This window comes from Umezawaea sp. (assembly GCF_057122925.1).
Genome location: NZ_DBNGPQ010000142.1, coordinates 1 through 103060, shown reverse-complemented (window position 1 = coordinate 103060; position 103060 = coordinate 1). Strand labels below are relative to the sequence as shown.

General features: G+C 72.5%; 83 protein-coding genes and 1 pseudogene. 32 read left to right on the top strand and 52 right to left on the bottom strand.

Annotated features, from left to right (window positions below; all coding sequences use genetic code 11):
- From AC156L_RS32705 to AC156L_RS32690, 4 genes and pseudogenes are all read right to left on the bottom strand, one after another.
- Positions 1 to 1001 (bottom strand): annotated as a pseudogene (locus AC156L_RS32705) (IS3 family transposase); the annotation flags it as partial.
- Between the two features lie 38 nt (positions 1002 to 1039).
- Positions 1040 to 1528 carry an NB-ARC domain-containing protein gene (locus AC156L_RS32700; RefSeq protein WP_330881978.1) on the bottom strand — a complete coding sequence of 163 codons (489 nt, stop codon included), beginning with the start codon at positions 1526 to 1528 and terminating at the stop codon, positions 1040 to 1042.
- 1178 nt (positions 1529 to 2706) lie between these two features.
- Positions 2707 to 4233, bottom strand: a complete 1527-nt coding sequence (locus tag AC156L_RS32695) for a flavin-containing monooxygenase (RefSeq protein ID WP_330881979.1) — start codon at positions 4231 to 4233, stop codon at positions 2707 to 2709.
- A 75-nt stretch (positions 4234 to 4308) separates the two neighbouring features.
- The gene (locus AC156L_RS32690; RefSeq protein WP_330881981.1) at positions 4309 to 5226 is read right to left on the bottom strand and encodes a Rossmann-fold NAD(P)-binding domain-containing protein; all 918 of its coding nucleotides are present in this window, start codon (positions 5224 to 5226) and stop codon (positions 4309 to 4311) included.
- A gap of 89 nt (positions 5227 to 5315) precedes the next feature.
- On the opposite strand from AC156L_RS32690, the gene AC156L_RS32685 reads away from it, so the two are divergent.
- A complete protein-coding gene (locus tag AC156L_RS32685) occupies positions 5316 to 6005 on the top strand; it encodes a TetR/AcrR family transcriptional regulator (RefSeq protein ID WP_330881983.1) in 690 nt (229 codons plus the stop codon).
- Between the two features lie 426 nt (positions 6006 to 6431).
- On the opposite strand, the gene AC156L_RS32680 is transcribed toward AC156L_RS32685, so the two are convergent.
- Positions 6432 to 6971 carry a pyridoxamine 5'-phosphate oxidase family protein gene (locus AC156L_RS32680; RefSeq protein ID WP_330881985.1) on the bottom strand — a complete coding sequence of 180 codons (540 nt, stop codon included), beginning with the start codon at positions 6969 to 6971 and terminating at the stop codon, positions 6432 to 6434.
- Between the two features lie 270 nt (positions 6972 to 7241).
- Between AC156L_RS32680 and AC156L_RS32675 the strand changes: the two genes are divergently transcribed.
- A complete protein-coding gene (locus AC156L_RS32675) occupies positions 7242 to 8483 on the top strand; it encodes an APC family permease (protein ID WP_330881987.1) in 1242 nt (413 codons plus the stop codon).
- 115 nt (positions 8484 to 8598) lie between these two features.
- Here the strand turns inward: AC156L_RS32675 and AC156L_RS32670 are convergent, their stop codons facing one another.
- Positions 8599 to 9558, bottom strand: a complete 960-nt coding sequence (locus tag AC156L_RS32670; protein WP_330881989.1) for a helix-turn-helix transcriptional regulator — start codon at positions 9556 to 9558, stop codon at positions 8599 to 8601.
- 62 nt (positions 9559 to 9620) lie between these two features.
- Here AC156L_RS32670 and AC156L_RS32665 point away from each other — a divergent pair, with 62 nt between their 5' ends.
- Positions 9621 to 10763, top strand: a complete 1143-nt coding sequence (locus tag AC156L_RS32665) for an epoxide hydrolase family protein (RefSeq protein ID WP_330881991.1) — start codon at positions 9621 to 9623, stop codon at positions 10761 to 10763.
- 39 nt (positions 10764 to 10802) lie between these two features.
- On the opposite strand, the gene AC156L_RS32660 is transcribed toward AC156L_RS32665, so the two are convergent.
- The 4 genes from AC156L_RS32660 to AC156L_RS32645 form a co-directional block, all read right to left on the bottom strand.
- Positions 10803 to 11702, bottom strand: coding sequence for a pyridoxamine 5'-phosphate oxidase family protein (locus tag AC156L_RS32660; RefSeq protein WP_330881993.1), 900 nt, complete (start codon positions 11700 to 11702; stop codon positions 10803 to 10805).
- 4 nt (positions 11703 to 11706) lie between these two features.
- A complete protein-coding gene (locus tag AC156L_RS32655) occupies positions 11707 to 12087 on the bottom strand; it encodes a hypothetical protein (RefSeq protein ID WP_330881995.1) in 381 nt (126 codons plus the stop codon).
- A 147-nt stretch (positions 12088 to 12234) separates the two neighbouring features.
- Complete coding sequence (locus tag AC156L_RS32650; RefSeq protein WP_330881997.1) at positions 12235 to 12807, bottom strand: TetR/AcrR family transcriptional regulator; 573 nt, start codon at positions 12805 to 12807, stop codon at positions 12235 to 12237.
- 230 nt (positions 12808 to 13037) lie between these two features.
- Positions 13038 to 13184 (bottom strand): hypothetical protein, encoded by a 147-nt coding sequence (locus tag AC156L_RS32645; RefSeq protein WP_330881999.1) that lies wholly within the window; start codon positions 13182 to 13184, stop codon positions 13038 to 13040.
- 340 nt (positions 13185 to 13524) lie between these two features.
- On the opposite strand from AC156L_RS32645, the gene AC156L_RS32640 reads away from it, so the two are divergent.
- The 5 genes from AC156L_RS32640 to AC156L_RS32620 are packed head-to-tail and all read left to right on the top strand — an operon-like array spanning position 13525 to position 16423.
- Positions 13525 to 14187, top strand: coding sequence for a TasA family protein (locus tag AC156L_RS32640; RefSeq protein ID WP_330882001.1), 663 nt, complete (start codon positions 13525 to 13527; stop codon positions 14185 to 14187).
- A 25-nt stretch (positions 14188 to 14212) separates the two neighbouring features.
- Positions 14213 to 14761: a hypothetical protein gene (locus AC156L_RS32635; RefSeq protein WP_330882003.1), complete on the top strand. Its 549-nt coding sequence runs from the start codon at positions 14213 to 14215 to the stop codon at positions 14759 to 14761.
- 8 nt (positions 14762 to 14769) lie between these two features.
- Positions 14770 to 15309, top strand: coding sequence for a signal peptidase I (locus AC156L_RS32630; protein WP_330882005.1), 540 nt, complete (start codon positions 14770 to 14772; stop codon positions 15307 to 15309).
- A gap of 50 nt (positions 15310 to 15359) precedes the next feature.
- Positions 15360 to 16058 (top strand): response regulator transcription factor, encoded by a 699-nt coding sequence (locus AC156L_RS32625; RefSeq protein WP_330882007.1) that lies wholly within the window; start codon positions 15360 to 15362, stop codon positions 16056 to 16058.
- A complete protein-coding gene (locus tag AC156L_RS32620) occupies positions 16055 to 16423 on the top strand; it encodes a response regulator (protein WP_330882009.1) in 369 nt (122 codons plus the stop codon). Before AC156L_RS32625 ends, AC156L_RS32620 begins: the two co-directional genes overlap by 4 nt.
- A gap of 3 nt (positions 16424 to 16426) precedes the next feature.
- On the opposite strand, the gene AC156L_RS32615 is transcribed toward AC156L_RS32620, so the two are convergent.
- Positions 16427 to 17629 (bottom strand): GAF domain-containing sensor histidine kinase, encoded by a 1203-nt coding sequence (locus tag AC156L_RS32615; protein ID WP_330882011.1) that lies wholly within the window; start codon positions 17627 to 17629, stop codon positions 16427 to 16429.
- Positions 17630 to 18093: 464 nt separating this feature from the next.
- Here AC156L_RS32615 and AC156L_RS32610 point away from each other — a divergent pair, with 464 nt between their 5' ends.
- The 3 genes from AC156L_RS32610 to AC156L_RS32600 all read left to right on the top strand — a co-directional run bounded on the left by AC156L_RS32610 (position 18094) and on the right by AC156L_RS32600 (position 21598).
- Positions 18094 to 18834, top strand: a complete 741-nt coding sequence (locus AC156L_RS32610) for an HAD hydrolase-like protein (RefSeq protein WP_330882013.1) — start codon at positions 18094 to 18096, stop codon at positions 18832 to 18834.
- Between the two features lie 231 nt (positions 18835 to 19065).
- The gene (locus tag AC156L_RS32605; protein WP_330882015.1) at positions 19066 to 20499 is read left to right on the top strand and encodes a NucA/NucB deoxyribonuclease domain-containing protein; all 1434 of its coding nucleotides are present in this window, start codon (positions 19066 to 19068) and stop codon (positions 20497 to 20499) included.
- A gap of 61 nt (positions 20500 to 20560) precedes the next feature.
- Positions 20561 to 21598, top strand: a complete 1038-nt coding sequence (locus AC156L_RS32600) for a DUF6461 domain-containing protein (protein WP_330882017.1) — start codon at positions 20561 to 20563, stop codon at positions 21596 to 21598.
- A 9-nt stretch (positions 21599 to 21607) separates the two neighbouring features.
- On the opposite strand, the gene AC156L_RS32595 is transcribed toward AC156L_RS32600, so the two are convergent.
- The 4 genes from AC156L_RS32595 to AC156L_RS32580 all read right to left on the bottom strand — a co-directional run bounded on the left by AC156L_RS32595 (position 21608) and on the right by AC156L_RS32580 (position 25468).
- Positions 21608 to 22231 (bottom strand): hypothetical protein, encoded by a 624-nt coding sequence (locus AC156L_RS32595; protein WP_330882019.1) that lies wholly within the window; start codon positions 22229 to 22231, stop codon positions 21608 to 21610.
- A 55-nt stretch (positions 22232 to 22286) separates the two neighbouring features.
- Positions 22287 to 22961 (bottom strand): response regulator transcription factor, encoded by a 675-nt coding sequence (locus tag AC156L_RS32590; RefSeq protein WP_330882021.1) that lies wholly within the window; start codon positions 22959 to 22961, stop codon positions 22287 to 22289.
- 54 nt (positions 22962 to 23015) lie between these two features.
- Positions 23016 to 24923, bottom strand: a complete 1908-nt coding sequence (locus tag AC156L_RS32585) for a sensor histidine kinase (RefSeq protein ID WP_330882023.1) — start codon at positions 24921 to 24923, stop codon at positions 23016 to 23018.
- Between the two features lie 89 nt (positions 24924 to 25012).
- Entirely contained in the window at positions 25013 to 25468 is a 456-nt protein-coding gene (locus AC156L_RS32580) for a hypothetical protein (protein ID WP_330882025.1), read from the bottom strand.
- A 265-nt stretch (positions 25469 to 25733) separates the two neighbouring features.
- Here AC156L_RS32580 and AC156L_RS32575 point away from each other — a divergent pair, with 265 nt between their 5' ends.
- On the top strand, positions 25734 to 26147 hold the full coding sequence (locus tag AC156L_RS32575; protein WP_330882027.1) for a cupin domain-containing protein: 414 nt from the start codon (positions 25734 to 25736) through the stop codon (positions 26145 to 26147).
- Positions 26148 to 26193: 46 nt separating this feature from the next.
- On the opposite strand, the gene AC156L_RS32570 is transcribed toward AC156L_RS32575, so the two are convergent.
- Positions 26194 to 26583 (bottom strand): hypothetical protein, encoded by a 390-nt coding sequence (locus tag AC156L_RS32570; RefSeq protein WP_330882029.1) that lies wholly within the window; start codon positions 26581 to 26583, stop codon positions 26194 to 26196.
- Positions 26584 to 26759: 176 nt separating this feature from the next.
- On the opposite strand from AC156L_RS32570, the gene AC156L_RS32565 reads away from it, so the two are divergent.
- The gene (locus tag AC156L_RS32565) at positions 26760 to 27557 is read left to right on the top strand and encodes an ion transporter (RefSeq protein ID WP_330882031.1); all 798 of its coding nucleotides are present in this window, start codon (positions 26760 to 26762) and stop codon (positions 27555 to 27557) included.
- A 629-nt stretch (positions 27558 to 28186) separates the two neighbouring features.
- Here AC156L_RS32565 and AC156L_RS32560 read toward each other — a convergent pair.
- A complete protein-coding gene (locus AC156L_RS32560; RefSeq protein WP_330882035.1) occupies positions 28187 to 28918 on the bottom strand; it encodes an ANTAR domain-containing response regulator in 732 nt (243 codons plus the stop codon).
- 58 nt (positions 28919 to 28976) lie between these two features.
- Here AC156L_RS32560 and AC156L_RS32555 point away from each other — a divergent pair, with 58 nt between their 5' ends.
- Genes AC156L_RS32555 through AC156L_RS32545 form a run of 3 tightly spaced genes read left to right on the top strand, consistent with a single transcriptional unit; the run spans position 28977 to position 31865 of the window.
- On the top strand, positions 28977 to 29642 hold the full coding sequence (locus AC156L_RS32555; RefSeq protein ID WP_330882037.1) for a response regulator transcription factor: 666 nt from the start codon (positions 28977 to 28979) through the stop codon (positions 29640 to 29642).
- Complete coding sequence (locus tag AC156L_RS32550) at positions 29635 to 30987, top strand: sensor histidine kinase (RefSeq protein WP_330882039.1); 1353 nt, start codon at positions 29635 to 29637, stop codon at positions 30985 to 30987. Before AC156L_RS32555 ends, AC156L_RS32550 begins: the two co-directional genes overlap by 8 nt.
- Positions 30984 to 31865: a TAXI family TRAP transporter solute-binding subunit gene (locus AC156L_RS32545; RefSeq protein WP_330882041.1), complete on the top strand. Its 882-nt coding sequence runs from the start codon at positions 30984 to 30986 to the stop codon at positions 31863 to 31865. The genes AC156L_RS32550 and AC156L_RS32545 overlap by 4 nt, the downstream gene beginning before the upstream one ends.
- Positions 31866 to 32006: 141 nt before the next feature.
- Here AC156L_RS32545 and AC156L_RS32540 read toward each other — a convergent pair whose 3' ends face one another.
- The 6 genes from AC156L_RS32540 to AC156L_RS32515 all read right to left on the bottom strand — a co-directional run bounded on the left by AC156L_RS32540 (position 32007) and on the right by AC156L_RS32515 (position 37406).
- A complete protein-coding gene (locus AC156L_RS32540; RefSeq protein ID WP_330882043.1) occupies positions 32007 to 32609 on the bottom strand; it encodes a proteophosphoglycan 5 in 603 nt (200 codons plus the stop codon).
- A gap of 70 nt (positions 32610 to 32679) precedes the next feature.
- Positions 32680 to 33654: a VWA domain-containing protein gene (locus AC156L_RS32535; RefSeq protein WP_330882045.1), complete on the bottom strand. Its 975-nt coding sequence runs from the start codon at positions 33652 to 33654 to the stop codon at positions 32680 to 32682.
- Positions 33654 to 34550: a DUF58 domain-containing protein gene (locus AC156L_RS32530; protein ID WP_330882065.1), complete on the bottom strand. Its 897-nt coding sequence runs from the start codon at positions 34548 to 34550 to the stop codon at positions 33654 to 33656. Before AC156L_RS32530 ends, AC156L_RS32535 begins: the two co-directional genes overlap by 1 nt.
- 44 nt (positions 34551 to 34594) lie before the next feature.
- On the bottom strand, positions 34595 to 35674 hold the full coding sequence (locus AC156L_RS32525; protein WP_330882047.1) for an AAA family ATPase: 1080 nt from the start codon (positions 35672 to 35674) through the stop codon (positions 34595 to 34597).
- A 45-nt stretch (positions 35675 to 35719) separates the two neighbouring features.
- Positions 35720 to 36289 (bottom strand): molybdenum cofactor guanylyltransferase, encoded by a 570-nt coding sequence (gene mobA / locus AC156L_RS32520; protein WP_330882048.1) that lies wholly within the window; start codon positions 36287 to 36289, stop codon positions 35720 to 35722.
- 10 nt (positions 36290 to 36299) lie between these two features.
- The gene (locus AC156L_RS32515; protein WP_330882050.1) at positions 36300 to 37406 is read right to left on the bottom strand and encodes an ROK family transcriptional regulator; all 1107 of its coding nucleotides are present in this window, start codon (positions 37404 to 37406) and stop codon (positions 36300 to 36302) included.
- Between the two features lie 81 nt (positions 37407 to 37487).
- Here AC156L_RS32515 and AC156L_RS32510 point away from each other — a divergent pair, with 81 nt between their 5' ends.
- Entirely contained in the window at positions 37488 to 38786 is a 1299-nt protein-coding gene (locus AC156L_RS32510) for a DUF1479 domain-containing protein (RefSeq protein ID WP_330882052.1), read from the top strand.
- 26 nt (positions 38787 to 38812) lie between these two features.
- Here AC156L_RS32510 and AC156L_RS32505 read toward each other — a convergent pair whose 3' ends face one another.
- The 9 genes from AC156L_RS32505 to AC156L_RS32465 form a co-directional block, all read right to left on the bottom strand.
- A complete protein-coding gene (locus AC156L_RS32505) occupies positions 38813 to 40591 on the bottom strand; it encodes an HEXXH motif domain-containing protein (protein ID WP_330882054.1) in 1779 nt (592 codons plus the stop codon).
- A 20-nt stretch (positions 40592 to 40611) separates the two neighbouring features.
- On the bottom strand, positions 40612 to 40794 hold the full coding sequence (locus AC156L_RS32500) for a hypothetical protein (RefSeq protein WP_330882055.1): 183 nt from the start codon (positions 40792 to 40794) through the stop codon (positions 40612 to 40614).
- Positions 40795 to 41001: 207 nt separating this feature from the next.
- The gene (gene fxsT, locus AC156L_RS32495; RefSeq protein ID WP_330882058.1) at positions 41002 to 45309 is read right to left on the bottom strand and encodes an FxSxx-COOH system tetratricopeptide repeat protein; all 4308 of its coding nucleotides are present in this window, start codon (positions 45307 to 45309) and stop codon (positions 41002 to 41004) included.
- A complete protein-coding gene (locus AC156L_RS32490; protein ID WP_330882059.1) occupies positions 45306 to 46349 on the bottom strand; it encodes an AAA family ATPase in 1044 nt (347 codons plus the stop codon). Before AC156L_RS32490 ends, fxsT begins: the two co-directional genes overlap by 4 nt.
- Positions 46346 to 47827, bottom strand: a complete 1482-nt coding sequence (locus AC156L_RS32485) for a VMAP-C domain-containing protein (protein WP_330882060.1) — start codon at positions 47825 to 47827, stop codon at positions 46346 to 46348. Before AC156L_RS32485 ends, AC156L_RS32490 begins: the two co-directional genes overlap by 4 nt.
- A gap of 53 nt (positions 47828 to 47880) precedes the next feature.
- Positions 47881 to 48774 (bottom strand): effector-associated domain 2-containing protein, encoded by an 894-nt coding sequence (locus AC156L_RS32480; protein WP_330882062.1) that lies wholly within the window; start codon positions 48772 to 48774, stop codon positions 47881 to 47883.
- A gap of 268 nt (positions 48775 to 49042) precedes the next feature.
- Positions 49043 to 50365, bottom strand: a complete 1323-nt coding sequence (locus tag AC156L_RS32475) for an NlpC/P60 family protein (protein ID WP_414720107.1) — start codon at positions 50363 to 50365, stop codon at positions 49043 to 49045.
- 176 nt (positions 50366 to 50541) lie between these two features.
- Complete coding sequence (locus AC156L_RS32470; RefSeq protein WP_484407572.1) at positions 50542 to 52077, bottom strand: AMP-binding protein; 1536 nt, start codon at positions 52075 to 52077, stop codon at positions 50542 to 50544.
- Positions 52078 to 52115: 38 nt separating this feature from the next.
- A complete protein-coding gene (locus tag AC156L_RS32465) occupies positions 52116 to 52925 on the bottom strand; it encodes an SIR2 family NAD-dependent protein deacylase (RefSeq protein WP_330882392.1) in 810 nt (269 codons plus the stop codon).
- A gap of 74 nt (positions 52926 to 52999) precedes the next feature.
- On the opposite strand from AC156L_RS32465, the gene AC156L_RS32460 reads away from it, so the two are divergent.
- A complete protein-coding gene (locus AC156L_RS32460) occupies positions 53000 to 53455 on the top strand; it encodes a hypothetical protein (protein WP_330882390.1) in 456 nt (151 codons plus the stop codon).
- Positions 53452 to 55026, top strand: coding sequence for a proline-rich domain-containing protein (locus AC156L_RS32455; RefSeq protein ID WP_330882388.1), 1575 nt, complete (start codon positions 53452 to 53454; stop codon positions 55024 to 55026). The genes AC156L_RS32460 and AC156L_RS32455 overlap by 4 nt, the downstream gene beginning before the upstream one ends.
- Positions 55027 to 55273: 247 nt before the next feature.
- Here AC156L_RS32455 and AC156L_RS32450 read toward each other — a convergent pair whose 3' ends face one another.
- Positions 55274 to 55915: a hypothetical protein gene (locus AC156L_RS32450; protein ID WP_330882385.1), complete on the bottom strand. Its 642-nt coding sequence runs from the start codon at positions 55913 to 55915 to the stop codon at positions 55274 to 55276.
- A 203-nt stretch (positions 55916 to 56118) separates the two neighbouring features.
- On the opposite strand from AC156L_RS32450, the gene AC156L_RS32445 reads away from it, so the two are divergent.
- Positions 56119 to 56889, top strand: coding sequence for an alpha/beta fold hydrolase (locus tag AC156L_RS32445; RefSeq protein WP_330882383.1), 771 nt, complete (start codon positions 56119 to 56121; stop codon positions 56887 to 56889).
- Here AC156L_RS32445 and AC156L_RS32440 read toward each other — a convergent pair whose 3' ends face one another.
- Both AC156L_RS32440 and AC156L_RS32435 read right to left on the bottom strand, forming a co-directional pair.
- Positions 56890 to 58200 carry a hypothetical protein gene (locus AC156L_RS32440; RefSeq protein ID WP_330882380.1) on the bottom strand — a complete coding sequence of 437 codons (1311 nt, stop codon included), beginning with the start codon at positions 58198 to 58200 and terminating at the stop codon, positions 56890 to 56892.
- A 348-nt stretch (positions 58201 to 58548) separates the two neighbouring features.
- Positions 58549 to 59337, bottom strand: coding sequence for an ABC transporter ATP-binding protein (locus AC156L_RS32435; protein WP_330882379.1), 789 nt, complete (start codon positions 59335 to 59337; stop codon positions 58549 to 58551).
- Between the two features lie 156 nt (positions 59338 to 59493).
- Here AC156L_RS32435 and AC156L_RS32430 point away from each other — a divergent pair, with 156 nt between their 5' ends.
- A complete protein-coding gene (locus tag AC156L_RS32430; protein ID WP_330882377.1) occupies positions 59494 to 62307 on the top strand; it encodes an aconitate hydratase in 2814 nt (937 codons plus the stop codon).
- 70 nt (positions 62308 to 62377) lie between these two features.
- On the opposite strand, the gene AC156L_RS32425 is transcribed toward AC156L_RS32430, so the two are convergent.
- The 3 genes from AC156L_RS32425 to AC156L_RS32415 form a co-directional block, all read right to left on the bottom strand.
- The gene (locus AC156L_RS32425; RefSeq protein ID WP_330882375.1) at positions 62378 to 65098 is read right to left on the bottom strand and encodes a tachylectin-related carbohydrate-binding protein; all 2721 of its coding nucleotides are present in this window, start codon (positions 65096 to 65098) and stop codon (positions 62378 to 62380) included.
- A gap of 126 nt (positions 65099 to 65224) precedes the next feature.
- A complete protein-coding gene (locus AC156L_RS32420) occupies positions 65225 to 65695 on the bottom strand; it encodes a hypothetical protein (protein ID WP_330882373.1) in 471 nt (156 codons plus the stop codon).
- Complete coding sequence (locus AC156L_RS32415) at positions 65695 to 75339, bottom strand: polymorphic toxin-type HINT domain-containing protein (RefSeq protein WP_330882370.1); 9645 nt, start codon at positions 75337 to 75339, stop codon at positions 65695 to 65697. Before AC156L_RS32415 ends, AC156L_RS32420 begins: the two co-directional genes overlap by 1 nt.
- Before the next feature lie 268 nt (positions 75340 to 75607).
- Between AC156L_RS32415 and AC156L_RS32410 the strand changes: the two genes are divergently transcribed.
- Together AC156L_RS32410 and AC156L_RS32405 are read left to right on the top strand one after the other, a co-directional pair.
- Complete coding sequence (locus AC156L_RS32410) at positions 75608 to 76438, top strand: phosphotransferase family protein (RefSeq protein ID WP_330882367.1); 831 nt, start codon at positions 75608 to 75610, stop codon at positions 76436 to 76438.
- Between the two features lie 11 nt (positions 76439 to 76449).
- Positions 76450 to 77166, top strand: a complete 717-nt coding sequence (locus AC156L_RS32405) for a sulfite exporter TauE/SafE family protein (protein ID WP_330882365.1) — start codon at positions 76450 to 76452, stop codon at positions 77164 to 77166.
- A 261-nt stretch (positions 77167 to 77427) separates the two neighbouring features.
- On the opposite strand, the gene AC156L_RS32400 is transcribed toward AC156L_RS32405, so the two are convergent.
- The gene (locus tag AC156L_RS32400) at positions 77428 to 77904 is read right to left on the bottom strand and encodes a hypothetical protein (RefSeq protein WP_330882363.1); all 477 of its coding nucleotides are present in this window, start codon (positions 77902 to 77904) and stop codon (positions 77428 to 77430) included.
- A gap of 213 nt (positions 77905 to 78117) precedes the next feature.
- Here AC156L_RS32400 and AC156L_RS32395 point away from each other — a divergent pair, with 213 nt between their 5' ends.
- Both AC156L_RS32395 and AC156L_RS32390 read left to right on the top strand, forming a co-directional pair.
- Complete coding sequence (locus tag AC156L_RS32395; RefSeq protein ID WP_330882361.1) at positions 78118 to 81237, top strand: CHAT domain-containing protein; 3120 nt, start codon at positions 78118 to 78120, stop codon at positions 81235 to 81237.
- A 13-nt stretch (positions 81238 to 81250) separates the two neighbouring features.
- Positions 81251 to 82414, top strand: a complete 1164-nt coding sequence (locus AC156L_RS32390; protein WP_330882359.1) for a hypothetical protein — start codon at positions 81251 to 81253, stop codon at positions 82412 to 82414.
- A 57-nt stretch (positions 82415 to 82471) separates the two neighbouring features.
- On the opposite strand, the gene AC156L_RS32385 is transcribed toward AC156L_RS32390, so the two are convergent.
- From AC156L_RS32385 to AC156L_RS32355, 7 genes are all read right to left on the bottom strand, one after another.
- Positions 82472 to 82825, bottom strand: coding sequence for a YybH family protein (locus tag AC156L_RS32385; protein ID WP_330882357.1), 354 nt, complete (start codon positions 82823 to 82825; stop codon positions 82472 to 82474).
- 12 nt (positions 82826 to 82837) lie between these two features.
- Positions 82838 to 84040: an MFS transporter gene (locus AC156L_RS32380; protein WP_330882355.1), complete on the bottom strand. Its 1203-nt coding sequence runs from the start codon at positions 84038 to 84040 to the stop codon at positions 82838 to 82840.
- Between the two features lie 192 nt (positions 84041 to 84232).
- Positions 84233 to 85834, bottom strand: a complete 1602-nt coding sequence (locus AC156L_RS32375) for an alpha/beta hydrolase (protein ID WP_330882353.1) — start codon at positions 85832 to 85834, stop codon at positions 84233 to 84235.
- A 159-nt stretch (positions 85835 to 85993) separates the two neighbouring features.
- Complete coding sequence (egtD, locus tag AC156L_RS32370) at positions 85994 to 86968, bottom strand: L-histidine N(alpha)-methyltransferase (RefSeq protein WP_330882351.1); 975 nt, start codon at positions 86966 to 86968, stop codon at positions 85994 to 85996.
- Positions 86965 to 87738: an ergothioneine biosynthesis protein EgtC gene (gene egtC / locus AC156L_RS32365; protein ID WP_330882348.1), complete on the bottom strand. Its 774-nt coding sequence runs from the start codon at positions 87736 to 87738 to the stop codon at positions 86965 to 86967. The genes egtD and egtC overlap by 4 nt, the downstream gene beginning before the upstream one ends.
- A gap of 1 nt (position 87739) precedes the next feature.
- The gene (egtB, locus tag AC156L_RS32360; protein WP_330882346.1) at positions 87740 to 89068 is read right to left on the bottom strand and encodes an ergothioneine biosynthesis protein EgtB; all 1329 of its coding nucleotides are present in this window, start codon (positions 89066 to 89068) and stop codon (positions 87740 to 87742) included.
- Positions 89065 to 90306 carry a glutamate-cysteine ligase family protein gene (locus tag AC156L_RS32355; protein ID WP_330882344.1) on the bottom strand — a complete coding sequence of 414 codons (1242 nt, stop codon included), beginning with the start codon at positions 90304 to 90306 and terminating at the stop codon, positions 89065 to 89067. The genes egtB and AC156L_RS32355 overlap by 4 nt, the downstream gene beginning before the upstream one ends.
- Before the next feature lie 164 nt (positions 90307 to 90470).
- Here AC156L_RS32355 and AC156L_RS32350 point away from each other — a divergent pair, with 164 nt between their 5' ends.
- Entirely contained in the window at positions 90471 to 90812 is a 342-nt protein-coding gene (locus tag AC156L_RS32350; RefSeq protein WP_330882342.1) for an ArsR/SmtB family transcription factor, read from the top strand.
- Positions 90809 to 91303, top strand: coding sequence for an SRPBCC family protein (locus AC156L_RS32345; protein ID WP_330882340.1), 495 nt, complete (start codon positions 90809 to 90811; stop codon positions 91301 to 91303). The genes AC156L_RS32350 and AC156L_RS32345 overlap by 4 nt, the downstream gene beginning before the upstream one ends.
- 115 nt (positions 91304 to 91418) lie before the next feature.
- On the opposite strand, the gene AC156L_RS32340 is transcribed toward AC156L_RS32345, so the two are convergent.
- The 3 genes from AC156L_RS32340 to AC156L_RS32330 all read right to left on the bottom strand — a co-directional run bounded on the left by AC156L_RS32340 (position 91419) and on the right by AC156L_RS32330 (position 95724).
- Positions 91419 to 93854 (bottom strand): PQQ-dependent sugar dehydrogenase, encoded by a 2436-nt coding sequence (locus AC156L_RS32340; protein WP_330882338.1) that lies wholly within the window; start codon positions 93852 to 93854, stop codon positions 91419 to 91421.
- A 194-nt stretch (positions 93855 to 94048) separates the two neighbouring features.
- The gene (locus tag AC156L_RS32335; RefSeq protein WP_330882336.1) at positions 94049 to 94822 is read right to left on the bottom strand and encodes a nucleotidyltransferase domain-containing protein; all 774 of its coding nucleotides are present in this window, start codon (positions 94820 to 94822) and stop codon (positions 94049 to 94051) included.
- 62 nt (positions 94823 to 94884) lie between these two features.
- A complete protein-coding gene (locus AC156L_RS32330; protein ID WP_330882334.1) occupies positions 94885 to 95724 on the bottom strand; it encodes a DUF5753 domain-containing protein in 840 nt (279 codons plus the stop codon).
- Between the two features lie 149 nt (positions 95725 to 95873).
- Between AC156L_RS32330 and AC156L_RS32325 the strand changes: the two genes are divergently transcribed.
- Complete coding sequence (locus tag AC156L_RS32325) at positions 95874 to 96467, top strand: TetR/AcrR family transcriptional regulator (RefSeq protein ID WP_330882332.1); 594 nt, start codon at positions 95874 to 95876, stop codon at positions 96465 to 96467.
- Between the two features lie 5 nt (positions 96468 to 96472).
- Here AC156L_RS32325 and AC156L_RS32320 read toward each other — a convergent pair whose 3' ends face one another.
- Complete coding sequence (locus AC156L_RS32320; protein WP_330882330.1) at positions 96473 to 96862, bottom strand: hypothetical protein; 390 nt, start codon at positions 96860 to 96862, stop codon at positions 96473 to 96475.
- Between the two features lie 111 nt (positions 96863 to 96973).
- Between AC156L_RS32320 and AC156L_RS32315 the strand changes: the two genes are divergently transcribed.
- Positions 96974 to 98143 carry an MFS transporter gene (locus AC156L_RS32315; protein ID WP_330882328.1) on the top strand — a complete coding sequence of 390 codons (1170 nt, stop codon included), beginning with the start codon at positions 96974 to 96976 and terminating at the stop codon, positions 98141 to 98143.
- On the opposite strand, the gene AC156L_RS32310 is transcribed toward AC156L_RS32315, so the two are convergent.
- Entirely contained in the window at positions 98094 to 98624 is a 531-nt protein-coding gene (locus AC156L_RS32310; protein ID WP_330882326.1) for a DUF1707 SHOCT-like domain-containing protein, read from the bottom strand. The genes AC156L_RS32315 and AC156L_RS32310 overlap by 50 nt on opposite strands.
- 147 nt (positions 98625 to 98771) lie before the next feature.
- Between AC156L_RS32310 and AC156L_RS32305 the strand changes: the two genes are divergently transcribed.
- Both AC156L_RS32305 and AC156L_RS32300 read left to right on the top strand, forming a co-directional pair.
- Complete coding sequence (locus AC156L_RS32305; protein ID WP_330882324.1) at positions 98772 to 99218, top strand: acyl-CoA thioesterase; 447 nt, start codon at positions 98772 to 98774, stop codon at positions 99216 to 99218.
- A 31-nt stretch (positions 99219 to 99249) separates the two neighbouring features.
- The gene (locus AC156L_RS32300; protein WP_330882322.1) at positions 99250 to 100545 is read left to right on the top strand and encodes a cytochrome P450; all 1296 of its coding nucleotides are present in this window, start codon (positions 99250 to 99252) and stop codon (positions 100543 to 100545) included.
- Between the two features lie 120 nt (positions 100546 to 100665).
- On the opposite strand, the gene AC156L_RS32295 is transcribed toward AC156L_RS32300, so the two are convergent.
- Positions 100666 to 102144 carry a peptide MFS transporter gene (locus tag AC156L_RS32295; protein WP_330882320.1) on the bottom strand — a complete coding sequence of 493 codons (1479 nt, stop codon included), beginning with the start codon at positions 102142 to 102144 and terminating at the stop codon, positions 100666 to 100668.
- A 151-nt stretch (positions 102145 to 102295) separates the two neighbouring features.
- Here AC156L_RS32295 and AC156L_RS32290 point away from each other — a divergent pair, with 151 nt between their 5' ends.
- On the top strand, positions 102296 to 102859 hold the full coding sequence (locus AC156L_RS32290) for a TIGR03086 family metal-binding protein (RefSeq protein ID WP_330882318.1): 564 nt from the start codon (positions 102296 to 102298) through the stop codon (positions 102857 to 102859).
- Positions 102860 to 103060 lie beyond the last annotated feature (201 nt).

Below are 103060 nucleotides of genomic sequence, written 5' to 3'. Positions count from 1 at the left end.
GTTGTTCTGCAGCAACGCGAAGAAGCTTTCCATAGCTGCGTTGTCGCCTGCGGCGCCGACCCGGCCCATCGAGCCGGTCAAGCCGTGACGAGCGAGCGCGCGGACGAATTTCCTGGAACGAAATTGCGATCCGCGGTCGGTGTGCACCACGCGGCCGGCGACCCCACCACGGCGGGCGAGGGCGTTGGTGAGCGCGGTGACGGCGAGACGGGACTTCATCCGTGAGTCGATTGAGTAGCCCACGATCCGGTTGGAGCAGACGTCCTTGACCGCGCACAGATACAGCTTTCCTTCTGCGGTGCGGTGTTCGGTGATATCGGCCAGCCACAACAGGTTCGGCGCCGCGGAGGTGAAGTCGCGGCGCACCAGGTCGTCGTGGACCGGCGGGCCGGCCTTCTTGCCGTTGCGGCCACGTTTCTTGCCGAACGCGCTCCACCAGCTCATGGCCGAGCAGATCCGCCACGCGGTCCGATCCGCCATCGGCAGGCCGGTGTCGCGGGCCTCGTCGGCCAGGAACCGGTAGCCGAACTCTGGGTCGTCGCGGTGTGCGTCGAACAACGCGTTCGCCCGATATGCCTCCGCGAGTTCCGCCTGGACGACCGGGCGGGCACGCCACCGGTAGTACGGCTGTCGAGCGATGGTCAAGACCCGGCACGTCACCGCGACGGGAATCCCGTTCGCGGCCAGCTCGTTCACGAGCGGGTAGAGCCTTTTCCCGGCAGATTCGCCTGCGACAGATACGCCGTTGCCCGGCGCAGGACCTCGTTTTCCTGCTCCAGCAGCTTGATCCGCTTACGCGCCTCGCGCAGCTCGGCCGAGTCGTTCCTGCTGACGCCTGGTTTGGCGCCTTCGTCGACCTCGGCTTGGCGCAGCCACTTGAACAACGTCATCGGGTGCACCCCGAAATCTTTCGCGATCTGCTCGACCGTCACACCGGGCTCGCGATCACGAGCGACCCGCACGACATCGTCGCGGAACTCCTGGGGGTAGGGCTTGGGCACAACGACATCCTCCCAGGCCAGCCTCACGGCTAGCCACCTCAGATGTCACCTATCGGTGCAGCAGACCCGTTCACCAGATCCGCAGCTTCGTTGGCAGACAGCACGTCCAGCGCCACGGTGGGAACACCGCGCCACCCGCTGGCCTTGCGGCTGGTCACCACTACCGTTCCCGTCCGCACCCGTTCCAACACTCCGACCGCATCCGCCGGAGTGCTCAGGTTGTCCAACACCAACAACCACCCGTCGTGACCAGCCAGCCACCGAACACCCAACTCCACTCGCTGCTCCACCGACAAGGCCGCGGCCTGCGGCGCCATCGCCACGGCCAAGTCCGCCACCCCCGCTTCGACCGCCGCCAGCGAATCCGCCGTCACCCACCACACCGGCGAAAACCGGTCCGCATGTAACTCGGCAAACCGGGCCGCCAATGTCGACTTGCCCATCCCGCCCAGACCATGCACCGCCACCACCACCGCACGACCACCCGAACCCGCGACAGCGGCGTCCAACCGCGCCAACTCGCCCACGCGGCCCACGAACACAACCGAACCCGCTGGCCGACGACCAACACCCGAGACCGAAGGTACCGATTCCATTCGCGGCACGACCGGCGAGGTGTGGAGCGTGAGATCCCGCCCCGCGTGATAGTTCTGCCCTCCATCCGAGGCCGTGCTGTTCTGAGTGACTGGGCCTGGCACACCATTAGCCTCGGAGCCGACCAACCTTCACCTCACAACTCAATGGCCAGCCTGTCTAGCCGATCGTCACGACAATCGACCCCACCGCCCAGCACAACGCACAACTGCGGATATCGCCGGTTCGAGAGCAACCGAACGTCCGCACATGCCACTGACCGTGCTCGTTGACGTCCGCCACGGCCGCATAGCGCATGCCCACTAAGGCTCCGGTCCGAGTCGCCACAGAAGGTAAACGACGAACAGTCCGACCACAGATCCCTTCAGCGGCAAGCAACACACGCGGTTCACGTTGAGGCGGACTTCCGCAACGAAGTCAGCACGGACACGAGATCCAGCCAGACCGCAGGCGATCAAGCATCGAATGCCGCCTTCCGAGTAACTCCCAAGCAGCGGCATCCAGATCTAGGCGCACGGTCATGCGAACTTCTCGGTAAAGGCTCACGCTTCAACGGACCAAGATCAGGCCGTCCACAGGCCGTCGCAGGTCCAAAAACGACCAGTTCCAGCCGGATGCAACCGGATAAAACCAGCAGGTCAGCGACTTGGCGCCACGAGTCGTCGCAGGTCAGAATCGTGCCTGGTCATAACACTCCCTTAGGACGATGGGGCCGGGAGAACCATGATCAAATTCCTTCATCGCAGAACTCACCGCCTCCGCACCCCGGCCGCGGCGCCCGTGGTGATCACCGGTCCGGTGGGCGTCGGCAAGGGCGACTTCGCACCGCACCACGCCCACCGCGTGGCCACTGACGTGGTCGACGGCCAGCTGCACGCCGACCTGCGCCCGTTGACCGGCACCGCCCCGGACGCCGGCTACGTGCTGGACGGCCTCCTGCGCGCGCTGGGCGTTCCCCCGGACCGGATGCCGGGCACGCCCTGCCGACCACCACTCCCTTCCCACGCAGGCGGGGCGTTCCCGACACGGGCGAGCGACGACACCCCCGGTCCGTGGCACCCCCACGGCCCCCTCTCCCTCAGGACGTCCCCGGCCCCGGCGGACGACCGGGTCACCTCTCCCGTGCAGGCGGACGGGGCCGGGCGGCCCGCCCGGCCCCGCTCCCGTTCACCCGCGAGAAGGCCAGGTCCGCGTCCTGGACGGGAGATCGGCGCAGGAGCTTGACGTCGGCGTGGTAGTCCATGGACGTCAGCCAGGGTTTCCGGTCGCCCTGGCTCGGCAGCTGGTCGAGCGCGCGCTGGACGTACCCGGACGCCAGGTCGAGGAACGGTCGTTTCGGCATGGCCGCGTCGGGGACCGCCGGGACGCAGACCTCGTACCCGTGCGCGTCCATGTGCGCCAGCAGCCGGCAGAAGTACTCGCACAGGAGACCGACCTTGAGCGTCCACGACGACGCGGTGTAGCCGACCGCGAAGGCCAGGTTGGGCACGCCGGACAGCATCATCCCCTTGTACGCCACGGTGTCCGCCAACCGGACCGGCACGTCGTCGACGGTGACGGCGATCCCGCCGAACGGTCGCACGGTCAACCCGGTCGCCGTGACGACCACGTCCGCCCCGAGTTCGCGGCCGGATTCCAGCAGCACGCCCGATTCGGTGAACCCGGCGATCCGGTCGGTGACCACCGACGCGTCGCCCTCGCGGATCACCTTGAACAGGTCACCGTCGGGTGCCACGCAGAGGCGTTGGTCCCACGGGCCGTACGGCGGGTTGAAGTGCTCGTCGACCGGGTAGCCCGCGGGCAGCAGCGTGGCGTTGATCCGGCGGATCACCGCGCGGGCCGGACGCGGGAACCTCTGGCACAGCCACCAGATCGCCCGCTGCTGGGCGATGTTCTTGCGCCGGATGACCCGGTACGCGCGTTCCTCGCCGAGCAGGGCGCGCAGCCTGTTGCCGATGGCGTCCTTCGACGGCACGGGGAGGACGTAGCTCGGGGTGCGCTGGAGCATCGTGACGTGAGCCGCGGTGGCGGCGAGGGCCGGAACCACGGTGACGGCGGTGGCACCGCTGCCGATCACGACGACGCGCTTCCCCGCGCAGTCCAGGTCCTCCGGCCAGTGCTGGGGGTGCACCACGGGTCCGGCGAAGTTCTCCCGGCCCGGAAGATCCGGTGAGAAGCCCTTGTCGTAGCGGTAGTAGCCCGTGGCGAAGAACAACCAGGTCGCCGTGAACGCCACCACGTCACCGACGTCGGCGCGCTCGACCTCCACGGTCCACCTCGCGTCGGAGCTGGACCACGTCACGCCGAGCACGTGGTGCCGGAAGCGGACCTTCCGGTCGATGCCGTGCTCCGCGGCGGTCTCGCGCAGGTAGTCGAGGATCTTGTCGGCGCTCGCGATGGCCCGCTCGTCCCGCCACGGCTTGAACTCGTAGCCGAAGGTGTGCAGATCGGAGTCGGAGCGGATTCCGGGGTAGCGGAACAGGTCCCAGGTCCCACCGGTGGCCGCGCGGGCTTCGAGGATCGCGTAGTCGCGGTTCGGGTGGTCGCGCTGGAGGTAGTACGCCGCACCGATACCGGAGATCCCGGCGCCGATGATCAGGACGTCGAGGTGTTCGGTCTCGACGGGAGAAGTGGTCATGTGCGCGACTCCCCGGCCTGGCGGACGAACCCGACGGAACCATCGTGTTCGCCCGCCGTGCCGCGGGGCAAGGGCTCACCCCTCGGAGAGGGAACGGACCGCCTCGCGCAGCGAGTCGTCGATCGGTCGCGGCTTGAGCCCGAACACCTCCGTGGACTCGGAGGAGTCGAGGACGAAGGGCCGGGTGAACTGGTACGCCGTGGTGCGCAACTCCTTCACCATCGGCGAGAACAGGCCGATGGCGCCCAGCACCGGGGCCGGGATCCTGCTGAGCTTCGGTTCGCCGACACCGGCGACGGCGGTGAACCGGGTGGCGAGTTCGCGCACCGTCAGCGGCGGCTCGGTGGGCACGGGCCACGCCCTGCCCCACGCCCGCTCGTCGGTGGCGACGGTGGTCAGCACCGCCGCCACGTCGCTGATCGACGTCCAGCTGTGCGACACGTCCAGCGGCGTGGGCGACCACGCCCGCTTCCCGGCGAGCAGCGGCGCGCCGAGGCCGAAGGAGAAGATCGAGTTGGCCTCGATGTAGTCGCTGCCCCGGACCTCGGTCGCCCGGATCCGGCCCGCCTCGTGGGCGGCGAGCGCGGCGCGCCACATGTCCGCCTTCAGCTTCAGCTTCGGGTGGGTCGCGGCGAGCGGCGTGGACGCGGTCATCGGACCGTCCACCTCGCCGTACCCGTACAGGCTGCCGGTCATCACGTACACCGCACCGGACCGCTCGGCGGCCGTGAGCAGCGCCGACGCGATCGGCGGCCAGTCCGTGAGCCACCGGTGGTACGCCGGGTTGACGCAGTTGTAGAGCGCGACCGCGCCCTCGGCCAGCGCGCTGAGCCGACCGGCGTCCCCGGCGTCGGCGGCGACCCGTTCGACGTTCGGGTGTTCGGGCCCGCCGCCGCTCCGGCTGACCACCCGCACCTGGTCACCACGCGACGCGAGCAGCAGGGCGGTACCGGAGCCGACCGGTCCGGAGCCGACGACCACGTGCAACGACATTGGGATCCTCCTCGGAGAAAGAGCAGTGCTCTCTAAGTAGAGCACACTTTCCGAGAGCAGTGCTCTCTGTCTCGTGCGACAATCTCGTCATGTCAGCAGGCTCCCTCCGCGCCCGTGTCCGGGCCGAAATGACCGAGGAGATCAAGACGACCGCTCGCCGCCACCTGGCGACGGACGGCGCGAACCTCTCCCTCCGCGCCGTGGCCAGGGACATGGGCATGGTGTCCTCCGCCCTGTACCGCTACTTCCCCAGCCGCGACGCCCTGCTGACCGCCCTGATCGTCGACGCGTACAACTCCCTGGGCGCCGCGGCCGAGGCGGGCGACACCTCGGTCGCCGACCGCACGGCCCTGCGCGGGCGCTGGCTGGCGATCTGCCACGCCGTCCGCACCTGGGCCCTGGCGAACCCGTCGGAGTACGCGCTCCTGTTCGGCAGCCCGGTCCCCGAGTACCACGCGCCGGAGGACACGATCGCCGCCGCTTCCAGGACCCCGCTGGCCCTGATCAACGTCCTCAAGGACAGCTACGACGCGGGTTTCTCCACCGCGACCGACCACCTGCCCACGGTCCTGCACGCCGACATGGCCCGCCTGCGCGACCGGACCGTTCCGGGCCTGCCGGAGGAACTCCTGGCCCGCGGCGGCATGGGCTGGATCCAGCTCTTCGGCGCCGTCAGCTTCGAACTCTTCGGCCAGCTCAACAACGTCGTGGAAGCCCGCGAGGCCTACTTCGGGTACCAGATGGGCCGGGTGGCCACGACCATCGGCATCCCCGACTGATCCCGATCGGCGCTCAGGCCGTGCCGCAGGCGCCGGACCCGACGTCCTCGGCCAGCGTCGGCCCGGTCGGCTCCCAGGACAGGCTCTCCCGCGTGAGCGCGCTGGAAGCGGCCATGGACATGGCGGAGAAGTCGCCGACGAACCCGAGGTGCTTCCCCGCGGCGGAGCGAGTCGAGGTCCCCGAGGAGCGCCGTCGCGCCCTTCTTCTCCAACGACAGGGCGGAATCAGCTTGTCGTAGCGAGTGGCCGCCGCCCGGTGGCGCTTGAGCCGGTTCAGGATCGCCTCGTCGGGCACGCCGGGTTCCAGCGCTCGTTCGCGGCTTCCGCTGTTCGCTCGTGGGAGCGACGGTGCGCGCACACCTCGGCTACCGAGGAGAAATCCGGTCCACGGCAAGGCGAGCAGGCGGATGCCGAAGATGGCGGCCGTCAGGCTGACGGGTGCTGGTCGAGCAGCCCGACGGGGTCGGTGCTGTAGGCGACCATCCAGCTGGGGTCGATGCGGTACCAGATGTTCTCGTCCCAGAACGGGTCTTCGCCGTCGCCGTCGTAGTGGGTGACGAGGTAGTCGCGGATCGCCGGCCAGGTCGGGTCGCCGCTCGTCCCCTCGGGGTTCAGCGGAACGGCGTGTCCGTGCGTGAAGATGCCGAGCTGCTCGCCGCGCATGTAGGTCGCGCTGATGCCGGGCCGCGCCGCGAGATGACGGGCTTTGGCGGCCTGGCGGTGGGTGCCGACGATCCAGCGGCCGTGCAGGAGGTGCCCGTCGGCGCCGCTGATGCGTGGCTCACCGCGCCGGGTGACCGTGGCGATCGCCAGGGTGCGCATGCCCTGGCAGACCCGCACGACCTGCTCGGCGTCCAAGGTGCTCTCACCTGGCCGGATGATCGATTTGAGGTGGCTGCTGGAGCCGGCCAAGGACGTGTCGAGCAGGACCTGGAGGCTGCGGAGTTCGTCGGGGGTTTCGAACATTCGGCTAGTCAACCAGCTCCCACCGACAGTGTCGGTACAGCCGAACCCCGTGGAGGTCGATCACGTGCGTGAAGCAGGTGGGTCAGTCGGCGGGACGCTCCCGAGCCCGGTCGCGGTGGGCCTGGACGCACGCTGGTCCGCCCCCGGTCACCGCTACACCCCGGTCACGAACTCGGGATCCGGGACGGTCTCCACCATCGGCGTCCGGACACCGTCCCACCGGACAATGGGAACCTCCGCCACCAGCACGTCCAAGCGAAGGACGCGAACGTGACACCTCCTCGACTGGCTCGTCGACTGGGCACCGGCGACGCGGTGACCATCGGTCTGGGCTCCATGATCGGCGCGGGCGTCTTCGCCGCCCTCGCTCCCGCGGCCCGCGCCGCGGGGGCCGGGTTGCTCGCCGGGCTCGCCATCGCCGCCGTCGTCGCCTACTGCAACGCGACGTCGACGGCACGGCTCGCTGCCCGCTACCCGTCGTCGGGAGGAACGTACGTCTACGGACGCGAACGCCTCGGCCCGTTCTGGGGTCACCTCGCCGGGTGGGGCTTCATCGTCGGCAAGACGGCGTCCTGCGCGGCGATGGCCCTCACCGTCGCCACCTACGCACTGCCCGATGCCGCCAGGCCGGTGCGCGCCGCCGTGGCCGTCCTCGCCGTCCTCGCGCTGACCACCGTCACCTGCTTCGGCGTCCGGAAGTCGATCGCGGCCACCCGCGCGATGGTCGCGGTGGTCCTGGTCGTGCTGGTCCTCGCCGTCACCGCGGCCGCGACTGGCGGCCACACCGCGAACCTGGCGTGGACACCGGGCACGACGAGCACGTTCGGCGTGGTGCAGTCGGCAGGTCTGCTGTTCTTCGCCTTCGCCGGGTACGCCCGCGTCGCGACCTTGGGTGAGGAGGTCCGCGATCCGGCGCGCACCATCCCCCGCGCCGTTCCGCTCGCCCTCGCCATCACGCTCGTCGTCTACACGGCCGTCGCCGTCGCCACGCTCGCCGCGCTCGGACCGGCCGCGCTGGCCGTCACCCCGGACCCGCTCGCCTCCGCGGCAGCGCCGTGGCCGTGGCTGGTGCCCGTGATCCGCGTCGGCGCCGTGGTCGCCGCGCTCGGTTCGCTGCTCGCCCTGATCCTCGGCGTCTCCCGAACCACCCTGGCGATGGCCCGCGACGGCCACCTCCCACGCACCCTCACCGCCGTCCACCCCCGCCACCAGGTGCCCCACCACGCCGAGATCGCCGTCGGTGCCACCGTCGCGGTTCTCGCTGCCGTGGTGGACCTGCGCGGCGCCATCGGGTTCTCCTCCTTCGCGGTGCTGGTCTACTACGCGATCGCCAACGCCTCCGCGTGGACGCTGCGCGCCGACGAGGGTCGCCCGCCACGGGTCGTGCCCGCGACAGGCCTGCTCGGCTGTCTCGTCCTGGCCGCCGCGCTGCCGGTCGACTCGGTCCTCATCGGCGCCGCCGTCCTGGCCGTGGGCGCCCTGCTCCGGCTGGTGCGGCGAGCCCGCGTGTGAGGTCGGGACGCCGGATGCGACCGGACTGGACCAGCGACCCGGTACCGCGAGTCGCCGCAGGACCACGCGTGGTCGTGGCACTCCCCGAGGACGGTGGGCCCGCGAGCGCCGGGATTCACGCGGACGCGCCGCCCGCCGCGCGGCGGAACCTCGTCGCGAGGCGGTCGAACGCCGCCGCCAGCTCGTCCCCGTCGACCACCTCGACGTCGACGTCGAGCTGCGCCATCCACAGCGCGAGGCGGTCCGGGTCGTCGGCGCCCAGTTCGACGCGGCACGTGGACTCGTCGACCGCCTCGACGTCGACCGGGATGTGGATCCTCGCCGCGACCTCCGCGGCGGGAGCGTGCACGAGTACGCGGGCGCGGTACCTCCAGGCTCCCCTGCTGACGCGGCTGACGACGTGCTCGACGGCGCTGTCCCCCGGGATCTGTCGCGGTCGGAACCGCGCCCCCGTCGGTGCGCGCGGAGCCATGCGGTCGACGCGGAAGACCCGCCAGTCGTCACGGTCGAGGTCCCACGCGAGCAGGTACCAGAGCGCTCCCCAGGTCACCAGCCGGTGCGGTTCGGCGTGGCGCGACCCCTCGTCGTCCCCCGGCTTCGTGTAGCCGAACCGGAGCCGTTCGCGGCCGCGGATCGCGGCGGCGACCGCGCCGAGGACGGAGAGGTCGAGCGGCGGTCCGGCCCCCTGGACGACGCTCGTCGCCTCGCGCACCGCCTCCACACGGCGGCGCAGGCGCGAGGGCAGCACCTGCTCCAGCTTCGCGAGCGCGGTGAGGGACGTCTCCTCGACCCCGAGCCCCTGGGTCGCGACCGCGCCCAGTCCGACCGCGACGGCGACGGCCTCGTCGTCATCGAGCAGCAGCGGGGGCATCGCCGTCCCGGCGGCCAGCCGGTACCCGCCCGAGACGCCGGGGCGCGCATCCACGGGGTACCCCAGCGACCGCAGCTTGCCGATGTCGGCGCGCACGGTCCTCGTGCTCACGCCGAGCCTGCCCGCGAGTTCGGAGCTCGTCCAGTCGCGCTTGAGCTGGAGCAGCGACAGCAGTCGGAGCAGCCGGGCCGAGGTCTCCACCATGTCTCGATCATCCCGGGAATCGCGGAAGGGATCCTGCCGCATTGCCTGGGAGCGTCGACGTCATGAACGAGAACACCGCACTCACGCCGTTCCGCGTCGCCGTCCCGCAGGCGGACGTCGACGACCTGCGCGACCGGCTGGCTCGCACGCGCCTGCCGATCCCCGTGCCGGGCCGGGACGACCGCACCGACTTCAGCCGCGGCATCCCGCCGGTGTACCTGGAGGAGCTCGCCGAGTACTGGCGCGACGGGTTCGACTGGCGGGCGCAGGAGGAGAAGCTCAACGAGCACGGGCAGGTCACGACGGTCGTCGACGGCCAGACGTTCCACGTCGTCCACGTCCGGTCCGCGAACCCGGAGGCCACCCCGCTGATCCTGAACCACGGCTGGCCGGGGTCGTTCGTCGACTACCAGCGGCTCATCCCCCTGCTGACCGACGAGTTCCACGTGGTCGTCCCGTCCCTGCCCGGCTTCGGGTTCTCCACCCCGCTGTCGGGGACCGGCTGGGAGCTGGCGCGCACGGCGGACGCCTACGCCGAGATCATGACGCGTCTCGGCTACGAGCGGTTCGCGGCCCACGGCACCGACATCGGCGCGGGCACCACCGGCCGCCTCGCGGCCGTCCACCCGGAGCGCGTCATCGGCACGCACATCGGCAGCGACCCCCGGTTGCTCGGGTTGCTCGGCGTCAAGTTCCCCTACCCCGAAGGCCTGTCCGATGACGAGACCGCCCGGATCGAGGCGGTGCGCGCCGAGGACGCGGCCGACCACGGGTACCTCCGGTTGCAGGACCACCGGCCCGACACGATCGGCGCGGCGCTCACCGACTCGCCGGTCGGCCAGCTCGCGTGGATCGCCGAGAAGTTCAGGACCAGGTCCGGCGGCGGCTACCGGACGCCGGACGAGTCGGTCGACCGCGACCAGCTCCTCACCAACACCAGCCTGTACTGGTTCACCCGCAGCGGCGCGTCGAGCGCGCAGTTCTACTACGAGTCCGAGCACTCCGGACTCGCCCTGGCCATGGCCTCCGACGTGCCGTCCGGGTGGGCCGTGTTCGACACCCACCCGCTCGTGCGCCGCGTGGTGGACCCGTGGAGGGCGGTCGACCACTGGAGCGAGTTCACCGAGGGCGGCCACTTCCCCGCGATGGAGGTGCCGACGCTGCTCGCGAACGACATCCGCGCCTTCTTCCGCGGCAAGTCCTGACGGCGTGCTCATCGCACCGCCCCCTCGGGTCGGGGGCGGTCAGTTGAAGCGCGAGTACGCGGGCGCTGTCCAGGCCGGGGGGAAGGCGTTCTCGGTCCAGACCGCCTCGGTGACGCGGAAGACGGTCTCCAGGCCGTTGGCGGGCCCGCTCCCCCGTTCGACGGCCTCGCGCACCCGCGCCGCGCCCGTCAGCTGGAGGGTCGCCCCGGACTCCCAGTCCGGGAACAGCAGTCCCGCCGACGGGTTCACCCCGAGGTTGCCCGCGGTCATCATCATCGCGTTGCCCGCGTAGTCCGGCCAGGACAGCTCGGTGGGCGAGACGACCTGGACGAAACCGGGGTTGCCGCCGCGGTGCGAGACGTCCGCGCCGACGTCGGCCGCCGTCGCGATGAAGAACGTGTCGGCGGTCGACACGAGGACCGACCGGCTCGTGTCGAGCCGGTCGGCGCGGCGCACGACGGGGTGGGAGGCCGCGGGTTCCCCGGTCATGACGCGGGCCTGGATGTACTTGGGGCAGTTGCCGAACGCCTGGTGCACCTCCACCTCGCCGCCGCGCGGCGTCGGCCGCCACCGCCCGTTGACCCGCAACCGCTTGCGCATCAGCAGGTCGATGGCGAGGGTGCCGACGTCCACCTCGTCCCGCAGGACGTCCGCCAGCGGGTCGGTGGGCACCGGGGTGGCGTCGACCCGCAGCGTGTGCGGGTCGGCCGCCGAGAGGAACCCCTCCGGCCCCACCAGGGCGGTGGCCCAGGGCCGCCCGTCGCGGTCCCGGGCGCCGAGCACCAGCATCCGCCGGCGCACGAGGAAGTCGAACGCCCCGCGGGGGATGGCGTCCGAGATGATGGGCCGGACCCTCTCCGCCATCTCGGAGGTTCCGGCCACCCGTTGCGCTTCGCGCTCGCCGGGGTGGAAGGCGAGCCGGTCGACGAGGTCGGCCACGGCGTCAGAAGGTCAGGACGTGGTAGCCGGACCGCACCAGTTCACCGATGCTCGCGACACCGGCGGTGCCGGGCGCCTGGTTCTGGCTGACCTGCTTGACGTCCTCGGCCTCGACGCCCCCGGTCGCGCCGAAGGCGGTCGCGCAGCCGCCGGACGCCACCGTGGCGACCTGCTGCCTCATCGCGGTGTGCAGCTCGTGCGCCGGGTGGGCCGGGTCCGCCGGCACGGCGGGCCAGCGGGTGCCCGCGCCCTGGAAGAGCACGAGCGCCTCACCGCCCTGCGCGAACTCCCGGGCGGCGGCGAGCGCGTTGACGACGCGGCCCAGGGCCTCGTCGGTGCCGGTGGACGGGTCGGACAGCACCACTACGGCGGTCTTGCTGCTCATGGACGCGCGCTCCTCGCTGTTCGGAAGGCCAACGCCCACCATAATTACCGAACGTACGGTAAACTTCAAGGTGTCCACGGTCACCCGCTTCCCGCACGGCGCGCCTAGGCTGCTGCCGGACCGTCCGACCCCACCAGGGGGCCGGGATCAGCGCTCCGCGGGCCCCGGCGCCAGGATGCTCGGCATCAGCGCCACGCTCTCGACGAAGGCGCTGGTGTCGCCCAGCACCCTGGCCAGCACCAGCGCACCCTCGATGCGGAGGAACGCGTCCCTGGCCGCGCGCACCGCCTCGTCCGGCGCGCGCCCCGCGCGCCGCGACGCGTCGGCCATCACGTCGATCCAGGTCTTCGCGAGCGCCCTCGCCTGGTCGCGGACCTTCTCCGGCGCGCCCGCCAGCGTCATCGTGTCCAGCACGCACGACAGCGCACCGGCGCCGTAGAAGTCACCGAGCCTGCGCGCGGTCTCGTCCATCCCCCGCGCGAGGTCCTCGTCCTCGCCCATCGGTCGCAGGATCCACCGGAACCGCCGCCCGACCTCGGCCAGGACCGCCTCCGCCATGCCCTCCTTGCCGTCGGGGTAGCGGTGGTAGAGGCTCGCCCGCCGCAACCCCGAGGCCGCCGACAGGTCGCCGATCGCGGTGCCGTCGAACCCCTTGTCCCGGAACACCGCGATGAGCGCGTCCAGCAGTTCGGCCTCGTCGATGGAAGGTGGTCGCGCCATCCCCCCACATTACCGAACATTCAGTCAAGAGGGACCACGTGGTCGAGGAGTGCCGCGCGCTCGTCACGGACGTCCCCGCCGTCCGCGGGGTCGTCAGAGGGGTACCCGGCTCGACCGCGCCCACCCGACGTCCACAGGGGACAGGGGACGCCGTGGTCCACAGTGGAGCCGAACGGTCGGCCGCGGTCGGGTCGGTGTCGTCGACGGCGACCCGGCCGCGGCGGTCGGGATCAGCCCCCGATCGAGTACGCGTAGAGGTGCCAGCCGTCCGACTGCGTGTACTGGCACCGGGTGCGCACGTCGCTGCTGGCCCACGCGTCAGCGGCCACGAGGCACTGCGCCTCCGTGGGGTAGCTGCCGATGAAGACCCAGGGCACCGCTGACGCGGTACCCGCGGTGGCGCCGAACACGATGGCCGCGGATGCGGTGAGAATGGCGAGTCGCCCCAATGCCCTGTTCACCCCGGCACCGTCTCATGATCGAGTTCGACGTGTCGGAGCTTCGCCGGGATTCGGCGGCGAGATCACCGGATAGGGGGATCACCCCGTGAGGGAGCGGTACTCGGAGTTGTCCGGCCTCGGTCCACCGTCCACAGGCGACCGCGGCGGCGGGAACTTGACGGGAGCTTGAGGAACGGCGGAGGGAGGCCAGAGGTCCGCCGTCGATCCTCGCTCCACCGCACCGCGACAGGCGGTGCACACCGGACAAGGACGCGCCATGCCGAACCACGCCCTCCCCGTTCCCCACCGCCGCCGCTCCCCCTGGCGGCCGATCGCGCTCGCCGCGATCGCGGTGTCCGCCGTCGTCGCGGTCGGCGGCGGCGTCTGGGCCACCCTGAGCGCGACGACGGCCAACGGGACGCCCGAGCAGGTGACCACCGGCACGCTGAAGCTGGCGATGGCGGCCAACGGCTCCGGGTTCGACCAGGCCATCGCCAACATGGCCCCCGGTGACGTGGTCAACCGGTACGTCGACCTCACCAGCGGCGGCACGCTGGACGCCCAGGCGCTGACGCTCCAGGTGGCGGCGACCGGCTCGGCGGGCCTGGTCACCGACGGCGCCACCACGAGGGCGCTGCGCGTCACCGTGCGGCAGTGCGCGAACGGCACGTGGACCCCCGCGACCGGCCTGTGCGGCGGAAGCGCGACGACGCTGCTGGGCCCGGTCCCGCTGAGCACGCTGGCGAGCGCGCAGTCGCTGATCCCCGGCGTGGTCGCCGCGGGCGCCGTGCAGCGCCTCCAGATCTCGGTGCAGCTGCCCGACCAGACCGAGACCACGGTCAACGGGGTCCTGCCCGCCGCGACGATCCAGGGGCTGACCGCGAACCTGACCTACACCTTCGCCGAGACCCAGCGCACGGCCACCACCACCAACTCCTGATCCACGACTCCCAGGGAGAAGGCCGATGTCGAAGCGGGTCGCGGCGGTGGTCGGGACGGCGGTCGCGCTGGTCGCGGCCGTCCCCGCCACCGCCACCGCGGGGGCGGGCGCCGCGAGCGCCGGTCCCCCCGTCGGCGCCACCAGCCTCTCCTGGTCGGCCGTGCTGGTCGACGGCTCGGGGGTCGCCCAGACCGGCAGGCCCCTCACCGCGGGGTGGGCGGTGATCGGCGACCGCGCACCGCGGTTCGGCAGCGTCCGCAACACCGGCACGGCGGCGCTGACCGGCCAGACCTACACCGCGTCGGTCAACGGCCTGCTGGCGAGCCCGGTGCGGGTGGACGCGTGCGTCGGCGCCGCGTGGAACACCACCGCGAACACCTGCGCCGGGACGGTGACCACCCTGGTCACCTCCGCCGCGGGGACCGGATCGCCCGCCACGGCCCTCGCGGTCGGCGGTCAGCTCGGCATCCGGATCAGCCTCACCGGGGCCCTCAGCGGCACCACCAACGCCACCGTCGGCGTCTCCGTCGCCAACGGCGCGCACGTCCGCGCCGCCACCACCACCAACTCCTAGGGGAACCCATGCCCGCAGCCCACGCCGCGACCCGCTCCACGGCCGCGCGCACGTCGTCGCGGCTCCCCCGACGCCTCCCCGGTGCCGTCCTCGCGGTGCTCGCGCTGGCCGCGGTCGCCTGCGCGGTGCTCGTGGTCGGCTTCCGGGTCGGCTTCGCGCCGGTGCTCTCGCCGAGCATGTCCCCCGCGTTCGACCCCGGAGCCCTGCTCGCCACCCGTCCGATCGACGCTCGATCGGTTGAAGTCGGCGACGTCGTGGTGCTGCCCCGGCCGGACGCCCCCGGTGAGCGGTTCGCGCACCGGGTCGTCGAGGTGGACCTGTCCCGCGGCGAGCCGCTGCTGCGCACCAAGGGCGACAACAACACCGACGTCGACCCCCAGCGGCTGCGCATCACCTCGGCGACCGTGCCCGTCGTGCTCGGCGACGTGCCCTGGATCGGCCGGGTCGCGCTGCTCGGACGGCACGCCCCGGTCGAGGTGGCGCTGATCGCGTTCGCGGGCCTCTGCGTGCTCGTGGCGGCGAAGCGCGCGCTGCGGGACCGGAGGTGACCGGTTCTCCGGCCCTGCCGGGGCCGAGCGGTCTGGGCACAATCCAGCCCATGACGAGGGTACTGGTCGTGGAGGACACCGAGAGCATCCGCGAGATCGTCGAGATGGCGTTGACCGAGGCCTGCTTCGACGTGCGCACCGCGGGCGACGGCCACGGCGCGCTGCTGGAGCTGCGCGCCTGGCGGCCCGACGTGGTGGTGCTGGACCTCAACATCCCCGGCCCGAGCGGGCTGGAGGTGTGCTCGCGGCTGCGCGACTTCTCCCACGCCTACGTGCTGATGCTGACGGCCAGGGCGGACGAGGTCGACAAGCTCGTCGGGCTCTCCGCCGGGGCCGACGACTACCTGACCAAGCCCTTCTCGCCGCGCGAGCTCGTGGCCAGGATCCAGGCCATGCTGCGCAGGCCGAAGGCGCTGGGCGACGCCCCGGCCGCACCGCTCCCGACCGAGCGGGTCGTCGGACCGGTGCGGATCGACGTGGCGGCGCACGAGGTCACCGTGGACGGGGCGCACGTGGCGCTCACCCGGCTGGAGTTCGCGCTGCTGGACCTGCTGACCGAGAACGTGCGCCTGGTGCGCACCCGCGACCAGCTCCGGCAGCGCGCCTGGGGCGAGCCGTGGCTCGCCGACGACCACGCGGTGGACGTGCACCTGTCCAACCTGCGGCGCAAGCTCGCGAGCGCGGGCGCGACCGGGTTCATCGCCACCGTGCGCGGCGTCGGCTACCGGGTGAACCGGGACGCGCGATGAGGACCCTGCTGGTCGTGGACGACGACCCCGACGTGCTGGAGGTGCTCAGCCTGTCGCTGGGCTTCCGGGACGAGTGGCTGGTGGAGACGGCGAGCGGCGGGGAGGAGGCGCTGCGCCGGTGCCTGGCCGGAGGGGTCGACGCGGTGCTGCTGGACGTGGAGATGCCGGGGCTGGACGGTCGCCGCACCCTGCGCGCGCTGCGGGAGGCCGTGCGGTTCGGCTCGCTCCCGGTCGTGTTCATCACCGCCGCCCCGGACCTGGAGGATGAGCTGCGAGGGCTGGGCGCGCTGGCCGTGCTGCGCAAGCCGTTCGACCCGCTGCGGATCGCCGACGACCTGGCCGCCCTGCTGGACTGGGTGGCCTGAGGCCTACCACCAGGGCCGGTCGGTGGCGGGTCCGGCCACCGGCAGCACCACGGTGAACGTGCTGCCCTCCCCCACCGTCGAGCGGACCGCGACGCTGCCGCCGTGGGCCTCGGCGATGCCTCGGGTGATCGACAGCCCGAGCCCGACCCCGCGTGCGCTCGCCCCTTCGAGCTGCACGAACGGATCGAAGATGCGGTCGACGTCGTGCCGCGGCACCCCCGGTCCCCGATCCCGGACCGCCACCTCGACGCGGTCGCCCGCGCGGGCGCAGCTCACCAGGACGGTGCTGCCCGCCGGCGCGAACTCCACCGCGTTGGCCAGCAGGTTCGTGAACACCTGCACCAGCTTGTCGAGGTCGCCCCGCACGGGGCACGCCGCGCAGTCCGCCTCCAGCGACACGCCGGTCCGGTCGGCAACGCCCTCGACGGCGTGCACCGCGTTCTCGACCGCCTCGGCCACGTCCACGTCGGCCAGCGTCAGCCGCAGCCCGCTCTGCAACCGCGTCAGGTCCAGCACGTCGTTGGACAGCCGGATGAGCCGGTCGGTGTTCTTCGCCGCGATCGACACCAGCCGCGCCGCGCGCTGGTCGAGCGTGCCGAACCGGCCCGACCCCACCAGCTCCAGCGACCCGTGGATCGAGGTCAGCGGGGTGCGCAGCTCGTGGCTGATCACCGAGATGAACTCGGCGCGCACGTCCCGCGCCAGCGCGCGGTCCCGCTCGGCCGCCGCCACGGCGTACTCCACCTCGACCCAGCTCCCGAGGTCGCGCAGCCGCTGCCGGTCCTCGACGCCCAGCTCGCGGGGCCGCCGGTCGATCAGGCACAGCGTGCCCACCCGGTGCCCCGACGGGCCCCTGACCGGCTGGCCCGCGTAGAACCGGATGTGCGGCGGGCCCAGCACCACGGGGTTGTCGGCGAAGCGCGCGTCGCACGTGGCGTCCGGGACCTCCATCAGGTCCGCGCTCTCGATCGCCCTGGAGCAGAACGACTCGCTGCGCGGCCCCTCGCGGGTGTCCATGCCCTGGCTCGACTTGAACCACTGCCGGTCGAGGTCCACCAGCGACACCAGCACGATCGGCACGTCGAACACGTGCTGGGCGAACCTGGTGATCCGGTCGAACCGCTCCTCGGCGGGCGTGTCGAGCAGCTTCAGCGACCGCACGGCGGCCAAGCGCTCCAACTCCGCGTCCCACGCCGTTCTGGCCACGCGCACCTCCCGGATCACGTTCGGTCGCGGCCCCGATGCTCGCGGACAGGTCGCGGGCGCGCTCACGCCATCGTGGGGCAGCCGAGGGAGAACGGACCGCAAACCACACGTTCGTATGACATCACGACGTCCATCGAGACCCAGGGTCACCGAGCGGGCCGGGACCGATCAGGCGGGACGCGGTCGAGAACGCGAGGACCGGTCCACTGTGGATCTTCCGCGCGGACCCGCCCGGCAGGGACGTCGCCGCGGTGCGGGCCCGCTCACCACGAGGGCGGTCCGCGGCGGGAAGCGCTGCCGCTGCTCGCGCGAGGTCCTCCCGGTGTTCGTCGTGGTGGGAACGCTGGTGAGCGCGCGGCGCTGGAACGATCCCCCGACCGCCGGACCGGGGCGGAGCGGACTCCACCCCCACGACCGCCCGGTTCACGACATCCTGGTCCTCCGACCGATCGGAGGGGGACGTCGTGGGTGCTGGAGACCTGCTCGTGGAACGCGATCACGTGCTGGTGGCGTTGGACGGTCCGGTGGCCGAGGAGCTGCCGGTGCGGTCGGTGGCCGAACGGCTGCGGGTGCTGCTGGCCGAGGACCGGTTGCCGCGCCGGGTGCTGCGGACCGGGGACCCGTACGCGGTGCTCGCGCACGCGGGGTCGATCGGGCCCGCCACCAGGCGGGCGGTGTACGCGCAGTGGCGGCGGATCGAGCACGGGGCGGTGGCCGCGGCACGGGTCGCGGCCGGGGTGCGCGAGGCCTTCGCCGCGGTGGCCGCGGCCGGGGGTCGGATCACCGTGGTCGGCGCGCTGGACGTCGAGGCGATCCGGGCGTTCCTCGTGCTGCACGGGCTGGACGAGCACGTGCGGCACGTGGTCGGCCGGGTCGAGTCGGACCACGCCGGTCCGCCGCCCGTGTCGGACCTGATCAGCTCGGCGGTGCACAGCGGTGCCGTGCCGAAGGGGTCGTGCGTGTTCGTCGGGAGCACGGGCGCCGACCTCGCCGCCGCGCGCGCGGCGGGCGTCGACTCCCTCCGCCACCACCGCGCCGCCGCCGAGCCCGAACCGGTGGCGCGCCCGAACCCGTGGTTCGCGGCGCTGCGCCCGACGGGCGGGCGACGTCCCGGAGCACCGTCCACAGTGGACGATTTCCTGCCACCGCGCCGTTCCTCGGGTTACCCGACCGGAGTATTGCGACCGGGCGAACGGGATCGATAGGTTTTGAGCGCGTTATCGATGGGGGTGGAACCGGGGGGTTCGGCACCGCGGGGTTGTCCGCACAGGGTGTCCTCTTCTTTCTCGACCACGTGACGGCTGACGTTCGGGCACCTCGTGCCCTCGGCAGGCTCGGGTGGTGGCGCAGCGCGCGTATCGGTCGCCGTCGACCCGTCGGAGCGCCGCCGCGCGCGGGGTGCGCGCGGCGCCGTTGTTCCGCGATGTGGGGGAAACGTGTCGAGAACACTGAGAAGAAGGGCACTGGTCGTTCTCACGGGGGTGGCGCTGCTCTGCGGGGGGCTCGTCGCGCCGGGGGCGTCGGCGGGCGGTCCACTGGTCAGACCGGCGCAGGTCACGTCGTCCGCGGTGCTGGACGAGGCCGAGGGCAGGGCGACGCCGGTGCCGCCGGTGAGGCTGGGTGGCGTCGCGACCCGCTCGGAGGGCTGTTCACCGGCCGCGCTGGCGGCGGCGGCCGAGTCGGCTGAGCCCGTGGGCGCCGAGTACGGCGCGGAGCACGTCGGCGCGAAGGCCGTGTCGTGCGCCGTCGTGACGGAGAGGGGCACGCCCTCGGCGGCGCGGGACGGCGCGCTCGCCTCGGCGCGCGCGGCCGGGCCGACGGCGCGGGACTACCTCGAACCACCGGACTGGTGCTTCGACCACGCCTTCGACGGGTGGTGGGGCACCCGCACGGAGATGTGCAGCATCGCCGACGGGCTGGTCAACCTGTGGCTGTACCAGAACGGCGTGCCGGTGCGGCTGCTCGGGCAGGCGCAGTGGTTGGAGATCAACTTCGCGTACACCAGCGCGGACCTGGACACGTGGGCGCACCAGATCCGCGTGGAGAAGTACTGGGGCACCGCGGCGGGCAACGGCGCGGCGACCGTGTCGGGCTTCTCGACGTGCGGCGGGGAGTGCAAGCAGGACACCGACACCGGCCTGCGTCCCGGCAACTTCGCCACCGACGTCGCCAACGACGGGGAGGCGTACAACACCTCGACGTCCAGCGAGCTGGGCGAGGTCGGGCTCGCCGAGGGGCAGTGGGAGTACTGGCTGACCTACGCCGGGTTCCCGCCGACGAACAGCCTGTACGTCGACCTGCCGACCGTGCGGTGCGACAACGCCATCGGGGACAACGAGAACAACTCCGGCGATCCGGCGTTCGCCGTCGCGGCGGCGGGCGCGGGCTGCGTCTTCCTCGGCATCCTGCCGGTGATGGTCTACTCGAAGACCGGCTTCTACCCGACGCTGGCCACGCACATCGAGGCCGCCCAGCAGAGCGGGCTGCCGGGGGCGTACCCGAACGGCGCCGTGCTCAACCGCATCACGAACGCGACGGACAAGGCGAGCAACGGCCGCACCGCCTGCCCGGCGGGGTGGGCGCGACCGCAGGGCAGGTCGTGCGACGAGTACCCGTTCCGCTCGACGAAGCAGGGGGCGTCGACCCAGACGCCCAAGGGCACCGCGCGCACGTTCGCGCCGCCGAACACCGCCTGGTGCCACATGGACACCGCCTGGGGCGTTCCGACCGGTGTCACCGGTCCCACCGGCTGGTCGTCCTGCATGATCGACGCCACGGACAACCGCAACGGCGGGGCCGCGCTCGGCGCGTTCTACTCGTCCAAGCGCGTGCTGGACGGTGATCCGTACCTGGTGTGGATCCAGCCCTGATCGAGACGGGCCGCCGGGTTCCGCCGGGACCCGGCGGCCCGTTCGTGGAAAGGTCGTCACCATGCCGTCACCGGTCCCCGCGGTCGAGCACTACGCCGAGTTGCTGGCCTCCGGCGCCCTGCCGTCCGACGCGCTGTGCCTCACGGCGGTGCGCGGCCTGTCCACCGCCGAGGCCCTGGCCCGGTTCGACGCGGCCGGGACCACCCGGCCGACGACGCTCGCGGACGCGGGCGCGGCCACCACCAACGCCTTCCCCGACCAGCTGCCGCTCGTGGTGGTGAGCGAGCACGACGGCTGGGTCGTCCTGGTGGAGAACAACGGCTTCCGCGGCGCGGTCCCCCGCACGCTGGCCCGCCTGTCGGAGGGCTCGGTCGCCGCCAGCGCCTACTGGAACGTCGACTTCGACAGCGCGCTCGCCCTGGCGCGGGACGGCGCCGTCGTGGGGTCCTACGAGTTCACCATCGGCGGCGACCCGCCCCCTGGTCCGCTGGCGCCGCTGCTGGACGGTCTCGACTTCGAGGACGCGACCGTCCTGTGCGCGTCCGCGCTGGCGTTCGTCGAACGGGTCTCCGGCGTGCGGCTGGACGCCGACTGGGCCGCGGCGGCGCACCCGACCGCCGTCGTCGACCCCGCCGGACCGGCGGCCCCGGCGGGCTGGCTGGCCGTGAACGCGCCCGAGGTGTCCGCCGCCCTGCCGGGGGCCGACCCGGCCGTGCTGCGCGACCTGGCCTCCGAGGTGGCGGCACGGGCCCGCGCCGCCACCGGCGCCGACCCGGCGTCGGAGCACGAGCGGGCCGACGACCTGGCCGCCCTCTCCCGCGCGGCCTACCACCGGGCCCTGGAGCTGCGCTGGGACCGGTGCACGCCGCCCGACGAGGTGGACCCGATCGCGCGCCTGCGAGCCGAGCAGGTCCGCAGGCGCGCCGACACGACCGAGGAGCACGCCCTGGTGGCCCGCTCCCACGCCTACGCCGCCGCCATGGCCGCCCTCGCGCCGAACCCGGCCGACGCGGTGGCGGAGGCCGTCGTGCACGCCTGCTGGGCCGACCGCCCGAACTGGGACTCCCTGCGCGCGGCGCTGGCCGCCCGCCTCACCTGACCGACCGCGTCAGCTCGGCAGGGGGTGCGGCCAGGCGCGCGGCTCGTCGGGGACGTGCACCCAGCCCTGGCGCGGCACGGACCCGATCCGGACGTTCACCAGCGGCGCGTACGACGGCACCGCGATGCCGTCGTAGCCGTGGTGCACCACCGACCAGTAGAGGTCGTCGGACACCACGAGGACCAGCGGCGCGCTGGTCTCCCGCAGCGCGAGCTTCAGCCGGGGCGCGTCGAGCAGCCTGCACGCGACGTCCAGCAGCTCGCCGAACTGGCCGTGCTCGTCGAAGTGCACCTCGCCCGCGTGCACCACCGCCCGCAGCCGGACGGCCAGGTTCGGGAACTGCTCGTTGTGGCGGCGGAGCGCGCCGCTCAGCTCGGGCACGACCGATTCGAGCAGCAGCGTCTTCGGAACCCGGTCGGACGGTCGGATGAGGACGATCACGCCGTCCCCGAGGTCCACCAACCGGTCGATGTCGTCGCCGTGCACCCCGTGCGCGGCCAGGGATTCCGCGACCGCCTGGTGCACCACCCCGCGCAGCACCGACTTCTCCCGGTTGCTGCGGCTCGTCGAGCCCTCCATGTCGACCCCGATCGCGATGCGGTAGACGGGGTGCCGCGTGTGTGCGTTGACCATGGGGCAACGTTCTCGTTCCCGCCTTCCCAGGAACAAGCGGTGCCTCGTCCCGGATTCACGGGTGCCCGCCGTCGGCCGTGAAGCCGATCTCCCTCGCCTTCTCGACGACCCCGTCGCGGTCGGCGACCTGGAGCTTGTGCTGGACCTCCAGCACCCGGTTGGCCACGGTCTTGGGCGATATCCTCAGTTTCGCGGCGATCTGCGGGTTCGTCAGCCCTCCGACCATCAGCTCCAGCATGCGGCCCTCGGCGCCGGTGAGGCGGAACGGCAGGCGGCCGAGCGGGCGCGGCTGCTGGACGACGAGGGCCCTGCCGACGAGCGGGTCCAGCACCATCTTGCCCTCGGCGACCGTGCGCACCGCCTGCACGATCTCCTTCTCCTCCTTGCGCAGGTAGCCGAGCGCCCCGGCCGCGAGCGCGGCCCGGACGTGCTCCGGCTCCTCGTGCATGGACAGCACGAGGACCCTCGTCTCCGGAACCCGCTCGACGATCCGGCGGATCACGTCCGGCCCGCAGAACTGCGCGGACACGCCCGCGGCGGGCGGGATCCTGAGGTCGACCAGCACCACGTCGGGGCGTTCCCGCTCCGCGAGGGCGACGGCGTCCTCACCGGTCGCGCACTCGCCGACCACGTGGACGTCCCCCGCGTCCTCGAACTCGTCGCGCAGGCCCCTGAGGTAGATCGGGTGATCGTCAACGACCAGGACCCGGTATCCGGTGGTGTGCGTCATGGTGCGCTCCCAGTGCGGTGACACGGCGGCAGGGGTTCCGGCACCACGGGCTGGTCAGGTCCGTCCGAACGGGATGCGCGCCGTGATGCGGGTACCGGGGGACGACGGTTCGACGTGGAACTCCCCGCCGAGATCCTGGCAGCGTTCCTCCATGGATTCCAGTCCCACTCCCGGAACCGGATCGTCCGGCATCCCCCTGCCGTCGTCGGCGACGACCACGTCGAGGCCGCACGCGGTGCCCACCACGTCGACGCGGCAGTTCGAGGCCTCGGCGTGGCGGACGACGTTCGTCAGCGCCTCGCTGATCACGAGGTAGGCGGCCAGTTCCACCTCGGCCGGGACGTCGTCGAACCGGCCGGTGGCGACGACCCGCACGGCCGTCTCGCCGTCGAAGCGCTCGGCCAGGCGGTGCAGGGCGTGCTCCAGCCCCAGCCGCAGGTCGAGGACGTGGGTGGAGCGGACCACCTCCCGCACCGTCCCGGTCAGCGTTTCGAGGTCGGCGGCGGCGTCGCTGAGCCGTCTTCGGGCCTTCCCGTCGTCGTCGCTCATCGCCCTGAGCACGCCCTTCACCTGCTTGTGGATGCCCGCGACGCTGGGACCGATGATGTCGTGCAGGTCGTTGCCGATCCGGTGCAGCTCCTGCCTGCGCCGCTGCTCGAACCGGGCGTCGGCCGCGCGCAGCGCCAGCGCGAGCCGCGCCGCGTGCACGGCGGGGGCGGCCTGGACCGCCATGTGCTCCAGCAGGCGGCGGTCCCGCGGTCCGAGCTTCTCGTCCCCCGCCCGCTCCTCGGCCACGAGCACCCCGACCCGCTGCTCGCCGTGCCACAGGTCCACCTGGAGCCGGTCCCACCCGCACGAGCGCCCGTGGACGCCCGACCGCGCGGAGTCCGCGCTCAGCTGGACCTCGACGTAGGGCAGCCTCAGCGACCGGCCGACCGACGCGGCGAGCGCGGGCAGCAGCTCGTGCGGGCGGCGCGGTTCCGCCAGCGTGCGGCTCAGGGCGACCATCGCGCGGTACGGGTCGGAGCGGTCGCCGTAGAGCCACCGCTCCAGCGCGCGGCGCAGCTTCTGGTGCAGCGGACCGAGAGCGGCCACGACCACGACGGTGGCGATCACGGTCGGGTAGGCGGGCACGCGCGCGGTGGTGACCAGCACGACGGCCGTGTACGCGCAGACGAGCAGCGCCCCGAGCAGCCCGTAGAGCAGCGTGCGGTGGATGACCAGCTCGATGTCGTAGAGGTCGTGGCGGACGATCGCGACCGCCAGCGCCGCAGGGAACGCCGCCGCGGCCGCCAGCCAGGCGCCCCAGGCGGAGCCGAACAGCAGTTCCAGACCCAGCGTCGGGACGAGCACCAGCGTGCCCACCAGCGCCCACCCCACCACGAACCGGTGCGTCCCCCGCGCCCCGCGCCACCGCACGACCAGCGAGGCCACGGCCGCCGCCAGCGCGGCCCCGAACGCGGCGAACCCGGTGATCGCCAGCCCGACCGCGACACCGCGCCGAGCGGTGCCGCTGGAGACCTGCCGCCAGAACGCGGCCGGTTCGGCCCACGAGGCCCACCCGAGCCCGACCAGCGGCAGCACCACTCCGACGCCCGCGACGGCGACGGCCGCCCACCACCAGCGGCCGGGCGGCCGTCCGGTGGGGAACAGCAGCAGCACCACCGGCAGCGCCGCGTACGTGGGCCACCACACCCAGGTGCCGACCCACGCCGCCCACCGCTCGTCCGGCCACGCCCCGGCCCCCGCCGCGACGGCGCCGCACACGCCCGTCACGAGCAGCGTCCAGCCCACGGCGTTGCGCCGCGCGTGGGCCACGATCCGCTCGCCCAGCAGGCAGTACACGACCGCGATGAACCAGTTGTGCGGGTGCTCGGGCGCGGTGGAGGTGATCGCGTGCACCACCACCGCGCCCGCCACGAGCGCGAACGCCCCCGCCGCGAGCAGCCGGGAACCGAGCACGGCCCCGCTGTCCCTCCGAGTTCCCGCCGTCGACCCCGATAACATGCGCCCCCCTCGTGGGAATCCGCGAACACCGCCCCCGCGGTGGTTCAGGACGTGCCGTTGAGCCAGTGCCAGAAGTTGTGGCACGGAGATCCCTCGTCGTTCGTCTCGGCGGTCCCGTAGGCCAGCTCCACCGACCCGGCCAGCCCACCGCCGGTCAGGGTGACGGCCGCGCCCGCCGCCGCGGCCGGGTGCGGGTGCCGGTGCACGCCGTCGGCGGTGCGCCCACCCGCCTGCTTCCAGCGGTCGAGGGCTTGGCGCAGGGTCGCCAGGTCCGGCAGCAGCCCCGGCCCGACCAGTCCCCCGTAGGTCGCCTCGAACCAGCTCAGCCCCGCCCGCACCCGGTCCGCGTCGAACGGCGCGCCGACGACGTGGGAGCTGGGGAAGTGCGGGTTGCCGGTCGGGGCCGCCGCCGCGTAGGCGACGAACGCCTCGTGCCACTGCGCGAGGTCGCCGAGGACGGGGTGCGACAGCTGACCTCGGTCTTCGGTGGGTGCGGACATTCGGTCTTCCTCCGGTCTGCAGGTGTGGTCGTGGTCGAGCCTCCCGATCCCGGTGTCACGGGAACCAGAGGTCGTGTTCCCGAATTTCCGGGTGGGTGCCCGCGCCCCGCCTCCGCGGCGGGACCGATCGCCGTCGTGCCTGTGCAGTCTCTGGAACCACGGGCGTCCGACAAGGTCATATGACTCAGACGGGCGCGCGGCTGTCACAGCCGTGGCCGCTGTCCGGTCTTCCCCGCGAGAGCACCCACCACCGCTGGAGGACCCCGTGACCGACACCGAACCGCGATCGACCGCCTGGCAGACGGCGCTGACCTCGTTGCAGGAGGTGGAGATCCCGTTCATCCCGGACGGTGCCCACGGCATGACGGTGGTGGTCGAGTTCCCGCCGGGCGACCCCGGTTCACCGCCCCACCGGCACTCCGGTCCGGCGTTCGGCTACGTGCTGGAGGGCGAGATGCTCTTCGAGCTGGAGGGCGAGCCCGCGCGGGTGCTGCGCGCCGGGGACGCGTTCTGGGAGCCGGGCGGCGACGTCGTCCACTACCAGGACGGCAACAACCTCGCCGACGCGCCGCTGCGCTTCACCGTGACGATGCTGTGCGCTCCCGGCGAGCCCATGTTCACGCTCGTCGACGACGAGGAACTGGCGCGGCGCGAGCACCTCCGCGCTCGGACCGCGTGATGATCGGCGCGGAGGTCCCCTTCGGACCGGACCTCCGCGCCGGGTGTCACCGCGCGAGCGCGGCCCTCACCTTCGCGACCACCGCGCTCTCCTCGGCGGCGACCTGGCCGTCGGCCTCGGCGACCTCGCGGCAGATGGCCACGACGGCGGCGGGGAACGCCTCGGCCTCGGCGGGCGCCTTGGCCGCGAGGATCTCGACGGACCGCCGCAGCGCGAGGAGCACGCCGTCCTCCACGTCGGCCACCGACCCCACGGGCAGGACGGGCTTCCCGGCCCGCAGCACCTCGCGGAGCGCGGGCGACAGGTGGGCCACCGCCCTGGCGCCCGCGTGGCTCTCCTGGTCGAGCGAACCGGGAGCGGCCGTGGACACCAGGACCATCGCCCCGAACACGGCCGTGCGGAACGTCCGGCCTTCCTCTTCCGTGTACTCAGTCATGCCACCACCCTAGGGACGCCCGACGCCCCGCCGTCCGCCCGCTCCCACCGGGACACACCGCGAAGCCGAGCCGTGCTCGCCTGTTATCGTCCGCAATGGACAAACCCGAGGCGCACAACCCTTGTCACCCAATGGAGTTAGCGCCGAGGCGAGGACGGAACCTGTCAGGAGCTCCCATGTCGGTGCGCGACCGCGTAGGCCACGTCGTGGAAGGCGCGCGGTTCCAGCGGGTGATCATCGCGGTCATCGTCGTGAACGCGGTGACCCTGGGCTGCGAGACCTCCCCGTCGCTGGTGGCCGAGCACGGCGCGTTCCTCACCGCGGTGGACCGCGTCGCCCTCGGCGTCTTCGTGGCCGAGCTGGCGGCCCGCCTCTACGCCCACGGGCCGGGGTTCTTCAGGGACCCGTGGAACTGCTTCGACTTCCTGGTCGTCGGCGTGTCCCTGCTGCCCGCCGCGGGGGCGCTGGCGGTGATCCGCTCGCTCCGCATCCTCCGCGCGCTGCGCCTGGTGTCGATGGTCCCGAGCATGCGCCGCGTCATCTCGGCGCTGGTGAAGTCCGTGCCCGGCCTGGTTTCCCTGTCCGGCCTGCTGGTGCTGCTCCTCTACGTCGGCGGCGTGGTGGCCAGCAACCTGTTCCAGCCCACCGGCGACCCGAGGTTCAGCGACCTGGGCGCGACCGTGCTGACCCTGTTCCAGATCACCACGGGCGACGGCTGGTCGGACATGATGCGGGACCTCATGCCCGCCCAACCCCTCGCCTGGGTCTTCTTCGTCTGCTACCTGCTGGTCGGCACGTTCACGATGCTCAACCTGTTCATCGCGGTGGTGTGCAGCGCGATGGAGTCCGAGATCGGGGCCCAGCCGACCGTGCCCGCGCCGCGCGAGGCCCCGGACGAGGTGCTGGCGGAGATCCGGGCCCTGCGCGAGGAGGTGCGGGCGCTGCGGCTCCAGTCCGTCGGCGACCCCGACTGATCCACCTCCGCCCCCGCCGCGGCAGGAACCGCCGCTCGGCGTCGGCGGTCACCAGCTCCAGCGCCTCCCGGCAGGCGGTCACCGCCTCGGCGTCGGCGGTCACCAGCACCAGCGCCTCCCGGTGGGCGGTCGCCTCCTCGGCCCGCGACCCCAAGCGCCGCACCAGGTCCGCGCGCGTCACCGCCGGCAGGTGGTGGCCCTCCAACCCACCCGACGACTCCACCGCCCGCACGAGCACCAGCCCCGCGGCGGGCCCGTCGGCCATCACCACGGCCCGGTTCAGCTCCACGACGGGTGAGGGCACCAGCCGCGCCGGCCTCCCGCACAGGCGGATCTTCCTCTTGGCGCGCACCAGCCGCTGCGCCATCGTCGCCTCGGGCACCAGGACCGCCCCCGCGATCCCCGCCGCCTCGTCGAGGTCGGCGCCCTCCCTGGCGCAGATCAGCGGCATGTGGCGCGTGGCGCACCTCCGGTGTTCGTCGTGTCGGTGACCCGACGAACGGGAGCACCCGAGATCGACGGCGTGGCACGACGAGTTCTCGACACCACCGGGGAACACCCGCGCCCCGACCTGCCGCGCCGAACCCCGAAACAGGGGTTCGCGCAGCTCAGCGGCCCTGGTCGAGCACCTACCCCGACTTCTCCCGCAGCGACAGCAGGAGTCTTCGCGCCACCTCGACCAGCTTCGTGTTCGTCACCTGCGACTCCTCCACGAGCCGCTGGAACGCCACGTCGGGCTCGATGCCGTGCACGGCCATCAGCGCGCCCTTGGCCTGGTCGATCTCGGCGCGGGAGACGAGCGCCTTGGTCAGGTTCGCGATGATCTGGCGTGAGCGCGCCGAGCGGCGGGCCGCGGTGATGGCGCCGGAGGCCGCGGTGGTGAAGAGGCGGAGCAGGGCCTCGTCGTACGGGTCGAAGGCCTCGTCGGTGTAGCCGTAGACGTTGAGCGAGCCGAGGACGTCGTCGCCGACCGCGAGGGGCGCGGAGAGGTAGGCGCGGACGCCCGCGTCGGTGGCCGCGTCGGCGAACGCGGGCCAGCGTTCGAGGGTCTCGCCGACCACCACGCGCACCGGGGTGAGGGTGCGGGCGGCCTCCAGGCACGGGCCGTTGCCCGAGGCGTACTGCTCGGCGTCGATGCGGATGACGTCGTCGCTGGTGGACGCGACCGTCCTGGCGTCGTCGCCGTCGATGACGGTGATGCTGACCGCTCCCGCGTCGGCGGTGACCCGCACGGCGGCTTCGGCGAGCCCCTTCAGGGCCTCCTCGATGGGCTCTTCCCCGGCCAGCACTCCCTGGAGGTCTTCCAGGGCCGCGCTGGCCTCGTCGAGTCGGGCCGCCGACTCCACTTCGTCGATGCTCACCCCAGCATTGTCCACACCCCGGAAGCGATACTGAACCACCACACGCGGGAGGAGCACTGTGCGGGTACTGCTCGTCGAGGACGACGACGGGGTGGCCGACGCCCTGGTGGAGGCGCTCGGGGCGAACGGCCACGAGCCGAAGCGGGTCGGGCGGGGCGCGGACGCGTTGACGGCGCACCGCGACTTCGACCTGCTGCTGCTCGACCTGGGCCTGCCGGACACCGACGGGCTGGAGGTGCTGCGGAAGGTCCGCCGCGTGGCCGACATCCCGATCGTGGTGCTCACGGCGCGGGGTGACGAGCGGACGATCGTGCGCGGGTTGCGGCTCGGCGCGGACGACTACCTGGTCAAACCGGTCCGGCTGGCGGAGCTGCTGGCGCGGATGGACGCGGTGGCGCGGCGGTCGGCCGCTCGGGCCGCGCCCGGCGGCCGGGTGGTGCGGTGCGGCGACGTGGAGATCGACCTGGACGCGCGGCGCGTGCTCGTGGCGGGCGAGGAGGTCGCGTTGACGACGAAGGAGTTCGAGGTGCTGGCCGTGCTGGCGGGCCGTCCCGGCACGGCGGTCAGCAGGCAGCAGCTCATGGACGAGGTGTGGGGTGACGCGTACCTCGCGGTGTCGCGGACGCTGGACGTGCACCTCACGCAGCTGCGGGCGAAGCTCGACCGGCCCGGTGTGCTGACCACGATCCGCGGGTTCGGCTACCGGTTGAGCGCGGATGCGTAGGCGGCTGCTGGTCGTTCTGCTGCTGTTCTCGGCCACGGCCGTCACGGCGTTCGCGCTGCCGCTGCTGTCGAGCACGGCGGCCGAGCGCACCCAGCGGTTCACGATCAGCCGCACGGCCGACGTGGACCGGTTCGCGGCGCTCGCGACGGGCGACCGGGAGGCGCTGACCGCCGAGATCACCGCCTACACCGCGCTGTACGACGAACCGGTGCTGGTCATCGACGTGCAGCGGCGGGTCGTGGCCCGCTCCGGCGACCTCTCCCCCGACGACCCGGCGCTGGCCGCGGCGGTGGACGCCGCGCTGCGCAACCAGCCCGCCGCGCCGGTCCCGACCGTCCGGCCGTGGTCGGGAGGGCCGGTCGTGTTCGCCCGGCCGGTGGGCACCGGGACGAGCGTCGCCGGTGTCGTCGTGCTGCGCGCGTCGACCGAGCGGGCGGCGGCCGACGTGGCGGTCGGCTGGGCGTGGGTGCTCGCGGGCGCGCTGGCCGCCGCGCTGGGGTGCGTGCTGCTGGCGCTGGTGGTGTCGCGGTGGCTGCTGCGGCCGCTCGCGGAACTGGAGGGCGGTGTGCGGGCGGTGGCGGCCGGGCAGCAGCGGGCGCACGTGCCGGGGAGCAGCGGCCCGAAGGAGCTGCGGGCGCTGTCCGAGTCGTTCAACCGCATGTCCGACGCCGTGAGCGAGGCCGCCGACCAGCAGCGCAGGCTGATCGCCGACACCTCGCACCAGTTGCGCAACCCGCTGGCCGCGCTGCGGCTGCGGATGGACGTCCTGTCCGCTCAGGTCGGCCCGGACGGCACCTACCGCGCGGCCGTGGCCGAGGTCGAGCGGCTGGAGTCCCTGCTGGACGGCCTGCTGGCGCTGGCCACCGCCGAGAGCACCGCGACCGAGGCGGCGGCCGGTGGCCGGGAGCCCGCGCTGGCCGACCTGGGCGCCGTGGTGGCGGACCGCGCGGACTTCTGGTCGGCGGAGGCCGAGGTGCCGACCGGGCTCGCGATCCTGGTCCGCTGGCCGGAGTCCGACGTCGCGCAGGTCCTGGACGTGCTGCTGGACAACGCGACCAAGTACGGCGGTGGCGGCCGGGTGTCGATCGGCGCGGACCGGGCGGGCGGCACGGCCTGGCTGGAGGTGGTCGACCACGGCCCCGGTCTGTCCGCCGAGGACCTCCCGCTCGCCACGACCCGGTTCTGGCGCGGCGACACCGGCGGCGCGAAGCCCCGCGGCACCGGCCTCGGTCTGGCCATCGCGGACCGCGTGGCCACCGCGCGGGGCGGTGCGCTGGTGCTGTCGCCGGTCGACCCGCACGGCCTGCGCGCCCGCCTCACCCTCCCCCTGGAGCCGCCGCTGTGAAGCGCCGGACCTTCCTGCTGGGCGCGCTGGCCGTCACGGCCTGCGGCACCACCGCGCCGACGGCCGACCTGACCCTCGCGGCCGGGGAACAGGGCGGCCTCTACCTCGACTTCGCCACGCTGCTCGCCCGCCAGCTCGGGCCGACCGTGCGCGTCACACCCCGCGTCACGGCGGGCAGCCTGGAGAACCTGTCGCTGCTGCGCGACCGGCGGGCCGACCTCGGGCTCACGCTGGCCGACACCGCCACGGGCACCGACCTGCGCGCGCTCGGCCGCGTCTACGAGAACTACTTCCAGCTCGTCGTCCGCGCCGACGACCCGGCCCGCTCGGCGCGCGACCTGGCGGGCCGACCGCTGTCGCTCGGCGCTCGCGGCTCGGGCGCCAGCGTGTTCGGCGACCGGCTCGTCGCGGAGGCGGAGCTGGGCGAGCGCGTCGACCACCTGCCGCTCGCGGAGGCCGCGCAAGCGTTGGCGGACCGCCGGATCGACGCGTTCCTGTGGTCCGGCGGCGTCCCCACGCCGACGGTGTCCACATTGGACGACCGGATCCCGATCCGCCTGCTCCCGCTCTCCGATCTGCTGCCCTCCCTCCGCGACCGCTACGGCCGCGCCTACGAACCCGTCTCCGTTCCCGCGGGCGTCTACCGCGCCCCCGCCGAGGTCCCCACGGTGGGCGTCGCCAACCTGCTCGTCTGCCGCCCGGACCTGCCGGACGACATCGCGGGAGCCGTGACCCGCGTGCTGGTCGAGCGCGCCGCCGCACTGGTGCCCGAGCAGGCACTGGGCACCCAGTTCCTGGACGCCCGCAGCCTCATCGGCACCACGGACGTCCCGCTGCACCCCGGAGCCGCCGCCGCCTACCGCGACCTGCACGGGTAGACGGGCGGGGACGCCCGGTTCGCGACTCCCGAACCACCCGAGCCCACCCACACCGACGCAGGACCACAGCGATCCACGGCGACGGGCTCGTCGGTGCCCGCCACCGACGAGCACGACGCGGGCGAGCAGCACCGGACGGCCCTAGTCGAGGAACCTCCGTGCGGCCACCACCCCCGCCGCCGCGTCCTTCGAGGGGCCGACGACGCCCGCCACCTGCTCCTCCGTGGCAGCGGCGCCCGCGGCGATCAGGCCGCTGACCGCCGCGTCGTCCTCGGGTCTCCCGGTGAACGCCGCGATCAGGGCGCGGCACCTCTCGTCGGACACCGCGGGCGGCGCGACCGACGTGAAGCCGTCGGCCAGGTCGTAGTCGGCCCGCTGCCACCCGCCGTCCTCGTAGCCGTAGACGAACCCGATCCAGCGCCCCGGCTCCTCCGTCGCCCGCACCGGCTCACCCCACCAGTCGGGCGCGCCGTCGAGCAGGTCGGTCTCGTCCTCGCCGAAGTACTCGGCGGCCTGGCCGTAGTAGGTGTCGGAGTACTCGTGGTCGTGGCCGAGCAGCACCGCCCGGTCTCCGTCGAGCCGGTGCAGCTCCACCCAGTTGCCGCCACCGTCGTCGTAGTACCACCGGCCGCCGTCGGCGTGGGAGCTGTCGCCGTACCCCAGCGCCGCGACGACCGCCGAGTGCGCGGCCCACCTCGCGCGCATGTCCCGCGGGCTGGGCAGGTCGACCGGAACCAGTGCCACGTGCTTCTCCTCGTCGTCGGATCGGGCAACACGGCTCATGCTGCCGAACGGGTCCGACAATTTCCGGGGGCTACGGCAGGCGCTGGCTGAACACGAGGGCTCCCGCCGCCGACAGCATGGCCAGGATCGTGCCCAGCACGAGCCACGGCTTGCTGGCGTCGGCCTGCTTCTTCTCGAAGCCGATCTGCTCGCCGAGCGTGTCGTACACGCGGCGCAGCTCCTCGGCGCTGGCGGCCTTGAAGAACTCACCGCCCGACAGCTTGGCGATCTCCTTCATCGAGTCGTCGTCCACCGGCACGTCCTGGCGGCGGCCCTCGATCTCGACCACGCCCTCCTCGGTGCCGAAGGAGATCGTGGAGATCGGGATGCCCGCGGTCTTGGCGTCCTCGGCCGCGTCGAACGCCTTGCGCGTGCCGACCGTCTCCTTGCCGTCCGTCATCAGCACGATGCGGGCGGGCGGCGGGCCGTCCGCGCCGCCGACGACCTTGCCGAACGAGTCGATGGCGGCCATGGCGGCGACGATCGCGTCACCGGTCGCGGTCGACTGCGCCAGCTTCAGGTCGCCGATGCTCTGGCTGACGGCGTCGCGGTCGGTGGTCGGCGCGACGAGCACGGTGGCCGAGCCCGCGAACGAGATCAGGCCCAGGTTGATGCCGGGGGTGAGGCCCTCGGCGAACGACTTCGCGGCCACCTGGGCGGCCTCCAGGCGGGACGGCTGGATGTCGGTGGCCTTCATCGACAGCGACACGTCGATCACCAGCATGACGGTGGCGCGGTTGCGCGGCACCTTCTGCTCGGCGGTCGGCCCGGCCAGCGCGACCGTCAGCAGCAGGAACGCGACCAGCAGGAACGCGGCGGGGACGTGGCGGTACCAGCCCTCGCGCTTCGGGGCGACCCTCTCCAGCAGTTCCAGGTTGGCGAAGCGCAGCATCCGCCTGCGGCGCACCCGCTGGAGCACGACGTAGACGCCCGCGAGCGCGGCGACCGCGATCGTGAGCAGGAACCACCAGGGAGTCGCGAACCCACCCAAGCTGAGCCCGAACATCAGGCGACTCCTCCAGACCAGCGGCGCTTGCGGGCGACGACGAAGCGGACGACGTCGGCGATCCAGTCCGAGTCGGTGCGCAGCACGAGGTGGCCCGCCCCCGCCTGGCGCAGACCGGAGGCCACGTCGGCGCGGTGCTCCGCGGCGGCGGCGGCGAACTCGCGGCGCAGCAGCGGCGACGCGGTGACCTCGCGCTGCCGTCCCGTCTCCGGGTCGGCGAGCACGACCGTGCCCACCTCGGGCAGGTCGATGTCACGGGGGTCGACGACCTCGATCGCGACCAGGTCGTGCCGGGCGGACAGGGCGCGCAGCGGGCGCTGCCAGCCGGTGTCGCCCAGGAAGTCCGAGACCACCACGACGAGACCGCGGCGGCGCGGCGGGCGGCGAAGCTGCTCGACAACCCCGGCCAGGTCTCCCCTGGTGCCCTCGGGCGCGCGGGGCGTCTCCGCGACGCGGCGGACCAGGCCGCGGGCGTGCGCGAGACCGCCTCGGGCCGGCACGCGCACGAGCGTGTCGCCGGTCGACACGAGCGCGCCGATCCGGTTGCCGCCGCCCCTGGTGAGGTGCGCGACGGCGGCCGTGGCGGCGATGGCCAGGTCGCGCTTCTCGCAGACGGCGGTGCCGAAGTCGAGGCTGGGCGACAGGTCGATCGCCATCCACGTCTCCAGCTCGCGGTCGGCGACCGTCTCGCGGATGTGCGGGACGGTGGTGCGCGCGGTGACGGCCCAGTCCATCCGGCGCACGTCGTCGCCGGGCTGGTAGGTGCGCGCCTCACCCGGTTCGGAGCCGGGGCCGGGCACGAAACCCAGGTGGTTGCCCTGGAGCAACCCGTCGAGCCTGCGGCGCACCTCCAGTTCGAGGGTGCGCAGGGCGGCCTCCATGCGGCCGCCGTGCATCACCGGCGGCGCCCAGGACGGGCGCTCGCCGGCCTTCTCGGCGCTCACGGCCTGCCGGCCATCCCGGCCTGCGCGACCGGCTGGCCGGTGGGCGGCTGCGGCCGGGCGGACACCTGCGGCAGCGGCACGGTCTGGAGGACGCGCGTGATGATGTGGTCGAGCGGCACGCCGTCGGCGAGCGCGTCGTAGGACAGCACGAGGCGGTGGCGCAGCACGTCCGGCACGACGTCGACGACGTCCTGCGGCAGCACGTAGTCGCGACCGCGGACCAGCGCGAGCGCGCGGGCGGCGGCGATGATGCCGAGGCTGGCACGGGGCGAGGCGCCGTAGGCGACCCAGCCCGCGACGTCGTCGAGCTGGTGCTCCTTGGGCGCGCGGGTCGCGATCACGACTCGGACGACGTAGTCGACCAGGGCGTGGTGCACGAACACGCGGGACGCGACGCCCTGGAGGCGCACCAGTTCCTCGGGGCTGAGCACCTGGCTCGGCACGGGCGCCTCGACGCCCATGCGGTAGACGATCTCGCGCTCCTCCTCGGCCGTGGGGTACTCGACCTGGATCTTGAACAGGAACCGGTCGCGCTGCGCTTCCGGGAGGGGGTAGACGCCCTCGTTCTCGATCGGGTTCTGGGTGGCGAGCACGAGGAACGGGTTCGGCATGGGGAACGTCCTGCCGCCGATGGACACGTGCCGCTCCGCCATCACCTCCAGCATCGCCGACTGCACCTTGGCGGGCGCGCGGTTGATCTCGTCCGCGAGGACGAAGTTCGCGACGACCGGGCCGAGCTCGACGTCGAACGTCTCGCTGCTCTGCCGGTAGATGCGCGTGCCGAGGATGTCCGCGGGCACGAGGTCGGGGGTGAACTGGACGCGCGAGAACGAGCCGCCGACGACCCTCGCGAAGGTCTCGACCGCGAGCGTCTTGGCGACACCGGGCACGCCTTCGAGGAGGAGGTGGCCCTTCGCGAGCAGGCCGACGAGCATCCGCTCGACCAGCCGGTCCTGCCCGACGATCACACGCTTGACCTCGAACACGGTCCGTTCGAGCAACTGGGCATCACGCGCGGGGGTGTTGGGCGTCGACTCGCCCACCGCACCCTCGGTACCCGGACCGGACTCGGTCACGTGTCAACCTCCTAGAAAACACACGGCACTGGCGGTTTCGCGAGCCTAGTCAACCCGGTCACCGGTATGGCGCTTGTGAAGGGTGGACAGGTCCTCCGGCGTGTCCACGTCGTCCGCCTCGCCTGCCAGCGCGGGGACCTCGACGGGGGCGAGCGGGCGGAGCACGGACCGGAGCGGCAGCCCCCCGGGTTCCGCGGGCAGCGCCGCGCGGAGGGCGGACGTCCGCCACACCCCGGCGAGCCACTGGAGGTGCCCGTCGTCGACCAGGACCGCGCCGGACGCGTCGCCGACGGCGGCGCGCAGACGGTCCACAGTGGAGGCCGTGACCCCCGGCTGGTCGACCGCGAGGACGGCCACGAGGTCCACATCGGTCACGGCCGCCAACCCGGCGGCCAGTCCCGCCACCGGTCCCCCGCCGGGCGGGTCCTCCCGTGTCCACACGACACCGTCGGCGGCGCGCTCGGGCCCGACCACGACGACGGGCGCCGCGCCCGCGACGGCCGCGAGGGCGCGGTCGAGCAGCGTCGCGCCGCCGAGCACGACCCCGGCCTTGTCGACGCCGCCGAGCCTGCGCCCGGAGCCCCCGGCGAGCACGATCGCGGCCCAGTTCGTCATGCCCCCCACGCTAGGGCAGGGCGGTGACGGCCGTCCGCACGGCGTGGTCGAGCGCCAGGCGGACGGCGCCGTGCAGCGGGGCGAGGACGCCGAGCGTGCCGTGGTCGACCAGGGTGGGGCTGGGCGAGAGGGCGGCCATGGCCTCGCGGACCGGGGCGAGCAGGGTCGGGTGCGTGCCGACCGGGCCGCCGAGGAGGACCACCTCGGGGTCGACGACGGCCGTGACGGACGCGACGACGCGCGTGACGGCGGAGACCAGCACGGCCAGCGCCCTGCGGTCGTGCCCGTCCAGGGCCTCCAGCACCGCCGCGACGTCGTTGGAGGGGGCGTCGGAGCGGCCGAACCCGTCGGCCGCGAGTTCGGCGGCCAGCGTGCGGGGGCCGGAGCCGGGCAGGTAGCCGATCTCCCCCGCCAGGCCGTGCGCGCCGCGCACCAGCCGGTCGCCGAGGTAGAGGCCGAGGCCGAGGCCGGCGCCGACGTAGACGTAGGCGAAGCTCGACGCGCCGACGGAGCCCTGCTCGGCGAGCGCGGCGAGGTTCACGTCGTTGTCGACGAGCACGGGCGCGGTCACCAGGTCCGCGAGGACGGCGGACGGGCTCACCAGGCCCTCCGGGAACGGCGTGCCGGGCAGGGCGATGACCTCGTGCGTGGTCGGGTGGACCGGGTTCGCCAGGGAGACCGCGACGGCGCGCAGCGGGCCCGCCGGGGCCGTGGCGAGCGCCGAGGTGACGACGGCGCGCAGCGCGTCGACCAGCGCGCCGGTGTCGCCCGCGCCGCCGGGCGGCCGCTCGTGCCGGTGCCGCACGCGGCCCGCGAGGTCGGCCGACCACGACTGGACGCCGGACTGGTCGACCTCCACCGCGAGCACCCAGCCCGCCGCGGCGCCGAGTTCGTAGAACGTGCCGACCCGGCCGCGCCTGCCGGTCTCCTGCGGTCCGGTGGCCGCGAGCAGCCCGCCGCCGGTCAGCCGACGCACGGACTCGGAGACGGTGGGCTTGGAGAAGCCGGTCGCGGCGGCGAGTTCGGCCCTCGTCACGCGGTCACGGCCGACGACCTCGTCGAACAGCGCGCGGTCCGTGGCCGCGCGCAGGACCGACTGGGGCAACGCCCGTTCCACCCTTGCGCTCCCTCCGTCGGGGGGCCTACGGTAGGCGAATGTTCTAGTTAGGTCACCTTACCAAATACTCGGAGGTACCCCGTGACCACGGTTCCCTCGGACGTGCCAGCCGCCATCGCCGCGGTGAAGGCCCAGCTCCGCGCCCGGATCGGCGATGTCGAGAAGGCGTTCGCCCGCGCCGAGGAGCTGATGCGCGCGGAGGTCGCCGAGGTCGTGGCCCAGCGCGAGCGCGGCGAGCAGGTCTGGCCGGTGGTCCGCTTCGCCGACGTCGCCGCGGGCACCGTGCCCGCCGACGTCGTGGAGGCCGTCCGGCGGCGCGGGTGCGCCGTGGTGAAGGGCACCTTCCCGCGCGCACGGGCCGAGGCGTGGGACCGCGAACTGGTCGACTACCTCGACCGCAACGAGTTCGAGAAGACCTACGAGTACGTCGACGACGGCGTCTTCGGCGGACTGGCCGCGGGCAAGCCGTCCATCTTCCCGATCTACTGGTCCAAGCCCCAGATGGAGGCCCGCGAGGACGACGGCATGGTCGCCGTGCGCCGCTTCCTCAACGGCTTCTGGAAGCACGAATCGCTGGGCCGCACCTGGTTCGACCCCACCCGCGACACCGCCTACCCCGACCGCGTCCGCCGCCGCGCGCCCGGCGCGACCTCCGGCGGCCTGTCCCCGCACACCGACTCCGGTTCGGTCGAGCGCTGGCTGCTCCCCGCCTACCAGGACGTGTTCCGGCACGTCTTCGACGGCGACGTCGACGCCTACGACCCGTGGGACGGCGCCTACCGCACCGAGGTGCACGAGTTCGAGTCCACCGTGATGTGCTCGGCCTTCCGCACCTTCCAGGGCTGGACGGCGCTGTCGGACATGGAGCCGACGGAGGGCGTCCTGCACGTCGTCCCCATCCCGTCGGCGATGGCCTACCTCCTGCTGCGCGCGCTGCGGGACGACGTGGCCGACGACGACCTGTGCGGCGCGGCCAACGGCCAGGCCCTCCCGGTCGACGAGCGGTGGCACCCGGTCCTGCTGCCCGCCCTCACCCCGATCCCCGCCGTCGAACCCGGCGACACGGTCTGGTGGCACGGTGACGTGATCCACTCGGTCGGCGAGGTCACCGACCAGAAGGGCTGGGGCAACGTCATGTACATCCCGGCCAGCCCGCACTGCGAGAAGAACGCCGCCTACGCCGAGCGGTGCGGCCGGGCGTTCCTGGAGGGCAGGAGCCCCGGCGACTTCGCGGCCGAGGACTACGAGGTCGACTGGACGGGCAGGCCGACGGCCGCCGACCTGACCGAGACCGGCAGGCGCCAACTGGGCCTCGCCCAGTGCGGCGGTGACCGCGATCCCCACCGGGTTTCGCCCGGCTCAGGTGGGCCCTCGTCCTGACCGGCGCGAAACCCGGCGAGGGGTGGCTAGGTGACGCCGATCCAGGCCGCCAGCCGGACGGGGTCGGGCGCGGAGCCGCACCGGAGCTGGACCTCGCGGTGCACCGCCCTGACCAGTTCCGGCCGGTGCAGCAGCGCCGCCCCCGCGGGCTGGGCGTGCAGCGCGTGGCCCAGCCCGGTCCACGCGCACGCGTGGTCGGGCCGGTCGCGCACCAGGTCCAGGTAGCCGTCGGCGGCGGAGCGCGGGTCGCCGGTGACGAGGGCGAGGTCGGCCTCGGTGGTGCCGGGCACGGTCCGGGGGTCGGCGGTCATCGCCGCGAACCGGTCCGGGTCGGCGAGGCTCGCGCGGACCAGGGTCGTGCGCGGCGTGGGGTCGTCCGGGGCCTCGGTGGCCGGGATCATGGTCGGCTGCGGCTCCGGCAGGAGCGGGCGCGCCCGCTCCGCCAGCCACGCGGTCGCGAGCGCCGCCACGTGCTCCCGGTCGGGGCGCAGGTGCCGCAGCCTCCAGGTCGCGTGGTGGTCGGCGGCGGCGAGCCGCGCCGTCGACAGCACGTCGGCGGGCACGGGTTCGGCGCACCACGCCGCGAGCTGCTCCGACATGCCCGCGACGAACCGGCGGCCGAGGCTCGTGAGGGCGGGGGCGTTGCGCAGCGTGCGGGCGGCCCGGCGCGTCTGCTCCCGCCAGTGCGCGAACTCGAAGTGCGCCAGCGGCGTGTCGTCGACCCGCCGCTGCGCGCGCCAGAACCCCGCGACGCCGACGAACGAGTAGGTGCCCTGGAGGAGCCCGCCCAGCGGCCTCGGGTCGTCGCGCCACGGGGCGTAGAACCGGCTGTCGGAGCCGTCGTCGCGGTGCAGCTCGACCAGGTCCAGCAGGGCGCAGAGCTTGCTGTGCTGGAACTCGTGCACGAACGTCGCCGCGAAGTCGACCGCCGTGGGCGGCAGCGACAGCGCCACGCAGCCGAAGGCGTCCTCGGCCGACGCGCTGTAGGGCTGGAACGGCCCCGCCGGGGGCCTGGGGACCAGGACGGTCAGCCCCGTGGCAAGCGCGGCGGCGGTCTCGGCGTGGTGCTCGGTCAGCAGGGTCCACGTCTCGGTCAGGCCGGTCTGCCACCGGGCGAGCTCGTCCTCGCTCAGCCGGGAGGGCGGCAGCCTGCCGGTGAAGCCGCGGAACGGGTCGAGGTCGTCCAGCAGGAGGTCCGCGGCCGGACCGCGGAGCCGGTGCGCGGCCCACCAGCCGTCCGCGTCGGCCGTGAGGTCGCCGTCCACGCGCACCGTGCCCGTGGGGCCGCGGACCCGCAGCCTGCCGGGACCACCGCCCGCGGTCGCGACCGCCCACCGCTCCCGGACGTGCGGGACGCGCGCGAGCCCGACGGTCGGCAGCACCACCGCCCCGTCGGCGACCGGCACGTCCAGGCTGAACCGCAGGCCCGCGAGGACCGCCGCGGCGGCGGCGACGCAGTGCAGGTACCCGAGCGCGACCCACAGCGGGGCGGGGTCGGTGGTGGCGCGGTGCAGCCTGCGCAGCGCGTGCACCGCCCAGACGGCCACGACGGGGTGGCGCAGCAGGCGTTCGACGACCTCGGGCCGGTCGCGCTGAGCCGCGGCCAGGAGGTCCCAGGCCGCGCCGGGGGGCGCCAGGGGCCCGTGCGAGTCGGGCCGCGCCTCGGCCGAGTCCAGCACGGCGCGCAGCAGGGCCAGGTGCTTGCTGCGGTTGGTCGTGACGAGGTGCCTGATCGCGTTCGGACCTCCGCCACCGGTGGCGAGTGAGTCGAAGTCCGCTCTGGCCAACTGGTGGGGACGCGTCACGTGCCCTCAGCCGATCCGCTTCACCTCTTGTCGCGGCATACGCTGTTCTCCAGAACGACGTGAACCGCGCGTTCGGTACGGGCGACCAGCCTGGCGACGGAACCGGTCAACACCGAGCCGTTCGTCGTCCGCACCTGCGCCAAGGACAATTCGGACAGGTCTGCCAGGTCTGTTTCCAGATCAGCCGCAGGGGTCCCCATCATGTCGATCCTCCTCGCAATGGCGACGACACGACTTCATCATGCATGAGATCGAGCGCCGGGGTCAGCGCCACTAGACGTAAAGCACACCGAATGACGAGAACGGACTCACCCCGGCGGCACCGGGCGAGTCCGTTCTCCGCAATTCTCGTACTTCGGCCGCTGCTCCGATTCGGTTGACCGGAAGGCGACCGAATGGAACACGACGGGTTAGATCTGCATAGGATCGATGTCGCAGTCGGCCCGCACGTTGTGCATCGCACCCATCGTCGCCGGGTGGTTCGGACCCAGCACCCGCTGGAAACGGGAGACCGTCTCGGCCTGGATCTCGTCGGCGCGGTCGTCGTCGCCGAGACCGCGCAGGTCCAGCGCGATGTTGGCGTCCAGCGCGAGGGTCGACGGGTGGTCGCGGCCGAGCACCAGCTCCGACCGCTCCCGCGCGGCGACGTCCATGTCGTACGCGGTCCGGTAGTCGCGCAGGGCGTGGTGGTCGCTCGCGAGGTTCGTCGCGCAGACCAGCGTGAAGAAGTGGTTGGGCGTCAGCACGTGCTCGAACCGCGCGAACGCGCGCTCGTTCAGCTCCCTGGCCTTCTCCGGCTCCCCCAGGTTGCGCAGGGTCACCGCGAGGTTCGTCGCGCCCGCCAGGGCGAACGGGTGGTCCTCGCCCATCGCGTCCCGGTACAGGCCCCAGATCTTCTCGCCGAGCTGCCTGGCGCCCTTCAGGTCCTTGGTCTGGCGCAGCGACACGGAGTGGTTCATGCCCGCGGACATCGCGTCGGGGTGCCGGGCGCCGTACCGGTCGAGCAGCCCCCGGTAGGACTCCTCCGACAGCGCGCGGCCACCCTCGTGGTCACCGGCCTTGCGGCTGGCCACGGACAGGTTCTTGATGGCGGACAGCGTCAGGCTGTTGTGGCTGCCGATGATGTCCCGGAACCGGCGGACGGTGTTCTCCTGGAAGCGGCAGGCCCCGTTGTAGTCACCGCACTCGCGCAGGTCGACGGACAGGTTGTCGAGCGTCAGCAGGGTGAACCGGTGGTCCTCCCCGAGCGCGATGGCCCGCTTGCGCCACGTGTCGTCGTCGAGTTCCCTCGCCGCCTGGAGGTCGCCGGTCAGGCGCATGCTCAACGCGTAGTTGTTCGCCGCCCGCAGCGTCTCCGGGTCGTCCTCGCCGAACGCGGCGCGCGCCCGCAGGTAGGTGTCCTCGTTGAGCAGCCGCGCCGTCTGGAACTCGCCGCGCGCCCGCAGGTCGGACGCGACGCCGTGCGCGGTGAGCAGGGTTTCCTCGTGGTCGTCGCCGAGCGTGGCCCGCAGCCGGTCGAGGGTGTTCTCCGCGATGCGGCCGGACTCGGCGTAGCGGCCGACCGCCCGCAGTGCCCGCCCGTGCCACCGGCTCGCGATCAGCGTGTCCAGGTGGTCCGGCGGCAGCTGCACCTTCCACTTCTCGACCATCTCCGACGCCAGCACGCGGGCCCGCTCCGGGTCGCCCCAGGAGAACAGGAAGTTCGCGATGTTGATGGCGAGCTTGCGCCCCCACGGGTCGTCGCACTCGATCAGCCGCGTGGCGCGCACGTGCGGCAGCAGCTCCTGGTAGCGCGGCCAGTGGCTGACGTCCTCCGGTTGGTTCGGGTCGCCGTTGGCCAGCAGCAGGTGCGCGACGTGGCGCATCTGCCGCAGCTCCTCCGGGTTCATCTGGCTGCGCAGCACGGTCTGGACCAGCCGGTGCAGCTGGAGGGTGTCGTTGCGGTGGTCGATCGTGGCGAGGCTGTACCGGTTGATCGCCCGGATCGCCCGCCCCAGCAGCACCGGGTCGCGCAGCGCGTCGGCCAGCTCCTGCGGGAACGGCAGGTTGCGGACGCCCGCGAGGAGCTTGCGCGCGATCGGCTCCGGGGCGAAGAAGGAGCAGACCCGCAGCAGCTGCAACGCGGCGGGGTGCTGCTCGCGCAGGCGGTCGAGCGACACGTCCCACGCCGCGGCCACCGTCAGCGGGTAGTCGGAGGGCTGCGGGTCGAGGCTCAGCAGCTCGGCCCGCTTGTCCTCGAAGAGCTGGACGTACTCGTCCGCGGACATGCCGGTCTCGGCGCTCCACGCGGCGGCCTGGTCGACCGCGAGCGGCAGGTCGCCGAGCACCTCGGCGAGCCGCTCGGCGTCGGCGTCCGGGAGGGCGGGGTTGCGGCGCTGGAGCAGCTTGCGGCTCTCCTCGCGGGTGAACACGTCCACCGACAGCGAGGACGCCACGCTCGCCCAGCTCGCGTTCCGCGAGGTGATCAGGACGTGGCCCGCGCCGTGCGGGAAGTACCTGCGGACCTCCTCCGGCGAGTCGGCGTTGTCGAAGATCAGCAGCCAGCGGCGGTACGGGTCGCCGAGGCGCAGGGCCTCCAGCACCGCGGGCACCGCCGTGTCGGCCGCGGGCTCGGCGCGCAGCTTGAGCTTGGCGCACAGGTTCACGTACGCGGCCTGGATCTGGTCGACGTCCTCGGCGGAGATCCACCAGATCAGGTCGTAGTCGGCCATGTGGCGGTGCACGAACTCGACCGCCACCTGGGACTTGCCGATGCCGCCGAGGCCGTGCAGGGCCTCCGGCAGGACCGCTGTGGTGTCGCCCTGGTTGAGCCGCCGGTGGAGGTCGTCGAGGAGTGCGGCGCGCCCCGTGAAGTTGACGTTGCGCAGCGGCACGCCGCCGAGCACGGCGGGCTGCTGCGCGGGACGTGCGTGCGGCAGCACCGCTGCTTCCCTGTTCGGGCTGAGCGCGGTCACGTCGTCTTCGCGGTGCGCATGAATTCGAGCCACCCCATCAGTTTTTCTCATCGCCTCAGGCGGCCACGCATGCGTGACCGCCGGCCGTCCGGCCGGCGCTGAACCTATCGGCTTTCGTCCATCTGACTCAAGCTCCGGCGCCCCCCAATTCCCCGATGCCCCCCTATTGGGCGATATTATGGCTTCGAGCGCGGTCGCCCGGCGCGCATACGGACCGGAGAGCGCGCGGAGCACCGTGTGCTGGAGTCTCAGAAACGGGAGAGCGGCACCGGAAAGGACCGGTATCGCGGCGGTGTCCGGTGCCCGCAGCACTTCGCGCAGATTGCCCACGGCCTCGACGCGGGGGCCGAGGAAATCCGCTACCAGCCGGAATACCGCCGACGTGTCCGACCGCGCTCCGCCCGCCAATAGCTCCGACCGCACACCGGGGTGGAAATCGTATTCGAGTACGCCCGTACTGATTCCGTTGGCCGAATGCGCGTACGGGCGGAGCAGGCCGCCGAGGAAGACCTCCGCGAGGTGCGCCGCCGTCGACGACGGCAGCAGCGCCTCCTGGACGACCCGCATCATCGGGACGGACAGGGGCGCCGCCGCGAGCAGCACGGCCAGGCGGAACGCGGTCGGGGTGGCGATCCGCCGGAAGCGGAGGATCCGCTCGACCGGGTCGGACGGCACCGCGGGCCCTGGGTCCGCGGGGGCGAGACCCGCGGGTCGGAGGGCGGGCAGCTCCACCTCTCCCGTCCCGCTCGCGGTCACCAGGTCCACCCAGCGGCCGAACCACCGGCCGTCGAGTTCGAGCACGGGCACCGGGATCACGCCCTCGTGGTCGTGGAGCACGGAGGCGTCGGTCGGCACGGCGACCCAGCGCGCGGACGGCAGCAGCGGCGCCGGGCTGCTCCACCTGGCCATGGCGGTGCGGATGACGGACCAGGACGGCCACATGCCCGACGGGAGCACCTGCACCACGGCCACCGGTCCGCTGCGGCCCCAGCCCGCGAGCAGGTCGTGCATCCCCCCGGTGCGCCAGCCCGCGCCGACGCCGTCGGTGAGCACGAGGATGATCCGGCGGCCGGTCGGGTCGGCCACCCTGGCGGGCGCCTGCGGCACCGCACCGGGCGACTGCCCGCGCAGGACGAGGGCGTCGTGCTCGCGGTCGGTGTCGAGGTGCACCACCCGCACGTCCCGGAACGCGCCCTGCCGCCGCAGCAGGTCGCGGAACTCGACCACCCCGCTGCGCCAGATCCGCATCGACGCGCTGTCGTCCACGACCAGGACGACGTCGAAGGGGTGCACCTGCGCGGGCCGCCGGGCGGGCAGCCACAGGCCCTCCTCGGCGGCGCGGACGGCGGTCGCCTCCTCGTCGAGGACCAGGTCCACCCGCGAGGGGACGGTGCGCGTCAGCGGCCGGAGCGCGCGGACCACACCGCGGGCGTCGGGCAGCTGCGACGGCCCCCGCCACCGGGCGGCCACCCGGCGGCTCGCCGACCGGAAGTGCGCGGGCTCGACGACGTCGACCGTCAGCTCACCCCGGCCGGGCACCCGGTCGACGGGTCCGCCGGTGGTCTCCGGGAGGGCCGGGTCCACCGGGTCGAACCCCGGCGGTTCCGGCGGCTCGGCCGGGGGCGCGGGTGGCCGCGCCCCCGGCGGGGGTGTGGGCGGCGCGTCCCTGGCGTTGCGGATCTGGGCGGCGAGCCACAGCGCGTCGGCCAACTCGTCCGGTCTGAGTTGGCCGGTGCCCAGGTGGTCGCGTCGCCCCCCGGTCATTCCACGCCCGCCACGCCCAGTTCGCGCCACAGGGAGTCGCACAGCCGCTGCCAGCTGTCGTCGACGGCGTAGGCGCCCGAGGTCGCCATGTAGATGGAGTTCAGCAGCTGGTCGGCGGCCAGTCCCCCGTCGCGGGCGCTGCGGTCGACGAAGGAGCGGATCAGCTCGGTCGCGTGCGTCAGCTCCACGCCGTGGAAGTGCGCCGCGACGATGTTGGCCAGCTGCTCGACCGTCGGCTCCGGCATCTCCAGGCGCAGGCACCGGCGCAGGAACGCGGGAGGGAACTCCCGCTCGCCGTTGCTGGTGACCACCACGACGGGGAAGGCGTTGCAGCGCACCAGTCCGCGGTGCACCACGGCGGAGCTGTCCTGGTCGGCGGTGAACACCCGGACGTCGGGCTGGCGGCCCGCGATCCGCAGCAGGGGCCGGATCCGGAACTCGCCGTCCTCGAACACGCTCAGCAGGTCGTTCGGCAGGTCGATGTCGGACTTGTCGAGCTCGTCGATCAGCAGCACCCTCGGCGAGGAGTACGGCAGCAGCGCCGTGCCCAGCGGTCCGAGGTGGACGAACTCCCCGATGTCCGGCTCCTGGTCGCGCTGCACCGCGGCGGCCTGCACGCGGCCGATGGCGTCGTACTCCCAGAGCCCGTCCTGGAGCGTGCTGCGGCTGCTGATGGGCCACCGCAGCACCGGACCGAGCTTCAGCTCCCTGGCGATCTTGTAGGCGAGGCTGGACTTCCCGGTGCCGGGCCGACCCGTGACGAGGAGCGGCCGACGCAGGTACAGGGCCGCGTTGACCATGGTGATCTCGTCGGTGGGCATGTCCTGCATCCGCACCACCGACGTGACGCCGAGCCTGCGCTCGTACTCCGTCCGCCCCCCGGTGAGGTCCACCGGTGTGACCGGGCCGCCGTCGAACGTCCGCCACGAGGGCGGTGGCGGCAGGACGGAGGTCGGATCGGCTTCCGCGCGGGGCCGGCCGGTGCCGCGGTAGATCCACCAGCGCGGGTCGCCGTCGCCGACCGGGTCCGTCTGGTTCATGGGGCGGGTACCTCCTTGCACGGCGCGGTGGGCAGCTCCACCGGCTCGACTGGTCGATCGGGGTCGTCCCACAGCAGCGACACGTGGCCGCCGATGCGCCCGGTGGACCGGACCGTGCCCGGCGCCCGCCCGCGCAGCAGCCTCACGCCCTCCGGCAGTTCGCCCAGCCCCTTGAGCAGCGGGCGGATCGCGGCGTCGAACGGGCGGCGGGACCCGTCGTCGCGGTGCCAGATCATCACCGGCAGGCCGCTGCGCAGGCCGATGACGACCTCGTCGACGGTCGTGGCGGGCGCGGGCGGCGGCGGGGCGCTCAGCACGAGCGACACCAGTTCCTCCCGCAGCACCAGCACCCGCTCCAGCGCGCCGAGGTCGCGGGCCTTCCCCGAGCACCAGTGCGTCATCGGCACGCCGTTGACCGAGTGGTCCCGGCTCGACCGCAGCCTCGCCCACCGCTGCCGCCACCTCCGGTGCCAGTGGTGGGTGCGGGCGCGCTCCAGGCTGCGCAGCACGACCTGGTAGCGCAGTCCGAGCGGTTGCGGCAGGTCGGTGCTCGCCTCCAGCTTCCACTGGTCGACGGGCAGGTTCAGCAGGTCGTGGGGCAGCAGGAACTCCACCCGGATGGAGTCCGCGTTCCGGGCCCAGTGCGCCTCGGCCTCCTCCACCAGGTCCGCCACCCGCGCCTCGATCTCCGCGAGGGAGCCCTTGAAGTCGTCGCCGCGCTGGGGGTACCAGCCGGTCGGGTGGCTCTGCCGCCAGTCGGTGAGCACGAAGGTGTCCCGGTCGAAGCCGTGCCGCTCGATCCGCAGCACCAGGCAGGCCTCGACGTCCACCTCTGGCGGGTCGACCTCGGCGTCGCGGCCGCGCAGGGACCTGAGCTGGTCCACCACGTCCAGCTTGCGCGCCAGCTGGTCGTTCCAGTCCCTGAGCTGGTCCGCGTGCGGTCCGTCCAGGCGCCTCGCCAGGTGCTCGACGAACACCACGAGCGGGGGAAGGCCGTCGGACCGGGCGTTGAGCTGCTCCAGGTGGGCGAGCGCGTCGGCCAGCTCCTCGGGTTCCACGGCGGGCTCGGCGGCGGCGGGACCGGCGGCGGTCCGGCACAGCTCGGCCACGGTCGTGCACGTGGTGTGGGAGAACAGGTCCAGCAGCCGTTCCCGTTCGCGGTGCGACAGCAGGTCGGCGGCGCGCATGTTCTCGAACACCTGGCAGGCCCGCCGCACCGTCGTGGACCGCGGATCCATCTGGTCCAGCACCTTGAGCAGCGTCACCAGCCCGTCCCGGTGCTGCCTGCACGCCAGCACGATGCTGAACAGGTGCATGCGCAGGGAGGGGAAGGCCTGCACCTGCGGGGTGAACCCGAGCTCGTCGGCGAGCAGGTCGAGGCACAGCATCCGGCCGTTGGGGTCGCGCAGGACGTGCACCTGCTCCAGCGCGTCGACGAGCACCCACAGCGACGCGTCCGGACCGGTCGGTGATCGCACCCCACACCCCTCCCTCGTCGGCTGGTCGTGACCCGGATGACCGGTCGCCGGATTCAGCGCGGCGGATCCGACGGCCAATTCCGGGACACCTCGACCAGACGGCGCACAGCGGGCGTATTCCCGTCGAAGGCGCTCAACACCTCGACGAGTTCCGCCAGACCTCCGTCGTACCGCAGACAGGTGCGCAGCAATGACACGACGTGCACCCGCGTGCGGGAATCGTGGGGGACCGAGGCGCTGATTTCCGGCCTCAACAGGTCGAGCACGGACTGCCTGCCCGCCACGTCGTTCACCACCGCGATGTCGAGCACCGCGTCGACCAGTTCGAAAATGTTTCCCGGCCGCGCCGCGCGATTCGTTTCCCGGCGCGGTGCCGCCCCGTTGCGGTCGGGCAGCCGCAGCCAGGCGGAGGTCTCCGTCCCCTTCACCGAGACCGGGATCCGGCGGTAGGAGGTGGGGTCGGCGGCCGGGTCGGCCAGGACCACCTCCTCGTAGAACCGCTCGGAGGCGATCAGCGCGAGCACGCCGCCGGACTCGGCCAGCGCCTCGCGGGCGGCCTGGGCGTCCAGCAGGCGGAAGGCGAGGTTGACCGCCTGGCTGACCACGCCGTTGCTGCTCAGGTGGATCTCACCGGCGTGCAGGACGACCCGCAGCCGCATCGTGGAGGACTCGGAGTGCACCGCGTTGTGCCTGCGCAGGGCCGCCGCGAGCCTGGTCGGCCACTGGTCGGCGAGGAGGATCTTCGGGAACTCGGGCGGGACGAGGACCATCGCGCCGTCGCCCCGGTCCTCCACCGAGCACCGCTCCAGGTCGAGCCCGGATTCGGCGAAGGTGCCGTCGAGCATCTCGTAAAGGGCGTGGTGCACGGTTTTCTGGTCCTCGGCGGTGCGCAGGGGATCGGTGAAGCCCGCGATGTCGACCAGGACGATCGCCCGGTGTAACGCCACGAAGCACCACCCCCACGAATTCACCCCAGGCGGGTGCACCGGACCACCTTAGCCGTGTTCGGGGCAGCCTAGGACGAAGTGCCGCTCGATTGTTCGACAATCGAGCGGCACTGGCAACGGTTCAGCCCTTCGGGCTATTCGGGAGGTGACCGGAACAGCACGTCGTCGCGACCGCGAGATAGTGGAAGACATCCGAATGGAGCATTCGGAATCCGCATCTTTGCGGAGTTCTTCGCCCTGAACGGGAATATCCGGAACGGGTGACCGATCAGAGCAGCCGGGTCGCGTACGGCATGATGCCGCCGTACCGGACCGGGGACACGCGGACGCTGGAGCCGGAGTACGGGGCCTCGATCATCATGCCGCCGCCGAGGTACAGGGCGACGTGGGTGCCGCCTCCGGGACCCCAGAACAGCATGTCGCCGCGCTGCGCCTGGTTGAGCGGGACCTTGCGGCCGGAGTTGTACTGGTAGCCGCTGTAGTGCGGGATGTACACGCCCGCGCCCGCGAAGGCGTACATCATCAGGCCGGAGCAGTCGAAGCCCACGCTGTAGTAGTCGCCGTAGGAGTCGCCGACGCCGCCGTCGCGGATGCCCACGGTGGGCCCGTTGTAGTTGCCGCCGCCCCACGAGTAGCGCGTGCCGATGTACGCCATGGCGCGGGAGATGGCGATCTCGACGCCGTCGCCGCTCGGGGCGGACTGGACGGGGCGCGGCCGCTGGGCGGGCTGGGCCTGGGCGGGGGCGTCGTCCTCCTCCTGCTGCGCGGCGGCGGACTCGGCGGCGCGGCGGGCGTTCTCGTCGTCCTCGCGCTGCTTGTTCGCGGCCCACTCGTCGTACTGGGCGCGCTGGGCGGTGAGGCCGTCGACCGCGCCGAGCGCCTCGGCGAGCTGCGCCTCGACGCCCGCCTTGCTGTCCCTGATCAGGGCGGCCTGGCCCGCCTGGTCCTGCTGGGCCTGGACGGCGACGGCCTGAGCCTCGTCGGCGGCCTTCTTGGCCTCGTCGGCGGCGGCCTGCTTCCGGTTCGCCTCGTCGAGCGCGGCGCGGGCGGCGGAGTCCTTGTTCGCCTTCTCCGTGCGGCTCAGCTCGATCTGCTCCATGGCGTTCAGGCTCGACCCGGACACCGCTTCGAGCAGCTGGGCGCGGGCTAGGAGGTCCTCGGGGCTGGTCGCGCCCAGGTACGCGCTGATCGAGCCGATGGTGCTGCCCTGCTGGTAGCTGGCGGCGGCGAACTCGTCCAGGTCGCGCCTGCCGTCCTCGACGGCCTTGCCCGCCGCGTCGGCCTCGACGCGGGCCGACTCGGCGTCGGCGAGGGCCTTCGCGGCCTCGGCCTGCGCCGCCTCCAGGTCGACCCTGGCCTTGTTGACCAGCTCCATCTTGCGCGAGACCTCGTCGGTCAGCTCTTGCAGGCGCGCCTCGGCCTGGGTCAGCTCACCGGTCAGCTCGCCGACCCTGGCGGCCTTCGCGTCGGCGTCCGCGCGCCCGGCGCTGATGTCCGAGTCGCTGGGGTTGGACGGTGGGGGTGGGGCCGCGGACCCCGGACCCGCCTGCGCGAGCGCCACGGCCACCGCCACCAGCGCGGAGACCGCCATCCGAGCGACCGCCCGTCGTGTGGACACGACGTCACCTCCCACCGTTCAGCCCGCCGGTACTGGGCCGAACGGCCTAGTACCGGTGCTTCCTGGCAGCGTGCCACCCCCACCCCGTTGTCGCCACCGGGCACACGTGCACCATCAACCACACGTGTCACGGGCACACCGGGGGTGGGTCAGTTCACCTTCCGGGTCAGCCCCTCCCAGTAGGGCTCGCGCAGCCGGAACTTCTGGATCTTGCCGGTGGCCGTGCGCGGGATGGCGTCGCGGAACTCGACCGACGTCGGCGCCTTGTACCCGGCGAGCCTGGCCTTGCAGTGGGCGATGATCTCCGCCTCGGTGACCGACGCGCCGTCCGCCACGACCACCAGCGCCTTGATCGTCTCGCCCCACTTCTCGTGCGGCACGCCGATCACGGCGACCTCGGCCACCGCGGGGTGGCCGAACACGGCGTCCTCGACCTCGATGGACGACACGTTCTCCCCGCCGGTGATGATCACGTCCTTGCGGCGGTCGGAGATGGTCAGGTGGCCCTCGTCGTCGAGGTAGCCGCCGTCGCCCGTGCGGAACCAGCCGTCGGAGACGGCGTCGGACGTCGCCTCCGGGTTCTCCCAGTAGCCGTCCATGACCACGTTCGAGCGGGCCAGCACCTCACCGTCCTCCGACACCCGCAGCCGCGCGCCCACCACGGGCGCCCCGGCGCGCGAGAGCTTCTGCGCGCGCTCCTCCGCGGGCAGGTCGACGTCCTGCGGCCGGGTGCGGTTGAACGTGAGCAGCGGCGAGGTCTCGGTGAGGCCGTAGATCTGGAGGAACTCCCAGCCCAGCTCCTCCGCCACCCGCGCGATGGTCCGGCTGGGCGGCGGGGCGCCCGCGCACACGACGCGCACCTCGTCCCGGCCGGGGATCTCGCCCTCCCACGACCGCGCGGCGTCCAGCACGGTGTTCCACACGGCGGGCGCGCCGCACATCAGCGTCACACCGCGGTCGCGCACGCGGCGCAGGATCTCGGCGCCGTCGACCTTGCGCAGCACCACCTGCGGCACGCCGAGCCCGGCCAGCCCGTACGGCATCCCCCAGCCGTTGCAGTGGAACATCGGCAGCACGTGCATGTACACGTCCCGCTCCCACGCGCGGGTGTGCATGGCGAACGTGACGGCGTCCAGCCAGATGTTGCGGTGCGTCAGCCGCACGCCCTTCGGCCGCGCGGTCGTGCCGGAGGTGTAGTTGATGGTGGCCGTCGCGTCCTCGTCCGGCGCGCTCCACGGCCGGGGCGCGGTGTCGAACCGCATCAGCTCGGTCTCGGTCTGCTCGCCGAGGGTGAACCGGTGCGGCGCGGAGATCCCGTCGAGCGCCTTCAGCTCCGGGTCGACCAGCAGCACCGACGCGCCGCTGTGCTCGACGATGTAGGACACCTCGTCGGCGCTGAGCCGGAAGTTCACCGGCACGCACACGCGGCCGCTCGCGGGCACGGCGTGCAGGAGTTCCAGCAGCCGCGCGGAGTTGTGGCTGACGACGGCGACCCGTTCACCCCCGCCGACCCCCAGGGCGTCCAGCCCGGCCTGCCAGGCGCGCGCCCGCACGGCCATCTCGCCGTAGGTCGTCGTCGCCACCGCCCCGGCGGGCTGGTCGGGTTCGTCGATCGTGGCCGTCGTGTCGCGGTGGACCAGCTCGGCGCGGTCCAGGAAGTCCGCGATCGTCAGTGGCACCTTCATGGGACGCACCTCCGGTGTCGATCAGGAACCCACCCTAATCACCACGTGCTCGGATCGCCCCACGTCCGGACGGGCCGGTCGGACCCGACCGCGGGCACCGCCACCAGCTCCGGCAGCACGCGGCCGACCGGGGCGCGCACCACGGCGGCGGCCAGCCCGTCGCACGGCGTGGGTTCGGCGTTGCAGATCACCACCGCGGCCCCGGCCCGCGCGGCGAGGGGGACGAGGTCCGCGGCGGGCGCCACCAGCAGCGACGTGCCCGCCACCAGCAGCAGGTCGCAGTCGAGCGCGGCGGTGCGGGCCGCGCGGAGCACGTCGGCGTCCAGCGGCCTGCCGAAGGGCACGGTGGCGGACCTGAGCACGCCGTCGCAGAGCAGGCAGGCGGGGTCGTCGTCGCCGTCGCGGACGCGGTCGAGCGCGGCGGCCATCGGGCGGCGGTCGCCGCACGCGACGCAGGCGGTCTCCCGGATCGAGCCGTGCAGCTCGACCACCGACGTCGAGCCCGCGGCCTGGTGCAGGCCGTCGACGTTCTGGGTCAGCAGGGCGCGCAGCCGTCCGGCGCGCTCCAGGTCGACCAGCGCGCGGTGCGCCGGGTTCGGCCGCGCCGTCCACACGGGGTGGTGCAGGCGCGCCCGCCACGACCTCCGGCGCAGCCCGGCGTCGGCCAGGAGGGCGGTGAGGTCGGGTTCGAGGAGCGCGGCGCCGTCGGCGCTCCGGAAGTCGGGGATGCCGGACTCCGTCGAGACGCCCGCTCCCGTCAGGACGGTCACGCGGCGGGCGCGGGCGAGCGCGGCGCTCGCCGCCGCGGTGTCGTTCTCCGGGCTGTCCACCGCTCCACCGTTGCACATCGGCGGAGGTGACCCGCGACCGCCATTTCCGGTACCGGCGAGAATGCGTCGGGAAAGGCTGCGAGCATGTGCCGGTGCGCACGATGTGGCTTGGTTGCGGAGTAGGTGCTCTCGGTTTGATAACGACCGTGGTGGGCTCGTTCCTGCCCTGGTTGCGTTCGGGAACCGTGGGCAGGGACAGCTACGAGGTGCTCGCACTCCGTGGTTGGGCGGGTCTGGGAAACGGATACGGCGAGGTCATCAGGGTCGCGTGGGTGTCGATGACACCGGTGGCGGTCTGCTGCGTGCTCTTGTTCACGTTCGGACTTCGTCGATTCGCCGCGTGGACGGGAATTCTTTTTGGCACGATCACGGGAACGGTGGCGGCACTTGTCACCGTCCAAGGGAGCAACGAGGGCGCGATGGTCGGGATCAGCCTGACCGGACCGGCCGTTGCCCTCTGTGGTGCCGTGCTGGCGATCGCGGGGGCGATCACCGTGCTCACCGCGTCGGCCCGCGCAGCGACCAGCAAACCAGGAGGAACACCGTGAGCTACCCAGGTGGCGGCGGCGGCGAATGGCCCCCGCAGAACAACCCGAACCAGCCGCAGCAGGGTGGGTGGCAGCAGAACCCGCAGCAGGGCGGTTACCCCCAGACGGGTCCGCAGGGCTTCCCGCAGCAACCGCAGCAGGGCGGCTACCCGCAGAGCAACCCGCAGGGCTTCCCCCAGCAGCAGCCGGGCTTCCCGCAGAGCAGCCCCCAGGGTTTCCCGCAGCAGCAGCCGGGCTTCCCCCAGACCGGTCCGCAGGGCTTCCCGCAGCAGCAGGCGTGGGGCCAGGACCAGTACGGCCAGCAGCAGTTCCCCGGCGCCCAGGGGCCGATCGGGTACGCGGGCGGCCCGCCGAAGAAGAAGCGCACCGGCCTGGCGATCACCGCCGTGGTGGCCGTCGTCGCGCTCGCCGCGGGCGCGGTGGTGACCGTGTACGCGCTGAAGAACTCCAACGACGTGGCCGCGGGCGCGCCGAGCCCGGCCGCCGCGGCGAACAACCTCGTCAGCGCGCTGGGCAGCGGTGACGTCATCGGCATCATGAACGGGCTCGCGCCCGCCGAGGCGAAGCTGAGCAAGGACTACCTGACCGGCACCGTGGACGAGCTCAAGCGGCTCGAGGTGCTGAAGAAGGACGCCGACCCGAACAAGGTCACCGGCGTGGAGTTCAAGGCCGAGAACGTCAAGTTCGACGAGGGCGCGGCCGAGACGGTCAACGACCACCTGGTGATCAACAAGCTCACCGAGGGCAAGATCACGCTCACCTCCGACGTCAAGAAGATCCCCCTCACCGACAAGCTGGTCGAGGCGATGGGCGCGCAGGACGAGGCGCCCAGCACCGAGACGATCGACATCGCCGAGGAGATCAAGAAGTCGAACAAGGGCGAGCCGGTCCGCATCGCGTCGATCAAGGTCGACGGCGAGTGGTACCCCAGCCTCTTCTACACGATCGCGGACAACGTCCTGCACGAGGAGAAGCTGAAGTGGCCGTCCAACCCGATCGCCCCCGCGGGCGCCGGGTCGGCCTCGGACGCCGCGAAGCAGATCGTCGAAGCGGGCATGGCCGCCGACCTGACCAAGGTCATCGCGCTGCTGCCGCCGGACGAGCTCGGCGTGCTCCAGGACCTGGGCCCGGTGCTCATCGACCAGGCGGGCAGGCTCCCGGCGACGGGCGCGAAGCTGACGGCGTTCGAGACGGACTCCAAGGAGGTCACCGGCGGCACGCTGCTGACGATCAAGAAGATCGGCGTCGAGGTCGACGGCGAGAAGGTCGAGGTCGTCCGCTCCGGTGACTGCTACTCCGTCTCCGCGCAGGGCCAGGACCAGAAGCTGTGCGCCGACGAGATCACGCAGCTCGTCGAGCAGCAGGGCGGCAAGAACGTGTCCGGCTCGGTCGCCGACGTGATCGGCCGGATCGGCGCGCGGGTGCTGAAGGACGGCATCGGCGTCGTCTCCACCGAGGTCGACGGCAAGTGGTACGTCAGCCCGGTCCGCACGTACAGCGAGCTCGGCCTGACCCTCATGCGGGGTCTGGAGCCGAAGGACATCGACGAGCTGCTGAAGCTCGCGAAGTAGTCCCGCTCGGGCGAACGCCCCGTCACCGGCTCCCGGTGGCGGGGCGTTCGCCGTTCACGGAGGCACGAGCGGCGACGGCCACCGCTCCACCGCGCACGGGGTGGAGCGGGAGGCGGAGGACCACCGGCGGCGCGGGCCGGGTGCGGAACGGGTGGATCGACGTCGGGATCGAGCGGAGGATCGGCACCGGCTCGGCGGGCCGCGTCCGCTGGGCCCCGCCCGACGGGTCTCCCCCCGCCGGGCGCGCTCACGCCCGGCGGGGTCCCAGGCGCCACGCGGCCAGCGCCGAGACGACGACCAGCAGCACCGACGCGCCCGCGGCGACGGGCAGCCCCCCGAGGTCCTGCCGCGCCAGACCACCGAGCACCACGCCCACCGGCGTGGCCTGGCCCGCCTTGAACGTCACCGCCACGATCGCCACGACCGCCAGCAGCGACGGCCCGGCGCGCACGACCACCGGCCGCGAGCACAGCATCCCCACGCCGACCCCGGTGAGGCCGCAGACGAGGTGGGCGACCGCGCCGAGCCCCACGACGGCGGGCGAGAACAGGTGCGGGTTGGTGGCCACCGGCCACAGCGTGGCGATCACCGCGAGGACGACCGCGCCCGCCGCGGCGAGCAGCGCCTGCGCCGACGCGATCCGGCCCCAGCCGCCCGCCGTGACCGCGGTGACGGTGCGCTGGATCGGGTCCTCGGTGGTCGCGACGACCACGCCGAGCCAGGCGGCGACCGGGTAGATCAGCGCGCACGAGCCCGCGTACGCGAACAGCGCGTCGCCCGCGTCGCCGCTGAACATCATGCCGAGCACGGCGCAGTGCAGGAGCAGCGGCGGCAGGTACCGCTGCGACCGCAGCAGGTCCACCGCGAGGTACTTCACCAGCGCGACCACACCACTCCGTTCACCGTCGATGCGAGCACGACACACGGTACGCGTGCCCTGTCCTCCGCCCGGTCCGCGAACCGCCGACGGGGCCGCGGCCGAGGTACCGGCCGGGATCCGGGCCGCGCGGGAGTCGCCGGGGCCGGGTTGACCGTCATCGAACACCGCCGTCGGTACCGTCGCCGTCCCAAGATCGACGAGAGGCGGGTCCCATGCCGGTGGCGGCGGCGCACGACGGTGGCGAGACCTACTTCGAGGTGCACGGCGAAGGGCCCGCGGTGGTGCTGTTCAACGCCGACCCGCGCCCGCCCGACCACCCGCTGCGCGACCACGCCGTGCGGTTCGCCGAGTCGATGGTCCGCGGCTTGGGCGACCGCTACCGGGTCGTGCTGATGAGCTACCCCGGCCGGCCGAAGGACCTCACGTTCACCCCGGACAACGTCAGCGACGACATGCTGCGCGTCGCCGACGCCGCCGGGATCGACGGGTTCGCGTGGTGGGGCTACTCGTTCGGCGGTGTGGTCGGGATGCAGCTCGCGCTGCGCACCGAGCGGGTGACGGCGTTGGCGATGACCGGGTTCCCGCCGATCGGCGGGCCGTACGCGGAGATGCTGCGGTACAGCCGGGCGCTGGCCGGGGTGGAGGTGGACGCGTTCGGCGCGGCGATCCCCGAGGAGCAGCGGGCGCAGCTCCCGCAGTTCGCCACGTTCTACGAGGCGATGGCCGGGTTCGACGACCGGGCCGCCCAGCCGCGGATCACCTGCCCGAGGCTCTGCTTCGTCGGTGGCGAGGACCGGATCACCGCCGGGACGGAGCTGATCACCGACATCGGCGGCGCGGTCGAGCGCCACCGGGCCGAGCTGGAGGCGCTGGGCTGGTCGGTCGAGGTGATCCCCGGCCTGGACCACTTCGGGGCCACGGCGGCCGACGTGGTGCTCCCCCGGCTCTCGGGGTTCCTCGACCACCACGTCGGCCCGCGGTGATCAGGCGCAGCGCGGGAACAGCCCGCGGGTGCCCGGCAGGTCGTAGGCGGCGGGGTCGGTGAACCGGCAGCCGTAGTCGGCTCCCCCGGTCGCGTGGACGTCGTCGCCCGCGGGCCGCTCGCCGCGGTCGACCCACGCCACCAGGTCGTTCCACGCCGCCCCGACCTCGCTCGGCGCGAACTCGCAGTGCTCCACGGTCCGGATCGCCCGCTGCACCAGCAGCCTGGACCGCCCGTTGCGCACGACGTCGTCGTGGTAGTCCTGCTCCATCCCGTACGGCACGAACAGGTCGCCCAGGCTGTGCAGCGACAGCACGGGCGCGGTGGGCCGCCCGGCGATGCGCGGGACCTCGGTCAGCGACGGCGTGAGGCGCGAGTACCAGTCCTCGGGCGCGACACGCCGCACGATCCGGTCGAGGTCGCCGTTCCGGTAGCGCGTGTCGAGGTTCGTGGCGATCCTGCCGGGGTTCCCGGCCAGCGTGTCGCCGCCGCCGGACGCGCCGAGGGCGAACAGGAAGTCCTTCCAGTGCGCGAACGCGGCGGTGTCGCCGGGTCGCGGGCCGCCGCTCTGCTCGACGACGACGGACCGGAACCGCTTGCCCTGGTCGGTGGTCGTGTCCGGGCCGCCGGGGGTCAGGCCTGCCAGGCCCAGCTCGGCCTGGATGCGCGGCACGACGGTGGACAGGTAGTCCGGCGGCAGCGGGTAGGCGCGGACCCCGCTCAACGCCTGGGCGCTGAGCTGGTAGGACAGGAGGAAGTCGAACAGCTCGTGGTCGCCGAGCACGCCGCACAGGGGCAGCGCGCCCGCGTAGAAGCCGGGGTACTGCTCCAGCGAGCGCCCGGTGATGTGGCCGCCCATGGAGACGCCCGCGAGGAACACCTTCGAGGGCTTGCCGACCAGGGAGCCGAACTTCACGGCCAGGTCGTGGGTCCCGGTGACGCCCGCCCGGACGTCGTAGGCGTTGGCGTGGTACGAGGACGCGGCCCAGGCGTAGCCCTGGTTCAGCAGTCGGGTGCGCAGGCCGTACGCGGGCGGGTCGACGGTGAGGACGGTGGACGTCCCGCGGTAGCCGTGGGCCCACATCGCGAGGCGGCCGTTCCACCTCGGCGGCACCTCGATGGTGTACGCCGCGTGCTTGTGCACGCCCTGGAGCACTCGGGAAGGCGTGCCGCCCACGATTTCCGGTGCCAGCGGCGGGTTGTCGATGGTGTAGCCCGGCAGCGGGCCCTCGTCGGGAGTCGCGTGGGCGGGGGTGCCGCCCGCGACCAGCAGGAGTCCTAGCAGCGCCACGATGAGCCGCGTCCTTCTCATCCCCCGATCACACCGCGATCGGGGGGCGGGCGCCACCCGCTGTTGGTACCGAAGGGGAAGTGGTCCAGGTGGACGGTGGACACCGACGGGATGACGGCCGCCGACCGGGACGCGCACCCCGGCGCACGTGGCAGGCGAGTTCCCCGGCGTGGACCGCGAGGACCCGCTCGGCTGGTTCGCCCCGTTCGAGCGGGACGACCTCGGCGACCCGGCGGGCCTCGACGTCGTCCACCCCCGGTGCCACCCTGGCGTCGAGACGACGGGCCGGCGCTCAGGGGTGCGCGCACGACTTCTCGCCGAGGGCCGCGGCGACCCGGATCGCGGGCGAGCACGGGCTGGAGGCGACCGTCACGTCCGCACGCTGAGCACGGAGCAGCCGAGCCGCAGGGCGTCGGCCAGCACGCGGTCGCTGACGGCCGGTTCGACGAGCAGGCTGAGCCGCCCGTCGGTGGCGGCGACCACGCGCACGCCGTCCCACTCGCCGATGACGGTGGTCGTCAGGTCGCTGACCCGGTTGAGCTCGATCGCCACGCCGGTCGCGGCGACCCGGCCCCGCAGCACGACCTCGTGCGCCCCCGCCAGGCCGCGGGCGGTGCCCCGGTGGTCGGTGACCACCACCGTCGCCGCCGAGGTCGTGACCATGTCCGCCAGGACGACCGCGGCGGCGGTGTCCAGGCCGGTCCACGGCTCGTCGAGCACGACGAGGTCGGTGGCGAGGAAGGCCTGCGCGACGGCGACCTTCTGCGCGTTGCCCTTGGACAGGGTCGAGATGGGGGCCGTCGGGTCGCCGTGGAAGCCGAGGGCGTCCAGCACGTCGTCGGACGGTGTGACGCCCGGCACGGTGCCCGGTTTCGGGGCGCCGCGGACGGCCGCGAGGTGGCGCAGGTAGGTCTCGGTCGACAGCCGCAGGCCCGGTGAGAAGCGTTCGGGCAGGTAGCCGACCGAGCGGGGTCTGCCGAGCACCCGGCCGCCGCTGGGGGCGGTCACACCTGCGATGATCCTGAGCAGGGTCGACTTGCCAGAGCCGTTGCCGCCCGTGAACACGGTCAGCCCTCCCGGTTCGAAGCTCAGGTCGACGTCCTGGAGCACCCACGGGCCTCGACCGTAGCGCTTGCCGATGCGTTCGAGTCGGATCACCCGGTCATCCTGCCCCGAGTTAGGTGAGCCTGGCTTGAAGCCCTATAAAGGACACGCGTACTGTTAAAACCAGAGGGCAACGTCTGCGCCACCAGCGCGAGTGCGCAAGACTCGCCTTGTTCCCAACCACCAGTACTTGCGCTGTATGGAGTTGACGTGACTGCACCTTCGAGCAAGGACAGCTTCGGAGCCCGCGGATCCCTCACCGTCGGGGACGCCTCGTACGAGGTGTTCCGGCTGAGTGCCGTCGAAGGCGCCGAGCGCCTCCCCTACAGCCTGAAGATCCTCCTGGAGAACCTGCTCCGGACCGAGGACGGCGCGAACATCACCGCCGACCACGTCCGCGCGCTCGCCGCCTGGGACCCGAAGGCCGAGCCCTCGACGGAGATCCAGTTCACCCCGGCCCGCGTGGTCATGCAGGACTTCACCGGCGTGCCCTGCGTCGTCGACCTCGCCACCATGCGCGAGGCCGTGACGCAGCTCGGCGGCGACCCCACCAAGGTCAACCCGCTGGCCCCCGCCGAGCTGGTCATCGACCACTCGGTCATCGCGGACGTCTTCGGCCGCCCGGACGCGTTCGAGTCGAACGTGGACCTGGAGTACGAGCGCAACTACGAGCGCTACCAGTTCCTCCGCTGGGGCCAGACGGCGTTCGACGAGTTCAAGGTCGTCCCGCCGGGCACCGGCATCGTGCACCAGGTGAACATCGAGCACCTGGCCCGCGTGATCATGACCCGCAACGGCCAGGCGTACCCCGACACGCTGGTCGGCACCGACTCCCACACGACCATGGTCAACGGCCTGGGCGTGCTGGGCTGGGGCGTCGGCGGCATCGAGGCCGAGGCCGCGATGCTGGGCCAGCCCGTGTCGATGCTGATCCCGCGCGTGGTCGGCTTCAAGCTGCACGGCGAGCTGCCCGCGGGCGCGACCGCCACCGACCTGGTGCTGACGATCACCGAGATGCTGCGGCAGCAGGGCGTGGTCGGCAAGTTCGTCGAGTTCTACGGCAAGGGCGTCGGCGCGGTGCCGCTGGCGAACCGCGCCACCATCGGCAACATGAGCCCCGAGTTCGGCTCCACGGTCGGCATCTTCCCGATCGACGGCGAGACCATCGAGTACCTCAAGCTCACCGGCCGTTCCGCCGAGCAGATCGCGCTCGTCGAGGCGTACGCCAAGGAGCAGGGCCTCTGGCACGACCCCGACTCCGAGGCCGTCTACTCGGAGACGCTGGAGCTGGACCTCGCCACGATCGTCCCGTCCATCGCGGGCCCGAAGCGGCCGCAGGACCGGATCGAGCTGACCAACGGCAAGGAAGCCTTCCGCCAGGCGCTCAAGGCGTACGTGACCCACGGCGACGTCGAGGCGAAGTCCGACGTGGACGACGCCATCGAGGACACGTTCCCGGCCAGCGACCCGATCGCGGTGCACGAGGGCGAGAACGGCAACGGCCGCCCGCACGTGTTCCACTCGGCCGCCGAGGGCGCGGAGGGTCGCGCCACCAACCCGGTGAAGGTGTCGCTCGACGGCGCCGAGTTCGAGCTGGACCACGGCGCCGTGGCGATCGCCGCGATCACGTCGTGCACGAACACGTCCAACCCGTCGGTCATGATCGGCGCGGCGCTGCTGGCCAAGAAGGCCGTCGAGCGCGGCCTGGAGCGCAAGCCGTGGGTCAAGACGACCCTCGCGCCCGGCTCCAAGGTCGTCATGGACTACTACGAGCGCGCGGGCCTCACGCCGTACCTGGAGAAGCTGGGCTTCCACCTGGTCGGCTACGGCTGCACCACGTGCATCGGCAACTCCGGTCCGCTCCAGGACGAGATCTCCGAGGGCATCCAGGCGAACGACCTCGCGGCGGTGTCCGTCCTCTCGGGCAACCGCAACTTCGAGGGCCGGATCAACCCGGACATCAAGATGAACTACCTGGCCAGCCCGCCGCTGGTCGTCGCGTACGCGCTCGCCGGGTCGATGGACAAGGACATCACCACCGAGCCGCTGGGCAACGACCAGGACGGCGAGCCCGTGTACCTCGCGGACATCTGGCCGTCGGCGCAGGAGGTCGCGGAGGTCGTCTCCACGTCCATCACGTCGGACATGTTCACCAAGGACTACGCGGACGTCTTCGCGGGCGACCAGCGCTGGCAGTCTCTGCCGACGCCGACCGGCAAGACGTTCGAGTGGGCCTCCGACTCGACGTACGTGCGGAAGCCCCCGTACTTCGAGGGCATGGAGATGGAGCCGAAGCCGGTCACCGACGTGTCGGGCGCCCGCGTCCTCGCGCTGCTCGGCGACTCGGTCACCACGGACCACATCTCCCCCGCCGGCTCGATCAAGGGCGACTCCCCCGCGGGCAAGTACCTGACCGAGCACGGCGTGGAGCGCAAGGACTTCAACTCCTACGGCTCCCGGCGCGGCAACCACGAGGTGATGATCCGCGGCACGTTCGCGAACATCCGCCTGCGCAACCTGCTGCTCGACGACGTCCAGGGCGGCTTCACCCGCAACTTCCTGGCCGACGACGCGCCGCAGACCACGATCTACGACGCGTCCGCGGCGTACTCGGAGGCGGGCGTTCCGCTGGTCGTGCTGGCGGGCAAGGAGTACGGCTCCGGCTCGTCCCGCGACTGGGCCGCCAAGGGCACGGCGCTGCTCGGCGTCCGCGTCGTGATCGCCGAGTCGTTCGAGCGCATCCACCGCTCGAACCTCATCGGCATGGGCGTGCTGCCGCTCCAGTTCCCGGCGGGCGAGTCCGCGGCCTCCCTGGGCCTGGACGGCACGGAGACCTACGACGTCTCCGGCATCACCGCGCTGAACGACGGCACCACCCCGTCCACCGTGCACGTGGTGGCCACCAAGGGCGCGGACAGGGTGGAGTTCGACGCGGTCGTCCGCATCGACACCCCCGGTGAGGCCGACTACTACCGCAACGGCGGCATCATGCAGTACGTGCTGCGCAAGATGGTCCGCAGCTAGTCGTCCTCCCGTTCGACGGCGAAGGGGGCCGCTCACCTGTCGTGGTGAGCGGCCCCTTTTCCCGTCCCCGCTACGGGTTCGGGAGTTCCACGCGCGTGAACCGCGGCTGGGTCGCGGCCTCCGCGGACCGCTTGGCCACCACCTGCTCGGACGAGACGTCCTGGTACAGGTAGGCGACACCCCTGCGGTCGCGGAAGGTGATGACCCACGTGCCGTCGAGCAGACCGAGGACGGCCGGGTCGGTCACCGCCTCGTCGGTGCCGACGGCCTGCCAGGCCCGGTAGGAGGACCCGCCGGGCGTGACGGTGCCGGTGTTGTAGACCAGCCCCGACGCGTCCCGGACGGTCACCTCGACGTTCCCCGCGGGCGTGAGCAGCGCGGCGGGCGCGCCCGCCGCGACGACGACGCCCGGAAGGGCCGTCCACGTGCCCGTGAAGCCCGCGTCGCCTTCGACCTGGGTGTGCACCACGTTGTCCGCGCGGCGGGCGAACACCTGGAGCTTCCCGTCGGCCAGGGTCACGACGGACGCGGCACCCACCCAGTCGGCTCCGCCGAGGCTGCTCCACGCGCTCAGCGAGCCGTTGGTGAGCGTGGCGGTGCGGTGGACGCCGTCGCGGCCGAGCGCGACGATCCTCAGCGTGTCGCCGACCCGGACCACGGAGGGCGCCGTGGCGCTCAGGTCGCCGCCGCCCAGCGGGAGCCAGCCCGCGAGGTCGCCGTCCCTGCCGTCCTGCGAGCGGAACCACAGCGCGCCCGCGCCGTCGACGCCGAAGCTGACGAGCTCGTCACCCGCGCCGCGCACGACGGTCGGGGCTGACGCGAGGAACCCGCCCGCCTGACCGAGGCCGAACCACGCGCCGCCCTTGGTGACGGTGCGGTTGGAGCGGACCTCGCTGTCCCGGCCCTGGGCCACCACCTGGAGACGGCCGTCGGCCAGTTCGACCGCCGACGGCCGGTCGGTGAGCTGCTGGTAGCCGGGCATCACCCGGAAGTTGACCGTGCGGATGTCCTGCACGTCGCGCTGCTCGCCGTGCACGAGCGCACCTGCCGCGTTGACCCAGAAGTGCTGGATGCCGCCGTCCGCGGACTGCACGAGCGCCGTGGGCGCGTTCGGCACGGCGGGCACGGCCGGGCGCTCCGGCGTGCTCGACGTGGCGAGGGTGCACGTGTTCGGCGGGGCGACGACGTCCCACTCGCGGCCGTAGCCCCAGCCCCAGCCGTTGGCGACGCGACCCGCGACGCTCCGGCCCGCCTGGTCCGCGCGGAACCACGTCAGCTCACCGGGGTTGCCCGTGTCGCCGGTGCCGGAGGTGCGGCTGTAGAGGATGTCCGCGCCCGGCGAGAACACGCCGCTGTAGCGGTTCCACCCGCTGCTGACGAACTTCTCGCGCTGCAACCAGCGCTGCGACGCGGCGTCGTACTGGAAGCGGTACAGGCGACCGTTGTCGAGGCTGGGGTCGCGGGCGTAGATCACGCCCTCGCCCGCGGCGGCGATCAGGTCGAACCTGCCCCAGTCGCCGTCGATCAGCCGGACGTCCCACTTCTTCGCGACGGCGTCGTAGCGCTTCCAGCGGAGCGTGAAGTCGTCCTGGACGCTGTAGAAGTCGCCGCGGCTGTCGACGGTGATCCGGTTCTGGTAGGACGGGGTGTCCCAGCCGAACCACCCCGAGTCGATCTTCTCCCACTGCGAGCCCGCGAACAGGTCCCAGGCGGTGCCGTTCCAGCGGAGCCTGCGGACGTCGCCCGAGGGCGTGATGTTGTAGACGACCCCGTCGAGTCCGGGGAGGACGGAGCCGGTCCAGCCGGTGCCGATCTCCCGCATCGGCGCCCAGTCGGGGTTTCCGGTCGCGGAGTCGTTGTGGGTGTACAGCCTCAGCGTCGCGTCGGGCAGCCTGGCGTAGACCGGCGTGCTGGACGCGCACCGCACGGTGCTGAGCGTCGCGGGTGCGAGCGTGCACGCGTTGGTCTGCGCGGTGACGTCCCACTCGCGACCGTAGCCCCAGCCCCACCCGTTGTAGGTGCGGGTGGCGATGGCCTTCGCGTTCTGGTCCATCCGGTACCAGTAGAGCTCACCGGGCTGGCCGTGCTCCCCGACGCCCGCGGTGTGTCCGTAGAGGATGTCCGCGCCGGGCGAGAAGATCCCGCTGTGGATGTTCCAGCCGGTGCCCGCGAGCACGTCGCGCTGGGTGAACCGGTCGCCGGCGACGTCGTACTGGAACCGGTACAGCGCCCCGCCGCTCTGGTTGGGGTCGCGGGCGTAGAGCACACCGTCACCGGCGGCCACGATCAGGTTGAACCGCCCGAAGTCGGCGTCGATGACCCGGTCCTGCCACTGCTTGGTGACGGAGTCGAACCGCGACCAGCGCAGCTTGTTGTCGTCCTGGACGCGGTACAGGTCGCCGCGGCTGTCGAACACGATCCGGTCCCGGTAGGGAGCCAGGTCCCACCCGCCCCAGCCGGTGGCGATGACCTCGTACTGCGCCCCGTTGGTCCGGTCCCAGTCCGTCCCGTTCCAGCGCAGCTTCCGGAACTCGCCACCGGGCGTGATGTTGTAGACCAGTCCGTCCGGCCCCGCGATCGTGGTGCCGCTCCAGCCGGTGCCGATCGTCCCGGACGGCCCCCAGACACCGCCGCCACCGACGCCGTCGTCGTGCGTGTAGCGGCGCAGTTCCCCGTTCTGGAGCCGCGCGAACACCGGCGTCGACGGCAGGCAGCTCACCGTCCGCGCCGGACTCGGCGCGTCCACGGCGGCGGCCGCGGGCGCGGTGAACACGGCTGCCAGCGGAGCCACCAGGACTCCCGCGAGAACCGCCGCGGAAACGCGGAACGCTCCCCCGCTCAAGCGCGATCTGCGCACTCTCATCGACCCCTTCATCGATCTACCGATCCCCCACCAGCCGTGCGGACGTGAACCGAGTCAGCTACGCCCCTTGGACAAAAAACTGCGAACACCCCTCAGGGGCGCACCGAGATCCTTCCGGTCCAGCCCGGCGGCCTCCAGGTGGACGAGGATCTTCGAAATCCCCTCGAACTCCGGGAAATGGTTTTCCAGTTCACCCAGGCACGAGTCGAGAGCGCGAATCACGTACTCCTCGATCTCAGCGTCGCCGACACCGGTCGCCGACACCGGAACAGGAGTGGGCGGCGTCGCCAGAATTATTCCTGGCGCACCATCACCTCGCGTGTTGACGAGGACCTGGGCCACTCCCATTCGCGGAACCCCCCCGTAGCGCTCATGGGCGAGGGGGAAGCTCAGGATCGCGACATCGCACCCCGCACCCGTCTCGGGCACCGAGCCGACCCGGAACTCCACGTCGGGAATGTCGCCCAGAGCCTCTCGACACGCCTGCACGATCCGCTCGAGCGAGGCCGCGACCACGTATTCCATCAGCACCCCACACCGGTGCTCATGCTGGTCATGATCGAGGGCCTTCCAAGCTTCTTCAATTCACCGTTGTTCAACGCCACTCCACCGTCGACCACGTCCGCAGTGTAAGCCATTCGAGTTTCCTCAGGCAGGCTCGACAGCCTGACCGAAGTGCGGATCATGGTGTACGGACCCTCAGCCGAAAATGCCGCGAATGCCCTCCGCGAGTACTCGGCAGCACCCCTCTCGGTAAAGGAGAAGTACTTGACACCCTGCGGGCTGTTCCACTGCCGATTTGCCAGGATATCGCCGAGTTCACCTTCGGTGACAGCCCGCCAGAGGTACACCAGGTCCGAGTTCGAATCGGCCTCGTTGTGGACCAGCACCGGAGTGCTGCCCGCCATCACGTAGAACGTGTGGATGCCGTCGACGGTCAGGTTGTAGACCTTCCGCACCTGCGTGTAGGCCCGAAGCCCGACGACAGCGGCGGGGGTGCCGTCAGCGGTGTGCAGCCGATGACCGACTCGCAGCTCGTCCGCGTCGACCCACTCGCCCTCGCCGTTCACCCAGAACGGGTGGTCGCCGGTGGCCGTCAGGCTCCCGACCCCGGCACCCGTCGCCACGGTCGCCTCGACCAGGTCCTTCTCGCCGTCACCGACGATCACGTCGGTGACCCTCTTGTCCGCCGTGGTCCCGGTCGTCGGGTCGGTCGCCACCACGAGATCACCGACCTGCACGTCCTCGATCGCCCGACGCGTCCCGTCAGCCATCAGCACCAGGGTCGCGGGCAGGAAGCTGTTGGGGTCCTTGCAGCTCACCACACCCTTCGCCGAGTCCTTCGCCACCTGCCCGGCACCGCGCCGCACCCCGGCCTCCGCCGCCGCCTCGGCGGTCCCGACGGCGACCCGCCGACCAACGGCGGCACCGCCCCCGGTGAAGATCGCGCCGATGACGTCCGGCACCAGGTGCCCGGCCGCGCGAGCCGGGTCGGTCGCCCAGGTGTCCCAGTCCACCAGCGACTTGCCGAACGCGAGGGGGTCCTGCAAGCCGTTCCACAGGCCCCCGTACAGGTTGGCGATGTTGCTGAACAGGCTGGACGGGCTGAGGACGACGCGGAGCGGGGTGAAGTTCCAGGCGAACTCGACCAGGCCGCCCGCCGCCTCGACCGCTCCCGACAGGAACGAGCCGACCTGGCCGATGACCGGGTACGCCTGGACCGCGGAGTTCCACGCCGCGTCGATGGTCGCCTGCGCGTCCTCCACGCTCAGGTCCGTGACCATGCTGACCACGCGGGCGGGGATGGTCGGGATCGCGGAGAACACGGTCTTGGCGGCGTCCTCGATCGGGTTGAGGACCCACTTCTCGCCGAGCGCGCTGATCTCGTCGAGCACTCCGCTGAACGCCGTCCACCCGGATTCGAGCGCGCCCAGGATGCTGTTGAGCGCGTTCGAGCCCCAGGTGAGGACCTCGCTGAACTTCTCGCTGACGGTGTTCCAGGTGCGCTTGCCCCAGTCGACGAAGCTGTTCCAGGTCCTCTTGCCCCAGTCGACCACGTTGTTCCAGGTGTCGGACGCCCACTGGACCACGTTGTTCCAGGTGCGCTTGCCCCAGTCGACGACGGTGTTCCACGCCTGCGACGCCCAGCCCGCGACGGCGCTCGCCGCGTTCTTGGTCGGCTGCACCACGTTGTCGTCGACCCAGCCGCCGACGGCGTCGATGGCGTCGCCGACCCAGTCGAAGCCCCAGTGGCCGTCGGGGTCGCTGTAGCGGATCGGTGAACCGGAGCCGTAGGTGTAGCGGTTGAACAGCACGGAGCCGCCGGAGGCCGCCATGACCGAGTCGCGGGAGTTGAACGCGCCCGTCGACGGGTCGTACCAGCGGGACCCCATGTTGACCTGTGCGGTGTCGGGGTCGGTCCACGAGCCCTGGAAGCCGATCGAGCGCTTGCCGCCGCTGGTGCCGAGGACCTTGCCGAACGGGTCGAACGCGGCCGAGTCGGCCAGCCCCGCGGTGCCGTCGCCGGGTGCGAGGCCTCCGACCAGGTCGCCGTGCATGTCGGTGATCGCGAGGCGCTTGTCCTGGCCCTGTTCGAGCGCGACGAGCTCACCGGACGGACCGCGGGTGTAGTCCGCGGCGCCGTCGCTGGCGAGTGCGTCGCCCGCGCCGCTGTAGGACAGGCGCGTGCCGTTGCGGACGACCATCCGGTCGAGGCCGTCGTAGGCGTAGGTCGCCTGGCCCTGGCCGACCATCCGGTCGAACGCGTCGAAGGTCATCCGGTCGGTGAGACCGGAGCTGGTCCGGCTCGCCAGCGTGCCGCGAGCCGTGTAGGCGTAGGTGAAGTCGCCGTCGGCGAGCAGCCGGTTGCGGGCGTCGAACGTCGACGTCTTGTCGTCGACCCTGGTCCGGTTGCCCGAGGCGTCCCAGCCGTAGGTCGTGGTCCGGCCCGACCCGGTCCACGAGGTCATCCGGCCCGCGTGGTCGTAGGTGTAGGTGTTCTGGCCCGCTCCGGCGGTTCCGGTGGTGGTCTTGCCGGTGACGTTGTCGGCCGCGTCGTAGCCGTAGGCGATCGAGGAGACGACGGAGCCCGCGGTGTTCCTCAGCTTGTCGGCGGTCGGCCTGCCGAGGTCGTCGAAGTCGAGCGTCCTGACGTGCCCCGACCCGTAGACGACCTGGTTGACGTCACCCGCGGCGTTGTAGCCCAGGGTCTGCCGTCCGCCCGTGACACCGTCCTGGACGGACGCGAGCCTGCCCTTGTAGTACGCGTAGGTGGACGTGCCCGCCGCGTCGGTCCGCTCGGTCACCCGGCCGCTCGCGTCGTAGGCGAAGCTGGAGGCTCCGGACGGCCCGGCCGCCGTGAGCAGCGCCCCGCGGTCGTTGTAGGTGAAGGTGTTCGTGCCGCCGGGAGCGCTGACGCCGGTCAGCCTGCCCGCGAGGTCGTAGGAGTTGGACCTGGTCGCGGTCGCCGCCTCGGCTCCCGCTCCGGTCTCCTCGGTGAGCCGGTTCAGGGGGTCGTAGGTGCGCTGGCGGGTGACGCCGCCGGGCGCGGTGGCGGAGACCGCGTTGGTCGCGGCGTCGTAGGCCACCGTCCAGGTCCGGTCGGCGGCGGCCGGGTGGGCCTGCGTCGAGGGTTCGACGACCGACTCGGGCAGGCCGAGGCTGTTGAACGTGTAGACGGTCGGGTTGCCGCGCCCGTCGGTGTAGCGGGTGCGGTGGCCCACGGCGTCGTAGCCGAACCCGGTGGTGATGGTCTCGGTGGCCGAGACCGGCTCCACCTGGCTCACCTGCCGGTTGAGCGCGTCGTAGGTCGCCGTGGTGGTGTGGCCCAGCGCGTCGGTGCGGGCGACCGGGTTGCCCGCCGGGTCGTAGTCGACCGAGGTCCGGCGCAGCAGCGCGTTCGACGGGCTGAAGTCCAGCACGCCGGTCTGCCTGCCCGCGTCGTCGAACCTCAGGGCCGTGTACCGGCCGAGGCCGTCCTTCTCGGTGATCTTGCGGCCGACCTGGTCGTAGCCGTGCTGGGTCGTCACGCCCGCCGGGTCGATCGTGGTGATCAACTGGTTGGCGGTGTCGTACACCTGCTTCGCCACCTCGTCGTTCGGCGAGGTGGTGCTGGTGAGGTTGTCCGCGTCGTCGTAGGCGTACTTCGTGGTGAACGCCGTGGGCTGCGGGCTGCGCTCCAGCCGGGTGGTCGTGATCCGGCGGCCGAGGTCGTCGTAGGTGGCCTGGACCCGCGCGCCGACCGGGCTCGTCACCGAGCGCTGCTCACCGGTCCGCGTGTAGGTGTAGCTCCACACGCCGCCCGCGGCACCGCCGACGTCGGGGTCCTGCTTGCGCACCACCCGGTTGAACTGGTCGTAGGTGAACGTCGTGGTGTTGTCCCGCCCGTCCGTGGTCGTCCTGACGTTGCCCGCGACGTCGTAGGTCGTGGTGGCGGTGGGCGTGATCGGCTGCCCGCCGGGCGGCGTGTAGGACGGCAGCACCGCGCGGGTCCGCCGCCCGAGCCTGTCGTACTCGGTGCGGGTCACGGCACCGGTGGCGTCCCTGACGTCGGTCATCTGGTCGAACGTGTTGTAGCCGGCCGTGGTGGTCGGGTTCGCGGTGACGGGAGCGCCGCCGCCGGTCTCCACCGACACGGCGGGTGCGGTGGACGTGACGCGGCGGCCCAGCTCGTCGTAGGTGAACCGGGTGGTGAAGTCCTCCGCGACGGCGCCCTCGGCGTTGCCGCGGGGATCGGTGGAGGACGTCACGTTGCCGCGCTGGTCGTAGGTTCGCGACGTGGTCAGGGCGACGCCGTCGGCGAACGTGCTGTCGCTGACCCGCCTGCCCGGCCCGTCGTAGACGTGGTCGAGCACCGTCGAGCTCGCGCTCGCCGTGAACGGCACGTTGGACGGCCGTCCGCTGCGGACCTCGCGGACGATGTTGTCGCCCGCGTCGTAGGTGTAGCGCATCCGGCGCTGCACCCGGTCGGGGTCGACCGTGGTGGCGGCGACGCGGCCCAGCGCGTCGATCTCGTGGACCGTGGTGACCTGGCCACCGCCCGCCACCTGCTTGACGAGCGCGCCCGCCGCGTCGTAGGTGTTCTCCTGCAACGTGATGTCGCGCGTCGTGCCGTTGGCGTTGTGGAACCCGGTCGCGATGACCTTCCACGGCTTGTCGTCCTGGTAGTAGGTGTAGACCAGGGTGCGGCCCATCGCGTCGCTGCGCACCACCAGCCTGCCCGCGTGGTCGTAGGCGTTGTCCTGCACGACCAGGTCACCGCCCGCGGGGGCGGCCTCGTCACCGCGCCAGTCCTTCAGCCGCACCTCGGCGACCTGGTTTCGGGCCGTGTAGCTCAGCTCCGTGCGGTTGCCCGCCGGGTCGACCGACCACACGACGTTGCCGAACACGTCGTAGCCCTGCGAGGACTCGCGGCCCTCGGGGTCGACCGCCCTCACCAGCCTGCCGTGCGCGTCGTGGTCGAACGTGCTGGCGCGCGGCTGGTCCCCACCGGTCAGGTCGACGACCTCGACCCCGGTCCTCCGGCCGTCCACGTCGTACTCGGTGGTGGCGCGGGAGGTGTGGGTGACGCCGGTGATCGGGTTCCGGACGCCGGGACTGGTCACCCGCGACGGGCGTGACAGCGCGTCGTAGGTGTAGGTGGTGGTGACCCCGTCCGGGTGGGCCTCGCTGATCTGGGTCTCGCTGGTCTTGCGCCCCAGCACGTCGTAGGCGAACCGGGTGGTGAGACCGGACGGTGCGACGACCTCGGCGAGGTCCCCGTTGCGGTAGTAGGAGTTTCGCGTGACCTGGCCGCGGGCGTCGGTCCTGGTCGCGACCAGTCCCGCGGGGGTGTTGCCGCCGCCGAAGGCCGCGTCCGAGTCGACCGTGTAGGTCTGCGACGTCCCGCTGCCGTCCGGTCTGGTCCTGGTCAGCGTCTCGCCGAACGGCGTGTACGTCGTCCGCACGACGTAGGTGTCGTCGGTGGCGCTCGTCGAGCGCGCGTCGCGGTGCTCGACCGGCTTGTCGTTGCGCGGGTCGATGCTGTTGCCCGCGTTGAGGAAGTACTCGGTGCGGCTGGTCTGGCAGTCGGTGGAGCTGGTGCGGCAGGTCGTGGACGACAGCAGGTTGCCGCGCTCGTCGTAGGTCATCCTGACCTGGGCGCCCACCTCGTTGGTGATGGTGTTCTGGAAGCCCGCGGCGTCGTAGTCGAAGGTACGCACGCCCTGGCCCTTGATCGGGCCGGTCTCCCAGCTCGGTGGACCGGTGACGGGTCCACCGCAGAAGACCGGCCCGCCGTTCGGCGGCGTGGAGGTGGTGCAGGTGGGCGTCGTCGTGGTCGTGGTCGGAGCCGGGGTGGCGTCGGACTCCCGCGCCCCGAGCCCCAGCGGGGACGAGTAGCGGACCACCCGGCCGCGAGCGGCGTCGTAGGCGTAGTCGTGGAACCGGTTGCCGGGGTCGGTCACCGAGACGGAGAGGATCGGGTTCGTCCCGTCACCGCTGCTGGACGGCGTGCCGATCCGCCACAGGCCGCCGTTCTCGTCGACGGACTCCCTGAGGCGGTCGTTGACCGTGTCGTAGGTCAGCGTCGCCGCCGTGCGCCCGGACGGGAGGGTGATCCCGGCCAGTTGGGTCGCGCTCGCCCTGGCCCTGAAGTGCGCCGCGACGGCGGTGTCGCCGACCGGGTGCTGGTAGAGGGCGACCTCGGCGATGTCGCCGGTGAAGTACCAGCGGGGGTTGGGCCCCCACTGCGGCCAGGAGCCCGCCGCGTAGCCCGCGCCGATCTGGTTGAACGGCACGTCCTCCGGGGCGATCGTGCCGTCGACGCTGCCGACGCGCGCTCCGTCGAGGTACATCGTCTGGGTGGCGAGCGAGCCGGACAGCACCACGTGGTGCCACTGGCCGTCGTTGACCGGCTCCGGGGTCGTCACCGGGTTCACCGACCCGTGCCAGAACTCGCCGCGCAGCCTGCCGTCCTGACCGACGTAGAGCACGGGCACCGCGCCCGTCGACTCCTCGCCGAGCGCCTTGCGCTGCTGGGCGAACAGCGGGCCGCTCGCCGTGGTCCTGAACCACAGCTCGATGGCCGTGCTGCGGCTCTTGACCGACAACTCGTTGGGCAGCGTCACGACCGACGACGTGCCGTTGAACGTGGCCGCCCGCGTGCTGGTGCCGCTCAGCGGTCCCGCGTTCGCGTGCCCGACGTCGGTGTACCGGCCGTTGTCCTCGCCGAGGCGGGTGCCCCCCTCGCTGACCGCGACCTCACCGGTCGTCTCGCCGAGCCGCCAGTAGGAGTCGGGGTTGGAGTCGGCCACCACGCTGCGGTAGTGCGAGCCGGTCGAGTGCTCGTAGGTGGTGCACCCGCCGTTCGGGTCGCACACCCCGGTGAGCTGGTCGCCGTCGTAGGTGTAGGTCCACGTGAGGGCCTTGCCGCCGACCGGTTCGGTCGACACGGACCCGATGTGGCCGCCCGACCAGGTGAAGGTGAGCGTGCGCCTGCTCGTGTCGCTGGTGGCGGTCTTGAGCCTGCCCGCCGCGTCGTAGGCCAGGGACACGGTGCGCCGCTGGTTGTCGACGACGGCGCGCAGCCTGCCGTCGCCGCCGAAGGTGTACAGCGTGGAGGCCTTGTCCTGGAGGCTCCAGCCGCCGTCGACCTGCCGGAAGGTCGCGTAGCGACCGGACGGCGGCGCGAACGTGCCGTCGCCGTTGCGCCCGAACCTCGCCTGCTGGCCGTCCGGGTAGGTCACCACGACGTTGCCGGAACCGTCCTGGTCCGGCACGACGCGCATGTCGTAGGTGCTCGACCAGCCCGCGCCGAACAGGAGGTCCGTGCGCGGGTCGAGGCTGTTGTACGTCCGGGCCACCACGAGCGCGGGGCCGACCGTCGCGACGGACGCGTCGATCGCGCTGCTGAAGTAGTTGCCGGTCTGCGGGTCGAAGTCCTTGTTGGACCCGCTGTACGGCGCCACGGCCAGGTGCGAGGTGATCTCCGGCTGGGGGACCACGGTGAGCAGCGCGCTCTGCGGGCCCGGCGGGCTCTGCACCGTGCCGTTGGAGGCGGTCACCCGCCAGTAGTAGGTCTTGGACCAGCGCAACCGGTTCGCGGGCACGGTGTAGGTCTGCCCCGGCAGGAACCCCGAGTCGGTGCAGGCGAAGTCGACGCCCGCGGAGTCCTTCTCGCAGAGCTGGTAGTTGTAGGTCAGCGACGAGCCGGGCTTCGGGGCGATGTCGAGCGCCTGCGCCCACAGCGAGGGCGTCAGCACGGGCGACGGGTGGCCGTTCGGCGGGTACTGGTCGACGATCCTCGGCGGGATCTCGTAGACCTGCAGCACCAGCCGCAGCACGGGGAGCATGTCGTCGGAGAGGACCCTGACCCCCTTGTGGACGATGCTGAAGTCCACCGTGTACTTGCCGGGCTCCAGCTTCTCGACGAACGGCTCCAGGTTCACCGTCTCGCCCCTGGCCACGTCCTTCGGCAGCGGTGCGGCGTTCTCGACCTCCGAGACGCGGCTGCCCGACTCGGTGAAGATCCGGTAGCCGAGGCTGTAGTCACCCCGCGTCCACGGGCCCGAACCGAGGTTGGTGGCCGACACCTTCACCTCGCCGCCCTGCGCGCGGGTGATCGGCGGGTCCGGTCGGGGATCGAGGAACTGGTAGCTCGCGTTGTACCGCGAGTACGTCACGTACAGGGCGGGGGCGGCGCCCCCGGCGGCGTGGCCCGCGAACTTCTTCCACGCGTGGACGTCGTCGACCGGGGCGCGGACGGTGAGACCGTGGTTGGCCTGCTCGCCGTCCACCCAGCGCTGGACCAGGTCGCGTCCTGGCGTGCCGAGGTTGACGACCTCCCAGGTGGCCGGGCAGCCCTCGCGGCCGTGCGCGAACGACGCCTCGGTCAGCGCGTCGCCGTAGGCGGGACCGGGGTAGCCGCCACCGGTCCCCCACGGCTCCGTCACGCCGTGCACGGTGATCGGGCGCGGGCGGCAGGAGTAGGAGTGCGTGTTGGCCAGCGCCAGGTGCGACGAGAAGATCTTGTGGTTGCGCAGCCGGTTCTCGATGCCGTCGAACTTGAGGTACGAGGCCGCCGTGGTGCCGTCGACGCGGCCCGCCTTGAGCTCCGCGCCGGAGGTGTCGCGGAAGCCGTCCTGGGCGATCATGCTCGCGTTCGCGGCCTGGGGCTCGATCGTCGGGTCGACCAGCACGGGGTACTGGCGCGCGGGGTCGTCCAGCCACGGGGAGTCGAACTCGACCTTCAGGGCGGTCGCGCCGTCGTGCTCGACCACTTCGTACCGGACGGCGTCGGAGCGGGCCGGGTCACCCGACAGCTCGTCGACCTTGGAGTCGACCATGAACCCGCGCGGGAACCGGGCGCGCTCGACGTCGCGCTCGTCGAGCAGCGCGACCCGCCCGTCGACGACCTCGGCCCGCAGACCGGTGAGCCTCAGCGGGAAGGTCCACGAGCGGGGCGCCTTCGCCGAGGTGAGGACCAGCGTCTCCTTCAGCGCGCCCGGCCGGACGTCGAGCCGCACGTCCGCGTCGGGCCGGATGCCGGGGTAGGTGAGGCTGCTGCCGTCGGCGCGCCCCTCGACGGGCTTCGCGTCGGCGACGCCGTAGGAGAGCTGGTGCGCGTCGTCGAACACCACCCGCACCATGCCGTCGGCACCCGCCGTGCGGGAGAACCGCAGGTCGAGCGAGTCGGCCGCGTTGCGCCAGCCGCTCGTGGGCGACGAGCCGTCCGGCACGACCGTGGTGACGATCGGTGCCATCGTGCCGTCCGGCCGCTCGAAGTTGAGCGGGCCCTCGGAGAACTCGGTGGTCGTCGTGCCGTCGGAGTTGGCGTAGGTGCGCTCGAACGGCTCGCGCCGTTCGGGGATCTCGCGGCTGGTCGCGGCGTCGAAACCGGTGACCTCGCGATCACCGTTCGCCCGCTCGGCCCCGTTCGGGGCCGCGGCGTCCGAGGCGAAGGACAGCGGCGGGTACTTCGACCGCTCCGACAGGGCCGGGCGGTTCGGGGAGGAGTCGGAGATCTGGGCCGCGTTCTCGCGGCCCGCGCGTTCCAGGGCTTCCTTCGCCGATTCCCAGCGCTGCTCGGGCGCCAGGCGGATCGCCTCGGCGAGCTCGGGCATCCCGTCGAACAGCGGGGGCGTCAACCTCGACGCCGTCGGTCCCGCGAAGCCGAGGAGCAGCAGGATCACCGTGAGAAGCGTGAAACGCCGCCGACGCCCGCGCGGTCTTCCGGGCACGGCGAACAGACGAATTCCCCCCACAGCGCGACTTCCCCCCAGGTTTCCCACCCGTGATCACGCGGTCGCCGCGACCGCGCGAGGTAAAGATGCGGTACGGGGGCGGAAATGACAACCCTCTGTTGCAGCGGCTACGGCGGACCGTAACCATCGTCACACGGACGAGGGCGGCCGTGTCCCGAACCGGACACGCGCGGAGGTGCACGGAGGTGGTCCACCGGTGGACGAACAGGTGCTCGACGTGCTCGCCCGACACCTGCCCGCCTACCGGGTCGAGCGGGTGGTGCGGCTGGGTGAGGGGCAGGACAACGTCGCGTTCGAGGTGAACGGCGAGCTGGTCGTGCGGTTCGCGAAGGTGCCCGACCCGGCGGAGACGGACCGGGAGGTGCGGTTGCTGGCGAAGGTGGCCGAGGTGTCGCCCCTCCCGGTGCCGGCACCGGTGTTCTCCGTCACGGAGGTCGGGTGCGTGGTGTACCGGAAAGTGCCCGGAAGGCAACTCCTGGGCCTGCCGGGAGCGCCCCCGGTGGAGATCGGCGCGGTGCTCGGCGGGTACCTGGCGGTGCTGAACGCGGTGCCGCCGGAGCGGATGGCGGACGTGGTCGGGGCGGACGACGACCCGCCGTCGCGGTGGCTCGCGGAGGCCGCCGAGCTGTACGCGCCGGACACGGTCCCGGCCGTCCACCGTGGACCGATCGAGGAGTTCCTGGCCGCCGAGCCGCCGTCCGCGCGGCCCGCACTCGTGTTCTCGCACAACGACTTGGGAGCCGAGCACGTGCTGGTCGACCCTCGCGGGTGGACGGTGGGCGGGGTGATCGACTGGACCGACGCGGCGTTCACCGATCCGGCGTACGACCTCGGGCTGCTCTACCGCGACCTCGGTCCGGACGCCTTCGAGGCGGCGCTGGCGGCGTACGGCAGCGACGAGCCGCGGGAGCGGGCGGTGTTCCTCGCCCGGTGCACCGCGCTCGAAGACCTGGAGCACGGGATCCGGACCGGGCACCGGATCCACGCCGAGAACGCGCTGGCCTCGATGGGGAGGCTGTTCTGTTAGCGTAGCTAATCATGTGGACCGGACTGCTGCTCGCGGGCTTGGTGGTGACGCTCGGAGGGCTGGTCCAGGGACTGGCGGGCTTCGGCCTGGCGCTGGTGGCCGTGCCGATCCTGGCCCTGCTGGACCCGTCGCTGCTGCCCGTGCCGATCCTCATCACGGCCATGACGCACTCCATCATGAGCCTCGCGCGCGAACACTCCCACGTGGACTGGCACGGCGTCGGCTGGGCGATCCTCGGTCGGCTGCCCGGAACCGCGATCGGCGTGCTGCTGGTGGACTCGCTGGACCAGAACCAGTTCAGCCTGCTGATCGGTGTGGTCGTGCTCCTCGGCGTGCTGCTGTCGGTCACCACCTGGAACCCCCGCCCCACCAGGACGGCGCTCGTCGTCGCGGGCCTCGCCAGCGGCTCGTTCGGCACGGCGATGTCCGTCGGCGGCCCACCGGTCGCCATGCTCTACCAGAACTCCCCCGGCGCCCAGATCCGCGCGACCCTCGCCGCCTACTTCGTCCTGGGGTCCTTCACGTCGATCATCGGCCTCCTCGTCGCGGGCCAGGTGCACCCGCCGCAGGTCGTCACCGGTCTCCTGCTGATCCCGTTCCTGGTGGTGGGTTTCCTCCTGTCGAGCCCGCTGCGCAAGCTGGTCGACGGGAAGGGCGTCCGGATCCCCGTGCTGCTGCTGTCGACCGCCGCGGCGGTCACCCTGATCCTGCGCAGCGCGCTCGGCTAGGGCACCGGTCCGGCATCCGGTCGAAGGCCGCCTCGGCGACCACCGGGATCCCGTGCGCCGCGGCCTCCTCCGCCCCGCCCGACAACGAGTCCGGGTCAACCGCGACGACGAGCCCGGTCTTCTCGGTGACGGTCCCGCGCACGGCGAGCCCGGCGTTCACGGCCCGTTCCTCCCAGTCCTGCCGCGCAGTTGGCCGCTCGTCGCGGGCGGCGGCCGAGCGTTGAGCGGCAACCCGGTGCGGCAGAACGGAAAGCCCTGCCCTCAGGGGGCCGCCCGGTCTTCCCGCTCGACAGCCCCGCGGGGTGGCGGGAGACCGGTTCCCGGGTCTTCGGCGCGCGGCAGCGGTGCCACGGCCTCGTCCGCCCCGATCGGCCGCAGGCTCTCGGGCCTCGCGAGCTCTTCGCCGTGCTCCACCAGCCGCAACTCGTGGCGGGCCTCCACGATCCGCGTGCGCACGTGGTCCAGCTCCGCCTCGACCGCGGCGCGCGCCTGGGCCAACGCGATGGCGTGCGCCGTCTTGCGGCGCGCCAGCTCGTTCTCGAGCCGCAGCTTCTCCGCCGACCGGTCCCGCAGGATCCGCTCCGCCTCGGCCCGCAACCCCTCCACCCGCTGCCGCGCCTCCTCGTGCTCGACGCGGTCGACGCCCGCCAACCGCTCCTCGACCTGGTCCAGCCGCCGCTGGAGGCGGGCGACGACCTGCTCCAGCTCCGCGATCCTGCACGCCTTCCGCCTGAACATCGCCCACGTCCTCAGCTCGTCCGCGGCACCACTCCGTCCGCCCCGGTCATCGCCGGGTCGAACGCTGCGTGTTAGCCAGGACGGTCCCCGTCACCCTGGTGGCCCAACGTTCTTCACCCGAGCGGCTCCTCAAGTGGTGGTACGAACACCGCCGTCCACCGGCCGGGGCGGTCCCCGCACGGGACGACCACCGTTCACCGCTAACTTGGCGGGATGCCCCACGGCGAGCTGAGCGAGCAGGCAGTCGCGCTGCACCACCGCTACCGCGAGTCGAACGACCTGGCGGACCTGCGCGCGTCGGTCGACCTGCTCCGCCGCGCGACCGCCGCTCCTCCACCCCGCCCCCGGCGGATGGCGAACCTCGGCGCCGGTCTGATCTTGCTGTTCGAGCGCCTCGGTGACGTCGAACTCCTCCACGAGGCGCTGGCCGCGTGCAGACGGGCGGTCGAACTGGCGCCCGGCGACCCCCAGTACCTCAGCAACCTCTCCGCCGGGCTGGAACAGCTCTACCTGCACACCACCGACGAGGAGGCGCTCGCCGAAGCGGTCGACACCGCGCGGGAGGCGGTGAGGGCGACGGCGAGCGGCGACCCGGCGCTCATGATGCGGTTGTCGAACCTCGCCAACTCCCTGCGCTCGACGTACCAGCGCACCGGCGACACGGCCGCCCTGCTCGAAGCCGTCAGCGCGGGCGAACGCGCCGCGGCGATGCTGGACGGTGCCGGCGACGAGGCGAGCAGGTTGCTGTCGAACCTCGCCAACGCCCGCTGGGACCTCGCCCAGCACCACGACGACCCGGACCTGCGCGCCGAGGCGGTCGCGGGTTTCCGGACCGCCTTCGACTCCACACCGGTGGGCCACCCGAACCGGCCCGACGTGCTGTCGAACCTGGCCGACCGCCTGGGGATGACCGCGACCAACGCCGCCGAGGCCGACGCCGCCGTCGCGCTCGCGCGCCGAGCACTGGCGTGGACCGACGGATCGTCCCCCGACCGGGCGCACAACGAGAGCTGCCTCGCGGCGACCCTGCGGACCCGGTTCAACCACACCGGCGACGTCGGGTCGCTCGTCGAGGCGGCCTCGCTCGCCCGATCCGCGCTGCTGCGCACCCACCGCGACCACGCACGCCTGCCGAGCAGGCTCGTGGAGTTCGGGAACGCCCTGCGCGCGCTGCACGAACGCACCGGGGAACTCGCCCCGGCCGTGGGAGCCGTGGAAGCGACCGGCAAGGCCGTGGAGATCACGCCGGTGGGCGACTCCGCGCGAGTCGGCCACCTGATCGATGCGGCGAGCGCTCGGTTCGTGCTGTACGAGCGCACCGGCGACGTCGAGCACGTGCGCGAGGCGGTGGAGATGGGCAAGCAGGCCGTGCACGAGCAGGGCGCGGACCACCCGAACCTCCTCGGAACGCTCACCCAGGTGATCGCGCCGATGGTGGCGCTCGCCTCCGAGACGAACGACGAGGCGTTGTTCGAGGAGGTCGTGGCGATCGGACGCCGCGTCGCCGCCCTGCCCGACGACCACCGCGACGTCGTTCCGGCGTGTTCGAACACGGCCCACGCGCTCCTGCGACGCCACGCGCACACCGACGACCCGCGGGACGCGCTCGACGCCGCGCGCCACGCGCGCCGTGCGGCGGAGCTCACCCCGCGCGACTCGGCGCTCCGCCCGCCCATCCTGATCAACCTGGGCGCCACGCAGCTGCTCGTGGGCCTGCACGACGAGGCCCGCGCCACCTTCACCGAGGTGACCGCGGCGCCTGCGGCGACGGTGCTCGACCGGATCAGGGCGTGGCGGTACCTCGGTCGCGTCGAGATGGACGTGAACGCCGACGACGCGGCCGTCGCCGCGTTCCAGCAGGCCGTCTCGCTCCTGCCCCAGCTGGCACCCCAGCGGTTCCCGCGCGGCGACCGCGAGTTCGGTCTCGGCAGGATCACCGGGCTCGCCGCCGAAGCGGCCGCCGCCGCGGTCCGCGCCCGCCGTCCGGACCTCGCGGTCCGGCTGGTGGAACAGGCGCGCACGCTGCTGATGTCCGAGACCCTCGACGCGCGTTCCGACCTGCGAGCCCTGGCGGAGCGGCACCCCGACCTCCACCAGGAGCACCAGCGGCTCCGCGGGGCGCTGGACGCGGCCGACCACCCGGTTGTCGCCCACCACGTCGGCGCACCGCCGCCCACGCGTCGGGAGGAGCTCACCGCGCAGTGGGCGGACCTGCTCGATCGCGTCCGCGACCAGCCCGGCTTCGACACCTTCTTGCTCCCCCCACCGCCTCTGGTCGACCAGGGCCCCGTGGTGATCACCTATGCGACCAGGTGGGGCGCGGGCGCGCTCCTGCTGCGGCCGGACCGGCCGATCGACGTGGTGCCGCTTCCGGGCATCACCGACATCACGGCCGCCGAGCAGGCGGACCGCTTCGAGCGGTCGTGCCTCGCGGCCGTGCGCACCTCGTCCTACGGAGCGCGCAAAGCCGCGCTCGACGACGTGCACGGTGTGCTGAAGTGGTTGTGGGACAACGTCACCGAGCGCGTGCTCGACCACCTGGGGTTCGGCCTGCCCACGAGTTCGAGCTGGCCGCGGGTGTGGTGGTGCCCGATCTCCGCGATGAGCTCGCTGCCGCTGCACGCCGCGGGCCACCACGACGGCGATCCGGGGCGGACCGCCGTGGACAGGGTCGTGTCCTCCTACACGACGTCACTGCGCACGCACGCGCGCGAACCCCGTGCCGCGGCCGACTCGTCGGCGGTGGTCGTGGCGATGCCCGAGACCCCCGGCGCGGGGGCGCTGCCGTCCGCGGAGTCCGAAGCCGAGACGATCACCGGCCTGGTGCCCGGATCGGTCGGACTCGTCCGCGCCGAGGCGACCAGGGCCGCGGTGGTCGAGGCGCTCCCCCGGCACGCGATCACCCACTTCGCCTGCCACGCGGTCGGCGACCCGCGTGACCCGAGCGCGAGCCGCTTGCTGCTGCACGACCACGAGACCGACGCGCTCACGGTCGCCGAGGTCTTCCAGCTCGACCTGCCGAACGCGGATCTGGTCTTCCTCTCCGCGTGCAACACCACCGACACGGCACCGCGTCTCGTGGACGAGGCGATCCACATCACCGGCGCGTTCCACCTCGCGGGCTACCGCCACGTCATCGGCACGCTCACCCCGGTGAACGCGACCGCGGCCCGAGTGGCGGCGGCCGTCTACGGGCTGTTGACCCTCGGGGGCACGGTGGCTCCGGACACCGCAGGCACCGCCCTCGCGCTGCACCACGCCGTCCGGCTGATCCGGACGGACCACCCCGGCGCACCCCACACCTGGGCCGCCTGGATCCACGTCGGCATCTGACCAGGGAGTCACCGTGCACCTCGCCCGGATCGACCTGCTCCTCACCGAGGAACCGCGGGCCTTCACGTCCACCGACGTCCACACCGGTCGGATCAGCGTGCACGGCGTGCAGATCGACCACATCGGCGTCGACGACGAGGATCAGGACGTCCTCCTGCTGAAGGTCCTGTACGACGTCACGTTCGAGGAGGACGCACCGGAACCGCTCGTGGCCGAGATCGGGTTCGAGTTCCGCACGCCCGACGTCCGCGTCCGCGACGCGTGGCCGAGATCGGTGACCAGCGACCGCCCACCCGAACGGCTCGCGGTGACCAGGCGCCTGGAGTTCGTCCGACACACCCCCGACTGCACCGGTCTGCTCGACGACAACGTTCCGGTCCCCGACCTCGCACCCGCCGTGCACGCGCTCGGCATCGGCAGCGGCACCGTCCGCTGGCGCCACACCGGCGGGGTTCGACCAGGACCGCGGCGCGGCTGGCTGGTCGTCACCGCACCCGCGTCCTGTCGCGAGGTGGAGGTCCTGGCGACGGCCGAGCACGAACTCGAAGACCCCCTCGGCATGCACCCCCGCGGCAAGCCCGAGACCGTCTTCATCCGGTTGCCGCACCGCCGCCAGTCGCTCGACGGCCTTCGCTACCGGATCGGCTTCGCCGTCGACGTCGTGGGCTTCGGCTCACGCACCGTCGAGCAGCAGTCGGCGGTGCAGCAGAGGCTCTCCGCCGTGCTGGGGCGATTCGCGGACGAGCTGGGCATCGCGGTCGATCCGACCAGCTTCGCGGGCGAGGGCGACGGCTTCCTCTACTACCTGCCGGACGTGGACGCGCTCGCCGCCGTGCGCCACCTGGTTCGGACCGTGCCGCGTCTGCTGCACGAGGACAACCTCCGGCACGACGACCGGATCAGGCTGCGGATGGCGGCCGACGTCGGTCCGGTCGGGTCGGCTCCGCTCGGGTTCACGGGTCCGACCACGACGCGGTTCTGCCGGCTGGTGGAGAGCAGCCAGATCCGCGACGCGATGACGACCACGGACACCGACATCGCCATCTTCGTGTCCGACACCCTGAACGAAGACGTCGTGCGGCAGTACGGCGACCTGTCGTGCCTGCCGTTCGAGCGGCACGACGTGGTCGTGAAGAACTACCAGGCTGTCGGACACCTCCTCACCTGCTCGCCGTGAACGGCGGTCGCGGCACAAGACCTCGGCACGGGGCCAGGACCCACCGTGCCGAGCCCCTCACCCCAGGACGTTGGGCTCGTCCAGCAGCCACAGCCAGGTGCCGTCGGGCTGCCTGCGGGCGACCTCGGCGGTCGCCCCGCGCCCCCGTCTGGTCGACGTGAGCGCCAGGTTGCCGTTGTGCAGGGCGGTGCGCTGCTCACCCGCGACGAACTGCGGGCGGTCCTCCAGCAGCATCGTGTAGATCTCGCGGATCTCCTCGGCGCCCGTGGCGCGCCTGCCGTCGGGCAGGGCGAGGACCGCGCGGGGCTCGTAGAGGGCTACGAGGCCGTCCACGTCGCCCGCGTTGGCGCGTTCGACGAACATCCGGCCCAGGTCTTCGGGTGTGGTGGCGCGTGCTTGGTCGTTCGGCATGTGCCGAGCATGTCAAACGGGTACGACAGTTTTCACACGGCGTTCGACGACGACCGACAGGACGGCGATGGCGAGGCCCGCGAGGGTGAGGGCGACACCCACCCACGCGGTGGACTGGTAGCCCCAGCCCGCGGCGATGGCGAGGCCGCCGAGCCAGGCCCCCGCCCCGTTGGCCATGTTGAGGGCCGAGTGGTTGGACGAGGACGCGAGCGACGGGGCGTCCGGCGAGGCGTCCATGAGGCGCACCTGGAGCGCCGAGGCGAGCACGGTGGTGGTGAAGCCGATCAGGAACAGCAGGGGGAACGTCGCCACGGGGACGGTCGCGAGCAGGCCGAACAGGGCGAGTTCGACCGCGGTGGCGATGAGGGTGCCGAAGACCGTGCCCATGACGGAGCGGTCGAGGAACCGGCCGCCGAGCCAGGCTCCCGCGGTCATGCCGAGGCCGAACACGGCGAGGATCCACGGGACCGCGCCCGCGCCCAGGCCGGTGACCTCGGTGGTCGTGGGGGAGATGTAGGAGTAGACGGCGAACATGCCGCCGAAGCCGATCGTGCCGGTGAGCAGGGCGAACCACACCTGCGGACGGCGGAACGCGCGGAGTTCGGCGCCGATGCCGGCGTCGTGGGCCGCGGCGATGCGCGGCACCCACCTGGCCAGCGTGAGCGCGGTGACGACGGAGACGACGGCCACCGCGGCGTACGCGCTGCGCCAGCCGATCTGCTGGCCCGCGGCGGTCGCGAAGGGAACGCCGATGAGGTTCGCGACGGTCAGGCCGACCATCACGCGGGCGACGGCCGTGCCCCGGCGTTCGGGGGCGACGATGCCGGAGGCGACGACGGCGGCGATGCCGAAGAACGCGCCGTGCGGCAGGCCCGCGACGAAGCGGGAGACCATCAGCAGGGTGGCGTTCGGGGCGATGGACGACAGGCCGTTGCCCAGCGCCACGGCCAGCATCAGCGCGATCAGCAGGCCCTTGCGCGGGAGCTTCGCGGCCAGTCCGGCGATCAGCGGGGCCCCGACGACGACGCCGAGCGCGTAGAGGCTGATCGCGTGGCCCGCGGTGGGGATGGAGATGGCGAACGTGTCCGCGACCTGCGGCAGGAGGCCCATCGTGGCGAACTCGGTGGTGCCGATGCCGAAGCCGCCGAGTGCCAGGGCGAAGAGCGCCGGTCCGGTTGATCGACGGGTGGAGGTGGGCTCCAGGGTCGTGGTCAAGCCGGACTCCTGACGGGCAGCGGTATCAGCCTAGTTGAATGCTGAACCGATTCTACCGGCAGGTTTTGGCTGTTCAGTCGTGCGCCTGCTCACAGACGTCCTATCTCCCCAGGCCTGGTTCTGCGCGGGCTGTGGGTCGCCTGGGTGCCCGCTCCTCCCGCTGCGGGAGGAGCCGGAGGAGCGGGCTGGTGGTCAGGCGAACGGTTGGACGTTCGGTTGGAAGACCTGGCCGTTGGCCGGGACCTTGAGGTTGACGAGGTAGTCGGTCGCCACGGTGTCCACGCCCGCGCTGTCGCCGAGGATGCAGTGGCCGAACGCGTCCACGCTGACCAGTCGGGCGTTGCCCAGCTGCTTGGCCATGCGCTGCGCGAACCTGTACTGCGTGGCGGGGTCGTAGTAGTTGCCCACGACGAGGACCGGGTTGGGGGTCTTGCGGTTCCACGGGCCCGACCAGCGGTCCGGGTGGCGGACCGGCCAGCTCGCGCAGGTGAGCAGGTCGGACGCCGCCTGCGAGCGGCCGAAGGTCGGGGATTCGCGCTCCCACTGCTTGGCCACGAGCGGGAACAGCTCCGGCACGCGCACGAACGGCTTGTCGGTGCAGTTGACGCCGTAGTACGAGTCGTCGAACTCGTACGGGGTGTCGCCCAGCACGCGCACGTCGGCCAGACCGCGGTTGTTCGCCAGCAGCGGCACGTCGGTGACGGCCGCGACGGACAGCGACGCCACGCCGTTGACGGCGTTGTGGATGGTCTGGAGGTACGCGGCCAGCAACGTGAAGCTGGCGGGCGAGTACAGGTTGCTGCCGACCCGGCCGATGACGCCCGCGTAGGTGGCGGTGGTGCCGTCGGGCAGGGTCACGGCCCGCGTGCGCAGGTGGTCGCGCAGCGCGTCGAACTTGGCGCGCGGGTCACCGTCGCTGAACGCGCACTTGGGGCCGACGCTGTCGCAGCGCTTCAGGAACGCGTCGAGCGCGATCTCGAAGCCCTGTGCGCGCTCGCGGTCGTACTGCGCGCCGTTGTGGGTGCGCAGGTTCGGGTCGACGTTGCCGTCGATCACGATCGCGCGGGACTTGGCCGGGAAGATGTTCGCGTAGGTCGCGCCGAGCAGCGTGCCGTAGGAGAAGCCCACGAAGTTGAGCTGCTGGTCACCGACGCCCTGGCGCATCAGGTCGAGGTCGCGGGCGACGTCCTCGGTGGACATGTGCTCCAGCAGCGGTCCGGCGACCTTCGCGCACGACCTGGTGTAGTCGCGCGTGGCGTCCATGGTGTCGCGGATCTCGGTCCTGGTGACCGGGACGGACGACATCCTGCCGAAGACCTCGTCGGCCTCCTCGTTGGTGGTGAAGCACTTCAGCGGCGCGCTGCGGCCGACGCCGCGCGGGTCGAACCCGATGAGGTCGAAGCGCTTCATGATCTCGGGCTGGAAGAACGAGCTGCCGTACGCCGAGTAGATGAGTCCGGCGCCGCCGGGGCCGCCGGGGTTGAGGAACAGCGAGCCGATCTTGTTCGCCTGGTCGTCGGCCGGGCGCTTCATCATCTTGACGTCGATGGTCGCGCCGCGCGGCTCGCGGTGGTCGAGCGGTACCGGGTAGGCGGCGCAGCTGACCTTGTCGCGCTGGGCGGCCGGGATCTCCGCCAGCACGTCGGCCGCGCAGGCCGTCCACGTGGCGGGCTTGGCGGACGTGATCTCGGGTGCGGGTTGTGCGGCGGCGGATCCGCCGACTGCCAGACCGGACCACACGACCCCCAGGGCCAGTGCCGATGCCAGCGTTCTGCGTGCGTTGGGAAGTGCCACGGGTGATGCTCCTTGGTCTCCGCGTGCGTCGCCCCTCTCCTGACTCACGACGCAACCGCCGGAGAATGCCACTCGTTCGAGTGCCAGCACACCCGCAGATCGGGGGGTTTCGGTCGCTGTGCCGGCCTGTTCGACCACGCACAGCGACCGCTAACCCGTTCAGCCCACTGCTCGGGCCAACGAGAGGGCGAACCTCCCCTGCGAGTCGGTCCACCACCGGTGCAGGTCGAACCCGGCCTCCTCCAGCTCCGTCCGGACGCCGTCGGGGCGGAACTTCGCCGACACCTCGGTGCGCAGCTCCTCGCCCTCGGCGAACTCGACGTCCAGGTCCAGCTCGGCCAGCCGCACCGTGACCGCGCGGGTGGCGCGCAGGCGCATCTCGATCCACTCCTGCTCGGCGTTCCACAGGGCCACGTGCTCGAACGCGGAGACGTCGAAGTCGCCGCCCAGCTCGCGGTTGATCACCCGCAGCACGTTGCGGTTGAACTCCGCCGTCACGCCCTGCGCGTCGTCGTACGCCCTGACCAGCACGGCGGGGTCCTTGACCAGGTCCGTGCCGAGCAGCAGCCACTCCCCCGCGCCGAGCACGGCGCGGACCGCCGAGAAGAACTTCCGCCGCTCCTCGGGGATGAGGTTGCCGATCGTGCCGCCGAGGAACGCGACCACGCGGGGCGCGTCACCGGGCAACCCCGCCAGGTGCTCGGTGAAGTCGCCGACGACGCCGTGCACCCGCAGGCCGGGGTAGTCGGCCAGGATCGCGTTCGCGGCCTCGGTGAGCGCGGTCGTCGACACGTCGAGCGGCACGAACTCCCGCAGCGTCCCGTGGTCGCGCAGCGCGTCCAGCAGCAGCCGGGTCTTCTCCGACGAGCCGGAGCCCAGCTCCACCAGGGAGTGCGCGCCGGTCGCGTCCGCGATCTCGCTGGACCGGGCGATGAGGATCTCCCGCTCGGCCCGCGTCGGGTAGTACTCGGGCAGCCGGGTGATGTCGGTGAACAGCTCGCTGCCGACCGCGTCGTAGAACCACTTGGGCGACACCCACTTGGGGGTCGCCGTCAGCCCGGCCCTGGCCTCCGCGCGCAGCGCGCGGGCCGCGTCCTCGGGTGTCAGGTGCACGTCCACCACTGGCTCTGTCATGGGTTTCCTGTTCTGCCTCGTGGGCCGATCGGCCGGATGTCCACGGTGGACGGATGGGCGCTCACCGCGACGACGGAACCGTCGGGGATCTCCCGCCAGCGCTCGTCGGCGTCCCACGGCTCGGACGCGAGCGCGACCGAATCGGGGGTGGAGAGGACCCACAGGGAGTGCGTCCAGGTCGTGCCGACGAGCACGGTTCCGTTGGTGAGCAAGAGGTTCAGCCGCGAACCGGGTGCGGTCGCGGCCACGTCGGACACCACGGCCGCCAGTGCGGCGGCCGGGTGGTCACCGGCCGCGAGCCGCGTGCGGACCAGTGCCCACAGCAGCGCGGAGTCGGTGGGGGCGTCGAGGGTCAGCAGGTCGGTCACCGGCAGCGCCTTCGCGAGGTCGGCGACGGAGCCGGGCCAGTCGGCGATCCGGCCGTTGTGGCTGAACAGCCACCGCCCGTCGGTGAACGGCGCGCACGCCGTCTCCACGAGCGGCATCCCGACGGTGCCGCTGCGCACGGCGGCCAGCACGGCGCCGGACGTGCTCGCGCGCGTCACGGCCTCCAGGTTGGCGTCCGCCCAGATCGGCCCGGTCCGCCGGTAGCGGACCGCGGCCGAGCCCGGAGCGGGGTACCAGCCGACGCCGAACCCGTCGACGTTGACCGACCCCCCGCCCCGCATGTCCGCCGGTGCGTACGACTGGTGCACCAGCGAGTGCGGCGGGTCGGCGATCAGCGATGCCACGGGCACGGCGGTGCCCAGGTAGCCCAGGTGGCGGCACACGTCAGCTCAGCTCGGCCGCCTCCGCGTCGCGCGCACATCGGAACCCGGCGAAGATCTGCCGCCGGATCGGGTAGTCCCAGTTGCGGAACGTCGACCGCACCGCCGCCGGGTCGGCGCCGAACGAGCCGCCGCGCAGCACCTTGTACTCCGGGCCGAAGAAGACCTGGGAGTACTCGGCGTACGGGAACACCTCGAACCCGGCGTAGCCGTGGAAGTCGGAACTGGTCCACTCCCACACGTCGCCGATGAGCTGGTGCACGCCCAGCGGCGACGCCCCGGCCGGGTACGCGCCGACGGGCGCGGGCTGGAGGTGCCGCTGGCCCAGGTTGGCGTGCCGCTCGGTCGGCTCCTCGTCGCCCCACGGGTAGCGGCGCGAACGGCCGGTCGCCGGGTCGAAGCGGGCGGCCTTCTCCCACTCGACCTCGGTCGGGAGGCGCTTGCCCACCCACCTCGCGTACGCCTCGGCCTCGTGGAAGCTCACGTGCACCACGGGCTCGTCCGGCACGACCGGCGCGACGACGCCGAACCGGTCGCGGTACCACTCCGAGCCGACCCGCTCCCAGAACCGGGGCGCGACCAGCTTCGCGTGCCGCACGTGCGCCCAGCCCGCCTCGCTCCACCAGCGCTCGTCGGAGTACCCGCCCGCGTCGATGAACTCCGCGTACCGGGCGTTCGTGACGGGTGCGGTGTCGATGAAGAACGGGTCGGTGCGCGCCTGGTGCGCGGGCCGCTCGTTGTCCAGCGCCCACGCCTCGGTCGACGTGCCCATGGTGAAGTGGCCACCGGGCACCAGGACCTCCTCGGCGGGCAGCGGGGAGCCGGGTGGCGGCGGTGGCGCGTCCAGCACCGGGGCTCCGACGCGGAGCTGGTGCGTGGCCAGCATCGTCTCGTCGTGCTGCTGCTCGTGCTGCACGATCATGCCGAACGCGAACCCGCCGTCGAGCAGCCTGCGCCCCTCGAACCTCGCCGTCTCCAGCACGTCGAACACCTTGTTCCGCACCTCGCCGACGTACTGCCTGGCCTCGGCGGGGGTGAGCAGCGGCAGCTCGGGGCGGGAGGCGCGGGAGTGCTTGAACGCGTCGTACAGCTCGTCGATGTCGCTGCGCACCGGTTCCCGGCCGCCGACGTCGCGCACGAGCCACAGCTCTTCCTGGTTGCCGATGTGCGCGAAGTCCCACACCAGCGGGGACATCAGCTTCGAGTGCTGCCGCACGAGGTCGTGCTCGTCCACCGCGTCGGTCAACGCGGTGCTGCGGGCGCGCGACCGTTCGAGCTGCGCGGCCACGTGCTCGCGGAGGCGGTCGGTGCCGAGGTCGTCGATGCTGGTCATGGCGTGGCCCCTCCGGACTTCTCGGCGAGTGTGCGGTGCAGTTCCTCGGCGACGGCGGCGTTCTGCCCGATGGACAGGTCGGTGCGCTCCAGCGCCCGGCAGCCGATGTCGACCACGGCGCGGGCGGCCTCGCCCACGAGCGGGTCGGCGAGCCCGTGGCGGGCGGCCGACAGCCACCGGCCCGCGGCGGGTTCCGTCGCGGCCAGCACCTCGTCCACGACGGACGGAGCGCTGAACAGGGCGGCCATCAGCACCACCGGGGGGATCCACCGCCCTTCCGGCGGGGTGTCGAGGTAGCGCACCTCCATGTACCCGCGCGGCCGGACCGGCGGGAACTGGAGCGACAGGTGGTAGTCCAGGTCGGCGCGGGTGGGGGCGCGGTCGAACGCGCCGTCGATCCACTCCGCGAAGGTCGCCCGGTGCGGGGGGATCCAATCCGGGCCGGGGCGGCGGACCACGATCACCGGCGTGTCCAGGACCCGCCGGGCCCACGCCCCGGCCGGGTCGGCGCAGCTCGCCGCGGCGGGTCTCGTGCGCACCGGGTCCGTGCCGTACAGCGTGCGCATCCGCGCAGACGCCCAGTCCGGTCTCCGCCCGTTCACACCGGGCGAGTTCGCGAACAGGGCGTTCAGCACCGGGCCGAGCGCGTGCACGGCGGCCCAGCGCGCGTTCAGGTGCTCCCGCAGCCCGAAGTCCAGGCACACCTGGAGCCCGGCCGTGCTGCACATCATCGTGATGCCCTCGGGGCCGATCGAGCTGAAGGCGTGCTCCATGGCCGCGTACCTCGGCACGCGCAGCATCCGCGTCGGCGGGCGGAACGGGTCGGCGCCCCGGCCGCCCAGCACCAGGTCGGCGGAGGCGAGGAGTGCTCGGAGTTGGGTGACGTCCTCCCCCACGGTCTTCAGCAGTTCCGTGAGCGAACCGCGCGGTGGGGTGGAGATCTCGACCTGCCCACCGGGTTCGACGGTGAGCGGGGTGCCGCTGGGCAGTGGCCGCTGCGGGCTGTCCGGGACGAGGGTGGGTGGTGCGTGCCGCCCCAGCGCCGCGGCGAGGACGGCCGCGTCGAGCTGTCGGGTCGGGTCTTCTCGGTGGTGGACGGTCCATTCGATTTCGACGCCGAACAGGCGTGGTGGCCCGTGCTTGAAGCACACCGACGCGACGTACGCCTCGGCCTCCGCACGGTCCCGGAACACCTCGGGGCCGGGCCCCGGAGCCGAGACGTTACGCACAGCAGTCACTTCCGACACTCCCCGTGATCATTCGTCGGTTTTCGACGCTACACGGCAGCACCGACAGCCGCACGCGTCGCAAAAGGGCGGACACCTCACGGATCAGGGACGACGGGACACCCCTCGTTCATTCCCCCCTTGACATATCCCCATATGGGTATATGTTTTGTCCCATGGCACGAGCACCCACCACGGCGGACGCCTTCAACGCGGTCGCGGAGCCCCGCAGGCGGCAGATCCTCGACCTGCTCGCCCGCGGCGAACGCGCGGTCAACGACCTCGTCGACCTGCTCGGCCTGGCGCAGCCGCTGGTGTCCAAACACCTGCGGGTGCTCAGGGAGGTGGGCCTGGTGGAGGTGCGCGACTCCGGACGGCAGCGGCTGTACCGCCTCAACGCGGCTCCGCTCAAACCCATCCACGACTGGGTCAAGAACTACGAGCGCTCGTGGGAGGAGCGCTTCGCGGCGCTCGACGACGTGCTGGAAGAACTCAAGTCCGAGGAGGACGAACGATGACGGGAACGACGACGGGCACCGCGGTGGTCACGCTCCCCAGCGACACGCGGATCCTGATCACGCGCGAGTTCAACGCGCCCAGGCACCTGGTGTTCCGGGCCTGGACCGAGCCGGAGCTGATCAAGCGCTGGTGGAGCGGCGGGCACGGCGAGGTGACCGTGGCCGAGGTGGACCTGCGCGTCGGCGGCGCGTGGCGGTACGCGCTCGTGACGCCCGAGGGGTACGAGGTCGCGTTCCACGGCGAGTACCGCGAGGTCGTGGCGAACGAGCGGCTCGTGTGCACGGAGGCCTACGAGGGCATCCCCGACCCGGACGAGAACGCCGCGCTGTGCACGTACGACTTCGAGGAGGAGGGCGGCCGGACCACCCTGAGGGTCCTGGTGGAGCACCGGACGAGGGAGGGGCGGGACGCCCACATCGACTCCGGGATGGAGTCGGGGATGCAGAAGGGCCTCGACCTGCTGGAGGAGATCGCGGTCTCCCTGGCCTGACGAGCGGTCCACGTGGACCGTCCTCCATGGACCGGTGGGGTGCTCCCGGAACAGGAGCACCCCACCCGTCCACCGCGTCGAGCGCGTCGAGCGCGTCGAGCGCGTCGAGCGGTGGTCAGCGGGCGGTCGTGGCCCCGTTCCGCCCACCCGCGTAGACGATGTCGACCAGCAGCACGCGGTCGTTGTCCGGCACACCGTCCTTGTCGGTCGTGGTGGTCAGCCAGACGTCGCCGTCGGGGTCGACCTCGACCGTGCGCAGCCGGTCGTAGGTGCCCTGGAAGTACGTCTTCTGGTCGACGAGGTCGCCACCGCCGTCGATGGTCATGCGGTAGACGCGCTGGCCGACCGTGGTGGCCACGAAGACGTGGTCGTTGACGATCGTCAGACCGCTGGGCGAGGCCGCGCTGGTCGCCCAGACCTTCTTGGGCGCGGTGAACCCGGCGCACGAGCCGCCGGTGCCCTCGCAGTTGGGCCAGCCGTAGTTGCCGCCCTTGGTGATCAGGTTGACCTCGTCCTGGCTGGTGTTGCCGAACTCGGCCTCCCACAGGCGGCCCTGCGAGTCGAAGTCCAGGCCCTGCGGGTTGCGGTGGCCCTTGCTCCACACGGCGTTGCCGAACGGGTTGTCCGACGGGATCGAGCCGTCGGGGTTGATGCGCAGGACCTTCCCGTTGAGCGAGCCGTTGTTCTGCGCGTTGGCGCTGTTCTGCGCGTCACCGGAGGAGATGTAGAGCTTGCCGTCCGGACCGAAGCGCAGGCGTCCGCCGTTGTGGTAGCGGTTCTTCGCCATGCCCTGCAACAGGATCTGGTACGTGTTCTGCACCAGCGCGCCGTTCTCGTACTTGATCCGCACGACGCGGTTGCCCTCGGCCGCCGTGTGGTAGACGTACAGCCAGTGGTCGGTGGCGAAGGTCGGCGAGACCTCCAGGCCGAGCAGGCCGCCCTCGCCGTTCGTCCCCACCGCCTGGGAGATCCGGCCCGCCGACGTCTTCTGCCCGCTCTTGGTCAACCTGGTGACCGTGAACGTCTCGCGCTCGCTGAACAGCGCGGAGCCGTCCGGCAGGAACACCACGCCCCACGCCACGTCGACACCGCTCGCGAGGGTGCTGACCGCGCCGGGGTCCGGTGTCCCGGTGGGACCGCCCGCGCTCGGGGTCGCCCTGATCTCGTTGCTGGAGCCGGAGAGGTTGCCCTGGGCGTCGCGCGCCCTGACGGTGAACGCGTACTCCGTGCCCGCCGTCAGCCCCGCCGACGTGGTGCTGGTCGCGGTGCCGTCCGCCGTGCCGGTCCGCACGCCGTCGCGGAAGACCTCGTACCCGGTCACACCGACGTCGTCGGTCGACGCGGTCCACGCCAGGTCGACGCTCGTGGCCGACTTCCCGGTCGTGCGCAGGGTTCCCGGCGCGGTCGGCGCCACGGTGTCCGGGGGCGCCGGGTCCGTCCGCACGAGGAGGTTGTCGCCGGCCGCGGAGACGTTGCCCGCCGCGTCCTTGGAGAAGACCGTCCAGTCGTACTCGGTGTCCGGGACCAGACCGGTCGCGGTGGCCTGGAGGACGTTGCCGACGCTGGTGACGAGCTGGCCGTGCTGGTACACGTCGTAACCGGTCACGCCGACGTTGTCGCTGCCCGCGCTCCAGGCCAGCGACACGGTGGTCGCGGACTTGCCGGTCGAGCGCAGGCCCGAGGGCGGCTGCGGCCTCTCGGTGTCGGCCGGGCCGCTGAAGCGGATGCCGAGCCTGTCCGCGTTCGGGCCGCCGTCCGCGGTGGTGGACGCGGTCCTGACCTCGTTCACCCCGGCGACCAGGGGCAGGGTCACCTCGGCGGTCCGCCACGTCGTCCACGCGCCGGTCGGCGGGAACGCCACGGTCGTCGCGGCACCGCCGTTCGCGCTGATCGCCAGGGGCCGGTCGACCGCGGTTCCGTTGGCGTAGCGGAAGGTCAGCACGTGCGCGCCCGCCTGGACGACCGTCGCGGTGTACTCGACCGAGCTGCCGACCACGTTGTCGTAGTTGACGAACCCGGTGCCGGAGAAGCCCGCCCAGTTCGACTCGACGACGCCCTGCGAGATGGTCGCCCGCTCGGACTCGTGGTCGGAGGCGGGCACGCCCGCGGCGTCCACGTCGAGGTGGTCGACGTTCGCGGCGCCGGTCGCGCCCGCGGAGGTGATGCGGATCTTGTTCGCGCCGGGCGCGAGCTGGGCCGTGGTCGTCAGGTTCGCCCACGTCGTCCACGCACCGGTCGCCGGGAACGCCAGGTCGTCCTGGACGACCTCGCCGTTCACGGAGACGTCCGCGGGCCGGTTGTCCGCGGTGCCGTTGGCGTAGCGGATGGTGAGCGTCGCCGGACCGGCCTGCGCGGCCGTCGCGGTGAACTCGACCGAGCTGCCGACGGTGTTGTCCGGGTTCACGAACCCGGAGCCGGAGAAGCCCGCGTGGTTCGACTCCACCACGGCCCGCGACAGCGCGGCGTTCTCGGCCTCGTAGCGGGTGGGCGCGGCCGAGGCCACCCCCGGCAGGGACACCGCGGCCAACGCTGTCGCCGCGGCTGCGGTCATGGCGCACGCGGCACGGGGCCGCCCGCTGTTCCTCGGTACCACTTGAGTGCCTCCCGCGAGCAGGGGTGGGACGTCCGCGGCGACGGTTGAGGAATCCTCGTTAAAGTAAGGAAACTTTCCTTACTGTTCGGATCACACCAGTCGCCCCCTCGCGTGTCAATGGTCTGCACCAGGCTGATGGAAAGCGGTTGCTTTCACCGTAGGTGGTCGCGGGCGAGCGCGCGCGTCGAGCGCAGCGCGGCGGGCAGGTCGCCCGCGAGGTGACCCAGCGCCCGCTCGACGGCCTCCGGGTAGCCCGGTGCGAACTCGCCCGCCAGCCGCACCGACCCCTTCTCGTTGGTCAGGTAGCGCCGCTCCCGCGCGAACAGCACCTGCGTGAGGCACGCGACGGCCCGGTAGACGCAGCCCGTCACGTAGGCGGTGTCGCCCCGCCCGGCCGCCGACTCGGCCGTGTCCAGGGCGAAGTCGACCTCCCAGCCGAACCGGCTGATCAACGCCTCGGCCAGCGGCTCGGGGTACGGGTCGGTCAGCGCGCGCAGGTCGGCGAGCAGCCCGTGCGGGTCGTGCAGCGGCACGCACTGCGCCACCTCGCCCGCGTAGATCGCCGTGACGAACCCGTGCGGGTGGCCGACCTGGTGGTGGATCTCCGGTCTGCCCGCCGCGCACTCCAGGACCACCTCGCGGACCCGGCGGGCGTCGCGCAGCAGGACGTCGACCTTGACGCCGTCGACCCCGGCCCAGACGCCGCCGTTGATCCACGGACCCCACTCGCCGTACCGGCCGAAGCCGATGACCTCGCCGAGCCCGGCCACCGCGGCGAGGATCGCGTCGAAGTCCGGCGGCGACTCGTAGTACAGGCCGATGTCGTAGTCGGAGTCCGGGCTCGCGTTGCCCCGAGCCCTCGACCCGCCGAGCGCCAGGGCCACACCGGGCAGGCCGGACAGCGCAGCACGAACCCGATCCTCCACGTGCTCGACGTTAGCGCTCCTCCCGCGGGAGCCGGGAACGCCGTCCACCGCACTCGCGCGGGTCAGGCCCGCGACCGCTCGTAGTGGTCGGCCCAGCGGACGAACTCCGACCGCGACTCCCCCGCGTCCAGCGCCAGGCGGTGCAGGTCGCCGATCACGCGCAGGTGCCGCTCGACCACGTCGGGACGCCCGGACCGGACGCTGAAGGTGAGGCCCGCCGCGTGGACCACCGGCTCGCCGTCCTCGAACTCCACGAGCCGGAAGGGGTTGGTCATCCAGTCCCGGTTGCCGACCCGGAACGGCACCAGCCGGATCTCGACGTGGTCCCGCTCGCCCAGCAGGACGAGTCGCAGCAGTTGGGCGGCCATGACCCGCCGGTCGCCGACCCCGTTGTGCAGCGCGGCCTCGTGGAGGAAGAACCTCGCCCGCGGCGGCCCGGATCCCCGCAGGACCTCCTGGCGCTCCGTCCGGGCGCTCACCGCCGGTTCGGCGGACTCGCCGCCGGACCGGGTGATCGCCCGTGCGTAGTCCCCGGTCTGGAGGAGACCGGGGACGCGCATCGCCTCGTAGGCCACCACGGCCGCGGCCCTGCGCTCGTCGGCGACCAGCGCCCGGACGCCGTCGAGGCGGGTCCGGACGGTGTACCCCGGCTCGCCCGCGGTGGTGGGGGTGCGGTCCAGCGACGCCCCGTCGCCCCGGCAGGAGCCGATCAGTCCGATGAGGTCGACCACGGCCGCGCCCCTGGAGCCCGCCCCCGGCGTCGACGGCGCGGCCGTCGACCAGCCGAGCCCCTCGGCGAGCGCGGCCGGGTCCAGCCAGCGCCGCGTCCGGACGGCCCGCGCCTCGTCGCCCGGCTCACGCGTGCGGGCGGCTGACGGCCGAAAGTCTCCAGGTGCATCCACGGTTGGTGACGATATTGCGGTCTGACCTGGGTGTTCGACTTCGACGCCGCTAATCCACCCCAAAGGATCACGTGGATGGGCGGGGCCGCAGCGTCACAATCCGTACGTACGGATTGGATTTCCGCAGTCGGTGCTGGGACCATCGCGAGATGCCCAGGGTCAGCCAGGACCATCTCGACGCCCGTCGCCGCCAGATCCTCGACGGAGCACGCGCCTGCTTCGCGCGCTACGGCTACGAGGGCGCGACGGTGAGGCGGCTGGAGGAGGCTACCGGCCTGTCCCGCGGGGCGATCTTCCACCACTTCCGGGACAAGGAGTCGCTGTTCCTCGCCCTGGCGGAGGACGACGCGCTCCGGATGGCGGACGTGGTGGCGGCGCAGGGGCTCGTGCAGGTGATGCGGGACCTCCTGATGGTCCAGGAACCGTCCACGGAGGACCACCCGGCCGACTGGCTCGGCACCCGCCTGGAGGTGTCGCGACGACTCCGCACCGACCCGGAGTTCCGCGCCCGCTGGGCGGAGCGCTCGTCGCAGCTCACCCGCGCGACCCGTGAACGCCTGCTGCGCCAGCGGGAAGCGGGGAACCTGCGCGACGACGTGGACGTCGACGTCCTCACCAGCTTCCTCGAACTCGTGCTCGAAGGCCTCGTCTCCCACCTCGCGATGGGCCTGCCCGCCGACGACCTCGGGCCGGTGCTCGACCTGGTGGAGGAGACGGTGCGCCGCAGGCGACGCACCCCCTGACCGGCTCAGACCGCGAGCGCGGCCTTGACCTTGGTGATGGCCGCGCTCTCGACCCGCGACACGCTGCCGTCGGCCGACGCCGCCGCGTCGCACACCGACACCACCGCCGACGGGAACGTGCGGCCGACCCTGGGCGCCTTCGCCCTGAGGATCGCCATCGACTCGCTCAGCGCGGACAGCACCGCGTCCTCGATCTGCGAGACGGGACCCCTGGGGAGCTTGGGGAACTCGGTCCCGAGCGCTTCCTGCAACTCCGGGGAAAGCTCCTTGATCGCCTTGGCGCTCGCGGAACCCTCCACCTCCATGGAACCCGGATCGGCGTTGGACACCAGCAGTGCCGCACCGTAGACCGCGATGCGGAGCGTCTGGCGTTCCTCGTCGGTGTACTCAGTCATGTGATCACCGTAAAACGCGGTACACGTGAAGTCACCGCTCAGGTGCGGTACGTACTCGAAATGGCTAAGCGCTTCGACCGTCCGTGATCAGCGCCGCACTAGGGTGATCGGGTGCGCGTGTACCTGCTGTCCGCCGGCCTGGCCCGGTTGGCGGACGAGATGGTGGGGCTCGCGCTGGTGCTGTTCGTGTTGGCGCGCACCGGCAGCCAGGTGCTGGCGGGTGCCGCGGTGGCCGCGTACACGGTGCCGTCGATCGTGTCCGGCCCGCTGCTCGGCGCGTGGCTGGACCGCACCCGCAGGCCGCTGATCGCGTTGGCGGGCAACCAGTTCCTGCTCGCCGCGACGACGGCCGCGCTGCTCGTGGCGGCAGGCGGGGCGCCGTCGGCCGTGGTGCTGGGGCTCGCGTTCCTGGCCGGGATCACGCTGCCGATGACCAGCGGCGGCTTCACCAGCCTGCTGCCGAGGCTGGCCACCGACCTGCCGCGCGCGACGGCGGCGGACGCGCTGCTGTTCAACGCCGCCGCGCTCGGCGGACCCGCGCTGACGGGGGTGCTGGCCGCCGTGGTCGGCGGGGACGGCCCGGTGGTGGTCATCGGCGTCCTGGCGCTCGTGGCGGGGCTGTGCGCGCTGGGGCTGGGGGTGCCGCCGCACGAGGCCGTCGAGCACCCGCCGCTGCGGCGGGCGGTGCGCGACGGGACGCGGCACCTGGTGACCACGCCCCCGCTGCGCGGCGCGACCCTGGCCACGGTCCTCGGCCACGGCGCGATCGGACTGCTGGCGACCGCGCTCCCGGTGCACGTCGCGGCGCTCGGGCACCCAGGGGGCGCGGCCGGGTTCGTGTGGGCGGCGATGGAGGTCGGGTGCGTGGTGAGCCTGCTGTCGCTGCGCCGCCACCTGCCCCGCTGGAGGCCGGAGCAGGTGGTGTTCGCGACGGTGGCGGCGTCCGGGGTGGCGCTGGCGACGTGGCCGCTCGCGCCGGGCTTCGGGGTGCTGCTGGGCCTCGGCGTGCTCGTGGGGCTCGCGCAGGGGCCGACGCTGACGTCGATCATCACCGCCCGCCAGCGGTACACCCCGCCGACGCTGCTCGGCCAGGTGTCGACCACCGGGGCCAGCCTGAAGATCGGCGCGTTCGCCGTGGGCGCTGCCGTCGGCGGCGGGCTGCACGACCCGGCGGCGGTGTTCCTGCTGGCGGCGGCGACGCAGGTCGCCGCCGCCGTCCTGGGGTTCGCGGCTAGTTCACGGCGTACCGCGCCCAGTGCGAGTCGGGGCGCACGACCCTGAGGTTGCCGAGCGTGGACCTGCCGGTGACGGTGATGACCGGGCCGCCCGCCGCCGTCGGCGCGCCGGGCAGGGCGCGCTTGCCGAACCGGGCCGTGCCGCCGTCGAGCACCACGGCCGCCTCGGACACCAGCACGGTGACCTTGCCGCAGAACGACGACGCCTCGACCTCGACCCGCTCCCCCGCGGGCAGGCCGGACAGGTCGAGCACGACGGCGCCGAACGTCGCCCGCGCCTCGACGCGCCGGGACACCGGAGCGCTGTGGATCTTGCTGGCCACGGCGTGGACCCGTTGCGGCGCGGCGGTCACGGCGAGGTCGGCGAGCACCGGGGCGAGATCGGTGGAGACCTGCGCGGCGTAGACGGCCTGGACGCGGTCGAAGTGCTCCTCCCACGTCAGCCGCCCTTCGGCGACGGCCTGGTTCAGCACCACGACGGCCTGTTCCCGCTCCTGGTCCGACACCCGGAGCACCGGCTGGGTCACCACGATCACCTCTTGTCCACCAATCTTCTTAGTAGCCGAGAGTCTTGCGCGGCTGAGCCACCGTCGTCAAGCACCGCGACCGGACGGACACCGACCGTGACGGAACCGTGCTTGGCCAACGGGTGGGGATCGGCCAGTATCCGAGTCATGGCTCCTGCTCGCCCTGCCCACGTCCACCGGGTGCGGGTGCGCCCGGCCGACTGCGACCACCGGGGTGTGGTGCACAGCTCCCGGTACCCCGTCTTCTTCGAGGCCGCGATGGTCGAGACCCTGCGCTCGCTGCTGGGCTCCTACAAGGAGCTGGAGCGCACCGGCGTCGAGTTCGTCGTCGAGGAGGCGTCCCTGCGCCTCACCGGCTCGGCGCGGTTCGACGACCTGCTCAAGATCGGCGTGCGGGTGAGGTCGATGGGCACCACGTCGGTGACGCTCGGCTTCGACGTCGACGTGGACGGCGTTCCCGTCGCGACCGGGTGGAACCGGTACGTCGCCGTCGGCACGCTGGAACTGCGGCACACCGCGATCCCCGACGGCGTGCGGAAGGTGTTCCAGGTCCGGGAGGCGGCTCGGCGGGAACCCGCGCGCCGAGGTACTTGAACACTCTTCGCGTTGGCGTCACCGTGGACGCATGCCGTCTCAACTGAAGAACACCGCGATCCTCGCACTGGGGCGCGGGATGGTGGCCGTCTACGGCGCGCTGGGCGATCCGGGCGCGAAGCTGTTCCGGAAGTCCTCCAAGAAGGACCCGTACCCGCTGTACGAATCGGTGCGCGCCAAGGGTGAACTGGTGCCCACCAGGCTCGGGCTGCTGATGACGGCCGAGCACTCCATCGCGAGCGAGGTGCTGCGCGACCCCCGGTGGGGCATCCTCTCGCCGTCGGACATGTCGATGATCGACGAGACGGCCTACACCGCGGACGGCCGCGTGCTGGTGAACCCGTTGAAGACCTCGTTCCTCATGCGCAACCCGCCCGACCACACGCGGCTGCGCAAGTACGTCGGCGGCTGGTTCACGCCCCGCGCGCTGCGGCAGCAGATGCCCGCGATCGAGCGCGTCATCGAGGACTTCCTCGACCGCGCGGAGGCGAAGGGCACGTTCGACCTGGTCGACGACTTCGCCAAGCGCGTGCCGGTCCAGGTGATCGCCGACCTGCTCGGCGTGCCGTCGAGCGACCACGAGAGCTTCATCCGCTGGGGCACGGCGCTGGTCAGCTCCATCGACGGCGTGCGGGACACGCGGGAGCTGCGGCTGCTCCAGGACACGCTGCGCGAGTTCGACGAGTTCCTCGGCGGGCTGGTCGAGCACCGCAGGCGCGAGCCGGGCGACGACATCGTCAGCGAACTGGTCGCGCACGACGACCTCGCGCTGGACGACCTGATCGCCACCACCGAACTGCTGCTCGTGGCGGGTTTCGAGACGACGGTGAACCTCATCGGCACGGCGGCCAACGCCGTCCTCGGGCACCCAGGGGTGCGGGAGAAGCTGCTGGCCGACCCGTCCTACGCCGACCGCGTGGTCGAGGAGGCGCTGCGGTGGGACCCGCCGGTGCAGTACGTCGCGCGCGTGCCGCTGGAGCCGGTGGAACTCCTGGGGCGGCGGATGTCCGCCGGGCAGCCGGTGATGATGATCCTGGCGGCGGCGAACCGCGACCCGAAGGTGTTCACCGACCCGCACCGGTTCGACCCCGACCGCGAGGACCTCGGCAAGCACCTGGCGTTCTCGTCGGGCATCCACTACTGCCTCGGCGCGAACCTGGCCCGCATGGAGGCCGCCGCGGCGGTGCGCGGGCTGTTCCGCCGGTTCCCCGGACTGCGGGCGGCGGGGCCGATGTCCCGACGCCCCTCCCCCACCATCAGGGGTGCTCTGCACTTCCCGGTGAACGTGGGAGTGCCACAGCGATCACTCGCCGTCGACAAGAATTGACGTCACCCACCCGTTCAGGGCGATAAAGGCTCGGCGCTCCACGGAGTAGGGCATTCTGGAGTGAAGCGGACGACCCGCCGCACCGCCGCCGCGGCGGGCCTCCGCGATTTCTTCCCCGCCTCAGTCGACGCCGCGCATCAGTTCCCTGATCTTCGGTGAGAACACGAGCAGCAGCACGCCGAGCCCCATGGCGACCGCGCCGAGGATCCCGAAGTACGCCACCGCCGCGTCGTCGCTGTAGAGCTTCACCACCTGCGCCCCGATGCCCTGGCCCGCGGCGCTGGACAGGAAGAACAGGCCCATCGTCTGCGCCGCGAACGCGCGCGGGGCCAGTTTGGTGGTCACCGAGAGGCCGACCGGGGACAGGAGCAGCTCACCGCAGGTCATCACGAAGAACACCAGCACGAGCCACAGGGGCGACACCTCGTCGTCCGGTCCGCCCGCCTGGCTCGCCGCCATCGCGACGAGGAACGAGAGCCCGACGAACAGCAGACCGCCGCTGAACTTGCGCGGCGTCGCGGGCTGCCGCGTGCCCAGCCTCATCCACAGCAGCGCGAACAGCGGCGCGAACACGATGATCATCACCGGGTTGATCGACTGGAAGAACGACGGCGGGAACTCGATGCCGAAGATGCTGTTCCGGACGCTCGTGTCGGCGAAGGCCGCGATCACCGTGGCGGCCTGCTCGTAGAGCAGCCAGAAGATGACCGCGGCGATGAACAGCGGGATGTAGGCGACGAGCCGGGTGCGCTCGACCGGGGTGGTCCTGGGGCTGCGCATCATCACGGTGAAGTAGACGACCGGCAGGACGACGGACACGACGCTGAGCAGGTTGACGACGCCCTCGCCGGACAGCAGGCCCGTCGCGATCAGCACCCCGAGCACGGCGACCACGCCGAGCGAGACCGCGGTGATCCGACCCAGGACGCGGGCGCGGTCGGCGTCGGGCAGCGGGTTGGCGGGGCGGTCGCTCGCCTCGCCGAGGTGCTTGCGGCCCACCTGGTACTGCACGAGGCCGAACGCCATGCCGACGGCGGCGGCGCCGAACCCGAGGTGCCAGTTGACCTGCTGGCCGAGGAAGCCGCAGACCAGCGGGGCGATGAACGCGCCGAGGTTGACGCCCGTGTAGAAGATCGAGAAACCCGCGTCCCGCCTCGGGTCGTGCTCGCCGTAGAGGTCGCCGACGATGTTCGACACGTTCGGCTTCAGCAGCCCGGTGCCGAGCACGATCAGGACCAGGCCGAGGTAGACGCCCGCCAGACCGATCGGCACCGCGAGCGCGACGTGCCCGAGCATGATCAGCACGCCGCCGTGCAGCACGGCCCGCTGGCTGCCGAGCACGCGGTCTGCGAGCCACCCGCCCGCGACGCCGGACATGTACACCGACGAGCCGTAGATGGCGACGAGCGACAGCGCGGCGCCCTTGTCGACGCCCAGCCCGCCCTCGGACACCGAGTAGTACAGGTAGTAGGCGAGGATCGCCTTCATGCCGTAGTAGGAGAACCGCTCCCAGAGCTCCGTGAAGAAGAGCGTGCTCAGTCCTCTGGGGTGTCCGAGGAACCCGCGCCGCGGTGCCTCGGCCGCGCTGGTGGCGCTCAAAGCTCATCTCCTCACGTCGTGTCGGCACGTCGACGTGCCGACCACGCAGATTAGGCCGTACGGGTGCACCGGCCGAAACCGGCGGTCCACCATGTGGCCCAGGCCACTTCTTCGAGGTGCGTACCCCGAAATCCTTTGGTGCACTCGTCACGTGGATCTGATCGAGGCACACGGGCTGGCCATCACCGAGTTCGACCGACGGGTGCGGCGGGTGCGTCCGGAACACTGGGCGCTCGGCACGCCGTGCGAGAAGTGGTCGGTCAGAGACCTCGTGGGCCACCTGGTCCAGGAGCAGCTGTGGGCACCCGAACTGCTGGCCGGGTGCACGGTCGAGCAGGTCGGCGACCGGTTCGACCACGACAACCTCGGGAGCGACCCGCTGCACTCCTGGGTGCTCGCCGCCGCCGCCGCGCGCGAGGCGTGGATCACGCCGAAGGCGCTCCAGCGGCCGGTGCACCTGAGCAGCGGCAAGAGCACCGCCGTGGAGTACGGCTGGCAGATGACGACCGACCTGGCCGTGCACTCGTGGGACCTCGCCCGAGCCGTCGGCGCGGACGAGCGGATCAACCCCGGCCTGGCCAGGGCGGTGCTGGAGCACGTCTCGCCGAACGCCGAGGAGTGGCGGGCGGCCGGGCTGTTCGGACCGGCCGTGGCCGTCCCGGACGCCGCCGACCCGCAGACGCGGCTGCTCGCGCTGACGGGGCGGACGCCCTGACCGGACACGCCTGAGAGCGGCGGACCGGGTGCACCTGCTGCCTGCCGCCGTGATCGCACGGCAGGAGTCGAGGAGCGGATTCAGGACAGCGACCGCAGGTGTCGCACCTTCGCAGGCCCGTCGACGTGGCCCGCGGTGATCCGCCTGGTGAGTTCTTCCAGCCGTTCCCCGGTGATGTGGTCGTCGGGCTGGTAGACGACC

What these genes read in the sequence shown, in the direction of transcription:
- AC156L_RS32420 (WP_330882373.1), bottom strand. Translation starts at nt 65,695, where the DNA reads ATGGAATACGTGGTCGCGGCCTCGCTCGAGCGGATCGTGCAGGCGTGT.
- AC156L_RS32530 (WP_330882065.1), bottom strand. Translation starts at nt 34,550, where the DNA reads ATGCACGGCGGCCGCATGGAGGCCGCCCTGCGCACCCTCGAACTGGAG.
- AC156L_RS32640 (WP_330882001.1), top strand. Translation starts at nt 13,525, where the DNA reads ATGCCGAACCACGCCCTCCCCGTTCCCCACCGCCGCCGCTCCCCCTGG.
- AC156L_RS32650 (WP_330881997.1), bottom strand. Translation starts at nt 12,807, where the DNA reads ATGGCGCGACCACCTTCCATCGACGAGGCCGAACTGCTGGACGCGCTC.
- AC156L_RS32475 (WP_414720107.1), bottom strand. Translation starts at nt 50,365, where the DNA reads ATGGCGGTCTCCGCGCTGGTGGCGGTGGCCGTGGCGCTCGCGCAGGCG.
- fxsT (WP_330882058.1), bottom strand. Translation starts at nt 45,309, where the DNA reads ATGACCGGGGGGCGACGCGACCACCTGGGCACCGGCCAACTCAGACCG.
- AC156L_RS32550 (WP_330882039.1), top strand. Translation starts at nt 29,635, where the DNA reads ATGCGTAGGCGGCTGCTGGTCGTTCTGCTGCTGTTCTCGGCCACGGCC.
- AC156L_RS32470 (WP_484407572.1), bottom strand. Translation starts at nt 52,077, where the DNA reads ATGAAGGTGCCACTGACGATCGCGGACTTCCTGGACCGCGCCGAGCTG.
- AC156L_RS32665 (WP_330881991.1), top strand. Translation starts at nt 9,621, where the DNA reads ATGAACGAGAACACCGCACTCACGCCGTTCCGCGTCGCCGTCCCGCAG.
- AC156L_RS32445 (WP_330882383.1), top strand. Translation starts at nt 56,119, where the DNA reads ATGCCGGTGGCGGCGGCGCACGACGGTGGCGAGACCTACTTCGAGGTG.
- AC156L_RS32440 (WP_330882380.1), bottom strand. Translation starts at nt 58,200, where the DNA reads ATGAGAAGGACGCGGCTCATCGTGGCGCTGCTAGGACTCCTGCTGGTC.
- AC156L_RS32405 (WP_330882365.1), top strand. Translation starts at nt 76,450, where the DNA reads ATGTGGACCGGACTGCTGCTCGCGGGCTTGGTGGTGACGCTCGGAGGG.
- AC156L_RS32400 (WP_330882363.1), bottom strand. Translation starts at nt 77,904, where the DNA reads ATGTTCAGGCGGAAGGCGTGCAGGATCGCGGAGCTGGAGCAGGTCGTC.
- AC156L_RS32590 (WP_330882021.1), bottom strand. Translation starts at nt 22,961, where the DNA reads ATGACGCACACCACCGGATACCGGGTCCTGGTCGTTGACGATCACCCG.
- AC156L_RS32490 (WP_330882059.1), bottom strand. Translation starts at nt 46,349, where the DNA reads ATGAACCAGACGGACCCGGTCGGCGACGGCGACCCGCGCTGGTGGATC.
- AC156L_RS32695 (WP_330881979.1), bottom strand. Translation starts at nt 4,233, where the DNA reads ATGACCACTTCTCCCGTCGAGACCGAACACCTCGACGTCCTGATCATC.
- AC156L_RS32630 (WP_330882005.1), top strand. Translation starts at nt 14,770, where the DNA reads ATGCCCGCAGCCCACGCCGCGACCCGCTCCACGGCCGCGCGCACGTCG.
- egtD (WP_330882351.1), bottom strand. Translation starts at nt 86,968, where the DNA reads ATGACAGAGCCAGTGGTGGACGTGCACCTGACACCCGAGGACGCGGCC.
- AC156L_RS32325 (WP_330882332.1), top strand. Translation starts at nt 95,874, where the DNA reads ATGCCCAGGGTCAGCCAGGACCATCTCGACGCCCGTCGCCGCCAGATC.
- AC156L_RS32570 (WP_330882029.1), bottom strand. Translation starts at nt 26,583, where the DNA reads ATGACTGAGTACACGGAAGAGGAAGGCCGGACGTTCCGCACGGCCGTG.
- mobA (WP_330882048.1), bottom strand. Translation starts at nt 36,289, where the DNA reads ATGACGAACTGGGCCGCGATCGTGCTCGCCGGGGGCTCCGGGCGCAGG.
- AC156L_RS32320 (WP_330882330.1), bottom strand. Translation starts at nt 96,862, where the DNA reads ATGACTGAGTACACCGACGAGGAACGCCAGACGCTCCGCATCGCGGTC.
- AC156L_RS32305 (WP_330882324.1), top strand. Translation starts at nt 98,772, where the DNA reads ATGGCTCCTGCTCGCCCTGCCCACGTCCACCGGGTGCGGGTGCGCCCG.
- AC156L_RS32620 (WP_330882009.1), top strand. Translation starts at nt 16,055, where the DNA reads ATGAGGACCCTGCTGGTCGTGGACGACGACCCCGACGTGCTGGAGGTG.
- AC156L_RS32300 (WP_330882322.1), top strand. Translation starts at nt 99,250, where the DNA reads ATGCCGTCTCAACTGAAGAACACCGCGATCCTCGCACTGGGGCGCGGG.
- AC156L_RS32690 (WP_330881981.1), bottom strand. Translation starts at nt 5,226, where the DNA reads ATGTCGTTGCACGTGGTCGTCGGCTCCGGACCGGTCGGCTCCGGTACC.
- AC156L_RS32465 (WP_330882392.1), bottom strand. Translation starts at nt 52,925, where the DNA reads ATGTGCAACGGTGGAGCGGTGGACAGCCCGGAGAACGACACCGCGGCG.
- AC156L_RS32345 (WP_330882340.1), top strand. Translation starts at nt 90,809, where the DNA reads ATGACGGGAACGACGACGGGCACCGCGGTGGTCACGCTCCCCAGCGAC.
- AC156L_RS32500 (WP_330882055.1), bottom strand. Translation starts at nt 40,794, where the DNA reads ATGATGGGGACCCCTGCGGCTGATCTGGAAACAGACCTGGCAGACCTG.
- AC156L_RS32340 (WP_330882338.1), bottom strand. Translation starts at nt 93,854, where the DNA reads ATGACCGCAGCCGCGGCGACAGCGTTGGCCGCGGTGTCCCTGCCGGGG.
- AC156L_RS32565 (WP_330882031.1), top strand. Translation starts at nt 26,760, where the DNA reads ATGTCGGTGCGCGACCGCGTAGGCCACGTCGTGGAAGGCGCGCGGTTC.
- AC156L_RS32600 (WP_330882017.1), top strand. Translation starts at nt 20,561, where the DNA reads ATGCCGTCACCGGTCCCCGCGGTCGAGCACTACGCCGAGTTGCTGGCC.
- AC156L_RS32385 (WP_330882357.1), bottom strand. Translation starts at nt 82,825, where the DNA reads ATGCCGAACGACCAAGCACGCGCCACCACACCCGAAGACCTGGGCCGG.
- AC156L_RS32635 (WP_330882003.1), top strand. Translation starts at nt 14,213, where the DNA reads ATGTCGAAGCGGGTCGCGGCGGTGGTCGGGACGGCGGTCGCGCTGGTC.
- AC156L_RS32350 (WP_330882342.1), top strand. Translation starts at nt 90,471, where the DNA reads ATGGCACGAGCACCCACCACGGCGGACGCCTTCAACGCGGTCGCGGAG.
- AC156L_RS32680 (WP_330881985.1), bottom strand. Translation starts at nt 6,971, where the DNA reads ATGTTCGAAACCCCCGACGAACTCCGCAGCCTCCAGGTCCTGCTCGAC.
- AC156L_RS32595 (WP_330882019.1), bottom strand. Translation starts at nt 22,231, where the DNA reads ATGGTCAACGCACACACGCGGCACCCCGTCTACCGCATCGCGATCGGG.
- AC156L_RS32685 (WP_330881983.1), top strand. Translation starts at nt 5,316, where the DNA reads ATGTCAGCAGGCTCCCTCCGCGCCCGTGTCCGGGCCGAAATGACCGAG.
- AC156L_RS32580 (WP_330882025.1), bottom strand. Translation starts at nt 25,468, where the DNA reads ATGTCCGCACCCACCGAAGACCGAGGTCAGCTGTCGCACCCCGTCCTC.
- AC156L_RS32395 (WP_330882361.1), top strand. Translation starts at nt 78,118, where the DNA reads ATGCCCCACGGCGAGCTGAGCGAGCAGGCAGTCGCGCTGCACCACCGC.
- AC156L_RS32670 (WP_330881989.1), bottom strand. Translation starts at nt 9,558, where the DNA reads ATGGTGGAGACCTCGGCCCGGCTGCTCCGACTGCTGTCGCTGCTCCAG.
- egtB (WP_330882346.1), bottom strand. Translation starts at nt 89,068, where the DNA reads ATGACCAGCATCGACGACCTCGGCACCGACCGCCTCCGCGAGCACGTG.
- AC156L_RS32655 (WP_330881995.1), bottom strand. Translation starts at nt 12,087, where the DNA reads ATGAGCAGCAAGACCGCCGTAGTGGTGCTGTCCGACCCGTCCACCGGC.
- AC156L_RS32535 (WP_330882045.1), bottom strand. Translation starts at nt 33,654, where the DNA reads ATGTTCGGGCTCAGCTTGGGTGGGTTCGCGACTCCCTGGTGGTTCCTG.
- AC156L_RS32625 (WP_330882007.1), top strand. Translation starts at nt 15,360, where the DNA reads ATGACGAGGGTACTGGTCGTGGAGGACACCGAGAGCATCCGCGAGATC.